This window comes from Litorimonas haliclonae (assembly GCF_965138505.1).
GTDB lineage: Bacteria > Pseudomonadota > Alphaproteobacteria > Caulobacterales > Maricaulaceae > Litorimonas > Litorimonas haliclonae.
Genome location: NZ_CBCSCO010000005.1, coordinates 57,205 through 172,547 on the forward strand (window position 1 = coordinate 57,205; position 115,343 = coordinate 172,547).

Annotated in this window: 108 protein-coding genes and 1 tRNA gene (1 of these 109 running past the window's edge); 39 read left to right on the forward strand and 70 right to left on the reverse strand. The window is 51.9% G+C overall.

The window, feature by feature from the left end:
- Window positions 1–92: 92 nt before the first annotated feature.
- Window positions 93–1,988, forward strand: a complete 1,896-nt coding sequence (locus ACNA05_RS11325) for an acyltransferase family protein (protein ID WP_415811605.1) — start codon at window positions 93–95, stop codon at window positions 1,986–1,988.
- Between the two features lie 492 nt (window positions 1,989–2,480).
- Here the strand turns inward: ACNA05_RS11325 and ACNA05_RS11330 are convergent.
- Window positions 2,481–2,555: transfer RNA gene (locus ACNA05_RS11330), tRNA-Gly, on the reverse strand.
- Between the two features lie 150 nt (window positions 2,556–2,705).
- Here ACNA05_RS11330 and ACNA05_RS11335 point away from each other — a divergent pair.
- The 8 genes from ACNA05_RS11335 (at window position 2,706) to hslU (ending at window position 10,100) form a co-directional block, all read left to right on the forward strand.
- Window positions 2,706–3,215, forward strand: coding sequence for a prolyl-tRNA synthetase associated domain-containing protein (locus tag ACNA05_RS11335; protein ID WP_415811606.1), 510 nt, complete (start codon window positions 2,706–2,708; stop codon window positions 3,213–3,215).
- Between the two features lie 86 nt (window positions 3,216–3,301).
- A complete protein-coding gene (gene trxA / locus ACNA05_RS11340) occupies window positions 3,302–4,240 on the forward strand; it encodes a thioredoxin (RefSeq protein ID WP_415811607.1) in 939 nt (312 codons plus the stop codon).
- A gap of 6 nt (window positions 4,241–4,246) precedes the next feature.
- Window positions 4,247–4,921: an LON peptidase substrate-binding domain-containing protein gene (locus ACNA05_RS11345; RefSeq protein WP_415811608.1), complete on the forward strand. Its 675-nt coding sequence runs from the start codon at window positions 4,247–4,249 to the stop codon at window positions 4,919–4,921.
- A gap of 40 nt (window positions 4,922–4,961) precedes the next feature.
- Complete coding sequence (locus ACNA05_RS11350) at window positions 4,962–5,123, forward strand: Trm112 family protein (RefSeq protein ID WP_415811779.1); 162 nt, start codon at window positions 4,962–4,964, stop codon at window positions 5,121–5,123.
- Between the two features lie 88 nt (window positions 5,124–5,211).
- On the forward strand, window positions 5,212–7,107 hold the full coding sequence (locus tag ACNA05_RS11355) for a L,D-transpeptidase family protein (protein WP_415811609.1): 1,896 nt from the start codon (window positions 5,212–5,214) through the stop codon (window positions 7,105–7,107).
- A 7-nt stretch (window positions 7,108–7,114) separates the two neighbouring features.
- On the forward strand, window positions 7,115–8,035 hold the full coding sequence (locus tag ACNA05_RS11360) for a D-Ala-D-Ala carboxypeptidase family metallohydrolase (protein ID WP_415811610.1): 921 nt from the start codon (window positions 7,115–7,117) through the stop codon (window positions 8,033–8,035).
- Between the two features lie 76 nt (window positions 8,036–8,111).
- Entirely contained in the window at window positions 8,112–8,690 is a 579-nt protein-coding gene (gene hslV / locus ACNA05_RS11365; RefSeq protein WP_415811611.1) for an ATP-dependent protease subunit HslV, read from the forward strand.
- 105 nt (window positions 8,691–8,795) lie between these two features.
- Window positions 8,796–10,100, forward strand: coding sequence for an ATP-dependent protease ATPase subunit HslU (gene hslU / locus ACNA05_RS11370; protein ID WP_415811612.1), 1,305 nt, complete (start codon window positions 8,796–8,798; stop codon window positions 10,098–10,100).
- A gap of 37 nt (window positions 10,101–10,137) precedes the next feature.
- Here the strand turns inward: hslU and ACNA05_RS11375 are convergent, their stop codons facing one another.
- From ACNA05_RS11375 to ACNA05_RS11390, 4 genes are all read right to left on the reverse strand, one after another.
- The gene (locus ACNA05_RS11375) at window positions 10,138–10,716 is read right to left on the reverse strand and encodes a hypothetical protein (RefSeq protein WP_415811613.1); all 579 of its coding nucleotides are present in this window, start codon (window positions 10,714–10,716) and stop codon (window positions 10,138–10,140) included.
- A 124-nt stretch (window positions 10,717–10,840) separates the two neighbouring features.
- On the reverse strand, window positions 10,841–11,350 hold the full coding sequence (locus ACNA05_RS11380) for a Smr/MutS family protein (protein ID WP_415811614.1): 510 nt from the start codon (window positions 11,348–11,350) through the stop codon (window positions 10,841–10,843).
- Between the two features lie 14 nt (window positions 11,351–11,364).
- The gene (gene mltA / locus ACNA05_RS11385) at window positions 11,365–12,636 is read right to left on the reverse strand and encodes a murein transglycosylase A (RefSeq protein WP_415811615.1); all 1,272 of its coding nucleotides are present in this window, start codon (window positions 12,634–12,636) and stop codon (window positions 11,365–11,367) included.
- 5 nt (window positions 12,637–12,641) lie between these two features.
- On the reverse strand, window positions 12,642–13,328 hold the full coding sequence (locus ACNA05_RS11390) for a Tim44/TimA family putative adaptor protein (protein ID WP_415811616.1): 687 nt from the start codon (window positions 13,326–13,328) through the stop codon (window positions 12,642–12,644).
- A 172-nt stretch (window positions 13,329–13,500) separates the two neighbouring features.
- On the opposite strand from ACNA05_RS11390, the gene secB reads away from it, so the two are divergent.
- Complete coding sequence (secB, locus tag ACNA05_RS11395) at window positions 13,501–14,064, forward strand: protein-export chaperone SecB (protein ID WP_415811617.1); 564 nt, start codon at window positions 13,501–13,503, stop codon at window positions 14,062–14,064.
- Window positions 14,065–14,139: 75 nt separating this feature from the next.
- Here secB and ACNA05_RS11400 read toward each other — a convergent pair whose 3' ends face one another.
- On the reverse strand, window positions 14,140–15,270 hold the full coding sequence (locus ACNA05_RS11400; RefSeq protein ID WP_415811618.1) for a PQQ-dependent sugar dehydrogenase: 1,131 nt from the start codon (window positions 15,268–15,270) through the stop codon (window positions 14,140–14,142).
- A gap of 184 nt (window positions 15,271–15,454) precedes the next feature.
- Between ACNA05_RS11400 and ACNA05_RS11405 the strand changes: the two genes are divergently transcribed.
- On the forward strand, window positions 15,455–15,784 hold the full coding sequence (locus ACNA05_RS11405; RefSeq protein ID WP_415811619.1) for a hypothetical protein: 330 nt from the start codon (window positions 15,455–15,457) through the stop codon (window positions 15,782–15,784).
- Here ACNA05_RS11405 and rho read toward each other — a convergent pair.
- From rho to hemE, 3 genes are all read right to left on the reverse strand, one after another.
- Complete coding sequence (gene rho / locus ACNA05_RS11410) at window positions 15,781–17,079, reverse strand: transcription termination factor Rho (RefSeq protein WP_415811620.1); 1,299 nt, start codon at window positions 17,077–17,079, stop codon at window positions 15,781–15,783. The two genes, ACNA05_RS11405 and rho, sit on opposite strands and share 4 nt — an antisense overlap.
- 145 nt (window positions 17,080–17,224) lie before the next feature.
- Window positions 17,225–17,662 (reverse strand): protoporphyrinogen oxidase HemJ, encoded by a 438-nt coding sequence (gene hemJ, locus ACNA05_RS11415; protein ID WP_415811621.1) that lies wholly within the window; start codon window positions 17,660–17,662, stop codon window positions 17,225–17,227.
- Window positions 17,655–18,689, reverse strand: a complete 1,035-nt coding sequence (gene hemE, locus ACNA05_RS11420) for a uroporphyrinogen decarboxylase (protein ID WP_415811622.1) — start codon at window positions 18,687–18,689, stop codon at window positions 17,655–17,657. The genes hemJ and hemE overlap by 8 nt, the downstream gene beginning before the upstream one ends.
- Before the next feature lie 473 nt (window positions 18,690–19,162).
- On the opposite strand from hemE, the gene ACNA05_RS11425 reads away from it, so the two are divergent.
- Genes ACNA05_RS11425 through dnaQ form a run of 5 tightly spaced genes read left to right on the forward strand, consistent with a single transcriptional unit; the run spans window position 19,163 to window position 22,782 of the window.
- Window positions 19,163–20,002, forward strand: coding sequence for a pyruvate, water dikinase regulatory protein (locus ACNA05_RS11425; protein WP_415811623.1), 840 nt, complete (start codon window positions 19,163–19,165; stop codon window positions 20,000–20,002).
- Complete coding sequence (locus tag ACNA05_RS11430; protein WP_415811624.1) at window positions 19,989–20,600, forward strand: Maf family protein; 612 nt, start codon at window positions 19,989–19,991, stop codon at window positions 20,598–20,600. Before ACNA05_RS11425 ends, ACNA05_RS11430 begins: the two co-directional genes overlap by 14 nt.
- Window positions 20,597–21,466: a shikimate dehydrogenase gene (gene aroE, locus ACNA05_RS11435; protein ID WP_415811625.1), complete on the forward strand. Its 870-nt coding sequence runs from the start codon at window positions 20,597–20,599 to the stop codon at window positions 21,464–21,466. Before ACNA05_RS11430 ends, aroE begins: the two co-directional genes overlap by 4 nt.
- Complete coding sequence (coaE, locus tag ACNA05_RS11440) at window positions 21,463–22,059, forward strand: dephospho-CoA kinase (RefSeq protein WP_415811626.1); 597 nt, start codon at window positions 21,463–21,465, stop codon at window positions 22,057–22,059. The genes aroE and coaE overlap by 4 nt, the downstream gene beginning before the upstream one ends.
- Window positions 22,060–22,782: a DNA polymerase III subunit epsilon gene (gene dnaQ / locus ACNA05_RS11445; RefSeq protein WP_415811627.1), complete on the forward strand. Its 723-nt coding sequence runs from the start codon at window positions 22,060–22,062 to the stop codon at window positions 22,780–22,782.
- Window positions 22,783–22,801: 19 nt separating this feature from the next.
- On the opposite strand, the gene ACNA05_RS11450 is transcribed toward dnaQ, so the two are convergent.
- On the reverse strand, window positions 22,802–23,719 hold the full coding sequence (locus ACNA05_RS11450) for a glycerophosphodiester phosphodiesterase family protein (protein ID WP_415811628.1): 918 nt from the start codon (window positions 23,717–23,719) through the stop codon (window positions 22,802–22,804).
- A gap of 63 nt (window positions 23,720–23,782) precedes the next feature.
- Between ACNA05_RS11450 and mnmE the strand changes: the two genes are divergently transcribed.
- From mnmE to ACNA05_RS11475, 5 genes are all read left to right on the forward strand, one after another.
- A complete protein-coding gene (gene mnmE, locus ACNA05_RS11455) occupies window positions 23,783–25,135 on the forward strand; it encodes a tRNA uridine-5-carboxymethylaminomethyl(34) synthesis GTPase MnmE (RefSeq protein ID WP_415811629.1) in 1,353 nt (450 codons plus the stop codon).
- A 105-nt stretch (window positions 25,136–25,240) separates the two neighbouring features.
- Entirely contained in the window at window positions 25,241–27,112 is a 1,872-nt protein-coding gene (gene mnmG / locus ACNA05_RS11460; RefSeq protein ID WP_415811630.1) for a tRNA uridine-5-carboxymethylaminomethyl(34) synthesis enzyme MnmG, read from the forward strand.
- Complete coding sequence (rsmG, locus tag ACNA05_RS11465; protein WP_415811631.1) at window positions 27,102–27,722, forward strand: 16S rRNA (guanine(527)-N(7))-methyltransferase RsmG; 621 nt, start codon at window positions 27,102–27,104, stop codon at window positions 27,720–27,722. Before mnmG ends, rsmG begins: the two co-directional genes overlap by 11 nt.
- Window positions 27,723–27,743: 21 nt before the next feature.
- Window positions 27,744–28,532, forward strand: a complete 789-nt coding sequence (locus tag ACNA05_RS11470) for a ParA family protein (RefSeq protein ID WP_415811632.1) — start codon at window positions 27,744–27,746, stop codon at window positions 28,530–28,532.
- A 34-nt stretch (window positions 28,533–28,566) separates the two neighbouring features.
- Window positions 28,567–29,529: a ParB/RepB/Spo0J family partition protein gene (locus ACNA05_RS11475; protein ID WP_415811633.1), complete on the forward strand. Its 963-nt coding sequence runs from the start codon at window positions 28,567–28,569 to the stop codon at window positions 29,527–29,529.
- A 28-nt stretch (window positions 29,530–29,557) separates the two neighbouring features.
- Here the strand turns inward: ACNA05_RS11475 and ACNA05_RS11480 are convergent, their stop codons facing one another.
- From ACNA05_RS11480 to ACNA05_RS11500, 5 genes are all read right to left on the reverse strand, one after another.
- Complete coding sequence (locus tag ACNA05_RS11480) at window positions 29,558–30,445, reverse strand: mechanosensitive ion channel family protein (RefSeq protein WP_415811634.1); 888 nt, start codon at window positions 30,443–30,445, stop codon at window positions 29,558–29,560.
- 5 nt (window positions 30,446–30,450) lie between these two features.
- A complete protein-coding gene (gene holA / locus ACNA05_RS11485; RefSeq protein WP_415811635.1) occupies window positions 30,451–31,503 on the reverse strand; it encodes a DNA polymerase III subunit delta in 1,053 nt (350 codons plus the stop codon).
- Between the two features lie 13 nt (window positions 31,504–31,516).
- A complete protein-coding gene (gene lptE / locus ACNA05_RS11490) occupies window positions 31,517–32,053 on the reverse strand; it encodes an LPS assembly lipoprotein LptE (RefSeq protein WP_415811636.1) in 537 nt (178 codons plus the stop codon).
- Window positions 32,054–32,062: 9 nt separating this feature from the next.
- Window positions 32,063–34,750, reverse strand: coding sequence for a leucine--tRNA ligase (gene leuS / locus ACNA05_RS11495; protein WP_415811637.1), 2,688 nt, complete (start codon window positions 34,748–34,750; stop codon window positions 32,063–32,065).
- A gap of 165 nt (window positions 34,751–34,915) precedes the next feature.
- Entirely contained in the window at window positions 34,916–35,383 is a 468-nt protein-coding gene (locus ACNA05_RS11500; RefSeq protein WP_415811638.1) for a DUF3576 domain-containing protein, read from the reverse strand.
- 231 nt (window positions 35,384–35,614) lie between these two features.
- Here ACNA05_RS11500 and ACNA05_RS11505 point away from each other — a divergent pair, with 231 nt between their 5' ends.
- Window positions 35,615–37,480: a porin gene (locus ACNA05_RS11505; protein ID WP_415811639.1), complete on the forward strand. Its 1,866-nt coding sequence runs from the start codon at window positions 35,615–35,617 to the stop codon at window positions 37,478–37,480.
- Window positions 37,481–37,489: 9 nt separating this feature from the next.
- Here ACNA05_RS11505 and ACNA05_RS11510 read toward each other — a convergent pair whose 3' ends face one another.
- Together ACNA05_RS11510 and ACNA05_RS11515 are read right to left on the reverse strand one after the other, a co-directional pair.
- Entirely contained in the window at window positions 37,490–37,813 is a 324-nt protein-coding gene (locus tag ACNA05_RS11510) for a GNAT family N-acetyltransferase (RefSeq protein WP_415811640.1), read from the reverse strand.
- Complete coding sequence (locus tag ACNA05_RS11515; RefSeq protein ID WP_415811641.1) at window positions 37,803–38,441, reverse strand: thiamine phosphate synthase; 639 nt, start codon at window positions 38,439–38,441, stop codon at window positions 37,803–37,805. Before ACNA05_RS11515 ends, ACNA05_RS11510 begins: the two co-directional genes overlap by 11 nt.
- On the opposite strand from ACNA05_RS11515, the gene ACNA05_RS11520 reads away from it, so the two are divergent.
- The gene (locus tag ACNA05_RS11520; RefSeq protein WP_415811642.1) at window positions 38,440–39,144 is read left to right on the forward strand and encodes a YggS family pyridoxal phosphate-dependent enzyme; all 705 of its coding nucleotides are present in this window, start codon (window positions 38,440–38,442) and stop codon (window positions 39,142–39,144) included. The two genes, ACNA05_RS11515 and ACNA05_RS11520, sit on opposite strands and share 2 nt — an antisense overlap.
- Here the strand turns inward: ACNA05_RS11520 and ACNA05_RS11525 are convergent.
- A complete protein-coding gene (locus ACNA05_RS11525; RefSeq protein ID WP_415811643.1) occupies window positions 39,135–39,665 on the reverse strand; it encodes a L,D-transpeptidase family protein in 531 nt (176 codons plus the stop codon). The genes ACNA05_RS11520 and ACNA05_RS11525 overlap by 10 nt on opposite strands.
- A 111-nt stretch (window positions 39,666–39,776) precedes the next feature.
- On the opposite strand from ACNA05_RS11525, the gene ACNA05_RS11530 reads away from it, so the two are divergent.
- Together ACNA05_RS11530 and ACNA05_RS11535 are read left to right on the forward strand one after the other, a co-directional pair.
- Complete coding sequence (locus ACNA05_RS11530) at window positions 39,777–40,484, forward strand: response regulator transcription factor (RefSeq protein ID WP_415811645.1); 708 nt, start codon at window positions 39,777–39,779, stop codon at window positions 40,482–40,484.
- Window positions 40,485–41,129 (forward strand): lysoplasmalogenase, encoded by a 645-nt coding sequence (locus ACNA05_RS11535; protein ID WP_415811646.1) that lies wholly within the window; start codon window positions 40,485–40,487, stop codon window positions 41,127–41,129.
- Here ACNA05_RS11535 and xth read toward each other — a convergent pair.
- Window positions 41,126–41,965 carry an exodeoxyribonuclease III gene (xth, locus tag ACNA05_RS11540; RefSeq protein WP_415811647.1) on the reverse strand — a complete coding sequence of 280 codons (840 nt, stop codon included), beginning with the start codon at window positions 41,963–41,965 and terminating at the stop codon, window positions 41,126–41,128. The two genes, ACNA05_RS11535 and xth, sit on opposite strands and share 4 nt — an antisense overlap.
- Before the next feature lie 95 nt (window positions 41,966–42,060).
- Here xth and ACNA05_RS11545 point away from each other — a divergent pair, with 95 nt between their 5' ends.
- Window positions 42,061–43,287: an FAD-dependent monooxygenase gene (locus tag ACNA05_RS11545; RefSeq protein WP_415811648.1), complete on the forward strand. Its 1,227-nt coding sequence runs from the start codon at window positions 42,061–42,063 to the stop codon at window positions 43,285–43,287.
- 116 nt (window positions 43,288–43,403) lie between these two features.
- Here the strand turns inward: ACNA05_RS11545 and recF are convergent, their stop codons facing one another.
- Window positions 43,404–44,507, reverse strand: a complete 1,104-nt coding sequence (recF, locus tag ACNA05_RS11550; protein ID WP_415811649.1) for a DNA replication/repair protein RecF — start codon at window positions 44,505–44,507, stop codon at window positions 43,404–43,406.
- 32 nt (window positions 44,508–44,539) lie between these two features.
- Complete coding sequence (gene dnaN / locus ACNA05_RS11555; protein WP_415811650.1) at window positions 44,540–45,643, reverse strand: DNA polymerase III subunit beta; 1,104 nt, start codon at window positions 45,641–45,643, stop codon at window positions 44,540–44,542.
- A 350-nt stretch (window positions 45,644–45,993) separates the two neighbouring features.
- Between dnaN and ACNA05_RS11560 the strand changes: the two genes are divergently transcribed.
- Entirely contained in the window at window positions 45,994–46,995 is a 1,002-nt protein-coding gene (locus tag ACNA05_RS11560; protein ID WP_415811651.1) for a 2OG-Fe(II) oxygenase, read from the forward strand.
- 68 nt (window positions 46,996–47,063) lie between these two features.
- Here ACNA05_RS11560 and dnaA read toward each other — a convergent pair whose 3' ends face one another.
- From dnaA to ACNA05_RS11600, 8 genes are all read right to left on the reverse strand, one after another.
- The gene (dnaA, locus tag ACNA05_RS11565; RefSeq protein WP_415811652.1) at window positions 47,064–48,608 is read right to left on the reverse strand and encodes a chromosomal replication initiator protein DnaA; all 1,545 of its coding nucleotides are present in this window, start codon (window positions 48,606–48,608) and stop codon (window positions 47,064–47,066) included.
- A 464-nt stretch (window positions 48,609–49,072) separates the two neighbouring features.
- Window positions 49,073–49,336 carry a 30S ribosomal protein S20 gene (gene rpsT, locus ACNA05_RS11570; RefSeq protein ID WP_415811653.1) on the reverse strand — a complete coding sequence of 88 codons (264 nt, stop codon included), beginning with the start codon at window positions 49,334–49,336 and terminating at the stop codon, window positions 49,073–49,075.
- Window positions 49,337–49,471: 135 nt separating this feature from the next.
- Complete coding sequence (locus ACNA05_RS11575; protein WP_415811654.1) at window positions 49,472–50,248, reverse strand: enoyl-CoA hydratase; 777 nt, start codon at window positions 50,246–50,248, stop codon at window positions 49,472–49,474.
- 114 nt (window positions 50,249–50,362) lie between these two features.
- The gene (mutM, locus tag ACNA05_RS11580; RefSeq protein ID WP_415811655.1) at window positions 50,363–51,199 is read right to left on the reverse strand and encodes a bifunctional DNA-formamidopyrimidine glycosylase/DNA-(apurinic or apyrimidinic site) lyase; all 837 of its coding nucleotides are present in this window, start codon (window positions 51,197–51,199) and stop codon (window positions 50,363–50,365) included.
- Between the two features lie 45 nt (window positions 51,200–51,244).
- The gene (gene grpE, locus ACNA05_RS11585; RefSeq protein ID WP_415811656.1) at window positions 51,245–51,976 is read right to left on the reverse strand and encodes a nucleotide exchange factor GrpE; all 732 of its coding nucleotides are present in this window, start codon (window positions 51,974–51,976) and stop codon (window positions 51,245–51,247) included.
- 12 nt (window positions 51,977–51,988) lie between these two features.
- On the reverse strand, window positions 51,989–53,080 hold the full coding sequence (gene hrcA / locus ACNA05_RS11590; RefSeq protein ID WP_415811657.1) for a heat-inducible transcriptional repressor HrcA: 1,092 nt from the start codon (window positions 53,078–53,080) through the stop codon (window positions 51,989–51,991).
- Between the two features lie 83 nt (window positions 53,081–53,163).
- A complete protein-coding gene (locus ACNA05_RS11595) occupies window positions 53,164–53,781 on the reverse strand; it encodes a hypothetical protein (protein ID WP_415811658.1) in 618 nt (205 codons plus the stop codon).
- A complete protein-coding gene (locus ACNA05_RS11600; RefSeq protein WP_415811659.1) occupies window positions 53,774–54,376 on the reverse strand; it encodes an MgtC/SapB family protein in 603 nt (200 codons plus the stop codon). The genes ACNA05_RS11595 and ACNA05_RS11600 overlap by 8 nt, the downstream gene beginning before the upstream one ends.
- Before the next feature lie 12 nt (window positions 54,377–54,388).
- Here ACNA05_RS11600 and ACNA05_RS11605 point away from each other — a divergent pair, with 12 nt between their 5' ends.
- From ACNA05_RS11605 to ACNA05_RS11625, 5 genes are all read left to right on the forward strand, one after another.
- Window positions 54,389–57,277 (forward strand): M16 family metallopeptidase, encoded by a 2,889-nt coding sequence (locus ACNA05_RS11605; protein ID WP_415811660.1) that lies wholly within the window; start codon window positions 54,389–54,391, stop codon window positions 57,275–57,277.
- Between the two features lie 105 nt (window positions 57,278–57,382).
- Window positions 57,383–57,970, forward strand: a complete 588-nt coding sequence (locus tag ACNA05_RS11610; protein WP_415811661.1) for a hypothetical protein — start codon at window positions 57,383–57,385, stop codon at window positions 57,968–57,970.
- A gap of 93 nt (window positions 57,971–58,063) precedes the next feature.
- Window positions 58,064–58,780 carry a ribonuclease PH gene (gene rph, locus ACNA05_RS11615; protein WP_415811662.1) on the forward strand — a complete coding sequence of 239 codons (717 nt, stop codon included), beginning with the start codon at window positions 58,064–58,066 and terminating at the stop codon, window positions 58,778–58,780.
- A 139-nt stretch (window positions 58,781–58,919) separates the two neighbouring features.
- Entirely contained in the window at window positions 58,920–59,168 is a 249-nt protein-coding gene (locus ACNA05_RS11620) for a hypothetical protein (RefSeq protein ID WP_415811663.1), read from the forward strand.
- A gap of 66 nt (window positions 59,169–59,234) precedes the next feature.
- A complete protein-coding gene (locus tag ACNA05_RS11625) occupies window positions 59,235–61,451 on the forward strand; it encodes a TonB-dependent receptor (protein ID WP_415811664.1) in 2,217 nt (738 codons plus the stop codon).
- Window positions 61,452–61,454: 3 nt separating this feature from the next.
- On the opposite strand, the gene ACNA05_RS11630 is transcribed toward ACNA05_RS11625, so the two are convergent.
- From ACNA05_RS11630 to rsmI, 5 genes are all read right to left on the reverse strand, one after another.
- Entirely contained in the window at window positions 61,455–62,300 is an 846-nt protein-coding gene (locus ACNA05_RS11630) for a BON domain-containing protein (protein ID WP_415811665.1), read from the reverse strand.
- Between the two features lie 100 nt (window positions 62,301–62,400).
- Window positions 62,401–62,850, reverse strand: coding sequence for an ANTAR domain-containing protein (locus ACNA05_RS11635; protein ID WP_415811666.1), 450 nt, complete (start codon window positions 62,848–62,850; stop codon window positions 62,401–62,403).
- Between the two features lie 317 nt (window positions 62,851–63,167).
- Window positions 63,168–64,223 carry a hypothetical protein gene (locus tag ACNA05_RS11640; RefSeq protein WP_415811667.1) on the reverse strand — a complete coding sequence of 352 codons (1,056 nt, stop codon included), beginning with the start codon at window positions 64,221–64,223 and terminating at the stop codon, window positions 63,168–63,170.
- A gap of 139 nt (window positions 64,224–64,362) precedes the next feature.
- Complete coding sequence (locus ACNA05_RS11645; RefSeq protein ID WP_415811668.1) at window positions 64,363–64,740, reverse strand: YraN family protein; 378 nt, start codon at window positions 64,738–64,740, stop codon at window positions 64,363–64,365.
- Between the two features lie 7 nt (window positions 64,741–64,747).
- A complete protein-coding gene (gene rsmI, locus ACNA05_RS11650) occupies window positions 64,748–65,644 on the reverse strand; it encodes a 16S rRNA (cytidine(1402)-2'-O)-methyltransferase (protein ID WP_415811669.1) in 897 nt (298 codons plus the stop codon).
- A gap of 38 nt (window positions 65,645–65,682) precedes the next feature.
- Between rsmI and ACNA05_RS11655 the strand changes: the two genes are divergently transcribed.
- Window positions 65,683–67,011 (forward strand): penicillin-binding protein activator, encoded by a 1,329-nt coding sequence (locus ACNA05_RS11655; RefSeq protein ID WP_415811670.1) that lies wholly within the window; start codon window positions 65,683–65,685, stop codon window positions 67,009–67,011.
- Here the strand turns inward: ACNA05_RS11655 and ACNA05_RS11660 are convergent, their stop codons facing one another.
- The 21 genes from ACNA05_RS11660 to miaB form a co-directional block, all read right to left on the reverse strand.
- Window positions 67,012–68,595 (reverse strand): ABC-F family ATP-binding cassette domain-containing protein, encoded by a 1,584-nt coding sequence (locus ACNA05_RS11660; protein ID WP_415811671.1) that lies wholly within the window; start codon window positions 68,593–68,595, stop codon window positions 67,012–67,014.
- A 1,060-nt stretch (window positions 68,596–69,655) separates the two neighbouring features.
- Entirely contained in the window at window positions 69,656–71,857 is a 2,202-nt protein-coding gene (gene pnp, locus ACNA05_RS11665) for a polyribonucleotide nucleotidyltransferase (RefSeq protein ID WP_415811672.1), read from the reverse strand.
- Window positions 71,858–72,022: 165 nt separating this feature from the next.
- A complete protein-coding gene (rpsO, locus tag ACNA05_RS11670) occupies window positions 72,023–72,292 on the reverse strand; it encodes a 30S ribosomal protein S15 (RefSeq protein ID WP_415811673.1) in 270 nt (89 codons plus the stop codon).
- A gap of 49 nt (window positions 72,293–72,341) precedes the next feature.
- A complete protein-coding gene (gene truB / locus ACNA05_RS11675; protein WP_415811674.1) occupies window positions 72,342–73,247 on the reverse strand; it encodes a tRNA pseudouridine(55) synthase TruB in 906 nt (301 codons plus the stop codon).
- Between the two features lie 9 nt (window positions 73,248–73,256).
- Entirely contained in the window at window positions 73,257–73,634 is a 378-nt protein-coding gene (rbfA, locus tag ACNA05_RS11680) for a 30S ribosome-binding factor RbfA (RefSeq protein WP_415811675.1), read from the reverse strand.
- Between the two features lie 149 nt (window positions 73,635–73,783).
- Window positions 73,784–76,528, reverse strand: coding sequence for a translation initiation factor IF-2 (gene infB / locus ACNA05_RS11685; RefSeq protein WP_415811676.1), 2,745 nt, complete (start codon window positions 76,526–76,528; stop codon window positions 73,784–73,786).
- A 138-nt stretch (window positions 76,529–76,666) separates the two neighbouring features.
- Window positions 76,667–77,359 (reverse strand): RNA-binding protein, encoded by a 693-nt coding sequence (locus ACNA05_RS11690; RefSeq protein WP_415811677.1) that lies wholly within the window; start codon window positions 77,357–77,359, stop codon window positions 76,667–76,669.
- 24 nt (window positions 77,360–77,383) lie between these two features.
- Entirely contained in the window at window positions 77,384–79,033 is a 1,650-nt protein-coding gene (nusA, locus tag ACNA05_RS11695) for a transcription termination factor NusA (RefSeq protein ID WP_415811678.1), read from the reverse strand.
- A complete protein-coding gene (gene rimP / locus ACNA05_RS11700; protein WP_415811679.1) occupies window positions 79,033–79,608 on the reverse strand; it encodes a ribosome maturation factor RimP in 576 nt (191 codons plus the stop codon). The genes nusA and rimP overlap by 1 nt, the downstream gene beginning before the upstream one ends.
- Before the next feature lie 182 nt (window positions 79,609–79,790).
- Complete coding sequence (locus ACNA05_RS11705; RefSeq protein ID WP_415811680.1) at window positions 79,791–80,411, reverse strand: NYN domain-containing protein; 621 nt, start codon at window positions 80,409–80,411, stop codon at window positions 79,791–79,793.
- Between the two features lie 233 nt (window positions 80,412–80,644).
- On the reverse strand, window positions 80,645–81,913 hold the full coding sequence (locus tag ACNA05_RS11710) for a hypothetical protein (RefSeq protein WP_415811681.1): 1,269 nt from the start codon (window positions 81,911–81,913) through the stop codon (window positions 80,645–80,647).
- A gap of 4 nt (window positions 81,914–81,917) precedes the next feature.
- Window positions 81,918–83,306 carry a vanadium-dependent haloperoxidase gene (locus tag ACNA05_RS11715; RefSeq protein ID WP_415811682.1) on the reverse strand — a complete coding sequence of 463 codons (1,389 nt, stop codon included), beginning with the start codon at window positions 83,304–83,306 and terminating at the stop codon, window positions 81,918–81,920.
- 97 nt (window positions 83,307–83,403) lie between these two features.
- The gene (locus ACNA05_RS11720) at window positions 83,404–84,768 is read right to left on the reverse strand and encodes a mechanosensitive ion channel domain-containing protein (RefSeq protein WP_415811683.1); all 1,365 of its coding nucleotides are present in this window, start codon (window positions 84,766–84,768) and stop codon (window positions 83,404–83,406) included.
- A gap of 80 nt (window positions 84,769–84,848) precedes the next feature.
- A complete protein-coding gene (gene trmB, locus ACNA05_RS11725; protein ID WP_415811684.1) occupies window positions 84,849–85,526 on the reverse strand; it encodes a tRNA (guanosine(46)-N7)-methyltransferase TrmB in 678 nt (225 codons plus the stop codon).
- A 76-nt stretch (window positions 85,527–85,602) separates the two neighbouring features.
- Window positions 85,603–86,034, reverse strand: coding sequence for a helix-turn-helix domain-containing protein (locus ACNA05_RS11730; protein ID WP_415811685.1), 432 nt, complete (start codon window positions 86,032–86,034; stop codon window positions 85,603–85,605).
- Window positions 86,035–86,095: 61 nt separating this feature from the next.
- Complete coding sequence (gene lnt / locus ACNA05_RS11735) at window positions 86,096–87,751, reverse strand: apolipoprotein N-acyltransferase (protein WP_415811686.1); 1,656 nt, start codon at window positions 87,749–87,751, stop codon at window positions 86,096–86,098.
- A 26-nt stretch (window positions 87,752–87,777) separates the two neighbouring features.
- Window positions 87,778–88,692, reverse strand: coding sequence for a hemolysin family protein (locus ACNA05_RS11740; protein WP_415811687.1), 915 nt, complete (start codon window positions 88,690–88,692; stop codon window positions 87,778–87,780).
- Window positions 88,693–88,698: 6 nt separating this feature from the next.
- A complete protein-coding gene (gene ybeY / locus ACNA05_RS11745; RefSeq protein ID WP_415811688.1) occupies window positions 88,699–89,160 on the reverse strand; it encodes an rRNA maturation RNase YbeY in 462 nt (153 codons plus the stop codon).
- 35 nt (window positions 89,161–89,195) lie between these two features.
- A complete protein-coding gene (locus tag ACNA05_RS11750) occupies window positions 89,196–90,167 on the reverse strand; it encodes a PhoH family protein (protein ID WP_415811689.1) in 972 nt (323 codons plus the stop codon).
- A 93-nt stretch (window positions 90,168–90,260) separates the two neighbouring features.
- Window positions 90,261–91,718 carry a mechanosensitive ion channel family protein gene (locus ACNA05_RS11755; protein ID WP_415811690.1) on the reverse strand — a complete coding sequence of 486 codons (1,458 nt, stop codon included), beginning with the start codon at window positions 91,716–91,718 and terminating at the stop codon, window positions 90,261–90,263.
- Between the two features lie 60 nt (window positions 91,719–91,778).
- On the reverse strand, window positions 91,779–93,191 hold the full coding sequence (gene miaB / locus ACNA05_RS11760; protein ID WP_415811691.1) for a tRNA (N6-isopentenyl adenosine(37)-C2)-methylthiotransferase MiaB: 1,413 nt from the start codon (window positions 93,189–93,191) through the stop codon (window positions 91,779–91,781).
- A gap of 99 nt (window positions 93,192–93,290) precedes the next feature.
- On the opposite strand from miaB, the gene ACNA05_RS11765 reads away from it, so the two are divergent.
- The 3 genes from ACNA05_RS11765 (at window position 93,291) to ACNA05_RS11775 (ending at window position 94,750) form a co-directional block, all read left to right on the forward strand.
- Window positions 93,291–93,539: a CopG family ribbon-helix-helix protein gene (locus ACNA05_RS11765; protein ID WP_415811692.1), complete on the forward strand. Its 249-nt coding sequence runs from the start codon at window positions 93,291–93,293 to the stop codon at window positions 93,537–93,539.
- Window positions 93,536–93,826: a type II toxin-antitoxin system RelE/ParE family toxin gene (locus tag ACNA05_RS11770; protein WP_415811693.1), complete on the forward strand. Its 291-nt coding sequence runs from the start codon at window positions 93,536–93,538 to the stop codon at window positions 93,824–93,826. Before ACNA05_RS11765 ends, ACNA05_RS11770 begins: the two co-directional genes overlap by 4 nt.
- A gap of 69 nt (window positions 93,827–93,895) precedes the next feature.
- On the forward strand, window positions 93,896–94,750 hold the full coding sequence (locus ACNA05_RS11775; protein ID WP_415811694.1) for a UDP-2,3-diacylglucosamine diphosphatase: 855 nt from the start codon (window positions 93,896–93,898) through the stop codon (window positions 94,748–94,750).
- Between the two features lie 83 nt (window positions 94,751–94,833).
- Here the strand turns inward: ACNA05_RS11775 and ACNA05_RS11780 are convergent, their stop codons facing one another.
- From ACNA05_RS11780 to ACNA05_RS11800, 5 genes are all read right to left on the reverse strand, one after another.
- Window positions 94,834–95,058 (reverse strand): hypothetical protein, encoded by a 225-nt coding sequence (locus ACNA05_RS11780; RefSeq protein ID WP_415811695.1) that lies wholly within the window; start codon window positions 95,056–95,058, stop codon window positions 94,834–94,836.
- 123 nt (window positions 95,059–95,181) lie between these two features.
- A complete protein-coding gene (locus tag ACNA05_RS11785; RefSeq protein ID WP_415811696.1) occupies window positions 95,182–95,589 on the reverse strand; it encodes a Fur family transcriptional regulator in 408 nt (135 codons plus the stop codon).
- Between the two features lie 40 nt (window positions 95,590–95,629).
- Window positions 95,630–96,019 carry a GNAT family N-acetyltransferase gene (locus ACNA05_RS11790; protein WP_415811697.1) on the reverse strand — a complete coding sequence of 130 codons (390 nt, stop codon included), beginning with the start codon at window positions 96,017–96,019 and terminating at the stop codon, window positions 95,630–95,632.
- A gap of 32 nt (window positions 96,020–96,051) precedes the next feature.
- Window positions 96,052–96,666: a tRNA (adenosine(37)-N6)-threonylcarbamoyltransferase complex dimerization subunit type 1 TsaB gene (tsaB, locus tag ACNA05_RS11795; protein WP_415811698.1), complete on the reverse strand. Its 615-nt coding sequence runs from the start codon at window positions 96,664–96,666 to the stop codon at window positions 96,052–96,054.
- Entirely contained in the window at window positions 96,667–97,242 is a 576-nt protein-coding gene (locus tag ACNA05_RS11800; protein ID WP_415811699.1) for a NifU family protein, read from the reverse strand. It lies immediately after the preceding gene.
- Window positions 97,243–97,319: 77 nt separating this feature from the next.
- On the opposite strand from ACNA05_RS11800, the gene ACNA05_RS11805 reads away from it, so the two are divergent.
- Window positions 97,320–98,321 carry a M48 family metalloprotease gene (locus ACNA05_RS11805; RefSeq protein ID WP_415811700.1) on the forward strand — a complete coding sequence of 334 codons (1,002 nt, stop codon included), beginning with the start codon at window positions 97,320–97,322 and terminating at the stop codon, window positions 98,319–98,321.
- Window positions 98,318–99,292, forward strand: coding sequence for a M48 family metalloprotease (locus ACNA05_RS11810; protein WP_415811701.1), 975 nt, complete (start codon window positions 98,318–98,320; stop codon window positions 99,290–99,292). Before ACNA05_RS11805 ends, ACNA05_RS11810 begins: the two co-directional genes overlap by 4 nt.
- Before the next feature lie 15 nt (window positions 99,293–99,307).
- On the opposite strand, the gene ACNA05_RS11815 is transcribed toward ACNA05_RS11810, so the two are convergent.
- The 10 genes from ACNA05_RS11815 to ACNA05_RS11860 form a co-directional block, all read right to left on the reverse strand.
- Entirely contained in the window at window positions 99,308–99,847 is a 540-nt protein-coding gene (locus ACNA05_RS11815) for a copper chaperone PCu(A)C (protein ID WP_415811702.1), read from the reverse strand.
- Between the two features lie 3 nt (window positions 99,848–99,850).
- On the reverse strand, window positions 99,851–100,876 hold the full coding sequence (gene trpS, locus ACNA05_RS11820) for a tryptophan--tRNA ligase (protein WP_415811703.1): 1,026 nt from the start codon (window positions 100,874–100,876) through the stop codon (window positions 99,851–99,853).
- 9 nt (window positions 100,877–100,885) lie between these two features.
- On the reverse strand, window positions 100,886–102,466 hold the full coding sequence (gene murJ, locus ACNA05_RS11825; RefSeq protein ID WP_415811704.1) for a murein biosynthesis integral membrane protein MurJ: 1,581 nt from the start codon (window positions 102,464–102,466) through the stop codon (window positions 100,886–100,888).
- 17 nt (window positions 102,467–102,483) lie between these two features.
- On the reverse strand, window positions 102,484–105,300 hold the full coding sequence (locus tag ACNA05_RS11830; protein WP_415811705.1) for a [protein-PII] uridylyltransferase: 2,817 nt from the start codon (window positions 105,298–105,300) through the stop codon (window positions 102,484–102,486).
- Window positions 105,300–108,011: a DNA mismatch repair protein MutS gene (gene mutS / locus ACNA05_RS11835; RefSeq protein ID WP_415811706.1), complete on the reverse strand. Its 2,712-nt coding sequence runs from the start codon at window positions 108,009–108,011 to the stop codon at window positions 105,300–105,302. The genes ACNA05_RS11830 and mutS overlap by 1 nt, the downstream gene beginning before the upstream one ends.
- A 55-nt stretch (window positions 108,012–108,066) precedes the next feature.
- Window positions 108,067–109,389, reverse strand: a complete 1,323-nt coding sequence (locus tag ACNA05_RS11840) for an AmpG family muropeptide MFS transporter (RefSeq protein WP_415811707.1) — start codon at window positions 109,387–109,389, stop codon at window positions 108,067–108,069.
- A 66-nt stretch (window positions 109,390–109,455) separates the two neighbouring features.
- Window positions 109,456–110,820: a response regulator gene (locus tag ACNA05_RS11845; protein WP_415811708.1), complete on the reverse strand. Its 1,365-nt coding sequence runs from the start codon at window positions 110,818–110,820 to the stop codon at window positions 109,456–109,458.
- A gap of 120 nt (window positions 110,821–110,940) precedes the next feature.
- Window positions 110,941–112,512: a YifB family Mg chelatase-like AAA ATPase gene (locus ACNA05_RS11850; protein ID WP_415811709.1), complete on the reverse strand. Its 1,572-nt coding sequence runs from the start codon at window positions 112,510–112,512 to the stop codon at window positions 110,941–110,943.
- Between the two features lie 89 nt (window positions 112,513–112,601).
- Complete coding sequence (locus tag ACNA05_RS11855; RefSeq protein WP_415811710.1) at window positions 112,602–113,198, reverse strand: hypothetical protein; 597 nt, start codon at window positions 113,196–113,198, stop codon at window positions 112,602–112,604.
- Window positions 113,199–113,270: 72 nt separating this feature from the next.
- Window positions 113,271–114,401 carry a hypothetical protein gene (locus tag ACNA05_RS11860; protein WP_415811711.1) on the reverse strand — a complete coding sequence of 377 codons (1,131 nt, stop codon included), beginning with the start codon at window positions 114,399–114,401 and terminating at the stop codon, window positions 113,271–113,273.
- A gap of 192 nt (window positions 114,402–114,593) precedes the next feature.
- Between ACNA05_RS11860 and ACNA05_RS11865 the strand changes: the two genes are divergently transcribed.
- On the forward strand, window positions 114,594–115,343 hold the beginning of the coding sequence (locus ACNA05_RS11865; RefSeq protein ID WP_415811712.1) for an FtsK/SpoIIIE family DNA translocase. Its footprint extends 1,695 nt past the window's final position; 750 of the gene's 2,445 nt are visible here — the first part of the coding sequence; it begins with the start codon at window positions 114,594–114,596; the stop codon falls past the right edge of the window.

Below are 115,343 nucleotides of genomic sequence, written 5' to 3' on the forward strand. Positions count from 1 at the left end.
AAAGTTCCTAAGAAGGCACTAGGCGGTTGAAATAGAACCAATTGAAGCGTCTTTTTTGGATTAAGTCCCTTAAATGCTCATAAGGGCTATATATGTCTATTAAATACCGTCCAGAAATAGATGGGTTAAGAGCTATCGCCGTCGCGGCTGTTGTAATTTACCACGCCGAATTTACAATTTTTGACATCGACTTATTTCCGGGGGGCTTCTTAGGCGTCGATGTGTTTTTCGTTATCTCAGGCTTCCTCATAACATCAATAATTGCCCGAGAAGTCGAAGAAACGAATAAATTCAATTATCTGAGATTTTACGAACGTCGTGTACGAAGGATCTTGCCGGCGCTGCTATTGATAATGTTAATCAGCATTCCTTTTGCTTGGTTCACGATGCACCCGAAAGCCTTGTATGAATTTTCAGGCTCTATACTTTCTTCATTATTTTTTAGTTCAAATATCTGGTTCTGGCTTGAAAACAGTTACACGGCTCAAGCAAGCCAATTGAAGCCATTTTTACATACGTGGAGCCTATCGGTAGAGGAGCAATTTTATCTGCTTTTTCCTTTGCTTATGCTTTTGGGTTGGCGATATACGAAAAAATATATTTTTCATTTATTTGCATTGGTATTTATAGTTTCCCTTATCTATTCGGAGCTTCTCTCCCAATCTTATACAAATGCAAATTTTTTTCTACTACCCTCTAGGGCTTGGGAATTATGTGCCGGGTCATTGCTGGCTTATATAAAGTTAAATGATGAGAATCTGAGTTATCGCCTCATCAAATTTTTACCGGGCATTGGGTTGTTAATGCTTGTTGTATCTTTTCTTGTCTTTACCGAGAATACGCCGCATCCATCGAAATACACTCTTCTGCCCGTCATAGGAACTTGCCTGATAATTTTATTTGCCAGGAGAAATGAATTGGTCACCCGACTTCTCAGCACCCCGATCTTTATCATTTTAGGCCTGTTATCTTACTCCTTTTATTTATGGCATTTTCCCGTTTTCTCTTTTGCGAAAATAATATTAGGAAACCTCTCTACCGCGGAAAAGTTGGTGCTAATTCTTATTTCCCTAATCTTATCTTACTTGACCTATTATCTAATCGAACAGCCCTTCAGGCGCAAATTTATTACCCCAAATCGAATTTTTTATCCCATAGTGCTGTCCCTTTTAAGTTTAATTTTTATCATAAACTTTGGTATCTTTTTTCTCGAACTCAAGCCGGCGAAATTCAGGAAGTTAGAAAGCACTATAGATTTCACCTATGATTACAGAGCCGTATATCGTGAGGGCACTTGCTTCCTTTCGCCCGCTGATATGAATGCAGGCACACATTTTGAGAACTGCGCGATTGAGGGTTATAACTCCAATAACGTGGAAATAATGTTATGGGGAGATAGTCATGCAGCACATCTTTATCCCGGAATCCAGAAAAGGTATGGGGGGAGCTATAATATCATTCAAAGAACAGCCTCGTTATGCGCGCCGGTCTTGGGACGGGACGTAGCAACCCGGCCTAATTGTTTAAGAGTCAACGAGTCTGTCGCAAAGTCCATAAGAAACTCACCGCCGAAAAATATTATTTTGGCCGCTTCTTGGTGGACCGGAAGCCCTAAAGAACTAGAAGGGACAATTCGTTCGCTATATAATTGGGGGGTTGAGAGTGTGGTTGTTATAGGGCCAGCTCCATATTGGGAAAAAGGGCTGCCCGAATTGTTGAGTGAATATACTAATAGCGATGATTTTGACACGTATTATTTGTCTGCTGGACTAAGTAAGAATAGACTTGATTTAGATATAGAGTTTAAAGCTTACTCGAGTGACAAGAGGTGGGAATATGTATCGGCCACCGACGTTCTTTGTCGGAAAGATGAGTGCATAACTCGACTTGGTCCTAAAGCTTCTCAAATAACCCAATGGGACAGAGGGCACTTGACTGAAGCCGGGTCAGTCTATCTTGTCAAAAGGTGGGGTTTGACCTTTGACTAATAATATAAGCCCTCCATTTACCTTTATGATGCGGCTAAGCCCGAGCATCATCAATGTTGGTATAGGGTTTAATCTTATAGTTGACGATATTTCGTTTTATTATAACGAACAAACTCAAGACTTAATTAAAACGAAAGGTATGTGGCTTCGGAAGTGGTGGCAGTTGTTCTTGAAAAAGAAGACGTCGCTTTGATAATAGCCGAGGCCAATATGAGAATATAATGGGCGTTTTATTAAGCACTGCAATCGTGGCTCTCGTCCCATTTCTTTTTTGAAAATAAGGTGAGGCCTGTAGCAATCAACATTTTACCCGTACTTATTCTTGCATCGGGACATTTAGCTTTTTCAAGAAACTTAAAATAGGCGTTAGAAAACACAGAACGGATACAAAGCAAGATAAAGCAAATATTTGGATCTAGACCTAAATTTCCAAAATAAGGGGCAAGAAGTTCCATCGTCACAAGATGGTTAAGGCATTGATTTTAGGAAAAATGGAGCGGGCGAAGAGATTCGAACCCTCGACCCTCACCTTGGCAAGGTGATGCTCTACCACTGAGCTACGCCCGCTCATATTTTGCGTATCAGAAGCCTCAAAGCCTCTGTGCGGCAGAAGGTGCGCTATATACCGCCTTTCATATCCTTTTCAAGCGGTTTGATGCAGTTTTTTCACTCGATATGACATGAGCCCCGCGTTATCGATGTTTTATGACCTCACCAATGCCCCATCCCAACGAATCTGCTTTGTTTGGCTTGCTGACTGCGCAGGGTATTTCGCATGAAACGCACGAGCACCCGCCCATTTTTACGGTCGAAGAAGGAAAAGACTTCAAAGAAGGTCTGCCGGGCGGACACACGAAAAATCTTTTCTTGAAGGACAAGGCCGGACAGCTCGTTTTGATCTGCGCCTTGGCCGACACTTCAGTGCGCCTGAACAAATTGCATAAAGTCTTGGACACGAAGCGTCTGTCTTTCGGGCCTGAAGACGCCTTATGGGAATGCCTTGGTGTGCGGCCGGGGTCTGTGACGCTGTTTTCAGTCTTGAATGACAAAAAGGGAAAGGTACGTCTCGTCCTCGACAAGGCCTTGTTTGGCCCGAAGCAGGTCTGGTTTCACCCGATGCGAAATACGGCCAGCACTACTATTTCCAGTGGGGATATTTTGCAGTTTTGCGAAGCAGCGGGCCATCACCCGACAATTATTGATTTTGCTGAACTCTCTCAAAGTTAGACCGGGTCTTTATACTGCTTTCGACAAGAAAATTTGAATCCGGCTTATGCCTTGAAGGTAGCTGATACCCCGCCCATATGAAATGCATGACTGATATAATTATGAACCCTTCTGACCCCACCCCAACGCAAGGCCCAAATGCGGCTGATCTGATAAAGGATTCCAGTGACATGGCTTTCATGGCTGACGTTGTGGAAGTGTCCAAAGAAACGCCGGTCGTTGTAGATTTCTGGGCGCCGTGGTGCGGACCGTGCAAACAGCTTATGCCCATGCTCGAGCGCGCCGTGAAAGGCGCAGGCGGCAAAGTCAAAATGGTCAAAATCAATATTGACGAAAATCCAGGCGTAGCCGGACAGCTCGGCGTGCGGAGCATTCCGGCCGTCTATGCCTTTAGAGATGGCAAACCCGTTGACGGTTTTATGGGCGGACAGCCTGAATCCGAACTTCAAAAGTTTATTGACCGCCTTTCCGGCGACACGGACCCGGCAGAGGAAGCTGGCACGCTTGTTGATCGCGCGAAAGATAGCCTCGCGGCAGGAGACGCCGGTGGCGCCGCGCAGGATTTTGCTCACGCCCTGAGTCTGGATGAAAACAACGCACAGGCTCGGGCTGGGTTGGCGCGAATTTATCTCGATACCGGAAATGAACAAGAGGCCGTGTCGCTCATCCAGCAGGCACCAGACTCTGTGACGGATCACCCCGAAATTGCAGCGGTACGATCAAAAATCGCTCTTGAGGATCAAGCGCCTGAGCCGGATGAGGAAGACCCCGCGCTTGAGCTTTCACAAAAAGTCAAAGACAATCCGGATGACCTGGACGCGCGTCTGGAGCTTGCCAAAGCGCTTGCCTCTACGGGTCGAAACAGCGAGGCGGTAGAGCATTTGTTATATTCCGTCCGGAAAAATCGGGCCTATAATAATGAAGCCGCGCGCCTTTTCCTTTTAACCGTTTTTGAAGCAGAAGGTCCGCAATCCGACGTCTCTATACAGGGTCGGCGCGAGCTTTCTTCTATCTTATTCGCTTAGGGCCATATGAGCACGCATTATAAAGCCTTGGCTCGGAGAACCTCTCCGGAAGTTATTCCCCTGTTCCCCTTGAACGGTGCTGTGCTTTTACCTGCCTGCGACCTGCCGCTTAATATTTTCGAGCCGCGCTATTTGAATATGATTGATGACGCGCTTAAAACTGACCGCCTGATTGGCATGGTTCAGAGCCGGAAAGCCGGACTTGTTTCCGTCGGAGGGTTAGGCCGAATAATCCAGTTCTCCGAAACCGAAGACGGGCGCTACCTAATTGTCCTCAAAGGTCTGAAACGGTTTAAAATTACGGAAGAGGTTGAAACCACTTGCCCCTACCGACAAGCTAAAGTCGACTATGACCTGTTTGAAAATGACGCTGATATTCATGCCGCCAAACAGACGTCTGAGGCTCTGTCCGAAAGTGGCCGAACAGATCGATCAGCCCTAACCGTCGCAATGAAAACGCTGGCAAAAAAAATCGGCGTCGCGGTGGATTGGGAGGCGTTGTCAGAAATTCCCCTGCCGGTTCTGGTAAACCAAGCGGCCATGATTTCGCCTTTTCAACCCGAAGACAAGCAGTCCTTAATTGAGGCCGTTAGTACAGATGAGAGACGACGACTTTTGATCGGGCTAATGCATCTTTATGCCGGAAACGACAGCCCCTCCAGCCCGAGACAAACCCAATAAAATAATCACTTAAGAGCCTCATATGAATGATAGCGTCATGATGGATCCCAAAATGTTAAGTGTTCTGGTTTGTCCGAAAACCGGCGGGCCTTTGAGCTATGATTCTGATAAAAAAGAACTCATCAGTAAGTCAGCAAAGCTCGCTTTTCCCGTGCGCGAAGGCGTGCCCATCCTGCTCTTGGATGAAGCCCGGGCCCTGTAAAGGTTAACGCCGAGCCGCTATTTTTCAGCCGTAAAAAGGAACGATTCGCATCTTCCCCCCGTTATTTATTTGAATGACAGGGAATGGAATGATGACGAACCTACCGAATAAAAATTACAAAGCGACACTTTTATCGGCTGTCTTTGCCGGTGCGTTAGGTGTGTCCCTTGCACCGTCCGCTTTCGCGGCAAATTTCGCCGCCAGCGGCCCAGTCGCTAAGAGCTTAGCCGGAGTTTCAAATGCCGGACATCCGCCCCTCGCCGCCTCAGATGGCCCGCTTGGGGTTATTGCTTCTTTTATGGGTAAAAACAAAGGAAATGACTTTTCAAAAGAGCTCGAAGCTCAAGTTGAGAATGAGACTTTTGCCAGCAGTCTCAATAGCAAAGTTGCCCCCGGAGCCATTTTTGCAGCGAGACAGGCTTATGCCCAATCTGTCTTTAAGCCCTTGTGGGATGAAGAGGCTGCGGAGAACCTTCATAGTATTCCAAGTCTTTTCGAAAGCCACGGGCTTGAAGCCAACTTCACAAAGGGTAATCTTGATAAGCTAATCGACCAACGGTTCAATTCTGATAATCCCGAAGAACAAGCTAGCGCCGAACTGGCACTGACAGGTTTATGGCTTGAATTAACTTCGCAAATCTCCGGTGGATTATCGGATGAAGGCGAAGCCAAAACATCGCTCGTCGATAGTCCGGTTCGATCCGAACTTGTGACCTCTTTACGCCGCGCCGCAGAGGGTGACCCCCTAAAAGAGATGGAGAGTTTTACCTCATCCGCTCCGCAATATGAAAACCTGCGGAAGGCGCTTAAGAATTATAAGAAAGAAGTCGCTCTGGTGGACTGGTTGTCCATCCCAAGAGAAGGTGAATTGATTGAGCCCGGAATGGAAGATGACCGGGTTCCGGCCCTGAGAGAGCGCCTGAGAGCAGAAGGCTATTTATCTTATCCGAGTTTCTTCTCCGTCGTTCTTGACGATCTGCAGGAACCGACTAACGAAACCTTATATGATGAAAAGTTGCAAGAAGCCGTAAAAAGCTTCCAAGCCGCGCACACGATGAAAGTCGACGGCGTTATTGGCCCAGCAACTCTGGATGCTATGAATGAAAGCCCCGAGTCTAAAATCGTTAAAATTAAAGCTGCAATGGACTATTGGCGCAATCTGGACGCATTCAATCAACAATCGTCAGATCGCTATATTTGGGTCAACATTCCTTCCTTCCAGGCCGAAGGCTGGAATGACGGCAAAATGGAAATCTCCATGAAAACGGTTGTCGGAAAAGCCCGGACGCCCACACCGGATTTTTCAGATCAAGTTGAATACATCGTTGCAAATCCGAAGTGGTATCTGCCGATTGGTCTATTCAAACGCCAAAAGCTTCGTAAACTCCAAGCCAACCCTGGGTATGCAGCGTCTCATAATTATAAGATTTATGACCGGTCTTCAGGACAAGAGCTGAGTGCCTATAATGTTGACTGGAACGCCCCTGGAGTGTCTAGCCAGATTCAGATGGTACAAACCCCTGGTCCCCACAATGCTTTGGGCGAATTAAAAATTATTTTCCCAAACCAGAACTCTATTTATCTACACTCAACGCCTGACAAACACCTTTTCGAACGCGAAGTCCGCGCGTTTAGCTCGGGTTGCATCCGTTTGGATGACCCCATCGCTATGGCAAATTGGATCACCGACCACGATAAAGCTGTGGACACAAAGGAGTTTAATGAGACGCTGGAATCACGTCAGCGCGAACATTTCTATGTCGACGAACAGATTCCGGTTCATATTACATATGTCGGAGTGACCGCGAACGACGAAGGCGTCCCGACATTCCATCGCGACATTTACAGAAAGCTTGCTGAACCTTCATTTGTTGAAGAGCAATATCCCAGATATCAAGGGAATCCCATTGTTGAATTAGACAATGACGAAGATAATGTGAAGCAAACCGCTGCGGCACCAAGGAGTGTTAGCGCCCTGCCATAGGACAAATATGTCTCTTAAAAATTTGTTGTGTGCAGCGCCCATTTTCGGGGCGTTGTTTTTTACCCCCTTTGCACAAGCCCCTTTCGCCAAAGCGCAAGCGGAAATGTCGGCTATTTCAGTTCCGACTCTCGATAAGGAAGCGATCCCCTATGCCGTCTGGCATACCACCCGGTTGCCTGGAGAGAAGCTTAACTTAGAACTACCAACTGGCTTTACGGCCGAGCTTGATGGCGCCCCCGTAACCCCCGACACACGCGTTTTGAATAAAGCCGGGTCTCAAATGCTCACGGTTAAAAAGCCGGACGGCTCCCGCCTAAGTCGGGTCAGTGTGTTTACACTCGAACCCCTGAGCGAAGTGGATGAAAAAGGGTGGCTAAACGGATATCGAATTGGCGAGTACCCCAAAAACCCGCCCCGGGGCTTTATCCGTCTAGATAGCGAAGCCGATAAAGACATAAATGTGGCTCCCCATTTTAAGCTGGGACAGTTTCTCTGCAAGCAACAACCTGATGCTTGGCCAAAATATGTTCTGGTCACACAGTCAAATCTTAAACGGCTCGAAACCCTACGGGAAAGTCTTGTCAAAGACGACATTACCGACGCCCAGACCTTTTTTGTTATGAGCGGATTTAGAACGCCCTTTTATAATTCAGCCATCGGGTCTGCTAAATTATCCCGCCACATGTATGGCGACGCTGCTGACATATATATTGATGTGAAGCCTCGCGACGGAAATATGGACGACATAAACCAAGACGGGGCGATTAACAAAACAGACGCCAATTATTTGTATGATTATGCGGCGAAACTTTTTGCCAAAAGCGACAAGGTTCAACCCGGTGGAATAGGCTCTTATAAAGCCAACGCCGTGCATGGGCCATTCGTGCATGTTGACGGACGAGGACATGTCGCTCGGTGGGGGCGTTAAACGCTAGCCTCCCCCTCCGGCTTGACGTTCTGCCTCTTGCTTCCCATTTGTGATGCGAGTGAGAAAAGGACGCCTTATGACACACCCCCCTTCCAATTATGATTATGCCGACGCCTCTCAATGGCGCGGCACGACAATTTTAACGGTTCGCAAAAACGGCAGGGTCGTGATTGTTGGCGACGGTCAAGTCAGCGCTGGAAACACAGTGATGAAAGCGACCGCCCGAAAAGTGCGGACTTTGGCCGGGGGGAAAATTCTGACTGGCTTTGCCGGAGCCACGGCCGACGCATTCGCATTGTTGGAAAGACTTGAAACCAAGGTCGAACAATATCCCACACAGCTCGCTCGCGCTTGTGTCGAGCTTGCCAAAGATTGGCGGACAGACAAATACCTTAGACAGCTGCAAGCTATGTTGATCGTCGCCGATAAATCCGAAACATTTGTCCTGACAGGCAATGGCGATGTTGTGCAGCCTGACGGCGGGATCACAGCGATTGGGTCGGGCGGTAATTTCGCGCTCTCGGCCGCTTTAGCCATGAATGAATATGAAGACGATGCAGAAACGCTGGCCCGCAAAGCGATGGGTATTGCCGATAAGATCTGCATTTACACGAATAATCACCTAACCCTCGAAAGCCTCGAATCTGAGGTATAAAATAGGAAGGCGAGGCGGGCGTTAATCTCGGTTTTCAGAGACAGCCATATGATTTGAGTTTCATATGCGTCTTGAATTCACAGGCCCGACCCCCACTTTTAACGCATGACAGACAGCTTTACCCCCCGCGAAATTGTTTCCGAATTGGACCGCCACATTGTGGCCCAAAAAGACGCCAAACGCGCCGTGGCCATTGCGCTGCGCAATCGGTGGCGCCGCAAGCAAGTTTCCAACGATCTACGCTCGGAAATTACACCCAAAAACATCCTTATGATTGGCCCCACAGGCGTCGGGAAAACAGAAATTTCCAGACGGCTGGCCAAGCTCGCTCAAGCCCCTTTTATCAAAATTGAAGCCACTAAGTTTACTGAAGTCGGGTATGTTGGCCGCGATGTCGAACAGATTATTCGCGACTTAGTCGAATCCGCAATTACCCTTTTGCGCGATCAGAAACGCTCTCAAGTGAAAGCTCAGGCCGAGAAAGCGGCGGAAAGCCGCATCATTGACGCCCTTGTCGGCGAAAATGCCGGAGAGGCCACGCGGGAAAAATTTCGTCAGAAGCTCACTTCCGGCGAATTAGACGATAAAGAAGTTGAAATCGAACTCACAGACACGGGCTCACCCTTCCAAGGCTTTGACATTCCGGGACAACCTGGCGCGTCCATGGGCATGATGGATTTGGGAGCCTTATTTAACAAAGGCGGACGAACAAAAACTGTTAAGCTCCGTATAGGCGACGCTCACGGGCCTCTCCTGTCTGAAGAAGCCGACAAGCTTCTTGATGACGATTCCATCAAGCGCGAAGCTGTGGAATTAACCGAACAGGACGGCATCGTTTTCCTTGATGAAATTGACAAAATTACAGCCCGCTCTGATGCGCGCGGCGGCGATGTTTCCCGCGAAGGGGTTCAGCGCGACCTCTTACCTCTCATTGAAGGTACGACCGTATCGACGAAATACGGCCCGGTTAAAACAGATCATATACTTTTTATCGCCAGCGGCGCATTTCATGTTGCCAAGCCTTCGGATCTCTTGCCCGAGCTACAAGGGCGACTGCCGATACGGGTAGAGCTACGGGCTTTGACGGAAGAGGATTTCGTTCGAATTTTGACAGAGCCGGAAGCCAGTCTGATTAAGCAATATAAAGCTCTGATGAAAACAGAAGATGTCGGTTTGGACTTTACCGATGACGGCATCAAAGAACTTGCCAAGATTTCGGCCGAGGTAAATGCGAGTGTAGAAAATATCGGCGCGAGACGTCTTCACACGGTCATGGAACGCCTATTGGATGAGGTCAGCTTTACGGCCACCGATAAAAGCGGCGAAACCATCAAAATTGATGCAGAGTATGTTCGTGATCATGTCGGGAAATTAGCCGCCGACCAGGACCTATCGAAATTCATTCTGTAAGCCGATTGGCAACCGAATAAGGACTTATTCTTTCGATTTAGAATGAGTTAAATTCAGATGCGTTGTCTTCTCTGTCGGACTGCGCCGTTGTGAACAGCTGCGTTTCTAAACCAGCTAGCCTCGGCGCCGCCATTTCCATTGTCTGCGCTTGTGGTGAATTCCGAACATCTTCAAGGTGAATATAGGTCTTGGAAAGGGCCATATCTCCTTGCGCGCGTTGCAAGGCCGTCGTGCCTTCGAAGCGGTCTTTCAGAGCCTTTTCAGCCTCGAATTCAACACTTGAATCCACTGACCCTTTGTCTTCCATTATTGAAACCGCTCTAATGAGCTGCTCTGCAGAATTTTCCGACCACAAGGGAGACATAACATTTATCGCATAGGCCGCTCGGAAGGCTTGCGCCACGCCATCGCCATATGTTTCGTTTAGCATAGCGTCGTGCTCACCTTTCATGATAGAGCTTTCGATCTCAGCCTCAATAGACGCTTCGCTGACAGGTTGATAAGTGATTTTTTGGGTTCGGACATTTTCGCTGTCTTGGGCCGTCGCCGTGCAGGGCAATAGCGCCGCAGAGGCTGCAAATGTCGCGCTTAGTGTCAAAATAGCCTTAAAAGTCATTTTAATCTCCAGAGGACAGGGGTAAAATGTCCGCTTTCCTGAAGATACTACGCTCATTCAGCCTTAGGGTTTCCAGATCAACTCCGGAGTTAATGTTTTGGACATGTAAAGCCCGCGCTGGGCTCTATTGGCCTTGTTTTAGAAAAACATACCATGCTCCGGATCCGCCGTGTTTCAAATGAGCCTGAGCGTAAGTTGCAATATGTGGGCGTAGGGATGGATCTTTAATCCAGTTAGGAAAATTCTGGCGTAATACGCCGTTTAGGCGCGCCCCCTTTCCGGTCACAACAAGGAGACATCTTTTATTATGCTTTGCAGCCCTGATGATGGCCCGCGCCAGAGCGGGGCGCGCTTCGTTCTGTGTCATATCATGCAGGTCAATTGTGGCGTCTACCTCAACACGTCCGCGCCGAGTTTTCTTGTCATTATTAAGCTCCAACCGGCCCGGCGAGCGTTGAATGTCTTTTGAGACGCTCGGCGCCACCCGAAGCATATTGGCAAAATCTTCACGGCTCGGCAGCGGTTTTGCACTGCCCTTGCCTTTGGGATAACGGCGCGGCGCAACTGTGCGGGCCACGCGGCCCCAGACATCACGCTCTTCGTCTTTAAGCGGTCTGTCCGGTTTCTTTTTCATTCCTCACACACCCATCAGCTAACGGGTTGGGACTTCGCAATGGATTTTGGCACAAGCACTCTCCAGCGCACATCATGTTTCATAACGCCAGCGCGCTCTCCGGCTTCATCTCCGGCTCCAAAAAAGAGATCCCCCCTTAGGGCGCCTCGAATGGCTTTGCCTGTATCTTGCGCCGAGACTAAAAGCCCAGTGTCTTTTCCTCTGTAGTCACCGCCCTCTTGCGGCAGTTTCGTCTCAAGCCACACCAAGGTTCCGTAAGGATGATAACGGGGGTCGACGGCGATAGAGCCCATTTCGGTGAGCGGCACTTCCATTGCCCCGCGCGGGCCTTCCTCGACGCCTAACTCGTCAACTGCCACAGACTGTTCAGCGAAGAAAATATAGCGCGGGTTTTCATTCATCAGAGCGCGGGTTTTGGCTGGGCCGTTTCTCTCCATCCACGACTCGATTGATTGTTTTGAGGCCTGTGAAAGCTTCATCTCGCCTCGCTCTACCAGAACGCGCCCGATGGACGTATAGGGTTTTCCATTATTGGCGGCATAAGCGGCCCGCAGGCTTCTGCCATCCTCATATTTCAATCGGCCTGAGCCCTGAATTTGCATAAAGAACACATCAATCGGCCGGCCATAGGCGATGACCCGTGACGACTTCGCATTGATTTGAGATCGAGGTTTTCTCAACACAGCCGGATTTGTCGGTTTCGCCAATATAGGTTCGCGGAACGTTTGGTCAGGTGTCAGCCGGACTTCAATTTCAGGCTCATAATAGCCGGTCAAAGTCCCGGAGTCATCTGTCAGAGTCTTGAGAGATAGAAGCGCAAATTCATTTTCAAAAAAAGCTCTCGCGCCTTCCTTTGTCTGGCTAGCAAATTTAGCTTTCGCACACGCCGGAAGCCAGTCTCTATAGGTTCCATAATCCGGAAGGTTTTTATTCAAGGCCGCATCAGGGTCTGCCTTGACCCAACTTTTGCAAGACCGGCGAAAAGAGGTGAGGGCGGGTCGGGTGTCTGCGTCTGCCCAATCACGAAGCTTATCATACCAAAGCGGCGCATTGACGATAACCTCTTCCGGAGGGTCGGGCTGAGGGAAGCGGGGCGCGGGAATTTCAGGCGCGCTTGGCGGAACCGGCAACGGGGCAGCTTCGAAGGAGTCTTCTGTTTCTTCGCCTTCCATATAGGGAGTTTCCGACCAAGGATTATTATCGTCCCCAGCCGTAGTCACACAGCCAGAAAGGCCTGTTGCAGTCACCAGAACAAAAAAGAGAGCCCCAAGAGAAAGTTTGTGCATTTTTCTTATTCGTCGTTAGAGGATTTCGGGTCGGAATCTTTAGTATCTGGGGACGGATCTGCTTCCAAATCATCACCTTCTGACGGGGCCACGTCGGCCAAACGCCATGTTGGGTCTGACTGTTTAAGGTTTCTCTCAAATATCCAGATTTCCGCGATAGAGGAGAGAACATCAGGATCGCCTTGAACGACATTGCCTTCTTCGTCCAAAAGCGCAGAGGTCAAATCTGATTCATACAAAACAGAAATGCTGGCTATCGCTCCGTCCAGCTCGGCAGACTCGATAGATGTTTTCTTTAGGCGGCCCAAATCTGTGACCTGAGTATACCCTGACTTTTCACGCTCTTTAATGGCCTCATTATAAACGGCTAGCGTGTCTTTTGTCAGAAGATTACCGAGTGTGTCGTGATCGCCCGCCGCAAAAGCTTCCAAAATCATCGAATAGGCCTGTTTCGCGCCATCAATAAAATGACTGGGAGAGAATTCGGGGTCGCGGGATGAAATAGCGCCAAGGCCCTTTTTTTCTAATTCTTTCGATATGGGCTCGACTGCAGATTTTGATTTTTCATCCTCCATCATTGACCGAGGGTTAATCGCGTCTTCCGGGCCTTTGCCAACAGTTTTGCCTAAAACACTATAAAACATGACACAAACGACTGTCGCGATGGCGGCGTAAAGAATAACTTCGTACATAAGAGCGTCTTTTGTGGCTAAATTTATATGGCCCTGTTGAAACGGGGCGCTTCACTTACCAGATAGGGTCTCTGAACAGTCGTCGCAATAAAGAATTGCGGCTCTTGGCGCGCCATGATAGCAGGCGGGCCGTTTCGTCAACCCGCCAAAGGGAGCCCGACAGGGAATTTATATGGCCAAAAAACCCAAGAAAACCAAGGAAGAAGATAGCCTGTCTATTGACGGCGAAGCCTCTCCTGCACCAACGCCGGAGGCCGGCCAGGCCGCCGAAGCTCAGGCAAATGGCGAGACCGCTTCTGGCCCGATGCTGAGTGTGCTCGCGCAATATACTAAAGATCAAAGTTTTGAAAATCCACACGCCCCGGAAAGCCTTCGCTCCGGATTGGAAGCCCCCGGTATTAATATAAATATCGAAATTGGGCGCCAGATGATGAATGATGATAGCGTCGAAGTCACTTTGATGCTTCGCGCTGAAGCGCGCCGCGGCGAAGACGTCGCTTTTATCGCCGAGCTTGAATATGCCGGTCTTTTTGCTTTCCAAGGCGTCAATGTTGAACAAATTCAACCAATGATTTTAATCGAATGTCCGCGCCTTCTCTTCCCGTTTGCACGCCAGATTATGGCCGAGATGACACAAAATGGCGGCTTCCCGCCCATCATGCTTGAGCCGCCGGATTTTGCCGCCATGTTCCGTGAGGAAATGATGCGCCGCGCCGCAGATGAACCGAAGAACTAGAGTAAATACAAAAGAGTTTTAAACCCGCCCTTTGAGGCGGGTTTTTTGTTGAGTGATTAGTGTTTGTTTCGAATACTACTTTGCGCTCAATCTTAGAAGTTGTCCGTTTTCAGCGTCATCAGTCAAAATTAGGATGGAGCCATCCTTGGCAAGCCGTACGTCGCGAATTCGTGCATCCAAATCACTTAATAAATCCGTTTCACCCACGGACTTACCCTTTTCCAGGTCCACCCTTCGGAGATCGCGTGACGCTAAGCCTCCGATCAGAGCGTCCCCGTCCCAATCCGGAAACATATCGCCGCGATAAATGACTAACCCGCTAGGCGCGATAGACGGGACCCAAGAGTGAACAGGACTAATAAATTCGTCTTTTTCCTCAAAAGGCGTAATTCGCGCGCCGTTATAGTCGACACCTTTCGTCACGAGTGGCCAGCCGTAATTTTCGCCGCCTGTAATTACGTTGAGTTCGTCTCCTCCGCGAGGGCCGTGTTCATGCTCCCAAAGCGTATTGGTTTCGGCGTCATAGGCGAGTCCCTGAACATTTCTGTGCCCCATGGAATATATTTGGGGCTTGTAACCGTCCTGTCCTAAAAAGGGATTGTCCTGCGGCACGCCGCCGTCCCGTGTCAGCCTGACAATTTTACCCAAATGAGTATCCGGTTTTTGAGCGTCCTCGCGAAAGCCAAAGCCATCGCCCAATGTCAGGATAAGCGTATCATCGGGTAAAAACGCTATTCTTGAGCCAAAATGTTGAGAGCCGGACTTAGGCGGACTGGCACGAAAAATTGTCGTGGCGTCTTTAAGCTCATTCCCGTCTAAAACAGCCCGATAGAGCGCCGTTCCGTTCGCCTCCATCGTTCCATAAGCGTACGAAATATATAATTCTCTCGTCTCAGCATAATCCGGTGCCAGTCGTACGTCCAGAAGACCCCCCTGACCTTCGGCCAGGATATCGTCAGGCAATCCCTGCACAACAGCCCTTACCCCCTTAATCAGCCGGATGAGCCGGCCCGGTTTTTCCGTAATCAGGTAATCGTTCTCGGAGATCACTTCGACTCCCCAAGGCGAGGCAAACCCATCGGCAATAGTCTCAACGTTAAAATCGGTGGAGGGCTTTTCCGCCAATTCCGGTGCGGGCTGAGGCTCCATACAAGCAGATAAACCTAGAGTGACCAGTAAAGAGAATAGCGGGGCTTTATGTTTCATGCTTGACGACCTGACTTTTGTTTAGCACGACTGTAACCATGCTTAGAGCAATTACAAAATGGATTCTCGCCTGGTTAGTTGCCGCCGTCCTAACAGCGTTTCTGGGGTCTGTTTTTCCAGCCTCAGAGTTATAGCCTTATTAGAAAACATCGGTGGATCGGTCAGTTTTGGAAAAACCTTATCGATGGTCCTATACGATCTCTTTTACTTCGCCAAAATTCTATATTTAGGTTTTGTAGGCTTAGGGTTGCTGATTGCTTTTGGCGTGGGCTCGATTCTGCTGTTAATCTTAGAGCTTCGAAGCCGGGCATCTTACCGTTTTATAGTTTTTAGTGTGGCCGGAGCTGTTTCTATGGGCGTCATGCTCTGGGCGATGAAAAATGTCTTTTTCGGAATGCAGCTCGTTGCGGGCGCTCGCGACGGAACAGGAATTTTCTTACAAATTCTCGCGGGAATATTAGGCGGCCTGGTTTTTGCGTTACTCACGCGCCCCAAACCGCCCAAATTGAATTAAGTATTCATACTTTCAAAGAAGTCTGAATTGGTCTTGCTGTCTTTGAGTTTTGACAGGAGGAACTCAATCGCGTCCATTGTGCCCATCGGGTTCAAGATACGGCGCAAGACATAAGTTTTCTGTAATTCTGCCGGGCCGATAAGAAGCTCTTCCTTACGCGTGCCGGATTTCGTTACATCAATCGCCGGGAAGATGCGCTTATCTGCAACTTTGCGGTCAAGCACGATTTCCGAGTTACCTGTCCCTTTAAATTCTTCAAAGATTACCTCGTCCATACGAGAGCCGGTATCAATCAATGCGGTGGCGATAATCGTCAGAGAGCCACCTTCTTCGATATTCCGCGCGGCGCCGAAGAAACGTTTTGGGCGTTGCAAGGCGTTGGCATCCACACCGCCTGTGAGGACTTTACCGGAACTTGGCACAACCGTGTTATAGGCGCGGCCAAGGCGGGTAATGGAGTCGAGAAGGATGACAACGTCTTTGCCGTGTTCGGTCAGGCGTTTGGCTTTTTGAATGACCATTTCAGCGACCTGGACGTGGCGCGTAGCCGGTTCGTCAAATGTGGAGGAGACCACTTCGCCCTTTACAGAGCGCTGCATGTCCGTCACCTCTTCAGGGCGTTCGTCAATGAGCAAGACAAGGACATAGCATTCCGGGTGATTGCGTTCGATAGAATGCGCAATGTTCTGTAAGAGAACTGTTTTACCCGTCCGGGGAGGCGCGACGATTAGGGCGCGCTGACCTTTACCAATAGGGGAAACAATATCGATCACGCGGCCTGAATTATCTTTTAGAGTTGGATCTTCTATTTCCAACTGGAAACGCTGGTCAGGATAGAGCGGCGTCAAATTATCAAAGTGGACTTTATTACGCGCTTGCTCAGGAGAGCCAAAATTCATGGACGTCACGCGGGTTAGAGCGAAATACCGTTCATTATCCTGAGGGCTACGAATTTCGCCGGAAACTGTGTCCCCAGTACGAAGACCCATTTTACGGATTTGGTTTGGGCTGACATAAATATCATCCGGCCCGGCGAGGTAATTCGCCTCAGGCGAGCGAAGAAATCCAAATCCGTCCTGAAGGACTTCCAGCACGCCGCTACCGTTGATTTTAATATCGTCTTCGGCCAGATCCTTCAAAACAGCGAAGAAAATATCTTGCTTACGCATAGATGCGGCGTTTTCAATACCGACTTCTTCGGCGAATTTGATCAGCTCGGCGGGTTTAAATTTCTTGAGGTCATCAAGACTGATGGAGGTCATACCCTCCAGCTCTATTTTATGGGGTTCTGTCATATTTATTTCTTTAGCAGTGGGGAGTTGTCTCTTCAGGCCGTCTCAGCGGGATATGTTCGAAAAGAATACGCACGAATGGCGATGAGTTAAAAATAGACTCTGATTTAATAATGTCAATTCAAATTATTTTCAGATTTTTAACGCCTCAAAACGGCTTCACGATCACTAATATGACAATCAAAATTGTAACGATGGCCGGGATTTCATTGATTCGGCGAAAGAACTTTTCCGAACGCGGACGTCCGCCATTTAAAAAACCTTTTCGGGTTTTCGCAAGAAAACCATGATAGCCGATCAAACCCAAAGCCAATAAAATCTTCACATATAGCCAGCCGGTACCCGCGTAAGCGGGTCCGTTTATGGCAACTATGGCAATTCCCAGAATAAAAGCGATAATCATCGCCGGGTTCATGATTATGCGTAGCAGCTTGGCTTCCGCCTCTTCCATCTTGGTCTCCAGTTCGCCGCCGACCTTGGCCGTTGAATGATAAACAAATAGACGAGGCAGGTAGAGCATGCCGGCCATCCAGAAAATGACGGCGCAGAGATGAAACGCTTTTAGCCAAAGATACAGACTATACATAATTCGCTTCCTTACCGCGGATATGATTGACCACTGCCTGCACGTTATCAATTTTTACATCAGGGGTCACGCCGTGGCCTAAATTGAAAATATGAGGGCCGTTTTTCCCGTCCTCCAAAACGCGGTCAACAGCTTTACGTAAGACATCTCCGCCAATTCTTAGAGCGAGTGGATCCAAATTGCCTTGAACCGGCATATTCTCCGGAATGGCGCAACGGAAATCATCAAGAGGCATTTGGGTGCCGGTTGCGATGGCTGATATTCCGGTTTCATGGGCGTAGCGGATTGCATTAAGCCCGGCTCCGCGTGGAAACCCTATAATCGGAACGTCAATTCCAGCGTCCCGAATGCGTGAGATAATATCGCGCGTCGGATTTAGAACTAAACGTTCGAACATGTGAGGCGACAGGCCTTCAGCCCAACTTTCAAATATTTTAAGGACGTCCGCTCCTGCCTTGGCTTGTCCGATTAGGTAGTCAGCGCTGGAGACAACCAAAGCTTCAAGTAAATCCGCCATGGCTTGGGGGTTTTCATAAGCAAACCGTTTGGCGATTTCTTTGTTCGGACTTCCTTTGCCTTCGATCATATAGGTGGCGACTGTCCACGGGCCGCCGGAAAAGCCGATGAGGGCTTTGTCCTTAGGAAGCTCTGATTTGACGCGAGAGACGGTTTCAAAAACCGAAGACACTCGGTCAGCCGCGCCGTCAATCGTCAGCGCTTTTATTCCGTCAACGTCTATTGGATTGAGAACAGGACCGGTTCCCTTAATGAATTTTACCTCTCTACCTAACCCGATTGGGATAAGCAGAATGTCAGCAAATAAAATGGCAGCGTCCATATCATAGCGCTGGACAGGCTGGAGCGTGACTTTGGCGGCTTTCTCAGGGCTAAAGCAAAAATCGATAAAGTTCTTCGCGCTCGATCTCACTTCCAAATATTCGGGGAGATGTCGTCCGGCTTGGCGCATGAACCAAATAGGCGGAGTTTCAGTTTTTTGACCGCTAAGCACATCGAGAAGGGATGCCATTATGAAAGCCTTTTAGTTATGCCCGATAGTTATCCGGACCCTCTAATCTCCTCTTAATTTTTTTAAAAAAGAAGTGATAGTTGTAGAAAGCGGGATATGTGGACAGTCTTAACGTTTTAGTAACCAATCTTAATCGTCACAGGATAAAGTGGTATAAGTCACAGTCCTAATATCAGTCTATGGATGAGTTGAAAAACGGGGATAACATTATTTTTAGCTTATACCATGCGACAGATAGTAATAAAATTTGGCGGACAATTTACAGGATATAATCTGAAGGAAATCTTATCCCCCGAACTCAGATTGTTAATACGCGCCAAAATTCTCTATGGGTAAAATGGCGTTAACGTCCAAACTCACCCACTGGATTCACAGGTTGAGCGCTTTGATTATTTTGGATGTGGATAGCTGTCGATATTTACGCTCTTCTAACCTTGGTTGTGGTTTTTTCTTGGCGCGTCTATGAGTGTCCTATGTCGGAGAAAAACCCCAATATATCGATTTATTTTCATGTGCATCTTGTGTCGGACTCGACCGGCGAAACCTTGGTGGGGTTGATGAAGGCCTCAACTGCCCAGTTTCGTAATGCGACGGCGTTAGAGCATATTCACGCCTTGGTTCGCAGTGAAGCCCAAATGGAACAAGCGCTTGATCTCATCGGAAGCAAGCCGGGGGTTGTTCTTTATACAGTGGTTAATCCAGACCGCCGCAAAAGGCTTGAGAGTTTTTGCGCAGAACACCGAATACCTGCAATCTCTGTGCTGGATCCTACATTGGCGTTGTTGGGGCGGTATCTAGGTGCTTCAATTATTTCGGAAGTCGGGGCGCAGCGAAATTTGGATGCAGAATATTACAACCGGATTGAGGCCCTCGATTACGCCATGGCCCATGATGACGGGCAAAATGTTCAAGGTCTGAGTGAAGCAGATATTGTATTGCTGGGGGTCAGTCGAACGTCTAAAACGCCGACCTGTATATATTTGGCAAATCGCGGGTATAAGGCCGGCAATATTCCGCTTGTTCCCGGCGCGCCTTTACCCATAATTTTAGATCAGTTTAAAAATCCATTTATTATCGGATTGGTGGCGTCCCCCGATAGGATCGTGCAAATCAGGCAACAACGCCTAATGGGCCTCAAACAAACCCAGCAAACCGACTATATTGACCAAGACCGCGTGCGAGACGAAATGCGTCAGGCTAAACGGATGTTTCTGAAAAAAGGCTATAAGGTGATTGATGTCACCCGCAAATCGATTGAAGAAACGGCGGCGCAAATCATTAACCTATATAAGGCGCATCATGACACGCTTTAAACCCTCCCAGCGACTTATTTTAGCCAGCGGTTCCGCTATTCGGGCGCAGATACTGTCTGACGCTGGACTGACTTATGACGTTATTAGTAAACCTGTCGATGAGGCGGCGATCAAAGAGTCGATGCTTGCTGAAGGGTCTCGTTTGCGCGATATTGCCGACGCCTTGGCAGAAGCGAAAGCTCTGAGGGTTAGTCGAACAGAGCCGGGGTTTGTTATTGGCGCAGATCAGATTATGGTGATGGACGAGACCTTATTTGACAAACCACCGACAATAAAGGCTGCGAGAAAGCGTCTGAAGGAGATGCGCGGTAAGACTCATAAACTCATGGGCGCGGTTGTTGTTTGCGAAAATGGACAAGCGGTTTGGCGGCATCTTTCTGTGACGAAATTAACAGTACGTGAGTTCAGCGATGCCTTTCTGGAACAATATATAGAGATGGAAGGCGAAAGCCTAACCCGCTCTGTCGGGGCGTATCGTTTTGAGGGGCCGGGCGCGCATCTATTTTCCAATGTGGAGGGTGATTTCTTTTCTATATTGGGGCTGCCCTTGCTTCCTTTGCTTGATTATCTACGAACGCGAGGAGTTATTCCGTCATGACCTCTCGTAAATCCGACGTTCCTATTCCGAAACTCGCAGGCGTGTGCGGCTGGCCCATTCACCACTCTCTATCGCCCGTGCTGCATAATTACTGGCTAAAGGCCGCCGGAATATCCGGGGCCTATATCCCTTTCGCGGTCCGTCCGGACAACGCCGTGGCGGCGTTTCAGTCGTTGAAATATACCTCGATTTCGGGCGTGAATGTCACGCTTCCGCTAAAACGACAGGCTTTTTTAGCCGCGGACGATCACACACCGGATGCGCTAAAGCTGGGGGTTTCAAATTGTCTGTTTAAACGCGATGGAAAGCTGATAGGGCATAATACGGATCTGGAGGGGTTTGCGACCCCTCTTTTGTCCAAGATTGCTGCCTCTGAACTTTCGCAAAGCTCTGTTTTATTGATTGGGGCGGGCGGCGCCTCACGCGCTGTTATAGGAGCTTTATTGTCGTTGAATGTCCCGGAGATAAAAATCGCTAATAGGACCGATAGTAAGGCGGAAAGCCTTGCCGAATCTGTGAATCTGCCAAGCCTTTACGCCGTTCCTTGGGAAAGCAGGAACGCGGCTGTTGCGTCCAGCCAGGTTATCATAAATGCCAGCTCGGCTGGGATGAGCGGATATTCGGATTTAGACTTGGACTTGGAAACAGCGCGTCCCGGGACGTTAGTCTATGACCTGATCTATACCCCGCGCCGAACAGGTCTTTTGAAAGAGGCTGAACGCCGAGGCTGCGAAACGCTTGGCGGTTTGTCTATGTTGATTGAACAGGCGAGACCAAGCTTTCGTCATTTCTTTGGAGAGGCTCCGCCGAAAGATTTAGACCCGACAGAAACACTTTACGCCGCTTTAAAATCAGGCGTCAGATGATAATTCTTGGTCTGACAGGTTCTATTGGAATGGGGAAGACGACCACGGCCGGGCTTTTTGCTGATGAAGGCTGCCCTGTATTTAACGCTGATAAAGCCGTGCATCAGTTATATTCCAAAGGCGGGAAAGCTGTGCCTTTGATTAAGGCGGTTTTCCCCGATGCAGTAAAAGACGATGCTGTCGACCGTGCCGTTTTAGGTGATCATATGCGGGCGGACCCGCTCAATTTGAAAGTTCTGGAGAGCTTTATTCACCCCTGGGTGGAAGAGTTGCGGCAGTTGTTTTTCGCGGAATCACGTCGGAAAGAGGCTGATATAGTTGTTCTTGATATTCCTCTGCTTTTTGAAACGGGTGGAGACAAAAAGGTGGACATTACAGTGACCGTTTCGGCGCCTTACAAAGTTCAGAAAGCCCGCGTCATGGCGCGACCGGGAATGACGGAAGAGCTATTTGAAATGCTTTTGGGGCGGCAAATGTCGGACAAAGAAAAACGCAGTCGTTCTGATTATGTCCTGTCCACAGGGGAGTCTATTTCCGAAACCCGCAAACAGGTGCAAGAGTTGGTGCAGAAACTAAGGGCAAAAGAGGCGTAAATGGCACCTATTCGGGAAATTGTCTTTGATACGGAGACCACTGGGTTTCACGCACAGGGGGATGACCGCATTACGGAACTGGGCTGCGTTGAACTCATCGACTGGCTTCCGACCGGAGAGCAATTTCATGCCTATTTGGATCCACAAAGGGAAGTACCTGACAAAGTTGTTCAGATTACCGGATTGACGACGGAATTTCTAAAAGGAAAACCGCTTTTCAAAGACAGGGCGCAAGATTTTTTGGATTTCATCGGGGATTCTACCTTGATCGCGCATAATGCTCGGTTTGATGAAGGGTTCATCAATGCAGAGCTGGAAAGGGCCGGGTTCGATCCCCTGCCCTCTTCGCGCTTCAAAGATACCCTTGCCATGGCGAATGAGAAATTTCCCGGGTCTCCGGCGTCATTGGATGCGCTTTGCAAGCGGTTTGATATCTCGCTTTCCGCCCGGGACAAACATGGCGCGATTGTCGACTCGGAGTTGCTCGCGGCAGTTTATCTTGAGCTTAAAGGCGGGCGCGCCCGCTCTCTTGGATTGGACACCGCGCCGAAAGAAATTCATGACCCTTACCGGAATGCTCCGACGAAGATGGCCCGTCAAAGACCCACACCAATAAACCAAGAGGTGAGCGCCGAGGAAGAGGCGGCCCACCGCGCTTTTATCGGCGAAATGGGCCCTGACATGATTTGGGCAAAATATTGGGAACGCTCTGAATCAGCTTAGGAAGCTGAAACAGATCCTTTTACGACCCTTCTGATTTGTTTCCAGATAAACAGGCCTCATAGGCCTGTGAAGTTTTTTGGTTTAGTCCCCAAATAGGCGGAAAATCAGTTGGAAAATCAGTGACGAGTAACTTTCCTTGACGTAGGGGCCCCGGCACGGCCGTTTCGCTTTTACGTCCAACCATACCGATATAGGCGAGTGTATTTGTCGGGGTTGAGATAGAGTCGATGCCGCGTCCCATCCACAGAAGAGTGTTTTCAGGCTTAAGGCCTCGACCCTTGTCCTCTCCTGGGGCGGATAGAAGCATATTTGGCGCGAGAGCTTGTAATTCCTCTGCTTGTTCGGAGGTGTAAGCGATTAAGACGACTTGATCACCCATTCCCTTTTCAGTAATCATTTCAATGACTTGGAACTCCGACGCGCTCGATTTGAAATCTATCTCCAGATAAATCTTGTTCTTTGCCATCTCCAAGGCGTCGTCAAAGCGAAGGGGTCGTTCGCTGGCTAATGTTCCCTGTCGAGACTTTAGCAGAATTTTATCTAGGTCCTCGCTCGTGCTGGCGGAGACGGGCCCCTTTCCGGTGCTGGTTTCGTCCCAAACGCCGTCATGGAATAAAAAGAGGGTTCCATCCTTGGTCGATGCAACATCAATCTCAGCTACGAGATAGTTTTCATCAATGAGGCGTTGCAGACCAGAAGCGCTATTTTCAGGAAGATCCCATTCTTCTGATACGCCCCTATGGGCGGCAATCAGGGCCGCTTCATCTGGGAGGCAAGCAATTGCGGTTTGGATCGAAGCCATCTGATTGCCAGCTGTCATATTGACTTTGCTGACCTCGGTGTTTGGTTGAGACGCCTTTTGGCTACAGGCTGTGAGGGCCAAGACTGTGCCAAAGGCTAAGGACAGACATAATGGGGACGTAAGAACAGGTTTCATAAACGGTATCCGGCAGAGTTTACGGCTTTGCGCCGCATCACCTTTGTCTTTATAGGCTCGAATATGGATAATCCAGTGACCAAAGATAATTTAGGCGAGACAATATTCTCTCTCAGCTCGGCATCCGGGAGAGCCGGCGTAGCGGTTTTTCGCCTGAGCGGGCCTGCGAGTGCGGAGAGTGTGAAGCATTTGACGGGTCGGTCAGTTCCTAGACCTCGATATGCGGCCTTGCGGAAACTAAACTCACAGCAAGGCGATCCTATTGATGAGGCGCTTACGCTCTGGTTTCCTGGGCCAGCCAGTTTTACCGGCGAAGATTGCGTGGAATTTCATACACATGGGAGCCCGGCAGTTATCAATGGGCTTAGCGCAGCTTTGCTTTCACTGGGCTTGCGTCAGGCCGAGCCAGGTGAGTTTACCCGCCGCGCCGTTCAAAACGGGAAAATGGATTTAACCGAGGCGGAAGGCCTTGCAGATTTGATTGACGCCCAGAGCGAGGGGCAACGTGTTCAAGCCTTGCGGCAGATGGGAGGCGGCCTGCGCGATTTATACGAAGATTGGCGCGAACGTTTGCTTGATGCCCTTGCCCAAATTGAAGGCGAAATTGACTTTCCCGATGAGGGCGACATTCCGGATAGCTTGTCACATGGAGCTTACGCGCCTCTCGGAGCTCTAGCATCTGAAATGTCTACAGCCCTAGAGGATATGGGTCGGGGCGCAGCTATTCGATCGGGATTGGATATTGCAATTATTGGCGCGCCGAATGCCGGGAAATCAACTCTTATAAATGCTCTTGCCCGCCGTGAAATTGCGATTACCTCGCCTGAAGCCGGGACGACTCGTGACGTGGTCGAAGTGCAAATGGTGATTGCGGGCCTTCCCGTTACTTTATCAGACACAGCGGGTTTAAGAGAATCTGACAACGCCATTGAAGCGGAAGGTGTTCGCCGCGCCCGTCAGCGTGCGGAGGAAGCAGAAATTACAATATATGTTGTCCGTCCTGGAACGACAGAATTCGAGCCTTTCCTTGTTGAAAGCATGACCAAGACAGATATTATATTTCTAAATATTTCAGAGGGTTATGAACATTTTGACCTAGTGAATGCGCCTACGTCCCTTCGCGGGAATCTTATGGAGCCAAATGGCGAAAGCGGGGTTCATACCCGTTTGGAAGAGATTGTTCGGAAGCACTATTCTGTCGGTCAAGATTCAGGCCTTACCCGGGTAAGGCATGGAGATTGCGTGAGGCGAGCGCAAGAAGCTATTTTACGAGCTCAAGGCCAGTTAGGAATTGCGCCGGAGCTTACCGGGGATGACTTGCGCGCGGCTTTGCGAGCGTTGTCAGAGCTTGCCGGGGAATCGGATATTGAAGCTGTTTTTGATCGGATATTTTCGCGCTTCTGCGTTGGCAAGTAGGCAAGCTGTTCCCCTCCTCTCGACAGATTACCGAGAAAGCCTTATTGGGTCGGTTTAGAACTCTAGAAACCTAATTGTTTCACGTGAAACATTGAGCGATGCGATATGACCCAAAACTGGGACGTCATTATTATCGGGGGCGGGCACGCAGGCTGCGAGGCGGCGAGTGCCTCCGCACGTTTGGGCGCGAAGACCCTGCTTTTGACCCATAAGCTTGAAACGATAGGTGAAATGTCCTGCAATCCGGCTATTGGCGGCCTCGGCAAGGGTCACCTTGTTCGCGAGATTGATGCGTTTGGCGGCGTTATGGGTTTGGTCGCAGATCAATCCGGCATTCAGTTTCGGTTGTTAAATCGATCAAAGGGCCCGGCCGTTCAAGGGCCTCGTACGCAATCTGATCGTTATTTATACCGCAACGCGATGCAGGCAGCATTGTCAGAAATTAATAATCTCACGCTCTTGGCCGGCGCGGCGGAAGACCTTGTGGTCGAGAACGGGCGGGTGGCCGGAGTTGTTTTGGAAAATGGACGAACCTTAGGCGCCCAACGCGTGGTTCTGACGACAGGTACGTTCTTGAAGGGTATGATTCATATTGGCGAGCAGAGGATCCCGGCCGGACGAGTCGGCGAAGCGCCCGCTGTCGGGTTAAGCCAACGTCTTTACAGCCTCGGTTTGGACATGGGCCGTCTCAAAACGGGGACACCTGCCCGTTTGCGAAAGAGTTCTATAGATTGGGACTCACTTGAGATGCAGGAGGCAGATGCCGAGCCGATCGCTTTTTCTTTTTTGAACTCCAAAATTGTTGTGCCTCAAATCGCGTGTGGCATTACACATACGAACGCGGAAACACATAAAGTCATTCAAGACAATATTACTTTATCCGCCGTCAATAACGGGTCGATTTCCGGCCGTGGGCCGCGATATTGCCCGTCAATTGAGGACAAAGTTGTACGTTTTGCAGATCGGGATCGCCATCAGGTGTTCTTGGAGCCAGAAGGGCTCCCGGGCAATCCAGACGGTGACGTGGTTTATCCTAACGGGATTTCTTCCTCTTTACCTGAAGAAGTGCAGGATAAATTCCTGCGGACTATCCGCGGCTTAGAAAATGTTATTGTCGAGCGCTACGGCTATGCCATTGAATATGACTATGTGGACCCAAGAGAATTGCGAAGAACCTTGGAAGTTAAGAAGCTGAATGGCCTATATTTGGCTGGGCAGATTAATGGAACCACAGGATATGAAGAAGCGGGGGCACAGGGATTGATCGCGGGTTCAAATGCAGCTTTGGCCACCCAGAATCGGGAGCCGCTTATCTTGGATCGGAGCCAAGCCTATATCGGCGTGATGATTGATGACCTTGTAACCAAGGGCGTCACAGAGCCTTATCGTATGTTTACCTCGCGCGCAGAGTATCGATTGGCTTTACGAGCGGATAATGCAGACACGCGCTTAACGCCGATCGCGATAGAGCTGGGTATGGTGACGGAAACTAGAACAGAGATGTTTCACGTGAAACATGACTCTTACGCCGCCGCGAAAGCTTTAGCGGAAAGATTAGAAGCCTCCCCTAACACTCTTAAAGCTAAGGGTTTATCTATCAATCAGGACGGAGTTAACCGCAATGTGATTGATCTTCTTGCCTATCCCGACATTCAAATCGTAGATCTAGAACCAATTTGGCCGGAACTTGGTGACCTGACCGGCGAGCAGAGGCAGTATTTAAAGACTCATGCAATCTATGCAGGCTACCTAGAGCGGCAAGCAAAAGATATTGCCGCGTTTCGCCGGGACGCCGGTTTGCGGATGCCGAATGACTTGGACTATTCTAAAATTGGGGGGCTTTCCAACGAAGTCCGGCAGAAGTTAACGTCGCAACGGCCTGAAACTCTTGGTGAAGCATCAAACCTAGAAGGCGTTACGCCGGGAGCTCTCATGGCGGTGTTAGCATACATAAAAAAGAAAAACCGTGCAGCCTGAAGAGGAATTCCAAGCTAAAACCAATGTTTCACATGAAACATTGAAGAAATATAAGGCTTGGCATCGGCTTTTAGTAAAGTGGAACGCCAAGATAAATCTGGTCGCAAAATCCACTCTCCCTGAGTTCTGGACGCGTCACGCGCTGGATAGCTGGCAAATTACGCCCCTTTTACGCGAAACAGACCAAAATTGTCTTGATTTTGGATCCGGGGGCGGCTTTCCCGGCCTATCGGTAGCTATTGCGCTAGCTGAGAGAGCGGAAGCAAGAGTAACGTTAACAGAGTCGGCAGGCAAAAAAGCAAGCTTTTTGAAAACGGTAAGTCGGGAGGTCGATTTGCCAACTCACATTCATTCAGGCCGCATCGAGGATTTAGACGATTTTTCAGCCGACGTTATCACCGCAAGAGCTTTCGCCCCGCTCGATCGGCTGCTCGGTTACTCACAGCCTTTCCTCTCGCCGGAGACCCAGCTTTTATTGTTAAAAGGGGCGGCTGTGGATGAAGAGTTGGAATTAGCTCGCGCGCAATGGACATTTGACTATGAGACGGTAAAAAGCCTGTCAGATGAGGACGGTTGCATTTTAAAGGTAAAAAATGTGAATCGCCGCTAAGCGACGGAAAAGGTTAGTGAAATGCGCATAATTGCGATTGTGAACCAAAAAGGCGGCGTTGGAAAAACAACAACATCTATAAACCTTGCCGCAGCCCTCGCATTGAAAGGTCAATCTGTTCTTCTTATTGATATTGACCCCCAGGGAAATGCTTCCACCGGTTTGGGCATCGACCGCCACAACCGGGAAAAATCAATTTACCACGTATTGACGGACGGTCTATCTCTGCGGGAGTCAATTGCAGAGACCTCCGTTGACGGCTTGTCAATTGTTCCGTCACATGTCGATCTGTCGGCTGCCGAGATGGAAATTGGTAATAAGGACGGCAGGACAGTTCTTTTACGGGATGCCGTGGCCGAAATGGTTCGCGAAGGCGGCCCAAAATATGATTACGTTCTGGTTGATTGCCCCCCTTCCCTAAATCTTTTGACGATAAACGCTCTCTGCGCCGCCCGGTCTGTAATTGTCCCACTTCAATGTGAGTTTTTTGCTCTCGAAGGCTTAAGCCAGCTTTTGAAAACGGTCGAAATGGCAAAAGCGAATTTGAATCCAAATCTGGTCATAGATGGCGTCATGCTGACAATGTACGATCAGAGAAATCGGCTCTCCTCTCAGGTGGCAGACGACGTCCGGAAACACCTCGGCCGCGCAGTCTTCAAAACCCTTATTCCGCGAAATGTTCGTATCGCTGAAGCCCCCTCCTTTGGAGAGCCGGTTCTGACCTATGATCCCACATGTGCGGGCTCGGTGGCTTATAAGAAATTGGCCGCTGAAATCCTTTCTCGCCACAGTCGATCCAAAATCCAATAGTTATCAAAGTGTATTTAAAACAAAGGCTTAAGCCATGAGCGGTGATAAATCAGATAAAAAAACCCCGGCTAAAAGAAAAGCGTCAGATAGGGGGTTGGGACGCGGTCTATCTGCCTTGATGAGCGATATCACCCCTCAACAAGAAGAAAAACAGCCCCCAAAAACTAGCTCTAATTCTCCGGCAGCGGACATGCCCGAGACACCCGACCTTAATAGCCGCCGCGTACAATTTCTTTCTATTGATAAATTGGAGCGAAACCCAGATCAGCCAAGGCGGTACTTCGATAAGGAAAAACTCTCCGAGCTGACTGAATCCATCAGGACAAAAGGCGTCTTACAACCCATTTTGGTGCGCCCTCTTTCCAAGCAAAACGACAGTAGGTTCCAAATTGTGGCGGGGGAACGTCGCTGGCAGGCAGCGACAGCCGCCGGACTAACCGCGATGCCCGTCCTAATCCGGGATTTGAATGATGAAGAGGTTCTTCAAATCGGGGTTATCGAGAATGTACAACGGGCTGACCTCAACCCGATCGAAGAGGCGCAAGCTTATGAAGCTCTGATTTCGCAATTTTACCGTAAGCAGGACGAAGTGGCCCAAGCTGTCGGAAAGTCACGCTCTCACGTGACAAACATGCTTCGACTCTTAAAGCTGCCGAACCTCGCTCAGGAAATGTTGGCAAAAGGCGAGATAACAACAGGCCATGCCCGCGCCATTATTTCTGCTCCGGATCCGGCCGCATTGGCCGGTGAAATTGCCGATAAAAACCTTAGTGTTCGCGAGGCAGAAGATTGGGTTCGACGAATTAAGAAATCCGAAGGCAAACCGCCAAAATCCAGGCATTATAAAGACGCCGACACCCAAGCGCTTGAACGAAAAATGACAGACGCCCTGGGCCTTCAGGTGGATTTAAACCATAAAGGTCCAGGCGGAAGCTTAAAGATAAGTTATAAAAGCGGTGATCAACTCGAAGAAATCATCCGAAGACTCGGCGGATAAATCCCGCCGAATCAATAAGTTAACCCCTTCATTTGCTAGACTTCTTTACGGAGGTTTTTTTTTGAGTTTTCATATCCACTTTCAACGAGGAATCCGTCATTGTGACGACTCGTTGAGGGAAAGGAATTTCAATATCTGCGTTATCAAGCGTCTCTTTCATATGAATACGTAAATCTGACGCACGTTTGAACCAGTTGTCGCCGGGCATCCAGCAGCGGAAATTCATATCAATCGCGCTATCACCAAAGCCCATTACATAAGCTTCAGGCGGCGTCGGTTCCTCTGTTACGCCTTCAAAGTTACTCATTGCCTCTAACATCAAATCCCGGCACTTGGCTAAGTCAGTGTCGTAACCTACGCCGATATTGATAATCGCCTTACGGTTTTGATGTCTCCCGTAATTTACAAGTTTATCCGTCCAGACCTGTGAATTCGGCACATACATGAAAAGTCCATCAAATGACTTCACGGTTGTCGCAAAAAGACCAAGTTCCGTGACTGTCCCGGCAAATCCATCCGTTTCAACGAAGTCACCTACGGCGAGTGGTCGCAAGATCAACATCATGACTCCAGCAGCGATATTGGATAGCGTGTCCTTAAGGGCAAGACCAATAGCCAAGCCCGCAGCGCCAAATACTGCCAGCAGTGATGCCGGCGGAACCCCGAGTTTAATTAGAAAGGCATAAAGTGTCATTGCCATGACAACGTAGAAGACGACTGAGGCTATAACCGGGCGCAATGTCGGATCTATTTCGTGTTTCCCTAATTTGATCTTATTAACGCGAGCGCGCATCCATTTCGCGATTAACCACCCAATAACAAGAATAGCGAGCGCGGCGGCAACCGTCATTACCCCTGCGATGAGCAACGGAAACTGCTCCGTCGTCTTGGTCCACAATTGACTAAATTCTTCCATAAGTCCTAAGTCCTTTTTCCGGCATAAGAGGCAAGGGCGAGTATCAATCGGCCCATGATTGCCTCAGTGGGGGCGGCAGCTGTTTTAATCTCTCGCTCCGCCTTTTGGCTTTGTATCAAGGCGCGCCGTAACATAGTCAGCGGCCAAAGTGAAAGGTGTCGCCTGAATAAATCTTCCTGCATGGAAAACACCGGGGGGCGAAGGGATCGGAGCGCTTGTCCCATATTTTCTCCGCTTTCCAGGGTCATTGAAGCCTCGATCAGCCGGAGCAAGTGGCGCTGCAGTCCTATGAGAACAGAAACCGGATTGATTTTGCCGCTCATCGCGCGGCGGTAGCTGGCATCCGCGGCTTCAACATCGCCGCTCATTGTTTGCATCACAATAGAGTCAATGGACGCGCTTTGCCCGCCCGCCGCAACAGCGCGAATATCGGCCAGTGACACAACGGCGTCGGGATTTTTTCCATACCCCTTATAAAGCGCCATCTTTTCTATTTCATTTGCAGCCAGAGCGTGATCACCCTCGAGCAGGGGGACCCAATGCTCAAGAGCGTCCGGGTTGATATTGATATTGTGATCAGAAAGTGTCGACTTCACCTGATCAGCTAAATCTTTGGCACTCGCGGCATAACAGCCGATAGAAGCAAAATGACCCGCGGCTTCACAGGCTTTACGAATGGCGGAGCGAGGGGTCATATCCCCGGCTTCAATAATGAGTTTTGCCTCCGCTTTTTCAGGTTCTGTATCGAATTGTTTAATCAGTTTGGAAATTGCCGCGCCGTTTCGTTCATGGTCCAAGCGAAGCCGAACCAGACGATCATCCCCAAGCAAGGATAGCGCGCTCATTTCATCGGCGAGCCGCGCCGGGTCGCTTGAGAGGTCGTCGGCGGTGAGAATGGTCGTTCCAAAAGCATCGTCGGCATTGGGCATGAACTTTTGAGTTAGCGCAGCACTCCGCGATTTGACCAAACCGCGGTCGGGTCCGAAAAATAACACTCCGACAATGTCAGAGGGAGGCTTTTCAAGAAATCGCGCGGCGCGCGTGCCAGTCAGTTTCATATCGCCGTCTTCATCATTTAGATGCAGGCGTCTCTTTAGCGTTTGCAAAATATCCAGCGAGCTTAACAATCAGACGGTCGGCAGCCTCCGCAGCCGTAGACTGAATAGCGTTATCATTTGACGCAATTACGCCGTACGGATCACTGGAGGCCGCGAAAGTGGATACGGCCACAACTCGGCCGGTGTCCAAGATATTTCCTGTTTTGTTATCTGTCAGAGTATAGGTCGCCGAAATGGTGCCGTCATAACGAGACGCGACATCATTGGCGGAAATACCTAAACGTCCGCGCCGCCAAGATGGGGAGACGGTGAGGGTGTATTTTCCGTCATTTGTGCCCATACGGTCACGTAGGCGTTGCAACACGAAAAAACCAGCCTCCTTGTCATTAACGTCTTTGCCCGGCTTCATATCAATATTGATCATCTCTAAAGGTTGAGCCCCGTTTACGGACAAAGTTTGGGGGGCGTGCATAGGCGTGAAACCGCAAGCGGTCAGCCCCAAAGCGCTAAGGCTAAGACAAACAGCAGTCAAAACAGCAAAATTACGCATAACAGGCTCCTAATTCGCGACTATATTCACAATCCGGCCCGGGACAATAATGACTTTTCGGATAGTCAGTCCCTCTATTGACCGAACAACGCTTTCATCGGCTCTGGCGAGCGCCTCAATGTCGTCTTTTGCCATATCGGCGGGAACATTAATTTCAGATCTCCGCTTGCCATTAACTTGAACGGGCAGGGTGATCGTGTCTTCGACCAGCATGTCCTCATCCACTTTGGGCCAGGGCGCGTGATAGACGAGCTCGTCTCCGCCGAGCGCTTGCCAGCATTCCTCGGCCAGATGCGGCATAAAAGGCGCGATTGAGCGGATGAGGATGCCCAGCGCTTCCATTTTTGCATCGTCATTAGTCTTGTATTTAGACAGAGCGTTGGTCAGCTCATATATTTGCGCAACCGAGGTGTTAAAGCGGAAAGCTTCAATTCCGCTGGTGATTTTCTCCATTGCCTTATGGGCAAATCGGCGAAGCTCAAGGGCCTCGCCCGACGCGTTCGCGGCGACGACCATTGGGTCGCCTTTTTCAACACCTGCGACAAGCGACCAGACCTTTTTGGAAAAACGCCAGGCGCCGACAACGCCGGATTCTGTCCATTCCACATCGCGCTCGGGCGGAGAGTCGGAGAGCACAAACCAACGCGCCACATCCGCGCCATAGGTTTTTATAATATCATCCGGGTCAACGACGTTTTTCTTGGACTTCGACATCTTGATGACATCGCCTTTATGAACGGGCTTTCCGGTTTCAAGATTAATTAATTTTCCGTCTTTTTCATCGACATCGGCTGGGACAACGAAATTTCCGTTCTCGTCTGTATAAACCGCATGGGTTACCATGCCCTGCGTAAACAGGCCTGCAAATGGTTCGCCGCTTGGCAGGTTGAGCAGGCCGCAATCGCGGAGGCCGCGCGTAAAGAAACGCGCATAGAGAAGGTGAAGCACGGCATGCTCCACGCCGCCGACATACTGATCGACGGGGAGCCATTCGCTCGCCGCTTTTTTATCAAACGGTCTATCGTCCGTATTGCCGCCGGCAAAGCGCGCAAAATACCAGGAACTATCGGCAAATGTATCGAGCGTATCCGTTTCGCGCCGCGCCGCTTTTCCGCATTTCGGACAATCGACATGTTTGAATGTCGGGTGGCGGTCCAGCGGATTGCCCGGAATAGTCAGGTCGATATCATCATAGGGCAGGGCAACAGGCAGGTCTTTTTCCGGCACGGGCAGGACGCCGCAATCTTCGCAATGAATAACCGGAATCGGGCAGCCCCAATAACGCTGGCGGCTCACGCCCCAATCCCGCAGACGGTAATTCGTCACGCCTTTACCCAGGCCCATATCCTCAATTTTGGAAATCGCGGCAGAGATACCTTCGTCTTTGGCAAGACCGTTTAGAAAGTCGGAATTAAATAATATGCCTTCGCCCGTATAGGCTTCGTTTTCGACGTCATAACTCTCCGCGCTCTCGCCCTCAGGGAGAACCACCGGAGTCACGTCGAGATCATATTTACGCGCAAAATCAAGATCGCGCTGGTCATGGGCCGGACAGCCGAAAATCGCGCCTGTGCCGTAACCCATGAGAACGAAATTCGCGATCCAGACAGGGAGAGGTTCCCCTGTGAAAGGGTGCTTAACTTTTAGTTTTGTATCAAAACCAAGTTTAGGTGCTGTTGCAATCGCTTCTTCCGTTGTGCCAATTTGAGCACATTTTTTGTGGAAAGCTTCAATTTCGGAATTCGTTTTGGCCAGGCCTTTTGTGATTGGATGATCAGGAGACAAAGCGATGAAACTTGCACCATATAAAGTATCAGGTCTGGTTGTGAAAATTTCAATACCTTGTTCGGCTTCATTAAAACAGTTTTCAGACAGCCCATGAAGAACTTCTGTGTTGTTTTTCAAAATTTCTGGTGATGATTTATCTGCAACTAAATGCTCACTATTCCTTCGTTCTATAGCTGTCGTAAAACCACAAAACTCAAACCGCATTTCCAGTCCTTCGGACTTGCCAATCCAATTGGCTTGCATGGTGCGGACTTTTTCTGGCCAACGGTCAAGCGTGTCGAGCCCTTCGAGAAGTTCTTCGGCGTAATTTGTGATTTTGAAAAACCACTGATCCATGTCGCGCTGCTCGACAACCGCGCCGGAGCGCCAGCCCTTGCCGTCAATCACCTGTTCATTGGCCAGAACGGTATTATCGACCGGATCCCAATTCACTTTGGCGGTCTTGCGGTAGACCAGACCCTTATCCCAGAATTTCAGGAAAATCGCCTGTTGCTGTTTGTAATAGGCCTCGTCGCAGGTCGCGAATTCACGCGACCAATCCAGCGCAAAGCCAAGCCGTTGCATTGGCGCGCGCATGGCGTCGATATTGCCGTAAGTCCAATCTTTCGGATGGCCGCCATTTTCTTTCGCGGCATTTTCCGCCGGCATACCGAATGCGTCCCAGCCCATAGGGTGGAGCACTTCAAACCCTTGAGCCTTTTTATAGCGCGCGACAACATCGCCCATGGCGTAGTTGCGGACATGGCCCATGTGGATGCGGCCGGACGGGTAGGGGAACATTTCCAGCGCGTAGAATTTCGGCTTATCGCTCTCGTCTTCGGCGCGGTAAACATCACGCTCGGCCCAAACGTTTTGCCAGCGTGGCTCGACTTCGGCAGCATTATATCGGGAGGTGTCTTTTTCGGACATGAATATTCTCGAACTCGTTCAGATTATATTTGTTAAACTGTCTCTATAGCATCAGACGCAAGGCGCAACGTCCCTAATGCCATGTCGGCCAAGGAAAACCTCGCCTCCAAACAATAATCCCGGCACGAGGGCCGGGACAATTCAAATTTCAATTGCTCGCCGCGCTTATTGGCTATCGACTGTCGCGATATAAAGCTGACGCGCGCGGGTCAGGATAGAGTTTTCAATCTGGCGCGCTGTGTCGGCGTCCACGGTTGCGTCGGTCCAACCGGCCGGGCCGCGTGTTTGCTTGAAAATTGAGGCTTTCAAGGCATCTGCGCGAAGGGCAGTATCCAGAATATAGACATTGGCTTTGAACCGCTCATTCGGCGCCTTTTCAGACGCATACCAATCGGTGACGATAACGCCGCCAAAAGGGTCAACTTCGGCCAATGGCATGAAGTTCAGCGTTTCGAGAGAGGCGCGCCACAGATAAGAGTTCACACCCATGTTCGGAGCTTGCATCTGAGACTCTGTGCGGGCCTCACTTTTGCTCTTGCCGATACCCAGAATGCCACAGCCGGACAGGGCAGGGGCCGCGATGAGGGAAAAGGCAGCACTCAAAAGCAGAGGGCGAGAAAATTTAAACGACATTAAGGGCTCCGAATATAAGAAAGCTTTTGCGGCTTATAGCGTAAAATTTAGACAGGGCCAGACTCTGTTTGCAGGAAAGCGTCGCCCACCCGAGCAAAATAACCCCGTAAACCCGCAGATTTTAAACTTTGTTAACCATTTTTTAGGGGGGAATCAGTCACACAAAAGGTTAATGCGGGTCTTAAGTGATTCATACGACCCGGGCGAAGAAAAGCAGGAAGGCTAGAGATATTGACCAAGTCTAAGGCATATGGCGATCAATCCCGGTTTTCTGCCCCTCGATACGCCTATTTTTTAGGCCCTGTCATAGTGGCGGCCTTAGGCGGAATGACGATTGCCAGTGCCCAGTCTCCTTTTGCAAATAGCCAGGGATCCCAAGCTTGGGAAACGCCTTCCGCCCCTCAGAGCGCCCCGCCTCTGCGAGAGGCCAAGCCCCGACCGGCGCCGGCGGCTGGAAATGGTGCGCCTAGTCAAAATTCTCAAGTGATCCCAACTCCCTCCAGTACTTACCCGCCGCAAAGCGCGCCAAATTCACAGAACACCCAAACTTACTCAAACGCTCCGGCGAACCCGCCCGTCCGATCGCAATCAACTCAGTCCTATCCTCCGAGCAGCGCCGCTAGCCCCTATCAATATAGCGGTTCCGCCTCGACTTCGCCGTTCGCGCCTAGCAAGCCGTCTGAATACGGGGCAGGTCAATATTCACAGGGTCGCCAGACGGCGCCCACTAATTATGTTCCGGTAGAACAATTGCCAAGCCGGGGCTATCCTGCGCAACAAGGCACGCCCTATGGTCAGTCTTATACCCAAGCCGCGCCTCAAAATTATCCTCCCCAAAACTACCCTGCTCAGTCCGCGCCTCCACAGAGCTACCCGCCGCAAGCCGGTCCTATGGCCCCGCGAAGTTGGAAGGATAAAATGGGCCTGGGCAATCTGACGACAATTCTAAGGGGATTCATTAAAGGCGGTGTGGCCGCTGTGACCCGCGATGATGACGTGACGTCTGAATCTGATTGGAAAGAAGAATTTGTCGGCGATGCCAAGGCAGAGCTTGAGGTAAGCGCGATTACCGATACGGGCTATGAATATGGGGTTAACCTAGAGGGGCGGGCGCAATATGATAAATTCCGCCGCGGATTTGGCGGCCGAATTACAGATTGTCCGCCCACTGTGGCTGGATGTTCCTCCGCTCTGATAGACGGCATTCCGACCGCGCTTCGCGGACATACCTCCCGGTTTTATACTAATGGGCCGGACGAAGCGGAAGAAGGTCAAATTGCCTTGGAGAGCGCGCATTTATTCCTGCGCAGCACTTATGGCGATATAACTATCGGCCGGGATGACGGGGCAGCTTATTTGTTTAGTCTCGGCGCGCCGAGCCTGCTCGCCGTTGGCGCGTCAAACTCTCCGGTGGATTACACGGGTCTTGATAGCGTCAAAACGATCAATGACGCGTCGGGCTTTTCAGAAAAAGTTACCTATACTAGTCCGCGTCTTTTGGGTGATCGTATTGGAGTCGGCGTACAATTTGGCGGCTCATATGCTCTGAACGCGCGCGCTTGCGGCGTGGATTACTGCGTCAAACGTGATGACGGAACTGGCACGCTAGCCCCTGACCTTGAAGACATTCTCGAAGTCGGCCTCGCTTTGGACAGAACGTTTGACAATGGGCTGAAGGTTGAAGGTACGGCCACCTATGCCAGAGGATCAGAGAAAAGCGGGTTCGCCGGTTTGGACGATCTTGAGAGCTTTAACCTGGGCGCTGAAACATCTTGGATGGACATCACACTGGGCGGCTCTTTTCTGAAATCAAACAATGGCCTTGTCGACGGAGACTATAAAGCTTGGGATATTGGCGCGACTTGGAAACCGTCTGCTCTTGGCGTGACATTAGGGTATGGCCACGCGAAAGACGAAAACGTCAATCTGACCTCGGATCAATTCGTGGCCGGACTGACATATGACTTTGAGAAATTCACACTCGGCGCAGGCGCACAATATATTGAACGCGAAACGCAAGCCGTGTCGGGATCGGTTGTAACGCCGCAAAAAGACAAAGCGACAGCTCTCTTCATCGAAGGTGGCTTCGAGTTTTAGAGCTTCGGCTTATTTCGTGAAAAGCTCTGGCTCTGCTGCGGCCATTTTCGCCCATTCGGGTTTGCGCTTGAACCACGCCGCGACAAAGGGGCAGCCGGGCACGACCTTATATCCCAAATCCCGAGCGTCTTCGGACATGGCTTTGACGAGGGCTGTGCCCACGCCTTTGCCGCCCATGGATTTCGGAACGCCGGTATGATGAGCGTTAAAAAGATTATCTGAAATATTAGATAAGACCAATTCAGCTTCATCCGAATGGTCCGGCAGGGTGGCTTTGAAAGTTATTGTGTCTCCGCCTTCTTCTTTGGTGATGTCTATATCTTTATCGGCCATAATCGTCTTCCCTCAGAGCCCCAATAGCTGCAATTCCAGCAACGTTTGTGCCAAATAAGGCAGGGGCAGTTTTAGTGTTTATACCGCCCAAAGCAAACACAGGGGCCTTCATTTCCTTTGTTCGCTCCTTCAACGTCTCAACCCCTATCGGCGTTCCCGCGCTGGGACTTTTACTGGGGAAAATGGCGGAGACCAATAGACCGTCAATATCTGGCAAAGGAGCTTTGTAACGTCTTTTTTTAAGGGCCGCTAAAGTCAAAAGGGCGTCGGGAAACTTTCGCTTTGCTTCGGAAATAAGGGCAAGGTCGGTATCTCGTTTGAAATGTTGCCCATCGGAAAATTCATATCGAGATTGCGATCGGATTAGAAGCTGTTGTGAATTTGCAGTCGTCACTTTCCGCAACTCTTTGGCCAAGCTTTCATCAAATGTGTCATAGCGATAAATTACGGCACAATGTTTGGGGAGCGCTCTAGCCCAGCCAATAACATCAGGCGTCCTGACTGGATCGCTCATGGCGATAAGCGGAGAAAGGCGGCAGGACTTGTCGCATACCTCGCGGAGTTTAAGCGCATGACGTCCCAAGGGATGGCTTCCCAAACCCGGCCAGGTTTCGTATGGAGATGTCATGCCAGATACGACCACACCCGATACTATCACATCAGACATTAAGTCCAAGCGAGAAGAGATTTTAAACCGAATGGCTGAGGCCGCCAGACGAGCTGAACGATCGGCTGATGAAACCGCTCTCGTCGCGATTAGCAAAGTTCAGCCAGACGCACGGATCGCGGCTATGCTTGAAACAGGGCAAAAGGTCTTTGGTGAAAACCGGGTGCAAGAAGCCCAGACGCGGTGGGGTAAGACATTTGCGTCGCAGAGAGACGGTCTCGAACTGCGTTTGGTGGGGCCGCTGCAAAGCAACAAAACTCAAGACGCGGTTGACCTGTTTGACGTGATTGAAACCGTTGATCGAGAAAAGCTTCTCAAGACTCTGGCCAAAGCAAGAGAGGCCTCTGAAACATTCCCGCGGCTTTTTGTGCAGGTAAACACTGGTGAAGAATCACAGAAGTCCGGAGTCGCGCCAAAAGACGTCCTTGGTTTCATCAAGAAAATGAGGGAAGAATATAAGCTGACGCCTGAGGGGCTCATGTGTATTCCCCCTTTGAAAGAAGCGCCGTCGCCACATTTCTGGCTTCTGAATAAATTGGCGGCCAAGGTTGGTGTCGACAAACTTTCTATGGGCATGAGCGCCGATTTTGAAACGGCCATTGAAATGGGCGCGACTTCTGTGCGGGTCGGGTCGGCTCTATTCGGAGAGCGGGACTATTCGTAAATCCTGATGGGCATGTCTTGCTGAAGGCGGGGCAATAGTCGCACCATATCTTCCGGCGCAAAGGCGACACAGCCCAAAGTGCTGCGGTCATCGGGTTGCGTGACATGTACAAAAACGGCGCTGCCTAAGCCAGATATTGGCGGGCTATCATTATGGCTCATAATTAGAACAAGGTCATAGGCGCCGTCTTCTCGCCAGAGAGCTTCATGGCTTGCGGAATGGGGCAGGCGGATGAACCGATTATAGGAAGGGTCGTTTTCCGCATCACACCACCCATCCGTTTTTTCCGTTTTCCGCCAAGTAAGTGGCTTGCGGGCGGAAGCCGGAGGCACGGGGAGCCTATCGGCCCGGTAAAACCCCCAGCGTAAATGATAAAGGCCCAGAGGGGTTTTCGCGTCCCCTTCAGCGCCGTTCTTCTTGTCGATAAAGCCGGCCTGGCCTAGGCGGCAGGGGAGCAAAATGTTTCCAATAGTGGCGGTTTTCGAGGCACAATTAATTCGTAATTCAGATAATTTACTCATGACGTCCTCTCATTTTTGTGATGCCTCTTGTGTGAACTGCGATTAGCTTTAAGGCTGTTAAGGCAATAAAACACGCCAAAACTTAAGAATTTCCGCTAAAGGACGATGACTATGGCTGTGAAAAAGAGACTACTTCTTGTTGATGATGACGAAACTCTACGCGAAGAATTGGTAGAGCAATTCGCTGTCTATGACGAGTTCGAGACTGTTGATGTCGGAACGGCCACTGACGGCATTAAAACTGCCAAAGACCAAACCTTTGATTTGATTATTCTAGATGTCGACCTTCCCGATATGCTTGGCACTGAAGCCTGCGAGCTGATGCGCAAGGCCGGAGTTGCGGCGCCAATCGTCATGTTGACCGGGAATGACGGCGAAATGAACGAAATACTTGGCCTAAACTCGGGGGCGAATGACTATGTCACCAAACCGTTTCGCTTCTCTGTCCTGCTCGCCCGTTTGCGGGCCCACCTTCGCAGCTTCGAGCAAAGCGAAGAGGCTATTTTTCAGATCGGACCTTATGCGTTTAAGCCCGCTTTCAAACGCCTTACTCCGCCGCAAGAAGAGGGCGCGCGGCCCGTGCGCGATATTCGCCTGACCGAAAAAGAAACCAATATACTGAAATATCTTTACCGCGCCGGTGGAAAGCCTGTCGCCCGCGAAGAGCTGCTAGAAGAGGTCTGGGGTTACAACTCCGGCGTTACAACGCATACGTTAGAAACCCATGTTTATCGCTTACGTCAGAAGATCGAACCTGAAAAAGGCGTGGCGACATTGCTCATGACTGAACCCGGCGGCTATCGTTTAGCGCTTGGCTAGATGGTCCTGCTTCTTGGGGCATATGCGGCGTTTATTATCGCCCTCCTTTTTGCCGAGTTACGCGAAAAGAGATCGGCTCAAATTTTATTGAAACCACTGGCGGCTCTAGGATTCCTTTTTCTAGCTTTGAATTTTGGTGCTTTGGACTCAAGCTATGGCCGCCTTATTTTGGGCGGACTTATAGCCTGTGCGTTTGGTGATGTTTTTCTGCTCTCTCGAAATCGAACGTCACTTTTTAGACTCGGTATGCTGGCTTTTGCGGTCGGTCATGTTTTTTACATTTTTGCGGCGAATGAAATCCTTCGCCCCGACACGTCTTATCTTTTTATCAGTTTGACAACTTTTTTGGGTTTGGGGACTGGCGTGGTTACGTTTTGGAAGCTGAAACCCAAACTCCCGCGAGACATGGTTTGGCCCGTCGGGCTTTATACCCTCATAATTTCGGCTATGCTCATTCGGTCAATGCAAACCGATATGACGGGGCTCCATCTCTTAATCCTGCCAGCGGCTCTATTATTTGCGATTTCTGATATATTTGTTGCGCGCGACCGTTTCGTGACGCCAAGCCCAAAAAATGCCTGGGTGATAACGCCGCTTTATTTTGGAGCCCAAGCGCTCTTCGCGCTCAGTGTCTTGCAGGCCTAATCTGTTAAATCCATGACCTGCGTAATCGGCACATGATCCGAGGGCTTTTCCCAAGTCCGGCAAGGCGTATGTATTTCATAGCCTTCACGGCCAGTAGCCTCAACACAGGGTTTCAGCGCTGGGCTGACCCAGATGTGATCCAAACGGCGGCCGCGATTTGATTTCATCACGTCCCGCGCCCGGTAGGACCACCAGCTATAAAGCTTTTCGTCGTCATCACGGAATAACCGCGCCGTATCCGTGAAGTCGTGAGTCGCTTGAAGCGTGGCCAAAGTTTCAACCTCCCTTGGCGTATGACTAACGACCTTTAAGAGTTGCTTATGGCTCCAGACATCATTTTCGTGCGGCGCAATATTAAAGTCTCCTACCAGGACTTGCTGATTGTCGCCCTTTGCAAATCGTTCTGAAAAATAAACGCGCATTACGTCTAGAAAGTCGAGCTTGTGCTGAAACTTGTCATTTATTTCAGGGTCGGCGACGTCGCCTCCGGCGGGAATATAAAAGTTGTGAAACTCAAAATCCTGATCGCAATTCTCGCCTTTAGCAATAACGCGCGTGCTGACGTGGCGTGCATGTTCGAGAGGACAAAAACTGGTCGGCAGTCGTTCCATGGGCAGTCGGGAAACCGTTGCCGTGCCGTGATAGCCCTTTTGACCAGAAACTTCGATATAAGGATACCCCGCTTCACGAAAGGCTTCGAAAGGAAACTGCTCTTCCTGACACTTAATTTCCTGTAGGCCGAGAATATCAGGTTTCTGCTCTTCCAAGAAACGAATGACCTGATCAATCCGAAGGCGGACAGAGTTAATATTCCAGCTGGCAAGTTTGATTTTCATGGGGCAGGGATAGTCGGTTCAAAGCGGGATTGTAACCCTAAATGCCGCATTTTTAGCCCCTGTATCCTTATGATTTTCATGTTAAGTCCCCTGTTGTGAAAAATAAATATGATATTCTAATTGTCGGCGGCGGTCTTGTTGGGCAAGTCACAGCCTTGGCCTGCGCAAAACTAGACGGTCTGACGATTGCTTTGGCAGATGGCCGGGATGTTTTATCTGACAAAAATGGAGGCACCGATGGCCGCGCTTCCGCGCTCTCTGCGTCTTCACTGCGGTTTTTAAATCGTCTAGAATTGATACTATCCGACCACTTGCAGCCAATGCGGGATATGCTGATAACAGATGGCGGAATAGGCGAAGACCCGGTGTGGAGATTACATTTCGGACCGGATGCCTCTGATTCCGATGTCGCTAAAATGATTGAAAACCGTCACCTTTATGTGGCCTTGCGAGATGCCCTCAAGGCGGCGGATCAAATCGACATTATTGGCCCCGGACACGTTTCTGATATCACCCACACAACGTCCGGGGTTTTTGCCCGGATAGGAACTAAAGATATTACGGCGCAATTGCTGATTGCGGCGGACGGATCAAAATCGGGCATTCGTAACCGCGCTGGAATTACAACGGATGGAAGAGAATACGGCCAAAGAGCCCTTGTCACGTCCATCGCTCACAGCTTGCCGCATGACGGACTGGCGTTGCAAAGGTTTCTTCCGGGCGGGCCGCTGGCGGTCCTGCCGCTTACGGGTCAGCGCAGCCAGCTCGTCTGGAGCGATAAAAGCGCCGCTATCGAGGCAGCTTTGGCGATTTCTGAAGCTGACTTCATGGCGGAACTTACCTTGCGGATAGGAGACCATCTCGGCGATCTCTCCCTAGACGCGCCGCGCCAGAGTTATCCTTTGCATCTGCAACTCGCGCAGGATTATATTGCCACGCGTTTAGTTCTGGTCGGCGATGCGGCGCATGTTATTCACCCGCTCGCGGGACAGGGCCTGAATCTCGGACTTCGCGACGCGGCAACATTGCACGATGTATTGAAAAAGGCACTCTTGACGGGCCGCGATATTGGCGGCGCTGTCTTAAGGGAATACGCTGCTTGGCGTCGTTCCGATGTGACGGCGCTTGCGACAGCAACAGATGGCTTGTCCTATATATTCGGCGCTCCGAAAACGGTCCTGGGGCGCCCGTTCTCTAAGGCTTTGGGCCATGTTCGGCGGTTAGGACTAAGCGCGGTAAACGATTCCGCCGCCGTTAAAGGCTTGATTATGCGCGAGGCGGCAGGGGACATCGGAGAGTTCCCAGAGTTCTTGAAAAAATAATTACAGTTCCAAAAGCATCCTTTTTTTAAGTGGTGCGTAAATTTTATAACACTGGACAATGCGCCCCGTTCCAGTGTCTCGCCCTGTCACGCTTTGCGTGTCAGGGCTTTTCATTTTCAGCTTCGTTTGACCTCTCCCTGACAGACCTCAAACATTTGCGCGCGGCCCTCAAAGGCTTCAAACAAATGTCGATCCGTGCCTGTCATGAAAAGCTGAGTCTTCAGGGCAAGTAATTCCTCAATTAACGCTGCTCGGCGTCCCTCATCAAGATGCGCGGCAACCTCATCCAGAAGAAGGATGGGGTTTCGCCCTTGCCGTGACCGAGCCTGCGCGAGCATCAACCCAATCAAGAGCGCCTTTTGTTCTCCGGTCGAACAATCTTCAGCGGGCATGGACTTCGCAACATGAGTCACTTTTAAGTCCGACCGATGCGGTCCAATCAAAGTGCGCCCCGCCCTCTGAGCAATGCCACGACCGTTTGAGAGGTCTATGCGAAGGTTGCCTTCCACTTCCTCTAGCGAATGCCCCGCTAAAAATGCTGCTTCATAATCTCCGTCCAAAGCAAGCCCGGCCTTGGGAAAGACGGAATCCCGGGCTGCTATCTCGCTTTGCAACGCCGCTAAGGTCTCAGCCCTCGCTTGCGCAATCAAGGACCCGTAATGGGCCAGGTCGGTCTCAAGGGCGTCAAACCATCGAGGATCGTTGATTTGATCCGACAAAAGTCGATTGCGTTCTGACCGGGCTTTTTCATATCGAGAACTCGTGAGGCCGTGGCTCGGAACATGTGCCATGACAAAGCGGTCCAAAAACTTCCTTCGGTCACCGGCAGGGCCTGTAAAGAGGCGGTCTTGCGCCGGTGTCAGCCACATTAAGCTGAGTATTTCCGCAAGTTGCGTGCCTGTGGCATTGCTACCATCAACCCGGACAAGGCGGCGTCCCGGATATTCAGGCACTTGCCCAATGTTTATTCGTGTGTCGTTTTCCAAGGTGACATTTACCCCCCAGGCGGGGGCTTGCTCGCCGTCATTCCGGCGGGCAATATCGGTCACTTTGGCGCGGCGCATCCCCCGTCCGGGGGAAAGGAAAGACAGGGCTTCGAGAAGGTTGGTCTTTCCTGACCCGTTCGGCCCATAAAGTACAACTGGCTCCGGCCCGAAATTTATATCCAAGGCGGCGTAATTGCGAAAGTCCGAGAGGCGTAGAGACGCGATATAGCTCACACGTCACCTATAAAATAAAGAGCCTTCAAGCCTTAAACGCGTAGCGGCATCAGCACGAAAAGCGCGTCCGGATCTTCGCTGTCTTTAACGAGGGCCGGGCTGGCCGGGCTGTCTAAGAAAAACGTGGCGTCACGCCCCTCGATTTGAGTGGTCACATCGAGAAGATATTTGGCGTTAAAGCCAATCTCCAGGGCTTCCTCGGTATAATCCACTCGAAGCTCCTCGCGGGCATGGCCGGACTCAGGGTTGTTCACGGTTAGAGCCAAATTGTCGTCGGCTAGGCCCATTTTAATGGAGCGCGACTTTTCGGCAGAGATCGTCGAAACGCGGTCTACGGCGTCGGCAAAGACTTTATTGTCTATGGTCAATTCTTTCGGATTGTTTTTCGGAATGACCCGTTCGTAATCCGGGAAGGTTCCGTCGATCAATTTAGACGTAAGAACAGCGCTCCCCGTTGTGAAACGAATTTTAGCTTCCGAGACGCTGACGGCGATATCTGCGTCAGACCCGTCGATCAAGCGGCGGATTTCTGCGACCGTTTTGCGGGGAATAATGACGCCGGGCAGGCCGTCCGCGCCGGATGGAAGCTCGGCTTCGGCCAGAGCGAGCCTATGTCCGTCCGTCGCGACGCAGCGCAATTTCCCGGCATTGGCGTGCATATAAATGCCGTTGAGGTAATAGCGGGTTTCTTCGGTTGAAATCGCAAACTTAGTTTTATCGATCAGGCGCAGTAGCGCTTTGGCAGGCAAGACGAATTCATGCGTAAAACCCTCGGCCGTCATTTTCGGGAAATCTCCGGACGGCAAAAGCGGCAGCGTAAAATGCGCGCGCCCGGCGTCGACGTCCAAGCGATCGTCGCTATTGATCTGCAAGACGACTTGAGCGCCATCCGAAAGCTTGCGGACAATATCATACAGCGTATGCGCGGGCGCTGTGATCTGGCCCGGTTGACCGACTTCCGCCTCTGTTGATTCCGACATTTCGATATCAAGGTCGGTTGCGACCATATTCACTTTGTCGCCTTCGGCGCTCATCAAGACATTTGACAGAATTGGAATCGTGTTGCGACGCTCCACAACATTCTGGACATGGCCGAGGGCCTTCATCAGGGCGCTGCGTTCAATGGACAGTTTCATCTGCGGTGTTCCATTCTTATTGGCATTCTTATTGGCATATGGGGCAGGCTTACGAGCCCTCCCAAAAACTTGGAAACCAACCATAATCATGCGTGGGTCAGAGGCAAGAGGGAAAGGCTAGTTGAGAGAGGAGAATTTGAGGGGCAATCCTTAATCCAATACGAAAACCCTAGGGGCGGCACGGGCGGGCGTCTGCGTTTTTAGGCTTTGAGGAAAAAAGTAAGCCTCCAGATACCCGTTGATAGTCTTGCGCCCTTGTTTATAAACTTCACCTCAACAAAGGCCGTTCGGCCGAATATCGACAACCACACAATTGGCGTAGCGTCGTTGTTGCGCATTAAGGAAATAGCTTGAGTGCGAATGAAGAATTAGAGCGTTTAAAGGCGGCGGCATCGTCTGGTGATCACGAGGCTATGACCGCGCTGGGCAAACGGCTCATCGCAACGCCGACATCCGCCAAATCGGTTGACGAAGGCCAACTGCTCTTGAAACAGGCGATGGACGCCGGAAACGGAGAAGCCGCCGAGTTTGTTGCCGTCATTTTCGCATCAGGTATGATCGGCGAACAAAATTGGCGCCAAGCGCTCGATTACCTAAGCCTGTCAGCCTCGCTTGGATGGTCGCCAGCCTTGCGGCAACTCTCAATTCTCGCTGACGCGCCTTTTGAAAACGGCACTTGGGGGTCGGACCCGTCCGATGCAAAGGCTTTGCGGGACCGCATCGACGTCGAGGGTTTGTTGCGTATCCCTGAGAAGCAAAACCTTTGTGAAGCGCCCCGTATTCGCAAGTTTGACGATTTTTTGCCTGAGCGCTTTTGTGACTGGATGATTGACTTGGCCCGTCCAAAGCTCGCCCGGGCCCGCACATATGATGACACGGCAGTTGAAGGGAAAGAGAGTGATGCGAGGACGAATTCGTCAGTAAGCTTTAACCTTCTGGATCTCGACCTTATCCTGCTTTTAATTCAAACGCGAATTTCAAAGATCGCTATGGTTCCAATGTTCACGATGGAGAACTCCATGGTGATGCATTACAATGTCGGAGAGCAATTTCGGCCCCATTATGATTATCTTGATCCAAGCAAAGCTGCCCATGCCGCTGATATGCGTAAATTTGGTCAACGCCTGGCAACTTGCCTTATCTATTTGAACGAGGATTTCGAGGGTGCCGAGACGTCATTCCCTGAAATCAATCAAAAATTCCGATGCGATAGAGGCGGGGCTCTGTTATTTGCAAATGTTGATCTGGAAGGTCAACCAGACCCGCAAACACTTCATGCTGGCCTGCCGCCAACCCGAGGCGAAAAATGGTTGTTTTCCCAATGGATTCGCAGCGGCCCACTTCCTCAATAGTAGTAGGACGGAACTGACCCTGAGCCAGTTCCGATTTACTTTATTTCTACTGCTGGGCGGAGTCCAATTTACGCCTTTAAGACGCCTTCAACCGTTTCAATTTGAGCATTAAATTCCGCATCGGATGCGCGAAGCTCATCGATGCGTTTTACCGCGTGCATGACAGTAGTGTGATCGCGTCCGCCAAAGCGTCTGCCAATGTCCGGCAGCGAGCGCTTTGTCAGCTTTTTAGATAAATACATAGCGACTTGGCGAGGCCGCGCAATGACGCGCGCGCGACGTTTAGACGTCATGTCCGTAAGGGTCACATTGAATTCTTCGCAGACGGCGCGCTGAATACGGTCAACGGTCAGACGCTGGCCCGCCATATAGCGGGAGTCTGACAAGGTTTCCTGCACCGTTTCGAGCGTGATCGGCGTGCCAAGAAATTCGCTTTGTGCAACAATCTGGTTGAACGCGCCTTCGAGGTCGCGCGGCGTCGCATTCATGCGCGCGGCCAGGTGATCGCGGGCGTTTTGCGGAATGGCGAGGCCTGGATTGCCGGACGCGCGGCGGCGCTGAATGAGCCGATCCAATATGCGCAGGCGTAATTCATAATCGGCGGCGCCGATACGGCACACCAAACCGGAGGAAAGATAGGACTTCAAACGATCAGAGGCCTTCTCGATTTTATCGGGGTGCCGGTCAGCGGCGATCAGGATCTGACGTCCCTGCGCAACGAGGCTGACCAAAGTGTGCAGCAACTCTTCTTGAGAGCCGGGCTTATCGGCAATAAAATGGGCGTCATCTATTATCAGAAGGTCGACATCGCGCAGGCTTGCTTTGAAGCCTTCAATCGCGTCCCGGCCTCCACCTCGAACAGAGGAGACAAAGGCGGACACAAAATTTTCGGAAGAGATTAGCTTTACTCGGTAATTTGGCTCAGATTCTGTGATCGCGTCTTGAATGGCGTGGAGCAAATGCGTTTTGCCCATGCCGTTCGCGCCGTGAATAACAATAGGGTTATATTGTGCGGCGCGGCAGGACGCGATTTGACGTGCAACTGCAAAAGCAAGTTCATTAGAGGCGCCAACAACGAAATTATCAAAGGTGAAGCGCTCGCGCGGATTCGCGGCGGCGGCTTGCGGATTATCGAAATTGACGACGTCTCCGCCCGGTTTTGCTTGTGCTCTGGCATTGCGTGATGCTGAGTTAATTGGAGCGAGAGGGGGAACGGCCCCGGCGGATTTTCGCCCGGCTTGGCCTTTATCCTGTTCTCTCACCTGAGGCGCGCGCTCGGTTGCGGCGGAAAAAATGATATCACGCGGCGGGGCGACCATATCGTATTTTTTCCAAAGGCGGCGTACAGTATCCGCATAATTGGATTCAATTTTAGAGGCAATAAAACGCGAAGGCGCCGCAAGCGTGACAATGCGTTCATTGGCTTGGCTCACGCGGAGTTGTCCCGTCCAAGAGCGATGAACATTCGGCCCTAACGCATAGCCAAGATCTGTTTTGACTTTTGCCCACGTATTATTTGCGCTCTTCAAGGGCGGCTCCCCTGTATAAAGATCAGGCGTCGTGCCCTGACTGGAAACAGCCGACAATTTAGGACTGACTTTTGCATCTTGCATTGAAATTTACTCCGCACGAACCCAGAGGGCAAATTAGCTAAACCCTTGATTATTTTCACAATTTTATGGATCCAATCGGAAAGGTGACAACCTTTTCCGTCCAGAACTCCCTCGATGGCCAGCTCCCCCCCTAGGTCACTGGCCTCTCTAATAAACCGACTCTTTTCACTCCCGTCAACGGCGAAAAGTCATGATTCTCTATGCCTTTTCTGTTGACTCAAAAAAACGTAAGAATCTCAAAACAGTGGCGTTGCAAAAAATTCATATTTCTGAAAAATTTTTTCAGCCGCAGAGTTAAGCGCCCTTATTTTATAGTTGAACGCCTCCAAGTCGTTCGTAGCGATAAAAGGAAGAAACCTGACCGAGGACCACGGGTAGGCAAAAAAAAACCGGGCGGCGGCCCGGTTCTTATAATGTTTGTGTTCCCAAGCTTTAGGCCCGAGGAACAACTTTACAAAGCCGTTTTAGCCGATGGCTTTAACGCGCTTGTTTAGACGAGAAATTTTGCGCGCTGCCGTGTTCTTGTGAAAGACACCACGATTGACGGCCCGCATCATGGCAGGCTCGGCTTTTTTAAGCGCGTCGCTAGCGGCAGATTTATCACCGGCAGTGATCGCGTCTTCAACGCGGCGCAAAAATGTCCGGACTTGGCTACGACGGGTGCGGTTCACCTCAGTCTTACGAGCCATTTTACGGACGTTCTTCTTGGCAGATGACGTATTTGCCATGTTATTCCTCTATATTCATATCGCAAGGGGACGGACCCTGTGATCCATCCGAATTTCAAGCGCCGCCTATACGCGCCGGATATCGCCCCGTCAACTCTACAATCGCAGAGAATTGGGGGCTATCGCGCTAGGCACCTATTTGTTTTTGAAATGCGGCTTCCGCTTTTCAATAAAGGCGGCCATGCCCTCTTTCTGATCCTGTGTAGTAAACAGGCTCTGGAAGAGGCGGCGTTCAAAGCGGATGCCCTGTTCCAGCGTCATGTTGAATCCGGCATTAACGGTTTCTTTGGTGATCATCGCGACGGGCTGGCTTTGGCTTGCAATTTTTGCTGCCGCTTCTTTGGCGGTGCTCATCAGGTCGTCTAGCTTGACGATGCGGCTAACCAGTCCGGCGCGCTCGGCTTCCTCGGCCGGCATCATGCGCCCTGTCAGGCACATATCCATCGCTTTGGCTTTGCCAACCGCGCGCATCAGGCGTTGCGTCCCGCCAATTCCAGGCATAACGCCGAGATTAATCTCGGGTTGACCGAATTTGGCATTATCCGCGGCGATGATGAAATCACACATCATGGCAATTTCGCAGCCCCCGCCGAGCGCGTATCCGGCCACAGCCGCGATGATCGGCTTGCGGAAGCGCTCAATCGCGCAGTGATTTTCCTCGAAGGTGTCGTTCTTATAGATCGACAGGTAATTATTGTCGGACATCTCTTTGATGTCCGCTCCGGCGGCGAACGCTTTTTCTGAACCTGTCAAAACAACGCAGCCTACGCTGTCATCTGCTTCCAGGGTCGCCAGTGCATTCGCAACTTCGCCCATCATTTCGGTATTGAGCGCATTCAGCGCCTTGGGTCTATCCAGCTGGATAGTAGCAACTCCGCCGTCACGTGTCAGGTCAATCAATTTATAAGCCATAAAGCCTCTCTCGCTTTGGGGGCGTCCTCAATTAAGGCTTGCCCGGAAATTTGAGAGGCTTGTAACGCGGGAGGGCCAAGGGTGGCAAGTCGTGTTCCCTCTGACAATTTAGAGCTAGTTTTGACAGATTTTGCAGAAGAAACTGCTGCGCCCGCTTTGAACTATACGCTGTATAGGGGCGGCGCAGCTAGGGCAGGGCTGGCCTTCGCGCCCATAAACATCAAAACGATGCTGGAAATAGCCAAGCTTGCCATCCGTGTTGGAAAAGTCACGTAAGGAACTACCCCCGGCCTCAATCGCTTCTGTGAGAACGTCTTTTATGTTGCGGGCGAGCGCGTCTGTCTCTGCGACTTTAAGGCGTCCGGCGGCGCAGCGCGGGGAAACTCCCGTGCGAAATAGCGCTTCACAAACATAGATATTGCCGAGTCCCGCGACCACGCGTTGATCCAGCAAGGCGGCTTTGATTTTAGATTTTTTGCCGCGAAGCGCCTCTCGCAGGACAGGGCCATTGAATTGATTAGAAAGAGGCTCTGGACCGATATGGTCGAGCCGATAAGACGCATTCTTTGACGCCAGTTCCATAAAGCCGAAACGGCGAGGGTCATTAAAGGTAATAACCGCGCCATTTTCCATACCGAAAATGACATGATGGTGCTTGGGGTCAGCTTTGTGTTCATGTACGAAATGCGCAGTCGAAGCGTGTTCGATGATAAACCGCCCGCTCATCCCCAAATGCATGAAAAGCCGCTCTCCGCTGGACAGTTCGGCTTGAAGAAACTTTGCGCGGCGCGTCAGGCGGAGCAAGCGTTGGCCTTGTACGCGGCCAATAAAGTCCGGGTCGAAGGGAAAGCGGAGGTCCGGACGATTTAATGTCACCGTCTGAAAAACAGCCCCCTCCATAACAGGGGCGAGACCGCGGCGTACTGTTTCAACCTCTGGGAGTTCAGGCACTTGTCTGACTCCCCTGAGGAAAACCGATTTTGATCATGGGCAGGGCTACGTCGCTGGTCCTGTACTGACTGCTACCATGGCGGCTCGCAAGGTCCGGTCGCCGAGTTTGAAGCCGGTCTGCATAACCGTCGCGACATGCCCTTTCTCCTCTGGCGAGGGGATATTGGCAACAGCTTGATGGACGTTTGGGTCGAATTTAGATCCTACGCCGCCGACGGGCTTCACGCCATGACGGGAGAGCACCATAATTAGGTCTTTCTCCGTCAGTTCGATACCGTCCACGAGATTTTTGGCGTTCTCGCCCAAATCAGCTTTATCCGTACCTTCTAGAGTCTGCAAAGCGCGGGAAAGGTTGTCGTGAACGGACAACATATCTTGCGCGAATTTTTCAATCCCGTAGGTTTTGGCGGCGGCGACTTCGCGTTCTGCGCGGCGTTTGGTGTTCTCAGCGTCCGCCAGGGCTCGGAGAGACTGATCCTTGATATTGGCGATTTCGGCTTCCAGTTCCTGGATACGCGCGATTGCGGCAGCCCCGGCATCGGGGGCATCCGCGTCGAATTCAGAATTAACTTCTTCGGCGCTTTGTGCCTTGAAATCTGCTTTTGCGGCGGCCTCACCATGAGCGCCCATACTGGTTTCGCCCAGATTTATCTCATGATCGCCCATGCTCTTTTTGGCTTTCTCTATTTCGGCCTGCAGAGCGTCCAATTCAGAGTCGCTGGGAAAATCATCCATCCCTTTTACATTTGGCATGGTCGGTTTTTTCGGGTCGGACATATCTGTCTCTCTTTATCTTGCATTCGGGCCGAGCCTGCGCCCAACCAATTGTGCGGTATAATCCACCATGGGAATAACTCGCGCGTAATTCAGGCGGGTCGGGCCAATCACGCCCACCGCCCCTAAAATATTTTGAGCCGCATCACGGTATGGCGCGATGACCAGACTCGAGCCCGACAAAGAGAAAAGGGGGTTCTCCGTGCCGATAAAAATCTTTACCCCGTCCGCTTCTTCGGTTCGGTCCAGAAGCGCTATCAGCTCCTCCTTGCGTTCCAAATCCTCGAATAAGAGACGGATGCGCTCCAAATCGGTTTGCGCTTCCAAATTGTCAAGGAGTTGTGCCCGTCCGCGCACAATTAAAGCGCGTTTATTGTCAGTTGCCTCTTCGCTTCCCGACCATTCGGCCAGCCCTTGCTTGATAAGGCCTTCGGCGGCAGCGTCAATTTGGGCCTGACCGTTTTCCATTTCTTCCAAGATATCGGCGCGGGCCTCCTCTAGGCGGCGGCCTTTCAGGCGAGTGGACAGAAAATTACCGGCCCGTTCCAGTGAGGCCGGCAAAAGACCTTCGGGTCTTGGCATCAGGCGGTTTTCAATTCGCCCATCCGTATAAACAAGTACGACGAGCGCCTGCCCGTCATCCAGAGCGACAAATTCAACATGGCGCAAGGGCGGGGATTGCGGCGCCGAAGACGGGCTCAGAACCAACCCGGCCCCGCCGGCAAGTCCGGCCAACATGCCGCTCGCCTGTTCCAAGAATTGGTCAGATGACTGTTCGGCGCCCGCCAGCCGGGCTTCTAATCGTTGCCGTTCGGCGCCGCCCAAATCGCCAATCTCTAAAAGGCCGTCGACAAATAGGCGAAGTCCGGCTTGGGTTGGAACGCGGCCCGCGCTCACATGGGGAGAGGCGAGCAATCCAAATCGGGACAATTCTGCCATCGTGTTTCTAATTGTCGCCGGAGATAGGGACCGCCCGCCCGATAAGGCCAACGTCCTTGAACCGACAGGCAGGCCGGTCTCTAGATAGTTCTCCACAATATCGCGAAAAATATGCCGCGCGCGGCTGTCGAGATCAGACAGCGAAAATGTCGGAAAAGGAGCGCTCATATTTGGATATATGTGGTCAGTTTTGCCCCGTCATGCAAGAGGGCGGATGCACAGAATGAGAGGAAAGAGGGCTATTGGCGAACCTAGCCAGATAGCTTTTTAATCCAATCTGCATAAGAGATGTTTTCTTCGCGGCGGAGATCAAGCTCTGAGGCCAAATTCAAGGCGCTCTGGTGGTCTGAACACTCAATGGCTAGCGTTTGATAGTTTTTACCATTGATCGAGACCGCGGTTAATTCGATTTCTGCAGCGATTTTTCCCCGAATGTCTATCCCGTAAAGAGTTCGACTTTTTTTAATGGGCAATAGCTCAAGCCTTTCCCTGAAGTAGCCCAAGGCATTTTCAGCCTCGCGAAATGTCTCAGTTGAAAGAGTTAACTGCGGGACGCAGGGCTGAAAATGTTTCAGGTCAAGGTCCGAAATCGGGAAACCAGAACTGACAGATCGCTTCCAGATTTCGATGCCGTCTACCTTGTCCAGTCGCTCTTTCAATTCCAGCCGAGACTGCCCTCTAAATTTGGGTAAGCAGTCTCGTAACGGCGGCAAGTAAACATCTGTTCGCGTTTCATGGCGGCCCTGACCGAAAGACGCCTCAAGCTCGTCTTGAGTTAGAGTAACGGAACTATCCCAAACTCTGTACTCGTAAGTTTTGGGTGCCTGTTTGAACTCCGCCGCCTCCGTATTTTCTACGAAATCACTCATCGCCAGACGGACTTAAAATATCGGATTTATCTTTCTTTGGTAGATGGCGTTCCAAATACCGAATCGGAATCAGGACAATTAGGGAAAGCCCCGTGCCGAGAAGTGCCAAGCGGTAAAACCCCGACCCGCAGGCGAGGCCTACAGCGCCGGACAGCCACATGCTTGCGCCGGTTGTCAGGCCTTTGACCGAGCCTTTGGCTTGGATGATTGTCCCGGCGGCGAGAAAGGCGACGCCGGCCGTGACAGCTTCAATGACACGGAGCGGATCCATCTGAGTGTGGTCGCTGTCTGACCCGATCACGGCAATTAGTTCCAGCGCAATAACCATAAAAATAGCGGCAGCCAGAGAGGTGAGCATATGAGTTCGAAGCCCGGCGGCGCGTGATTTCAGCTCTCGGTCAAATCCGACAGCGAACCCTAAAATACAAGCTAGCCCTAATCGAGCCACCATTTCCCAAATGGAGAGCGAGTCGAAATATTCAGGTGAAACTATTTCAGCCATAAAAAGGATACGGGATTTCAGGCAACTGGTTCCGACGAGGGCGGAGTTTAAAGGAAGGTGACAGCGCGCGTTGTCCTCGTTAAGAAATGTCAAAGGAGACCTGTTATGTCATTTAAATCCAATCTTTATGTCGGCGCAGCCGCGCTTATTCTTGGCGCCTTTGGAGCGACGGCACATGCGTCCCCGCAGACCGAGCCGAGCGTTGCGTCAGCGGCGCAAAGCTCCGAATTCAAGCTAGACTATGAAAAGTTTACGCTAGAAAATGGATTGGAGGTTATCCTCCATGTCGACAAGTCTGATCCGATCGTAGCCGTGACTACCGTTATCCATGCGGGCAGTAATCGCGAAAAACCGGGCCGGACGGGCTTCGCGCATTTCTTTGAACATATGGCCTTTAATGATTCCGAGAATGTCCCGCGCGGCTGGAACCGTAAAGCGATTCCAGAATGGGGCGGGCAGAGAAATGGCGGAACCTGGAGCGACGGGACGATTTATTATGAAGTTGTTCCGAAAGATGCGTTTGATAAAATTCTCTGGATCGATTCCGACCGCCTTGGCTATATGATAAATACCGTAACACAGGCCGCGCTGGATCGAGAGAAGCAGGTCGTAAAAAACGAAAAGCGCCAACGCGTTGACAATGCGCCTTATGGGTATACCCAGGAAGTTATTCGCAAAGCCCTTTATCCCGAAGGTCATCCTTATAATTGGACGGTCATTGGATCTTTGCCCGATTTGCAAGCCGCGACATTAGAAGATTTAAAAACTTTCTATGGAGAGGTTTACGGCCCGAATAATGCGACGCTATCCATTGTCGGCGATATCGACATTGAAGAAACGAAACGCAAAGTGCGCCAATGGTTCGGAGAAATTCCAAGGGGCGCGGATATAGAACCCCTTCCGGCTATGCCCGTGTCGTTGGACGCCGATAAAAAACTATATTTCGAAGATAGTTTTGCCAAATTGCCAGAGCTTCGCCTGACTTTCCCAACCGTTGAAAGCTATAGTGAGGACGAAATCGCTTTACGTGTTCTGGGAGATATTCTCGCAGGCAGTAAAAATTCTACTCCGTTCAAACAAGTCGTTGAAACAGATAAACTCGCGCCTTCTGTAAGCGCCTATAATAACAGTATGGAGCTGGCGGGGGAGTTCGTGTTCCGGATCCGCGCAAATGCAGATACAGACCTCAACGCGGTGTATGCTTCTCTTGAGGCCGCGATGGAGACCTTTGAAGAAACCGGCGTCGACCCGAAAGATTTGCAACGCATAAAAGCGGAGCAGGAAACCCGCCTCTATTCCAGCGTGGCTACTATATTAGGCAAGGGTCAAGAGCTGGCCCAGTCAAATGAGTTTGCGGGCGACCCGGCTTATACAACGGTTCAGGCCGAATTGCTGAAATCTGTCACAGCCGAAGACGTTATGGCGGTTTATAAAAAATATCTCAAAGACAAGCCTGCCGTGATGACAAGTTTCGTGCCTAAAGGGCAAGCGGAGTTGGCACTGGAAGGCTCAGAGCTGGCAGAAGTTTGGATTGAAGAAGTAAAGGCAGACGTTGCCAGCGAAGAGGTCAGTCAGGGCGAAGAGGCGGATTACGAAAAAACACCGACCAAGTTTGACCGCTCAGAACCTGAATTTGGCGAACTTCCTTTGGTTCAAATGCCTGATATCTGGGATGCGGAACTCTCTAACAATGTCACCCTCCTTGGGATAGAAAATGGTGAAACGCCTTTAGTGGCGTTCAATATTGTTTTCGCCGCAGGGTCAAATGATCTCGAAACGGCTGATAAAAAGGGCGCGGTTGAGTTGCTGTCCCGTTTAATGGACGAAGGGACATCAACAAAAACAGCCGCGGAGCTGGAGCAGGCCTTGGGACTTTTAGGTTCCTTTGTGGGCGTCTCCGCCGGGCGCGAAACTGTCACCATCAGCGGGACCTCCTTGGCGCGCAATCTGGCGCCGACTTTGGAATTAGTGGAAGAAATTTTGCTGTCCCCCCGCTTCCAGACGGAGGAGTTCGAGCGGGTAAAGTCTGCGGCCCTGACATCTATTAAAGGCAGGGAGGCCGACCCCAATTCAATTGCCTCACTGGCCTTTTCAAACCTGATTTACGGCGACAATAATCCGTCCGGCCTTCCCGGAGACGGAACAGAGAAAACTGTTTCCGCTTTGACCTTGGCCGATATGAAGGCGGCTCATGAGAAATTGTTTAATCTGCCGGCAACTTTCCATATCGTCGGAGATGTGACGCCGGAACAGGCGGCGTCAGATTTCGCGTCGCTCGCGGAAGATCTGAACCAAGGCGGGTTCGAAGCGCCGACGCACTCTATTCCCGAACAGAAAAATGCAGGAAAAGTGTTCTTCATTGATGTGCCTGACAGTAAACAAAGCGTGCTCTATATCGGGAGGTTGGGCGTCTCGGCGACGCATCCGGATTTCAATAAAATAGACTTCGCAAATGAAAAACTCGGCGGCGGGATTAGCGGGGACTTGTCTCAGACTCTGCGAATTGAGAAAGGATACACTTACGGTGCTTATTCCGGAATTTCCCAAGCGGAAATGCCTCAAACTTGGCGGATTGGAACAAGTGTTCGCGCCAATGCAACTGAGCCGTCTCTGACGGTTATCCGCGGTATGTTACAGGATTATGGCCCTGAGTTTGATGAAGCGGCCGCCGAGCTGACAAAGAACAAAGTTATTAAAGACAGCACCCGTGCATTTGAATCCTTAAATGCCAAACTCGGCACGCTAAATGAAATCAGCCGGTTTGGAAGAAGCTATAGTTTTGTCGAAGAGGAACAGGCTGAACTGGTCAATATGTCTGTTTCTGACTTTAAGGACAGCGCCGCCAGATATTTTGACGAGGACGAGATGATCTATGTCGTCGTTGGCGACCGGAAAACCCAATTTGAACCAGTTCAAAACTTTGCGAAAGAGGCTGGAAAAGGCGAGGTCACAGAACTTGATATTTACGGAGAACCTGTTTCCGCGGAAGAGTAGCTCAGCTGAAAAGCAGATTCTCTATAAGAGGTTCTTCGGAGCCTTTCACGGTTCTATAAGGTTTGGCTGATAAAATCAGGCGAACCTTAGAATAAACAGGCAAACATGTCGTTTAAAACCGTCAAGATAAACGAGGTCATCAAGCGGGGCGAAGATGAAATTACCCGCTTCCGAAAAGGGTATGTCGAGCCTAAGCGGCGCAGTATGAGTGATAGGCGGCTGCTCGCCACGGCGGCAGCTATTTTTCTTGGAGCGTGTCTTTGCTACGTATCGCTCTTCTATTTGCCAGCCCTCATTTCAAATCGTTCTGTCTTGGCTATATCGACGCAAGACAGGACGCTGCCAAAAATTGATTACAGTAAGAAACGTACTGTTTTTTCGCCCTTTCTCGATTTGTTCCATGTTCAGCGTGGCTATTTCCGGGCGGGCCAGATGTTACAGGTTGATTACAGGCTTCCAGAAGGACACTCTGCCGTTCTCAGTATTCAGTCCTGTAAGGGCATCTATTTTCTGGAAGCTTTAACTTGCGAACCGGCTTTGATTTCCAGCACGGAAATTACCGGTCCAAAACGCGGGATCAATCGTTTCACTGCTCCGGAAAACGGATTTTATATATATAGCAGCCAAGTCGTGAGAGGAGGCGGAGAAGAGACGCCCTATTCAGTCGTCTGGCGCCGCGTTCCGGCTCCATAAAATATCCCTCTGAATTCAATTTTGTGATAATTGGCCCTAGCCTTTCCGCGTTAGCCTGTCTAACGCGGGGGCCTATTCAAGAAAGGTCCCGTTATGCGCCCAAACAATCGAAACCGCGAAGACTTGCGTCCTGTTACTTTAGAGGCCGGAGTATCCCGCTACGCCGAAGGCTCTTGTCTGTCTAAATTCGGCGGAACTCATGTTTTGTGCACCGCCAGTGTTGACGAGAATGTTCCGCGCTGGATGAAAGGCTCCGGCAAAGGCTGGGTCACAGCGGAATATGGTATGCTCCCGCGGGCGACCCATTCACGCAACAATCGGGAGGCCGCGCGCGGCAAACAAGGCGGGCGAACGGTAGAAATCCAACGTTTGATCGGGCGTTCTTTACGCGCCGCGATAGATCTAACGAAACTCGGCGAGCGCCAAATCATCCTCGATTGCGATGTAATGCAGGCTGATGGCGGCACCCGCACGGCCTCTATTACCGGGGCCTGGGTGGCTCTGTCTCAGGCTTGCGATAAACTCGTGGAGCAAGGGCTGATTACTGAAACTCCCATCACGGATAAAATGGCCGCTGTGTCGTGCGGAATTGTCGATGGTGAATGCCGTCTTGATTTGGAATATATCGAGGATAGCAACGCGCAGGCGGACGCTAATTTCGTCCTGACCGAAACCGGCGGTATTATTGAAGTCCAAGCCAGCGCCGAAGACGTCCCTTTTACAGCTGCTGAAATGGCCGAGCTGACCCGTTTGGCCGCCAAAGGCATCGAAGAGCTTTGTAAAATGCAGGCTGAGGCTTTGAAGTCTTAACCGCCGAGTTTCTGCGACTGAGAGTATGCAGTCAGACCTGCATTCTCTCTTGCTCCCCTAATCCCACTATGTGTAATAAGGTAACTTGACAAGATCGCGCACATATCGTTTTTTTCTCCTGCTATTGGCGGGATGGTTTTTGGCTGTGCAGAGTCTTTCTGCCGCTCATGCCACAACCTATGGAGACAGCCCGCATCAACATGAAGGCGTTCTCTGCGCGGTAAGTGTCGCTTCGAGTGAATGCGTCGCGCCTTTACCTGCTATAATTCTGACTGATTATGTCGGGTTTCCGGTCAAAACTGATTTTGTTCAGATGGTCGGATCGGCGCCTTACGGCGCTCCGCAAGGCCGCGCTCCGCCGCCTCGAGCCCCGCCTTTCAACCAATAAACTGCCTAATTTTCATCCGTGTTTTTGCGCGGATTTTATCTTGTTTATTGTTTGAAAGGTGTACCCATGTTGCGGTCTTCTTTACTTAGTTTTTCGGCGCTTTCTGCCACACTTATAATTGCCGCGCCGGCTATGGCGCAAAATCTTGATTCTGAACTTGACGAAATCATCGTCACAGGGTCCCCTCTTAATCGTTCCGTGGACGAAGCTATTACCGGCGTCTCCGTCCTTAGCGGAGATGAGCTTTCGGATCGCCTCGCGGCGACCATTGGTGAAACGCTCAAATCCGAACCTGGCGTGTCTTCAACCTTTTTTGGCGCTGGCGCTTCCCGCCCTATTCTACGCGGACAAGGCGGTGACCGGATACGGGTTCTGACAAATGGTATTGGTTCTATTGACGCGTCATCGGCTTCGCCGGACCACGCGGTAGCCGCTGAACCAGCCCAAGCCGAACGTATCGAAGTTTTACGAGGCGCGGCGCTTTTGCGTTACGGGTCCTCTGGGGCCGGCGGCGTTGTGAATGTAATTGACGGCCGCATTCCTGACAGCTTGCCTGAGGACGGTCTCGACGGAGCATTCCGTATCGGCGCGTCAAGCGTAGATGCCGGGCGGGAAGTTGCCGGATCTCTAGATAAGGCAATAGGAAACTTCGTTGTTCACTTGGACGGGACATTCAAAGAAACGGACGATTACGATATTCCGGGCTTCGCCGAAAGCGGATTGTTCCGATCTCTTGAGGAGGAAGAACATCATGATGACGACCACGACCACGACCACGACCACGACCACGACGACGAGGATCATGATGACGAAGACCATGATGACGATCATGACGAACATGACCATGAGGAAGAAGAGGCGGAGGCCTTCGGCACGCTCGATAATTCCTTTACGAAATCCCAGTCTTTAACAGGTGGATTGTCCTATATAGGCGACCGGGGATATTTTGGTGTTGCCCTTCACCGTTTTGAATCTGATTACGGAATTCCCGGTGGCCATTCTCACGGACATGCGGAAGAGCATGAAGAAGAAGGTCACGATGACGAAGACCATGACGATGATGACCATGATCATGACGAGCACGATCATGATGAGCATGATCACGAGGAAGGCGAAGAGATGGTCAGCATCTCGCTTGAGCAAACCCGTTTCGATGTGAATGGCGCGCTTGATCTTGACGGCTTTTTTGAACGCCTTCAACTTTTTGGGGGCTACGCCGACTATACTCACACGGAATTTGAAGGGCCCGGCATAGTCGGAACAGTCTTTTCCAACGAAGGCTACGAAGCCAGGCTTGAAGCCATTCAGCGCGAACGGGATGGATGGAGAGGCGCTTACGGCGTTCAGTACCGTGACCGCGAGTTCTCTGCTGTTGGCGAAGAGGCCTTCGTGCCGCCGACAACGACCCAGCAAATTGGCGTGTATACCTTCCAGGAAAAGCAGTTTGGCGATCTCCACCTTGAGGGGGCAGCCCGCTACGAGCGTACGGACCAGGAAAATTCCGTTACGGGTCAGGATGTGTCCTTTGACGGTATCAGCCTGTCAGCGGGCGGCGATTACCATCTGACAGACGCATTGCGGTTTGGCGGAACGGTTTTCCGTACGGAACGCGCCCCGACGACCGAAGAGCTGTTTTCCAACGGACCACATTTGGCGACGGAACAGTTTGAGCGTGGAGATTCCACTTTGGATATTGAAACGGCGACAGGTGTGGAATTTGCCGTGCGTCATCGTGAGGAAGGACATTTTATTACGCTCAATATGTTCTACACGGATTACGAAGATTATGTTTACGAACGGGCCACAGGCGAAGAAGAAGACGGTTTGGAAGTCTTCCAATTTGTCGGTGAAGATGCGACCTTTAAAGGGTTCGAGGTCCAAGGCGGCTTCGACGTAGCCCGTATCGGAAATTTTGATATTAAGGTTGACGGCTTGGCGGAATATGTTCGTGCTGAAACTGACAGCGGTAATCTTCCCCGGATCCCGCCTTTATCCGTTTTGACCGGCATTGAGGCGGCGTCAGATCGGTTCTCTTTGAGAGCTGAACTGGATTATGCTTCAGAGCAAAACAAAGTCGATGCGTTTGAATTGCCGACTGATGATTATGCTTTGGTCAATCTATTCGCAAGTTGGAAGGCCCCCGTTGGGACCCAACCGGTTCGCCTGAGCCTGTCTTTGCACAATGCTTTTGACGATGACGCACGACAGCACGCCTCATTCTTAAAAGACACTGTGCCTTTGCCAGGACGTAATGTTCGCTTCTCTGTCGCGACGCAGTTCTAGCAATTAGTCTCTATGCTTTTGAATGATGTTCGAAACAGGGATTTGTTTCCCTGTATTCGGATCAATATAATAAGGCTCCTCATTTACTGAGGAGTCTCCCGCCTGATTTCGGTGCAACCGGATGGGCTCATCATAAGGCGCTTTACGAATAGGGGCTGTATCTTGCTCCGGCGCTACAGATCCGGGGGCGGAGGGCTCAGTCGTCAAATACTCCGGGAGTTCGCGCTGCATAGGAGCATTTACCGGCGGGTAGCCTTGAGGCATGTAGGGAGAGGCCGTTTCGGGGGCTGACGGCGCAGCGCCCTCGGCGAGTCGGGCGTAAGAGATGACCTCTCTCGCTCCCCGGGTTTGGGCGGCGACCTGCGCTGCATGTTCTAATTCCCCTGGGGTGCGGGCAACTCCCAAGAGGTAAACAACACCCTCATGAGTCTCGACATTGAAGTTCTGAGACTTGATAGACCCATTTGCGAGCAGGCGTGTCCGAACCGCTTTTTCTAAGACGCCGTCTTTCGCGCCCCGAACAAAACCTCGCTTGTCACCAACTAAAATCTCATTTCCTACCTGTTCGACATGTGGCGCCGACCATGCAATCCGGGCCGCTTCGATGCGATCTTCTTTACTTGGCACGCTCCCTGACAGTAGCGCGACGCCTTCGGCCACCTCAATATCCACACTTTTGAGATTGTAGTCATAGGCCCGCGTCAGTCTGGCCTTTATTGCGCGCCCCGCGTTCACATCATTAAGAGCGCCGGCGAAACTCCGTTCGTCATTCTTGCTGAGCCCAGCACTCGTGACAGAACACGCAGAAAGAAGAGAAGCACAAAGCAGAGGTAAGATGAAATGTTTCATAGCCGCAAAACTAGCGGTTTATGGTGAATGAAGTCTTACTAAATTTATTAAGACATCGTCATGTTAGATCCCGTTGGGGGCCCGAGACGATGATAGCCTATTAGAAGGGGGCGTTCTGAATTTTGTTAATTTTGCTATTTGACTGCGCGTCGCGCCGAAGCTTCTTTGCCCGCATATAGCAGAGTTCGTGGCTGATATCCTCCACGGTGTTCTTGTGAGGCGCTGTCACGAGCCCGCGCATGGCGCCGTGTCCTAACTCCCGTTTAAGCATGTGCGGGGGGGTATGACAGATGACCAAATGTTCGATCCCGATTTGGATTAATGTGTCCGACATAATTTCAGTCTGGTCCAGACAGATTTTTTCATCGATGACAGCCAGGCTCGGATCTTCGTCCAACAGAGCCATATAAGCCGCAGTTAAACTATCAACAGGCCCGATAACGTTGTAGCCATCGCTCACTAGTGTTTCGCGAATACCAGATGTTGCCTCCTCGCGTCGAAGTACCAGAAGAACAGTTATTTTTGCCGTTGATGATAAGGAACTGCTCATTTGGTGTCTTCAAAATATTACTGGTGAGTCTGCCCCTAGAGGCTCAGCCAATAATGACGGTGAAAGGAAGCGATGACCGGGCGTTACCTGTTAATACAGAAACTGTCCGGAGCGCCGTCCTAGCGCATCGCATGAAGTAAAGCCCAGATTTTTCAGGCAAATTCAAGAGCGAGCCACCGATTACCGATGCTTCGCAACAACCCTAAGATAGGGACGTCACTTTACGAAAGTGTTAACAGGAAAGTGAAAAAACACAACTATTACAGTGGGTTGAAACTTCAAGAAAGAAATTGAAACTTCAATAAAAACTTCTTCTTTTAAGCAAGTTTGCCAGGTCTGATGGAGGCAAAACCTTCTGTTCTATTTCCAATGAAATAGAGCACGCCAAGTTGTTTGACTATTTCCGCTTGAGATCTTTCTCCGCTAATTCTTTCATTTGCCATAGTCTGCGCATTAATCATTAGGGCGCTATACTCCTGAACGGCCTGCATCCCTTTTTCGGATATGATGAGGGGTTTTTTCCGGTCGTCGGCTGCATAGCCTGATAGGGGTTTAGTGTACCCCGCTTCTGATAGAATCGAGACGGCTCGACTGGTAGTTGCAGGATCATAACGCATAAGCTTTGCGACGTCCATAGCAGTTGCGTCGTGCGTCATATGCTCAAGTGTCATAAGGGTCAGTAATTCCCGAGGCTTCCGGAGCTGCTTATCTGACATCTTCGACATCGCGTGTGTCTTAAGAAACGACATGTAGTCATTGGAAATTCGGCGGCAATAAACCTGAAGAACAAATTCCGGAAACCTCTGAAAGTCATCAAAAGAGTCTTGGAGGGCTGCCCGGGAATAAGCCGTCCGGTTTTGTCTACGGACTTTACCGCTCGGCGACAAAGCGGAGAGTTGCTCAGCGTGTTCTTGAATGTCGAGACAGGTTTCAAAAATATCTCGAATTTCTTGCTTTCCAAGTCGCGGCAATAAATTCTCCAGAACCGTTGCTTGTTTTGATAGATAAGTTTGAAACAGTTCCTGTAAAAATTCCGCCCCCTCCGGCGTGACTTGAATGAGGTTTGACCGCGCGTCAAAAGCCTGTTCAAGAATTATGATAAATCGAACCTTTCGGAGCTTTTCATTCGCTCTAAGCACGGTTGCAGGGTCAAGCCGGGTATTTCCGGAAATTTCGGCTGGGGTGAGACCGCCAGGATAGCGTAATATCTGAGATAAGACGAAGATGTCTCTCCAGTTTAGTCCGGGATTATCGGTAAGCGCCGTGAACACATGTCGTTTCACAAAAACGGTCATGTCATGCGCGACTTTATTCGCCAGTATCTGGGCGGCTCCGATGGGATAGGTGACCAAGCGGTCGGGTATATGAGGCAAGTCTAAAATAAATCACATCCTTTAAACCGCCCCCTCGGTTTTGCTGCACAGATTAAAGCTCCAAACTATTGAAACTTCAATTGTTATAAAAGTGTTTCACCGTGAGTTTTTAGCAAGGCATTGTTATCAAACGCCTTTATTATTCGGGCAAGAAAGCTCCTTTCAAATAGGTAACGCGACTCAATGGTGAAACTGGTCCGATAATCGACGCGAAATCGAATCGCATTTCGAAATTCTCTGGGAGTTGGGCAAAATTTCTCTCGACCCAAATCTCTGCGGAATCGATGATCCGTTGCTCACCGCGCCACGTCATGGATTCGTCGATCGCCCTTTGGGTTGCCCTCTGTTTTACCTCCACAAAAGCCAGAGTACTTCCCTTCTGGACGATCAGATCAACTTCGCCGTGAGGCGTTTTGAAGCGTTCCTCCAAAACCTTATAGCCGCGAAGCCGGAGATAGGTTGCAACGCGTCTCTCGGCTTTGCGGCCTTCCTTCTCATTCTGGCGCCGATTATTCATTACGGCTTTATTTCAGACTCAGGGCCAAGGCGTAAACCTCTCGTTTTGGCCACTTGCTCAACTCAGCCACGGCGGAACTGGCGCGTTTCACCCCGACCTCAGCGATCTGCTCGTCTAAAGCAGCGCGTACCTGCTCTTCAGACCAAAGCGCGTCGGAGTCTGGCGGAGCGATCAACAAAACCAATTCACCCTTTGGCGGCGTCTGGGTGATGCTCGCTAAAAGCTCCTCTGCTGTGCCGTGGCGCGCTTCCTCATATCGCTTGGTCAACTCCCGGGTCAGGACGCAGGCGCGATTACCCAGAATTTTCGCCGCATCGGCCAGAACTTTCGCAATTCGGGGGCCGGTTTCGAAGAAGACGAGAGTCGCCTGAACAGAAAAGAGTTTAGACAAAGCAGCTTGTCTGGCCGCGGACTTCGGAGGCAAGAATCCTGCAAAATAAAAGGCGTCAGAGGGAAGGCCGGACTTCACCAGGCCCGCCAACAAGGCCGATGCTCCGGGAATAGGCCAGATATCGATTTCTGCTTGTACGGCCGCGCGCACCAGGCGGAAACCCGGATCAGACACGAGCGGCGTTCCGGCGTCGCTCACCAAGGCTATCTTTCCACCCGCTTTCAAACGCTCAATCAGCTCCGGAACACGCATTGCCGCATTATGGTCATGATAGGCAGATAAAGGAGTGGAAATAGAGTAGGCGTCGCAGAGCTTTCGAGTCTGCCGCGTATCTTCGGCGAGAACATGTTCGGCGGCGTGCAACACATCTAGCGCGCGGAGAGTAATATCTCTTAAGTTCCCGATAGGGGTCGAAACGATATAAAGACCGGGAGCTAGAGACGGTGCTGCGCCCATTTGGGGGCTTTCGCTTGATAGCTGTTGCGGCGCAGGGCTATTCTTGGGTATGGACAAAGGAGCCCTCCAGGGCATTGGACTAAGGTTTGAGTGTTATGATGAAATTTACGCCGTTTGGCCATGACGGAATTCAGAGCGGAGATTTACGTAGAAAGAGTCTTCTGCTCATCTCGGTATTTGCTCTTTTGACGACGGCCTGCTCAACAACAGCGCCTTACCCCTCACCATATCCGCAAGGACCCGTTGAACAAGGCCCCGCTGAGCCAGATCCTGTGCCGGATTTTGATCCTGATACTCCGGAGACAAGCGTCCCTGAAGAAGAGGAAGAGGAATTTGACGAGGCTGATCGCCGCGAGGGTTTGACGCTCCCGCATATGAAAGGGCGCGAGACTAAACGATTGGCTCTTCTACTGCCGTTTTCTGCCTCATCGTCCCGCCTGCGCCAAGAGGCCGAGTCGATGATGAAGGCCGCCGAACTTGCCGTGTTTGAGCGGGACAGCGCCGATGTACTTTTGATCGCTCTCGATACGGGCGGAACGTCTCAGGGCGCGCAATCAGCCGCGCAAGCAGCATTAAACTCTGGAGCGGATGTCATTCTTGGTCCTATTCTTTCGGGGTCGGTTGAAGCCGCCAATAATGTAGCACGCCGAAGCGGCACGCCGGTTATTGCTTTTTCTACGGATCAAGAAGTCGCCGGAAATGGCGCGTATCTTTTATCCTTCCCGCCTGAAGCTGAAGTCGAGCGTATTGTCGAATTTGCATCTGATACGGGCGTCGACCGTTTTGCCTTTCTCGGCCCAACCAGCGAATATGGTCGCCGCGTCAACGATGCTTACCGCAAGGCGGTTCAAGCCAATGGCGGTCAGGTGACGGCGTCTGCCAGCTATAGCGGCGACGATATTTCCGTTATGCAAGAGCCGGCCCGAGGCATGGCCTCGCAATATCGCTCAACGGGCTATCAAGCGATAATCCTCCCTGAGGGGGGGACGGCCCTGCGAAGCCTTGCGCCCTTGCTGCCTTATTATAATGTGGATCCGACAGCGGTTCAGTTCTTGGGGACGGGGCTTTGGAAAAATGGGTCTACCGTCCGCGAACCAGCGCTGAATGGCGGCGTGTTCGCTGGGCCGGACCCGGAGGCTCAAGCCGGGTTTGAGAACAGCTATGACCAAGCTTATGGCGAGAGCAATTCACGTCTGGCGAGCCTCGCCTATGACGCCGTCGCCATTGGCGCCTATGTCGCCGACGGCAACCGGAAAGACCGGATGGACCGCCTCGAAGATCCGAACGGGTTCTACGGCGCGGACGGTCTGATCCGGTTCGAAGCCGACGGAAAGCCGCAACGCGGACTTGCCGTCTATCAAATCCGTAACGGCAAGTTTGTGGTCATCGACCCGGCGCCAAGAACCGTTCTCGGCCCGAGCTAGTTACGCCCTATCGGCGGCCATCACTAATTTCTTATAGTCACGGAGGTCGCCGTCATAGCGCTTGGCTTTGCCTTTATTGACAAGCCATAGCCGGTCGGCGGTCGCTTCGGCCAGATAGACATCATGGGTAATGAGCAGCACGGCCCCCGGAAAATCATTGAGCGCGTAGATCAGAGCTTCCCGGCTGTCGATATCCAAATGAGAGGTCGGCTCGTCGAGGATAAGCACATGCGGCTTGTCGATAGACATCAGGCCCAATAGCAAGCGCACCTTTTCTCCGCCGGAGAGCTTCTCGACATTGGTCTCGACCTTTTCATGCGAAAAGCCCATCTGCGCCGCCGCGCCGCGGGCTTTGTGTTCGGGCGTGCCTTTGGGCAGTTTCTGGGTGACGTGGTTAAGCACGGTCTCGCCCGCCGTCAGCTCGTCGAGCTGATCCTGCGAGAAATAGCCGATTTGCAGAGAGCTTGAGGCTTTGCGTTTGCCTTCCATGAGCGGCAAGCGCTGCGCGATGGATTTCACCAAAGTCGTTTTGCCTTGTCCGTTCGCGCCGACGATGGCGACGCGGTCATCCGGGTCGAGGCGGAGGTTCACGCCGGACAAAATCTTTGCCCCTTCGCCATATCCCAGATCTGCGTTTTCCAGCTCAAGCATGGGCGGGGCGAGTTTGCCTTTAGGTTCGGGGAAATTAAACGGCACAGCGCGTTCGGCAATCGGAATTGCGATATCCTGCATTTTCTCGAGCATTTTAACCCGCGATTGCGCTTGGCGGGCTTTGGAGGCTTTGGCCTTGAAACGATCGACAAAGGCCTGCAAATGCGCGCGCTCGGCGTCCTGCTTGGCCTTTTGCGCCTGAAGCTGCGCGCGTTTTGCCGCCGCCAACGTCATCCAGTCATCATAGCCGCCGGGGGTGAGCATAAGCTGTTGATGCTCGAGCGCCAAAGTATGAGTGACAGAGCGGTTAAGCATTTCGCGGTCATGGCTGACCATAATTACTGTGTGCGGATAACGCTGAATATAACCTTCCAGCCACGCCGCGCCTTCGAGGTCGAGATAGTTGGTCGGCTCGTCGAGGAGCAGCACATCCGGCTCACTGACGAGGACGCCGGCAATCGCGGCGCGCATACGCCAGCCGCCGGAAAATTCTTTTGTCGCGCGGTGAAAATCTTCCTGAGAAAACCCCAGACCTGTCAAAACAATCGCGGCGCGGGTATCGGCGTTCCACGCATCCATATGGGTGAGGCGCTCAAAAATATCGCCCAGCTTGTCCGGGTCAGTTTCGGTTTCGCTGGCCTTCATCAACGCGTCGCGTTCCCGATCGGCGGCGAGAACGACGTCCATAATGGTATCGTCCGTGGCAGCTACTTCCTGCGCCACCCAGCCGAGGCGGGCATTTTTGTTCAACTTAATGGCGGCGTCGGCGGTGGGGTTTTCAATTTCTTCCCGAATAAGACGGAGCAGGGTTGATTTACCCGTGCCGTTGCGCCCGATCAGGCCAACTTTCCACCCAGCTGCAATAAACGCCGTCGCTTTAATAAAAAGCGGGCGGCCCTGAACGGCATAATCAAGATCATTAATCGCTAACATGCGCGCTCCCTAAGGGCTGGCTTTATAAACGCAAGGGGAAAGCGCTGAACGCGGCACCTGCAATGCAGAAGATAGTGAGGATACCGCCATAATTTTCGAAATGAACATTGCCCACGCCTTTCGTTCTGCTCGCCATCTCATCATCCGAACGCGGCACCGCGCAGCGGGGTTAGTGAGGATGCAACCGCTCTCTCCGGATTTTCCATCGCTCAAGCGCTCTCTCCTGCTCGCAATCCAGTGCGGAGCCTGTTTCACGGTTTCCAAATAAGTAGGACAGCCCGCGCGGACGGCATCCGTGTCGGATACCGAAAGTATAGAAATGTTTCACACGGATATCATCCGCGCGGCAGCGGTTGGAACCGGAGCGGCCTCTTACAAGTCTCCCACAGTCACGCCGGTACGAAGCCGTTTACAGCTTCTGGACGCGGTAGGCAGGCTAACCCACTCTCGGTGACCCGGCACAGGCTTGCTGTCACACAAGCTGCTCAGTCCCGCTGTCTCTTGCTCCGGTAGGTGACGTCTACCTGTCCATGAGCAAAAGAACGAGTTTGAAATTAACATGGAAACGCAAAGTGCGGATCGGTCTCTGGACAATTTTTTAAGGGGTTGAGACGATTGAAGTTTTTGGAAGGATAAGCGCGGATAGAGTTTTCATTTCCCTTCTCCCGTGGGGAGAAGGGGTAATAGCGCTTCATTTGAACGGACGGGTGTAAACCGCTCCCCCCTCCGTCACCTTCGGCGACACCCTTTCACGTCGAATGATTATTAATCATTCTTTGGTTCAAACCCGTAAACAGGGGAGGAAAGATAAATTGGAGGGTGTGTTTTACTCCCGCCAATAGTCAGCTCGATTTTCACCGTCATGCCGCCCGCTCCGCAGGCAGCATTTTCTAAAACCGATGTCCAGAGCCGCAGAGGCAGAGATCTTTTCGGCCTAGTTTCTCAGTGAGTTCAACTTTGCCGCCTTTAATAAAGCGGCGTCCGCGCCGGGGTTGTAATTAACAAAAAAGCCCGACCAATTGGCCGGGCTTTCTTATTCGTCAAAGATTAATCCGAAGGATTAATCTTCCTTTTTCTTCCGGGGACGGCGGGAGCGTTTTGGTTTGTCTTCCTTGCCGCCTTTGTCGTCGTCGGAATTGTCGTTTTCATCGCGCGCGATTTCCTCGCCGGAGTCCTGATCGACATATTTCATGGACAGACGCACTTTACCGCGGTCATCAAAGCCCATGAGTTTGACATAGACTTCCTGGCCTTCTTTCAGGAAATCGGACGGGTGGTTCACGCGCTCAGGTTTGATCTGGGAGACGTGGACGAGGCCGTCTTTGGGGCCGAAGAAGTTTACGAAGGCGCCGAAATCGACGACTTTCACGACTTTACCTTTGTAGATCTTGCCGGCTTCCGGTTCTGCGGTCAGGCCTGTGATCCACTCTTTGGCGGCGTCGATAGACTTCTGATCGTTGGAGGCGATTTTGATTGTCCCGTCATCTTCAACAGAGACGCGAGCGCCTGTTGTGTCAACGATTTCGCGGATGACTTTACCGCCGGAGCCGATAACGTCGCGGATTTTATCAACCGGGATTTTCATCGTTTCGATACGCGGCGCAAACTCACCGACATCTTCGCGGGATTCTGTCAGAGCTTTGTTCATTTCGCCCAGAATATGGAGACGGCCCGCATGAGCCTGTTCCAGAGCTGTCGTCATGATCTCTTCTGAAATGCCCGCAATTTTGATATCCATCTGAAGCGAAGTGATACCTTCGGAGGTTCCGGCCACTTTAAAGTCCATATCGCCGAGGTGATCTTCGTCGCCGAGGATATCGGAAAGAACGGCAATGCCGGCGTCATCTTTGATGAGGCCCATAGCAATCCCGGAAACAGGGCGCTTGATCGGCACACCTGCATCCATCAGCGCCAGAGAGCAACCACAAACCGTCGCCATAGAGGATGAGCCATTGGATTCCATGATCTCTGAAACTAGACGCATGGTGTAAGGGAAGTCTTCAGGTGTTGGCAGAACGGCCTGAAGCGCGCGCCAGGCGAGCTTACCATGACCGTGTTCACGGCGGGAGGTGCCGCCCATACGTCCGGCTTCACCGACAGAATAAGGCGGGAAGTTATAGTGAAGCAGGAATTTGTTTTTGATCGTACCTGTAAGCTGATCGACAAATTGCTCATCATCTGACGTGCCGAGTGTGGCCACGCAAAGCGCTTGTGTCTCGCCGCGTGTAAACAGGGCAGAGCCGTGTGTCCGGGGCAGAGGTCCGGCTTCGGCAACAATCGGGCGAACTTCGTCAAGTTTACGGCCATCAATACGCTTTTTGGTTTTGATAACGGTGCCGCGGACTGTGGCGGATTCAATGGATTTAAACGCATCAGAGAACACGTTTTGAGCCATGCCGTCTGGATTTTCGTCCGACTGCCCCAGCTCGGCCCAAGCGGCTTCGCGCGCATCGCGCAACGCGTCCTGACGCTCCATTTTATCTGTTAATTTGTAAGCAGCCTTAATGCCTTTTTCGGCAACCTTTTTGACAGCGGCTTTCTCGGAAGAGATATCCGCCGGGACGTAATCCCAAGCCGGCTTAGCAGCTTTGTTGGCAAGGTCTTCGATGGCGTTGATCACGTCTTCGCAAGATTCGTGCGCGAACATAACGGCACCGAGCATTTGCTCCTCGGTCAGTTCCTTCGCTTCGGATTCAACCATCATGACAGCGTCTTTTGTGCCGGCCACAACAAGGTCGAGCTCTGACTCGGTCATTTCGTCGAGGGTTGGGTTGAGGACATAGTCGCCGTCAATGAGGCCGACGCGGGAAGCGGCGATCGGGCCTTGGAACGGGATGCCTGAGATAGACAAAGCCGCAGAGGCGGCGATCATGCCGATGATGTCCGGCTCGTTTTCCAGATCATGTTGCAGAACCGTGATGACGACCTGAACTTCGTTTTTAAACCCTTTAGGGAAAAGAGGACGGATCGGACGGTCTGTCAGACGCGCAATCAGTGTTTCGCGTTCAGTCGGGCGACCTTCGCGTTTGAAATATCCGCCCGGCACTTTACCAGCGGCATAGAATTTTTCCATATAGTTGACGGTCAGCGGGAAAAAGCTTTGACCGGGCTTTTCGGATTTCGCGGCACAAACTGTCGCAAGGACAACCGTTTCTCCGTAAGTGGCGAGGACCGCGCCATCGGCTTGGCGGGCCATGCCGCCGGTTTCAAGTTTGAGTGAGCGTCCGGCCCAATCAAATTCTACAGTGTGTTTATCAAACATATCGTATCGTTTCTTTCTTCTACGTACATATCAGGGCCGTCTTTGACCCTGTTTTACAGCGCCTTATTGCGCTTTCGGATTGACGCCTTTTGCGTCGGTTTTTGCATCACCATGATGCGGAAAAGGCTGCCGTGGGGCAGCCTTTAAAGTCTTAGAGGGGCGGGCCTAGCGGCGCAGACCCAGTTTTTCGATGAGCGTCTTATAACGCGCTGCATCTTTTTTCTCGAGATAAGACAAAAGACGACGACGCAATGCCACCATAGCCAAAAGGCCGCGACGGGAGTGGTTGTCTTTTTTATTTGTCTTGAAATGCTCTGTGAGGTTCATAATGCGTTCTGTAAGGATCGCGACTTGAACTTCGGGGGAGCCTGTATCGCCGGGTTTGACGGCGTATTCAGAAATAAGCGCGGCTTTGCGCTCTGGGGTAATCGACATCGTGTTCTCCGTTTTAATTTACAATTTTCCGGACCCAAAGGCGCCGGGATTATAAGTTGAAGACTCGTTTCGGGTGTAATTTCCCGTCGCGCGTCTCGCATAGAGCCACTTCGCGCCCCGCTTCCATAACCAAAACCCAATCGGATGACGGGGAAATGTCAGAAGAAGAGTAGTCGATGGCTCGACCGTGACGTAAATCGGTTGCGTCCTTTTCCTCAACGGCCAGCCCCGGGATGTCGTCCAGAGCGGTCGAGAGGGGACGTAACGCCTCACTCACGGCGCCCCTATCGCAGGTTTGCTCCAATTCGGCAAGCGTTATTGACTGTTGGAGGTCAAACGGGCCGACGCGGGTGCGGCGCAGGACGGTGACATGTCCGCAGGTTTCCAGTGCCGCGGCGAGGTCGCGCGCGAGGGAGCGAATATAAGTGCCTTTTCCGCAATCAACGGCAAAGCTCGCCTTGTCCTCTGTCGCGCTTAGCAGCCGGAAATCCTCCACGCGCACGGGTCGGGATTTAATTTCGACCTCCTCGCCTGCCCGCGCCAGATCATAGGCGCGCTTGCCGTCAATTTTGATCGCAGAAAATTTCGGCGGGATTTGTTCGATATTGCCAATAAAGTCGGGGAGCGCCGCCAATATTTCAGGCTCCGTAGGGCGCTTTTCGGAGGTTTGCGTCACCTCACCTTCGGCGTCTTGTGTGGTGGTATTGGCCCCCCAAGTGAGCTCAAATTCATAAGATTTGGCCGCGTCCATCATAAAGGGCACGGTCTTGGTCGCTTCGCCCAAAGCGATCGGAAGAATTCCCGAGGCTAGCGGATCAAGTGTTCCGGCATGACCCGCCTTTTGCGCCTGAAACAACCAGCGCACTTTCCCAACAGCGGAGGTGCTACCCAGGCCATAAGGCTTGTCGAGCACCACCCACCCATGAACAGGATTACCTTTGCGTTTTCGGGCCATGACGAACGATCAGTCTAAATCCTGCTTTACTTTAGGCTGATCGAGCAGTTTTTGAATTTCTTCGGCGTTGTCAAAGCTCTCATCCGGGACGAATTTGAGGCGCGGGGTGGATTTCATTTCCATCTCGTGCCCCAATCGTCCGCGTAGGAATGATCCCGCGCGGGTCAGGGCTTCAGCCGTTTTCTCCGCGTCTCCACCGCCGAGGGGCGCGCAAAAAACGAGCGCGTGTTTCAGGTCAGGCGAGGCCCGCACTTCTGAAATCGTCACGCTGACGCCTTTCAGGTCGGGGTCGCGCATCGTTTCCTTATTCAGGATATCCGCGAGCGCGCGGCGAATTAATTCTCCGGCTTTAAGCTGACGTTGGGAGGGGGCTTTATTTTTGCTCATATCTATTCATGTAGTCAGTTTTGTGGGTTTTACTAGTCTTGATGGTGTTCTCTCGCCGTCGTCCCCAGTCGTGAAATAAGGGGTGAGGCTGGAAAACACAAAAAAGCCCTCCACACGGGAGGGCTTTCGAATTTAAAATCTTGAAACGACTATTCCAGCTCGCGTTCGATCATTTCGACGGTGAAACACTCGATCTGGTCGCCTTTGCGAAGGTCGTGATAGCCTTCAAAGCCCATACCGCATTCCATACCGGCTTGAACTTTCGGAACTTCGTCCTTGAAACGTTTCAAGGTGGAGAGCTCGCCTTCATGGATAACAACGTCATCGCGAAGGAGGCGCACACCAGAGCCGCGTTCGACACGACCTTCTGTGACTTTACACCCGGCGACCTTGCCAAGCTTGGAGATATTGAAGACCTCGAGGATTTCGGCGTAACCGATAAAGGTTTCACGGCGTTCCGCTTTCAACATGCCGGAAAGCGCGCCTTTGATCTCTTCGAGAAGGTCGTAAATAATAGAATAATAACGAATTTCCACGCCTTCACGCTCCGCCAAATCTTTGGCCTGGCGATTGGCCCGGACATTAAAGGCAATAATCGGCGCCCCTGATGTCATGGCCAACTGAACGTCGGATTCTGAGATGCCGCCGGCTGAGGCATAAACAACCCGCGCCGTGACTTCATCATTTCCCATCTGTTCGAGTGAGGTCTTAATCGCTTCGGCAGACCCTTGAACGTCGGCTTTAACGAGTAACGGCATTTCGGAAACTTCATTGTTATTCAGTTTCGCCATCATTTGTTCCATGGAGGCCATGGCAGATGGACCGGCGGCAGATTTATCTTTAGCCAGCTGTTTCCGGTAATTTGTCAGCTCCCGGGCACGAGGCTCGGATTCAACGACCGCAAAAGGTTCACCCGGCTGCGGCGCGCCGTCCAGACCCATAACTTCGACAGGTGTCGAAGGTCCGGCCTGTTTCAGCTTTTTATTCCGCTCATCGGTGAGGGCTTTGACTTTACCCCAATATTCCCCGGCCACGACGATCTGGCCGCGTTTCAGCGTGCCACGTTTGACGAGGAAGGTGGAGACAGGGCCTCGGCCTTTTTCGATTTTGGATTCGATGACCAAACCGTCGGCATTGCGCTTCGGGTTGGCTTTCAATTCCATCAATTCAGCCTGAATAGTGATCGCCTCGGCCAGGTCATCTAAACCGGTTTTCTTCAGGGCAGAGACCTGAACCGCTTGCGTTTCGCCTGACATGCTTTCGGTGATCACATTATGCTGCAACAGATCTGTCTCAACCTTTTGCGGATTGGCCTCATAGGCGTCCATTTTGTTGATCGCGACAATAATCGGTGTTTCAGCGGCTTGAGCGTATTTAATAGACTCGATTGTCTGAGGCATGATGCCATCATCGGCCGCCACAACCAGCACAACAATATCCACGGCTTCCGCGCCGCGAGTCCGCATTTCAGAGAAGGCCGCATGACCGGGTGTATCCAGAACAGTGATGGTTTCACCGGATTTCAGCTTCAATTGATAGGCACCAATATGCTGGGTAATCCCGCCTGCTTCGCCTGCGGCGACATCGGTGGCGCGCAAAGCGTCGAGCAGAGATGTTTTGCCATGGTCAACGTGACCCATAACGGCAATCACCGGAGCGCGTGGCTTGCGGTCTTTTTCATCCGAAGGTGTGTCATCAATGATAAAGTTTTCTTCGACATCGGAATCGGCCACCCGTTTCACAGTATGACCGAAATCCTCAACGATGAGCTGCGCTGTGTCCGCATCGACCATATCGTTGATTTTCATCATCTGACCTTCTTGCATCAGATATTTTACAACATCGGCGCCGCGTTCGGCCATACGGTTGGCGAGGTCGGCAATCGAAATAACTTCGGGAATAGTCACTTCACGTTGGACTTTTTCGCGTTGTCCACCTCCGCCTTTCTGGCGTTGCTTTTCGCGCTCACGTGCCCGCTTCATAGAGGCGAGAGAGCGCTGACGTTCATCATCACCGGAAAGAGCAGAAACGATTGTCAATTTACCGCGGCGGCGCTTTTGCTCACCTTTTGAACGGGTTGGTGGCGGGGCATTGCCGCGCTTCTTCTTCACACGACCACCGGCTTTTTCGAGCTCGGTCATGTTTTCTTCGTTCTTTTCGCGATTTAGAGGAGACCCGACAGGCTTACGGGCATTACGTGCCTCCGCCTCTTTTTTCCGGCGCTCTTCCTCTTCTTCTTCCATACGGCGAAGTTCGGCTTGCTCAGCCTCTTGCTTCTTGCGTTCGAGCGCGTCTTGTTCCTCGCGCATACGTTTTTGCCGCTCTTCTTCTTCAGCCTTACGGCGTGCCTGGCGTTCGGCTTGTTCGGCTTGCGCTTTTTGCAGAGCGGCCTGACGGCGCTTATATTCGGCAACGGAAACGCCCATGGCGCGTGCGGCTGCGTTCACATCTACGGGTTTAGGCGGAGGCGGAGCAATGGCAGGCTTAAGCTTTGGCGCCGGTTTTTTCGTTTCCGACGCAGGAGCCTCAGAAGCTTTCGGCTTTTCTGATTTCTTTGCAATCGGCGTCTCGTCCCGCTCGACTTTATTCGATTTCGGGCGCGGAATCGGCTTGGGCCGCTCAATATTTGGAACAGCTGGTTTTGCTTCTGCCGATTTTTTCGGAGCGCTAGTCTCTGTTTCTTTATTCACAGATGGGGCCGGGGGCTTAATTTTCGGCCCGGCATTGGACGCACCCGGTTTTTTTGCGCCGGGTTTAACCAAAATCTTTTTCTTCTTCTCGACCACAACAGCAGAGGTCCGTCCACGAGTCGGACCGCGTCCGCCTTTATTTAGCGTCAAAGGACGCCTTGCGGGCTTTTTGTCTGCCGGTTTATTATCAGAGGTATCGTTCATCAGTATCTTTCTGTTGAAGGGGACGGTCATAACTCCGCTGCCTTCGGATGGGTCCGGTTTTATCCGGCCTTTTTTAGAGCGCGTAACCTAACGCCCGCACTCACAAATTCAACACTCAAAAGCGGCTTTCAGGCCCCTTTATTCTTCTTTTGGCTTCACTTCATGGGCATAGTCATCCCAATCGGTAGGCACCAAGGCGACGAAGCCCGAAAGCCTGTGCGCTTCTTCTCTTAGGCGGCGGCTCAATTTGCCTCGCCCTATCCCTGCATGAACCAGTTTGTCCCGGCCCATTATATCGCCCAGCTCTAGGGCTGTAAAACAGCCTATGACCGGCGGGTCATTCAGTTCCATTTCGCGGGCGACTGCGCGCGAAAGCGTGCGGATTTTTCCGCGGCCGTCCGACGCGCCGTCAAGCGCTTCAACCCTAAACCCCAAAGCTCCATCCCGGGCCTGGGCAATCACTTGATCAAACCCCAGAGCTATCCGGCCTGATTTTTTGGCCATGGACAGCAATCCGAGAACGGACCGCTTTAAACCATCTTTGACGAGCCCAACCAGATTGTCCGGCACGGTGACTTTGGATTTAAAGCCGCGAGGGAATGCCCCTGACTTAATCGCCTTTTCGAGATTTTCAAGATCAGCACTGACCCAAACCCCTCTTCCGGGCAATTTTCCGGTGATATCCGGCACCACATTATTTTCCGGATCACGTACAAAGCGGATCATATCCGCCGGGTCGCGCACCAGATTTTGCGCAATACATTTTCGCTCACGCGATTTGTGACCCCGGCGATCGGGGCCAAATTCTTCTATTTCTTCTTCGGGCGTCATCAATCTGGCCCTCAGCTTAGCGCGTTACGCGCTCTCGAAAAGGTTTTCGGCGGTAATCACCGGATTGCCTTCTTCGTCCAGCTCGACGTCTTCCTCTTCCTCCAGAGCAGAGGCTTCGATCCAGCCAGCCTGAACACGGGCTTGCATGATGAGGTTTGTCGCCTCTTCATTCGTCAGACCCATATGCTCAATCATGCCGTCTTCATGAATGCGCTCACCGTCCTTATATTCGGTGTAACCATTCAGATCGTCCGGCACGAGGCCTGCCACGTCTTCGACCGTCTTGATGTCGTTCTGGCCAAAGATAACCGCCATAGGTAGAGTAACGCCCTCGATTTCGAGAACTTCGTCTTCAACGCCGGCCTCAACACGGGCGGCGTCTTGCTCGGCGGCAATCTTGTCGAGATATTCGCGGGCGCGCGTCTGTAGCTCTTCAGCCGTTTCTTCATCGAACCCGTCGATAGAGGTCAGATCGTCAAGTGCGACATAGCCGACCTCTTCCATCGTCTCGAAGCCTTCGGAAACGAGAAGCTGCGCAACCATTTCATCAACATCCAGACCTGTGATGAACAGCTCTGAACGCTCTTGGAATTCTTTCTGGCGACGCTCGGATTCTTGCGCTTCGGTCAGGATATCCAAAGCCCAGCCTGAAAGCTGAGAGGCAAGGCGGACATTCTGGCCGCGGCGGCCAATGGCCAAGGAAAGCTGCTCTTCGGGCACAACAACTTCGATACGGCCGTCGGCTTCGTCGATGACCACTTTCGTGACTTCGGCGGGCTGCAGAGCGTTGACGATGAATGTCCCCATATCTTCTGTGTAAGGAATGATGTCGATACGTTCGCCTTGCAGTTCGTTGACAACCGCCTGAACGCGGGAGCCGCGCATACCGACGCAGGCCCCGACGGGATCAATGGAACTGTCAGAGGAGTAAACAGCGATTTTTGCGCGGGAGCCGGGATCGCGGGCGACAGAAACGATTTGGATAACGCCTTCGTAAACTTCGGGAACTTCCTGGGCAAAGAGTTGCGCCATGAATTGCGGGTGAGCGCGGGACAGGAAGATTTGTGATCCGCGAGGCTCTTCGCGTACGTCCATGATATAGGCGCGGATGCGGTCGCCGCCTTTGACGTTTTCACGCGGCAGGGTCTGATCGCGGCGGATAACGCCTTCGGCTCGGCCAAGGTCAACAATGATGTGGCCATATTCGACGCGTTTGACGATACCGTTGATGATTTCGCCGACGCGGTCTTTGAATTCTGTGTATTGACGGGCGCGTTCGGCGTCGCGGATTTTACCCATGATGATCTGCTTGGACATTTGCGCCTGAACCCGGCCAAACTCCAGCGGCGGCAATTCTGTTGTAATCAGGTCGCCGACTTGCGCGTCTGGGTTATCGAGATGCGCCGTGGAAAGCGGCGTCTGCACGCTCTCATTTTCGATTTCGGCGTCATCTTCGACAATCGTAATGACGCGGCGAAGCGTTTGCTCACCTGTATTGGGGTCCAGCTTGGCGCGGATATCCAGCTCTGCGCCGTAACGCAGGCGCGCAGCCTTTTGGATCGCTTCTTCAATGGCTTCCAGGACGATGGATTGATCAATGGATTTCTCGTCTGCGACCGCTTTGGCGATCTGCAAGAGTTCGAGTTTATTAGCGGCAATTCCGTTCGTGGACATTACGCGTCTCCGTCTGAAGGGTTGGTATTGTTTTTTTCAGCGGCCGCTTTGGCGGCTTCTTGGGTTTTTTCTTTGGCTTTTTGACCGGCTTCAATAAGCTCGTCGGTAATCATCAGCTTGGCTTCGGCAATCCACTCAAAAGGCAGGGAGGCCGTGAAGTCTTCTTCGCCGTCCAGATTGATATCGACATGGCCGTCTTCGACGCCCGCCAATATGCCGCGAAACCGTTTGCGGCCTTCGACGAGGCGGTCAAGCTCCAGCTTGGCTTTATAGCCTTCATAGGTGGTGAAATCTTCGAGGTTCGTCAAAGGTCGGTCCAGCCCGGGAGAGCTGACTTCGAGCACATAGGCATCAGAAATCGGGTCTTCGACTTCCATAATGGCCGATAGCTCGCGCGACAGGGCTTCGCAGTTTTCAACCGCCATTTGGCCATCAGAAATCCGTTCGGCCATAATTTGAACCGTCTTGCGTTTGCCCGCCATCACGCGGATGCGTACAATGCGAAGGCCAAGCTCTTCGGCAATCGGTTCGGCCAGAGCGAGAACGCGTTCGTCAGTATTTGTCTTTGTTTTCATAGACTTTGGGTCTTCATACCATCTCATATAGGGCCAAAGCGTCAGGATGTGAGCCGTTTCAAGGCATAAAAAAAACGGCCCCTTGGGGGCCGCCTGTTCCGCATCCTGTGCGGTTGGCGTCTTTTTGTTGATCGATATGTAGGCGAGTTACGCGCGTTTGGCAAGAGGGGATGTGTACCATATCAAGAAGGGGGGTTATATCTGTTTGGTCTTTCAATTATCCGTCCTGATTCGAGAGTTATTGTTGCCGGAAGGAGGAATCTTTCATGATGCTTTCTTTGAATTTTATGCTTTCCATCACAGATATTAAGCATTTCTGTACTGTGACCAGCGGCATATGGCGCAACAACTTTGAGCTCTTTATCTGGATAGAGCTCTTTGAAGACTTTGGCCGCTGGCACAAGATCTGAGTCTCGTGACACTATCAAGGCTCTGTCAAATTTGTTTAGAGCGGCGTCTTTAAGAAGATGAACGGCCAATTTAACGTCGGTCTCTTTTTCTTCATGTGAAGTCCATGATGATCCACAAGTGCGACAACTACGAGTTTTTTCCGAAAATCTAGCTAAGTGTGTTTGTACGCCTGTGCTTTCAAGCGCTGCTATATAGAGACGATGCCTAGCCATCTGTACTGGCTTCCAGTGAGCTAAAGCACTAAAATAATGAGTTTCAACTAATGTTTCCCGGCCTGGCAATAAAAAATTCTGTAACAAGCCTTTTAAGTCACACCATTTATGATGGTTTTGGCGTGTGTTTTTGATAGCATGATAAACATTATATCCATCAACATAGGCGGCTACACGCATAGTAAAATTCCAAAAAAAAACCCCACAAGCCAGAAAACTGTCTCATGGGGGCCTCACGGTAAACCGTAAGGGATCGTGAGAAGCATATGAGTCATAAACTCTTAATAGTCAACTAACGGCATTCAGATTTAATGTAAATGTAACAATTAGTGATTGCTCCTAGTTTACAGAAACTGTTCGTTTATTAGAGACATTTGGTGAGAATAGCGACCTATTGATTATAAATTTGTATCCTAAAACCCATAACTCAACGCGATCACGCCGCGTGTGTCTTTGGTGTTGATATAATTCACTCCGTCGATTGAGATTTGCCGATCCTGATAATCCAGCGCCGCTGTGGCGGCTAACCCTCTGGCGATGTCGTAGCGCACGCCGATGAGTGCGGATTTTTCTTCTTTGCCGTCTATTTCGCCGTAATGGCCTTCGGCGGAGAAGCTCCAGACGCCTTTTTTGGTGTTTATTCCGGCGGAGGTGAACCAGCGGTCGGCTTGATCGCCGTTGTTTTCCAGTTCCTCATAACCCGCGCCGATATCGTATCGCGTGCTGCCATAGACATATTCACCGACGGCGCTGACTGCGCGGGTGTCGATTTCGGTCAACCCGTCTGCCGCTGTAAACTGCCCCGTATTGTGACGGGCGGAGAGGCGGTAGTCTTTATTGCCCATAGGCCGCTGAACGCTGACGCCAATATCGTAGTTGTCGTCTTCATCGTATAACCCGCTCACCACCATGGGGCCGTAACGGCCTTGATAGCCTCCGCTCCAATTGGCGAGCGTGCCAAGTGTATTGCTGCCTTCAAGTTCGAGCGTTGAAGCGCCGCGCCGGCGCCGCGTGTTCTCAAAAACGAGGTTAGAGACATTACCGCCAAAGACGGTGCCCCAGCTCCCGCCCGCAAAGACAGCGACCTGGTCGTCATAATCGACGCCGTTATTTTCAATGCCGCTCCCGGCGTAAAGCGCGCCCAAAGTGAGGCGGTTAGGCAGCTGCGTCTCGGCGCTGATTTGGAAATTGCCTTCGACCGAGGCGTCGAGATCATTGTCATTTTTAAAGCTATAGCTCAGCGGGGTATCGACCCGGCCGCGCAGCAGGAATGTGGTGTCGCCGATTTCCTTGGCCAGCGGCGCCTCGAAGAAGTTGAGCGTTTCATAATTCAAATTAATTAACGAGCGGCGAGGAGCGCCGGCGCGGGCCTGATAAGCTCTATTATACCCATACCCTCTATTTGCGTAATTCCTCGGCGCATATTCTTGTTGCGGCCCGCCCCTAAGCCCTAATTGAGCGGCGGTCTGAGGGTTTGCATATTGAGGCGCATTTCCGTTTTGAACGGGATAATATCCAGGCTGATGAGGGGGCTGATAGCCGTAAGCGCCATAGCCTTGGGGCGCGGCGTAAGGCTGATTGTGCGCCTGCATTTTTTGCGTCGCGAAATCATAAGGGTTAGAACAACCCGTTGCGACGAAGGCGGCGAGAGCAGGAAAAATCAGTTTGAATACCGTTTTCATCTCTCTATCCGATCCTCGGAAACATTGTGGTAAACGCATGGCGGGCCAAATCTCCGCCGGAGCGCATCCCGTTTTTATGGTCCAGCTCCCAATGCACGCCGCCATATAAACGGCTGATGCCGTTTTCTTCTGCCGCGTGACGAATGTTTCTCCAATGACGGACGACGCCTTTTAATTGAGGCCAAATAACTTCGTCGGGAACTTTACCGGACAAAGCCACATCTTCTCGGCCCAAAATCAATGTCAGCATTTCTGCGGCCGCGGCGCCGAAGGTCGAATGACCCGACGTGTAGGCGGGAAAATTTGGCGTGGGGATATAACTTTGCCAATTCGGCGTAACTCGCACGTCCGGATCCGGATTTTGGAATTGCGGCGCACGCACGCGAATGGAACTTTCCGGGCGGATAATATCGTGGGCGTATTTATTATCCCACGCACAAATCGATGCGTCGCATTGGGTCATACCTAACAGGGCAAAGGCTTTGGCCAGCTCGATGAAAGACATCGGTTTATGCTGTAGCGCCTGCGCCGCAAGATAGAGGAAGTGACCGGGCGGCGTAATCCCCCAGGGGCCGTCCTCCCAGAACATGGCGATTTCAGACTGTTCCGGCGTACGGATTCGGCTCTGACTTCCACCTATATCGCGGATATATTTAAATTCAGCCGCAAATTCAGGGCTGGCGGGATGGTAAAAATTCGAGACGCGGAATTGCGAACCACTACGCATTGTCCACGGGGTAATGGCGCCGTGCCCGGGGAAAGCCGCGCGTGCGAAACTGTCAAATGCCGGGCCGGGCGTGGCCGAATAAAAAGGTCCGGTGGGCTTCCAAGCCAGCGCGTCATTGCGTTGTTTGTATCTATTCAAATAGTAATTAACTTCGCTCGGCTCTGACCCGTCATTCGTCCGCATTCTGACAACTTTCAAGCCGACTTTACGCCCCCACTCCATGCCGTTTGATTTTGCCTGACTGCCCGGAATGGAATTGAAATATTGTGCGCGCTCGACGACAAATGGCTGTTGAAACACTTCAGAGGCCGCTGTCGTAAACGCGGCCACATAAGCCACTTGCGGATCGGCGTCATAAGGCCCCCAACCGATATTATAGGGCTCGCCGTAAGTGCGGGTAATGGAGTTCGCCGCCAGAAAACCAGCGGCGAGAGGCATGCCGAAATTGTAGGCGGCGCGAGGCGGCGCGATACGCTGATCGCGCACTTGCTGCATGATGACGTCGAGCCAATGGAAAATGACGTTGTAATTTCTCGGCGCGAGAACTTGCGTCAGATAGGATTGGCGCGTGCCGAGCGGCGCGGTGCACCCGCTGGACAGGCCCGCCACTGGCGCGGCGGCCAGACAGGCTGCGCTCTTTAATAGATGTCGTCGCGTTACCGCCATGCAAATCAGTCCCCGTAGAATCAAGGCGATTTATGGCTAACAAAGTCTAAAGAGGGGTTAATGCAAATTAAAAATGCAAGCGCGGTAGCGGGCCTACCTATTCTTTGGGTTTGTTTTCGTCGAGCAAATCATCATCGCCTGTCTGTTGGCGTTCCTCTGCAACCTTTTCCTCTAAATGCGTATCTTTGGACACATCCACAAGTGAAGCCTCAGTGTTAATCGACGGGGCTTTTGGCGCTTTCTCAGAGAGGGAGGCTGTTTTAGAGCCGTCTTTGTTCGGAGAAGACAATAATTTATCCCCGGCGGCTTTCAGATCCCCGTCAAAGCGTAATCTATAGATAGGCTCGGGCATGGTAAAGCCTGCCTCGTCGAGGACATTTATCACGGATCGGATAGCGTAACTTCGCGCTTTACCAAAATCCGTAGCGGTTTGATCTATCCAGCCGAAGAAGAAGATAACAATATTAGAGTCGCCCACGGTTTTGATTACCGCTCCCGGTTGAGGGTCGCTCAAAACAAAGACATGGGTCTTCATCGCCTTCAACCCTGTTTGCATGGCGGCTACTGGATCGTCTGCGCCGTCTACACCGATTTCAAAATCAAACCGCCGTTCTGGATTAGTTGTGTAATTCAGGATTGTGCCTTTGAAGACGGTGGAGTTTGGAATGCGAAGGTGATTGCCTTCTAAGGTCATCAGGATTGTCGCGCGTGACGTAAGGCGCACAACAATACCTTCAAGGTCGTTAATAACGACATGGTCTTGGGCGCGAAAAGGTTGCCTCAAGCTGAGCATAATAGAGGAGATGTAATTTTCCAGACTGTCGCGTACGGCAAAACCAATCGCAATGCCGACGACGCCCGCGCCGCCGAGAATGGTCGCAATAAGGCTGGACGCCCCGATCAGATTGAGCGCGATAATTGCGCCGACGGCCCAAAAAGCAAGGCGGACAATCTGCGCCACGATTTCTGCCAGAAAGGGATTGGGGGAGACGCGTTGCCAAAGTGGCTTCCTCCGCGCCAGCCATCCGCCGAACAAGCCAAAGGCAATAAAGACAACTAAAGACAGAACTATAAGCGGCAAAGCGCGGTAGATATTACGTAAATCATCCTGAAACCCTTGCAGGACCGGGGCAACATTTCCGCGAACGTCAAGTGTCCGGTTTATATCGTCTTCAACCGTAACGACTCCGTCGGTTCGTGTGGCAATATCCATCGCGTCGCGCGCCGCCGTTTCATTCGCAACGTCGCCGGAGAGGGTAACCACGCCCGCGCTAACATCAACTTGCACGTCTTCCGTGCCGGTGACTTTTTCAAAAATTGAGGAGAGACGCTGTTCTATCTTTTGATCTGACTGTGTTGTGTCTTCCGCGTCAATCGTGGCCTGAGGCTCTGCGGCATCCTGAGCGTAAACGGGAATTTGAGCCGTAAAAAATAAAATGAGGGCGAAAATAAAAGCGCGCATGGGCATCCGTGAACTAATTGTAGAAACGAATACAATGTCTGAACCGCGAAACGGTTTCAGGCAAGACGGATTTTGTTAATTTATCCGCGCTTGACGAACCGGAAATAATGACATTCGCGGCCTTCGCGCTTTGCCTTGGCTTCATATCGCGTGTTGCACCAGTCATGCGGGGGGACGCGCCAGTCATCAATTGATTTCGCGGGCCAGTCAAAGCCGCCCATTTTGTAGACCCGTGTCAGAGTCCAGTCCACATAATGAATAATGTCGCTGGCAAACCGAAACTCGGCGCCCGGTTTTAAGACGCGGTGGATTTCCGCCAGAAACTCTTCATTTATCAATCGGCGTTTGTGGTGGCGGGTCTTGGTCCACGGGTCGGGAAATAAGACAAAGGCGCGGTCGAGGGAATTATCTTTTAAACCCTTCAAAACTGTGCGGACATCTCCTTGATAGAGACGAATATTCGACAAGTTATTTTTATCTATATGGTAGACGGCTTTGGCCACGCCGTTGAGAAAGGGCTCCGCCCCTAGAATATCAACATCCGGATTTAGGCCGCCCTGATGGGCGAGATGTTCGCCTGCGCCGAAGCCGACTTCAAGCCAAAGAGGGCGCTCTCTTTTCATCTGCCCATCTTTTTCGCTGTCCCATCGGACTTTCGGATAGATCCGCTCCATCACCTCTTGTTGGGTGCGTGTCAGCGCCCGGCCTTTGGTTCGCCCAAAGGTTCGGAACTGTTCGGTTTCGCGGTTATAAGTCATGGGCGCGCCCATAGCGAAACCCCTGCAGGAAAACCAGAGGGTTGTTCAGACAAGGGAGAAGAGACGGCTTTGGCTATTATTCTTCTTCGTCGCCTTCGCTGGCCTTGGCCATGGCGCGGGCTAGCTCCAAGAGCTGACGGCGAACGGCTTTTGATCTAATCTGACTGACCGCTTTGGCCAGAGAGACACCATCCGTGCTGTTGATGAAATCATAGACGATTGGCATTTGATCATCTTCGGCAAATTGTCCGGCTTTGTAGCTGTCAGATAATCCGTCAAAAAAGAAATTAATCGGCACATCCAGTACCTGTGAAATTTTCCAGAGACGGCTGGCCCCCACCCGATTTGATCCGCGTTCATATTTCTGAACTTGTTGAAACGTGACACCTAATTTGTCGCCCAGTTTTTCCTGGCTCATTTTCAGAATTTGGCGGCGCAAACGCAGGCGCGTGCCAACATGCACATCCACCGGATTGGCGGCGCGCGGCGCGTGTTTCGGATCTTTCACAATAAATGCTTCCCTTAAATGTTCGGTGCCTGTGGTGCCCCCACCGGATTTGGGTCGAACGTTAAACTATGGCGAGCCTGCTCCTAGATCGCCCGAATAGGAAACATAATAGCGATATTGACAAAATTATCAAGAAAATGGCAAAAACTGCCACCCTCGAACTTAGTTGAAACTTCAATGGTTTAGGGAGGGGGCTGTCAATGTGCGAAGAAAAACTTTTTTCGGTTTGGGCAATAATTCGTCCATATGGGTCAATGACCCCTGTGACTCCATTTGAGGCGGCGCGGACCAAAGGCAGGCCTTCTTCGATAGCGCGGTAGCGCGCAATATTGGCATGTTGCTCCGGTCCCCAACTCTGCCCAAACCACGCATCATTCGATTGATTGAGGATAAATTCAGGTTTTGGCTGGCCGTTTGGATGCGGCGTCAGGCCTGGAAAAATGATTTCATAGCAAATTTGCGGGCTGCCCCAGGGGAGGCCCGGATATTGCGTCAGTGTCTTCTTTTTGGCCGAGGAGATAGACAGAAGCGAGGTTGAAATAACCGGTACATTCATGCTCTCCATCCATTTCCCAAAGGGAATAAACTCGCCAAATGGGACAAGACGTTTCTTGTCATTAAAATTAGCGATTGTTGGAACGCCTTGAGAATTAAATGTCATGGCGACCGAACTATTATAATAATCATCTACCTTGCTTTTGGTTCTTGGATTCCAACGCTGCTCCAGTCGCAAGGAATTAAAAATCCAGACGGGGAGATCGCCGTCAAGCCGCGCTGCGAGATTCTCGCCCGCATAATTCAGAAAAGCTTGGTTCTCCATCGCCAGTCCGTTAATCGCGCCTTCGGGCCAAATGATGTGGGTGACATCTTGAAGGCGGGCGGTATCGGGCCCCGTTTTTTCCTGAACTAAGCTTTCCGCGATGAACGCTTCCACGATTTGATTGCTCTTTTGACCCTCAAACTTGTCGGCTTGGTTAAACGGGACCGAAACAAGCCGGAGGGTTACATCATCTTGCATCGTTATGGCCGCATTGGACAATCTGAGAGAGCCAAAGCCGTAAAGCCCGGCGAGAACAAGGGCGAAGGCAAAAGCGGGTACAAACTTTTTTGACGAGAAAACCGCGCTGGCCAAAGCGGCGCTCAGACCAAAAACCAAAACGGTCTGACCATATATAGTCCAGAGGGCCGCGCCTTGTGAGAACGCTCCGCCCGCCGGGAAAATATAACCAGGCATATTCCAGGGGAAGCCGCCAAATAAATGGCCGCGCACATATTCGGCGAGGGCGAAAAAACTAATGAAAGCAAGATGCGCCCATCCGGGCGTGAACCGACCTTTGGCAACAGCCCATCCGGCAACTCCCCAAAGGAGCGATAAAAGCGCCGCAAGTCCCAAAACCATTGGAACCATAAGCGGAATAAAGGCCGCGCCGCGCGCGATAAACGCTTCACCGATCCAAAAAACGCCTAGACCGAAATACCCCAGCCCAAACCAAAAGGCCGTTCCGAAGCCGGCTCGTCCAGGCTTATCTGCCGTGGACGCCCATTGAAGGCGCACAAATAACAGAGCAAAGCCCATCAGGGCGAGCGGCCAAAATTGCAATGGGGCCTGCCCCAGAACGCAAAGTCCCCCAAGGGCAAAACTGGCAAATCGACCTGACCATCCGGAGGTTCTCAGAAGAGAGGGCGGGTTCGGATGGGGGGCGGCTTTGTCACTCATTTAGGAATCGCTTTAAGAAAATTAAATCAAGTCACAGGCAGAATAGGCGCGTCCGAATCCTCGAATGAATCCGACTCGTCGTCGCGAGTGTCGGTAATGCGAAGGCTTTTAACCCGGCGCGGATCGGCGTCTGTAATTTCAAACTCCAAACCATCGGCATGTTTGATAATTTCGCCGCGTTCCGGCACGCGCCCGGCCATGGTGAATACAAGTCCGCCTAATGTGTCGACATCTTCTTCTTCGTCCGGGGTGGCAAATTCCCGGCCTAATGTTTCTTCGAAGCTATCAATAGAAATGCGGGCGTCGGCTTCCCAGACAATTTGTCCGTTCTGTCCGGCAACCCGCTGAACCTTAGGCTCCAGCTCGTCATGCTCATCGTCAATATCGCCGACAATCGGTTCAATAAGATCCTCAATCGTCACCAGACCATCTGTGCCGCCATATTCATCGACAACAATCGCCATGTGGGACCGGCGCGCCTGCATCCGCCGTAAAAGATCCTGAGCGAGCATAGAGGGCGGCACAAATAAAACCGGACGGCGGATATATTGGATAACCTTTTTATTCGGGTAGGTTTTGCCCGAGCGCCCTTTGGCGTTGAGCATTAAATAGGGCAGCACGTCTTTGATGTGAACCATGCCGACAGGATCATCGAGCGTTTCTTTGTAAACCGGAAGTCGGGAATGGCCTGCGTCTTTCAGGGCTTGAGATAATTCAGTGAGGGTTGCGCCGTTTTCCACGGCCACAATATTGGCGCGGGGCACCATAACATCGTCCACTCGGAGCAGGTGAAACCGCTCCGCCGCACTCATCATCAATTCCTGGTGTTGGGCTGATCGTCCCGAGGGACTGTCTCCGTCTTCGGATTCCGGCGTATCCTCGGGGGCTGACCGACTAAAAAGGCGGGTCAAAAGTCCGGGTTCAGAGGGTGCGTCACTCATAATTGTCTAAAATTCGTCAGTTTCATAAGGATTGTCAATCGCCAATGCGCTCAAAGCGCGGATTTCAAAGGCTTCCATGATTTTGGCGTCGTCGTCTTTTTCGTGGTCATAGCCTTGAAGATGTAAAAAACCGTGAATGACCAAATGCGTTAAATGATCCTCAAAGGAAATCGATTTTTCTTTCGCCTCTCTTTGCACGGTTTCAAGGGCCAAAACAATATCGCCAAGCAGTGGGGTTGGTTCCGCGACTGGGAAGGAGAGCACGTTGGTGGGTTTGTCTTTATTCCGATAATCCCGGTTTAAGGCCTGCACCTGCTCATTATTGGACAGAGCCACAGACAATTCGCCTGCGCGCGGCACAGTCAGAACGTTCCAAACCGACGTGATCGCCTTTTGCACCAATAGGTCGCAGTCCGGCCAATCTTGTGTTTGATGAGAAATGTCAATTTCGAAGGGTAGAGGCGTCATGAGCTTGATAATTTCGGACTAAGCCGACGGGGTTTCTAATCCTTGCGCTTAGTCTCGGCGGGCTTGGCGTCTTTTTCATAAGCATTGACGATTTTACCCACTAGAGGATGGCGCACCACATCGCTGGCCAGAAATTCAATCTGACTGATACCTTTGATGTCACCCAGAATGGTCAATGCATGAGCCAGACCGGAGGTTTGATTATAGGGCAAGTCAGACTGGCTTGGGTCGCCGGTGACCGCATATTTCGCCCGTTCGCCCAATCGCGTCAGCACCATTTTCATTTGCGGGATAGTGGCGTTTTGGGCTTCGTCAATTACAACAAAGGCATCAGCGAGGGTCCGCCCGCGCATAAAAGCGAGCGGCGCGACTTCTATATCTCCGGCGGCTTTGCGGCGATCAACTTCGTCTCGGCCCAACACCATGTGAAGCGCGTCCCAAATAGGCTGCATGTAAGGATCAACTTTTTCGTTCAGATCGCCCGGGAGGAAGCCGAGGCGTTCGCCTGCCTCGACAGCGGGACGGCAGGCAATAAATCGGGCCACTTCGCCGCGCGCGAGCAATGACGCCCCATAAGCGGTGGCAAGAAAGGTTTTCCCGGTCCCGGCCGGGCCGACGCCAAAGATAATCGTGTCATCACGCATGGCGTTGATAAATTTTTCCTGACGCGGCGTTTTCGGCACAATCGGCGAGCGGCGCGGAAACGGGATAATGGCTTCAACGCTGGCGGCTTTGACCTTGCCCTTGCCCATAGCGCGGATAAGCGCGCGAATGTCGGATGGTCCGCATGGCCAGCCACGCTCCAGACGCTGATAGATTTCCTTGATAAGCTCTCCGGCCCGCGCCCGGCTCGGCGCGTCGCCATTGATATGGACGTCCGTGCCCGGAGCCTCGAGATAGACGCCAAAGGCTTCCTCAATCAGCGCCAGATTGGCGTGGTTCGGGCCGCAAAGCCGGCGTACAAGGTCAGCATCGCTAAATTCAAGGATTTCTGTTTGTTTCGACATAACCCCTAGATAGGGGGGATGACCGCAAAAGGCGAGAGCGATTCTGTATTCGTTTTATGAATCAGCCAGTGCGAGTCCAATCACACGAAAGCTCTAGTCTTTCGGCTTCTTCTCGACTTTTTTCTTCTCGTCCTTGTTCGGGCCGTCCGCCATACGCACGGTGAGTTCAGCAGGTTGGCGGATATTGATATCGCGCTGCGGGAACGGAATTTCGAGATCGTATTTCGCCAGAGCCGTATGAAGCTCCCAATTGTAGTCGGCTTCGACGCGTGACGGGCGTTTTACAGCACTGTCTTTCAGCCAGACAACCAGAGCGAAATTCAGACTGGAATCGCCAAATTCGGTGAGCCAGACCTGAGGTTTGTGCTCCTCCCGGTCAAGGTCGGTCCACTCGACAGCTTCGGCGGCTTCCAGAGCGGCCTTTTTGACCACGTCTTTATCGATGCCATAGGCAACGCCAAACGGAATGCGAAGGCGCCGACGCGGATCGCGAAGTGTCCAGTTGATAACCTGGGCTTTGATAAATTCTTCGTTCGGGACGAGAATATCGACATTGTCATTTGTGGTGACGAGGGAGGACCGGATATTTATTTCCCGTACTTGCCCGCGCACGCCGGATTGAAGCTCCACAAAATCGCCGACTTTAATCGTTTTCTCGAACAGGATAATAATGCCCGAAATAAAGTTCGCGAAAATCGATTGAAGACCCAGACCGATACCAACACCCACGGCAGAGGCAATCACGGCAAAGGCGGTCAGTGGTATGCCAACAGAGCCGAGAGCCAGTATGACAGCCAATATCATTAGGCTGATCTTGGCCACCTGACCGAGAAGGCCGGACATGGAGGGGTTCAGCCTTTCAGAAGAACGCAGCTGGCTTTGCGCTGCGTCGCCCGCAATCCGGCCCACCCAAAGCGCGCCGATCGCCAGAATGGCGCTGGTGATGACTTGTAAGATTGAAATTCGCGTACCCCCGACGGAGAGGGCCGCGCTATCCAGAGCGTTTGTGACGGGATCCAGAAGTTTCAGGATATAGAGCGCGGCAAGCCCCCAAGCCGTCAGAGCAATCAGGGTACGAAGTGGCCCCTCCGCCATATTCTTTGTCAAAAGGCGCACAATTATCGCCGCATTGGTCAGGCTGGCGACGATGCGCAGAATATCATCCGGCAAACCGGCGGCGCCGAAAATTAGAACGGCGACCCACAGGAAAACAACAATGCAAACCGGCCACATCACGCCGGCCAGAGCATTATAGATGCGGTAGAGAATATCAGTGCTGTCGCGTTTGTCCCGGCGGGCTTCTAGACTCTTTTGTGGTTTGCGCGAGGCGACCCAGCCAAGACCGATCGCGGCAATTACCGCGAGAATCTGCCAAATCGTCGACAGAGATAAAAGTTGATCCCAAGTGTCCATCGCCCAATCCCGCATATCGGCAAAGATTTCCTGCGGAGTTTGATTGGCCAGTTCCTCGCCGTTTTCGTCTGCGACTTGCGGCGGAGGGGGCGCGTCCTGCGTCTCGGTTTGCGGAGTGTCTTGGAATGTATCTTGCATGGAATTAGTTTTAAGGAACTAATTCCGGCGTGCAAGCGGCATTTACTCAAGCTTTTGTTATCATGCCAGTTCTCCAACAAGGGAGTTCCGTCCCGCATCCGTAATTTTTACATTTACAATTTGACCGACCAGATCTTTGGGTCCGTCAAAATGCGTGCCTTGCAAATACGGACTGCGGCCAAAGAGTTGATCATCCTTCCGGCCGACGCCCTCAACCAGAACAGACAAGGTCTGTCCTATAAGGGATTTATTGAAATCCTGCTGCTGTTGATAAAGCAGCGCTTGCAAGCGGACGAGACGGTCCTGTTTCTCGTCTTCGGGAACCTGACGCGGCAGACCGGCGCCCGGCGTGCCGGGGCGAACGGAATATTTAAATGAAAACGAACTGCCATAGCCGATTTCTTCAACGCATTTCATTGTTTGCTGAAAATCGGTCTCGGTCTCGCCGGGGAAGCCGACAATAAAATCACCGGACAATGCAATGTCAGGACGGGCCGCGCGGATTTTCGCAATTAATTCTTTATACTCGGCATAGGTATGGCCGCGATTCATGGCGTGGAGAACCTTGTTCGACCCCGCCTGAATTGGCAGATGCAGATAAGGCATTAATTTTGGTTCATTGCCCAAAGTCTCAATCAGATCATCATCCATGTCGCGCGGATGAGACGTGGTGAAACGAATACGGTCAATTCCGCCTATCAAAGCGACATGACGAATTAATTGGCCCAGCGTCCATTCCTTGCCGTCTTCGCCTAGGCCGTTATAGGCATTCACATTTTGTCCGATGAGGGTGATTTCGCGAACGCCATGGGCGGCGAGCTGCCTCGCTTCGGCCACGACATGGGCGACAGACCGGCTGACTTCGGCGCCTCGCGTATAGGGCACCACGCAGAAGGTGCAAAATTTATCGCAGCCTTCCTGAATGGTCAGAAAGCTGGAGAAGCCTTTGGGCTGGCGCAGCTCGGGCAATTCGTCGAATTTTTCCAGCGTATCAAACTCGGTTTCCAGAAGCTGACCTGTGCCGCGATGCACCTTGGCAATCATTTCCGGGAGCTTGTGATAAGTTTGCGGGCCGAGCACCATATCGACCACGGGGGCGCGGGACATAATTTCTGCGCCTTCGGCCTGGGCGACGCAGCCCGCCACGGCAACCTTCATATCGGGTTTGTTGGTTTCTTTATATTTCCGGATGCGGCCAAGCTCGGAATAGACTTTCTCGGCGGCCTTTTCGCGAATGTGGCATGTGTTGAGAATGACAAGGTCGGCGTGATCCGGCGCGTCGGTTGGGGCGTAACCAATCGGCGACAGCACATCGGCCATGCGCTCGCTGTCATAAACATTCATCTGACAGCCATAGGTCTTGATGAATACTTTTTTGGAATTTTTGCCGGATGCGATGTCAGACTTGGCCGCGATGATGGCGGCTTCGTTAACATCACGGGGCGCGTTTTTTTCACGGGGTGACGTCGTCATGATTGTTCTCACTGATGTTTGTGGGCGGCCTATAGGGCGAGACACGCTCCGAAGCAATAATTGCTTTGCAGTTCTGGAGGGTTGTAGTAATATGTATACATGAGCACACAATCGACTACAGTTTCCGTCCGTCTTCCTAAAACAGTCGAGGACGACCTCATAAAACTAGCGGGTCATACGCAGCGGTCCAAATCCTTCCTGGCAGGCAAAGCAATCTCTGCTTATGTTGCGAGTGAGCTGGAAATAATTGAAGGTCTTGAGCGCGCCGAAGCAGATATTCAAGCAGGCCGAGTCGTGTCCCATGAGGAGGCTATGAAAAGGTTATATAAAACGGCGCGCGGCGGATGAGGCAAGTAATCTGGGCTGAAACAGCCCTAAACGACATTGACCGAAATCTTTCATTTATTTCAGCAGAAAGTAAAAGTGCAGCAATTCTGGTTGCCGAGAGAATTGATGAAACGGTTCGAATGCTTGCAAAGCGCCCAATCGGGCGTCCGGGACGAATGGAGGGGTTGTATGAAAAATCAGTTTCAAAAACATCTTTCATTATTGCGTATAAATTGTCTGAAACAGATATCACCATTCGACGGATAATCCATTCTGCCCAGAATTGGACAGAGGAAGAATGGCCCTAATTTTAATGTGACAATCAACGTTAATTTATCGTCACACTTACGTCACAGACTCCCCTTAGGGCGCGGAGTATGGGGACGCCTCGCAAAGCTTCGAAAAAGACTTTTCCGAAACCGGATTATCGGGCGATGTTTATTTCCGATGTCCATCTCGGCTCCAAGGGCTGTCAGGCCGACGCGCTCTGTGATTTTCTCAAACATCATAATGCCGAGACGCTCTATCTGGTCGGGGATATTATCGATGGCTGGCGGCTCAAGAAGAAATGGTTCTGGCCGCAGGCGCACACCAATGTCATCCGCCGCATTCTGACGGCGAGCAAGCGCGGGAGCGATGTCCGGTATATCGCCGGAAACCATGACGAATTTCTGCGCGGCTTTCTGAAATTCAAAGTCAATTTCGGTGAGGTCAAGATTTCCAATCGCGAAGTCCATATCGGCGAGGACGGCAAACGATATCTGGTTGTTCACGGCGATATGTTTGACGGGCTGATGCGCGCCGACCGCAAATGGATCATGCATCTGGGCGATAACGCCTATAACCTTTTGCTCTGGGTGAACACGAAGCTGAACTTCATCCGGCGCAAGCTCGGCCTACCTTACTGGTCATTGTCCAAAAGTCTGAAAAAGCGAACCAAACGGGCGATGAACTTTATTCACAGCTTCGAAGAACAGGTCGCCGATTACTGTCAGCGTAAAGGCTTTGACGGCGCGATTTGCGGCCATATCCATGTCGCGGAAATGCGCGAGATTGACGGCATTACCTATATGAATGACGGCGACTGGGTCGAAAGCTGCACTGCGCTGGTCGAGCATCATGACGGGCGCTGGGAAATCCTGCACACACAGCCTCACGGCCAGCGGGAATTGGATGAGGCTTATTTCGAGAAGGAATTAAGGGACGCTGAGGCGCTCTTGGCGGCGGAGTGAAGTCAGGACGTCTCTATCCGGCCCCACCATTTGCCGGAATATAGCCGCCAAAATATTAGGCCTGAGAATGTTCCTGAAAGAACTTAAATAAAGAAGGCCAAATTAATTGGGTTTCCCATAAGTAAGCATGCGACAGCCGTCACCGCAAAACCTAATCCTATTGGCAGGATCGGATGTTCGAAACGCGTGCGCCTGGCGAGAAAATAAACGGGACTTAAAAACAGTAGGCAGGTATAAATAATTATCCCGCCATAAACTATAATTATTTTGCCCCAGCTTAACAGGTTTTCTATATCTTTTCCGCCCATTATGGGGGTCTTAGAAATATAAAAATTCCATATATAAACAGGCAGAAGGCAGCAAAGGATATAAAATAGAGGCGTCAGTAAAAAGGCCCTTAGAGGCCGCCTGGCCGGAGCCTCGGGCAAACCCTATTTCTTCTTTTTCCCGTAAAGTTCCAACCGATGATCGACGAGTTCATAGCCGAGCTTTTCTGCAATCCTGTGCTGTAGCTTTTCAATCTCTTCATCCATGAACTCAATCACTTCGCCGGAGGAGACATCAATCAGATGATCATGATGGTCGGCGTCAGCGGTTTCGTAGCGTGCGCGGCCATCGCGGAAATCATGGGTTTCGATAATATTGGCATCGGCAAAGAGGCGTACGGTCCGGTAAACGGTCGCGAGCGAAATATTCGGATCCTTATCCGAGGCGCGGGCGTAAAGCTCTTCGGCGTCAGGATGGTCATCTGCATCAGACAGAACCTGCGCGATGATACGGCGCTGATCCGTCATCCGGAGCCCGCGTTCTGCACATTTTTTTTCAATCCAATTTGGCATGATTTGGGTTTACTACCCATATCCTCCGCCGTCCAGAGGCTTATAGGGATTTTGAAAAGGTAATCGACGCGACCCGCCCGGCAGGCGTGCGGTAATATCGAGGCCTCCGTCCTACCGCCTGATAACCGCAGGCTTTATAGAGAGATTTTGCGCTGTCATTTAACTCTGACACGTCCAAGAAAAGTGTCTGCACCTCTTGTTCACGCAAGATGGTTTCTGCCTGGGACAGGAGCTGCTTCGCCAACCCTTTCCGGCGGTGCTCGGGGTGAGTCGCTATGGTTAGGATATCGGCTTGGTCGCCCCCAATTTGCACCAGAATAAAGGCAGAGAGCGGGTCGCCGAGGCCAAGACACAAGTCTTTGTCTATATGAAGGCGCATTTCTGCTGGCGGCCATCCGGCGGAGAAAGACTTTCGGTGTATTGTGGACATGGCGGGCGCATCGGAAGGCCCAAGATAACGTATCATTGCGCGGCGGAGGGCGGGGTGACGCCGCCGGGCAGTTTTGCATCCGGCCCCCGCGAATAAAGCGGCAAAGCGGGCGCGCTCTGAGGCGTTTCATGTTGAGCGAGCCACGCTAAAATAACGGTAGAAATCGGTTGATCCCGCATAACCCTGTCCGGAGTCAGCGCGTCTATCAGGGTCTCGGCTTCGTCGACTTTTTGAGTAACGGGCGGAATTTCAAGTCTTCCATTTTTCCACGCGGCCCAACAGAGTTCGCCGCGCCGCACATCCGCGACGCTGACGATTAATTTTCTTTTTTCGGGATCGGCTTGTCGCGCCCAAATTTCTAAAGACGACAACCCAATAACCGGGAGCTTTCGCGGCAAGGCAAAGCCTTTGGCAAAAGACAGCGCCACGCGTTGTCCGGTGAAACTACCGGGACCTGTGCAAACCCCGACACGCGAAACGTCAGAAATATTGCGTCCGGCGTGATAAATCATGTCTTTGACAAGAGGCGCGAGGCGTTCGGCGTGGCCGCGTCCGATCGGTTCAGAGGCGTGCGCGATAATGCGCCCTTCATCCACCAGGGCCGCAGAGCAGGCCTTGCCTGTCGTATCCAGCCCCAGAGTCAGCAATTAGATTGCCTGTTCAACGCGGGTCACTTCGGGGACATAATGTTTCAGCAGGTTTTCGATCCCGCTTTTGAGCGTCATGGTCGAGCTGGGACAGCCGGCACAAGCGCCGCGCATCTCCAGATAGACAGACCCGTCATCATCGTCGAAATGGCGAAACACAATATCGCCGCCATCCTGCGCTACGGCAGGGCGAACGCGAAGCTCGATCAATTCCTTGATTTGCTCGACGATTTCCAGCGTTTCGCCTTCATAGACGCGGTCTTCGGCTTCGGACTCCTGAATTTGTTCCAGAAGCGGTTTGCCGCCAGCGACATAAAAATCCATAATTGCGCCGAGAACGGCGGGTTTCAGGTGCTTCCACTGCGCGTCGTCAACCCGGGTGACAGAGACATAATCTGTGCCGAAAAACACTCGCTCAACATCCGGTATCATGAACAGCATTTCAGCCAGAGGCGCGCGCGATATATCTTCGCCGCGGGCGAATTCGAGCATCTTGCCCTCGCTGCCGACAACATCCCGTCCGGGCAGGAATTTCAGGGTCGCTGGATTGGGCGTATCTTCGGTCTGTATAAACATAGCCTCTATGTGGCCCTTTGTCCGTGTCTGTTCAAGACGCATTGACGCCGCACGCGCAAATTTGCATGAGTTAATACATGTTAAATCCCGCCCGATTATTGGCCGTCCCGGCGCTTTCGGCCCTTTTACTGGCCCCGCTCTCGGGATGCGCTGGATTGGATACACGGCTACCAAGTATAGCTGCCGCTGATTTAAAGGCTGAAAAACAGGCCCAAGAAAAATTAGCCCTCACGGAATGGGACGAAATGGCAGGCCGTCTGATACGGGTCGGACGACCCATCTTGCTCGCAAATCAGGGCCTCTGTCCTAAAACCGGGCCGAATATTGGCGTGTTCACCCATGAGGAGGAAAATTATGAGAAACGCCTTCGCGGCGGTGCGCGGCGGGAATTAGGCGTCGGTGAGGACACCGAAATATTCCACATTGCGCCGGACAGTCCTGCGGCGAAAATTGGTTTGAAGCGGGGCGACATCATTCGCAACGCTGATGGTGATGACCTCGATATGCGTGATATTCAAAAAGCGCTCGAAGACAAAAAGAGGCTGACCTTAGACCGCGGTGAAGACAAGCTTCCGCTCCGCGTCACTCCGGACATGGCTTGCGCCTATCGCTTGCGCTTGAAACAGAGCTCAGACGTCAATGCCTATGCCGACGGCCGTAATATTACGGTTACGACCGGCATGATGACATTCGTTGAAAATGACGAGGAATTAGCTTTGATTGTCGGGCATGAACTGGCTCATAATACGATGGGACATATCCGAAAGATTATTGGTAATTTTATCCTTTCGGGCTTTGCCACCCGCTATACCCGTCCGTTTGAATCCGAAGCTGATTATGTGGGTCTCTATTATTCCCGCCGGGCCGGATATGGTGTTGACGGTGTCGAAGATTTCTGGAGGCGCTTGGCCAAAACGGAACCGCGACATGTCGGACGCGCTAAAACCCACCCAACTTTCCCGGATCGGTACCTCCGCTTGGCGGCGGCGCGAGCTGAAATAAAGGCCAAGGAAGAGGCAGGCGAGCCGCTCGTTCCCAATTTCAAAACGTCTGACTCCAAATCCGGAAACGCATCGTGATCCGACCGGTTCTCACCGCAATTTTGGCGATTGGGCTTTTAGCCTGCTCCGCCCCGAGCGCTGAGGGCGGGCCCGATGCGGACGAAGAAGATGTAAAGTCTCTCGTGCCGGATCTCCCGACAGAGCGTTCAGTGGCAGGGAACTTTGAAACCGTACTCGCCGAATATCGCCAAATGAATGATCGGCTAGACCGGGTGAGTGCGCCGCTACGTTCGGCCAATGCGTCTCTCTGCGCGGAGACGTTCCGAGACCCGGGGTTTCGAACGCACACCCTTGAGGACTATCCAGAGCAGATGCGCGGCGCGGCGCAGGCTTTAATGGGGGTGGAGCCAAATGCTATTTATGTAAGGAGCGTGCGCCGCGATTCTCCTGCTGAAAAAGCGGACATTCAAACCGGCGACCGCATTTTGCGATTGGGCGGCCAAGGCATTCCTGGCGGGCGGACAATGACCCAGTTCTACGACGCATTGTCACGCGGGGCCTTTGACGGCGCCGAGAGCAAAATAACGTTGCGGACTCCGGCGGGTCATGACTATGAAACCAGTTTACAGCCCCAAACGGCCTGTGACTATCAGACCACCGTATTTTATTCGCAAGACATAAACGGGTATACCGATGGGCGCGAGGTTTACGTCACGTCGGAATTGATGCGAAATGTACCGGATGACGTAAACCTGGCCCTCATCGTCGCGCATGAAATGGCCCATGCGATAGCAGGGCATTTAAATGAGGCGCCCACCAGAGATTTGGAATTGGAAGCAGATCGTATGGCGCTCGTCCTGATGGACCGGGCAGGATATGACATCGAAACCGCAATTGCTTATTGGGCAGATGCTGCCCATCCGCACCGCAGCCTTCAGGACGATTCAGACAGCCATCCCACAATTATAGAGCGCTATGAGAATTTCAGACAAGAACAGGCCCGCATCAGAGAACTGAAACGGGCCGATCAGGTTTTAGAATTTAATTAGTTGTAAATTCCGGGTCTAATGGCCGGACCCGTGGTCCATACCGTCTTTCATGTCCATTTCTTCGCTAGGCTCGCCAAGTGGAACTGTAAGCATCATTGGTTCGGCCGATTCATATTTCAGCGTAACAGAGACGTCTTCGACGCCTTCCGGGATATTCGCCCCGAACATCATCAAATGGTAACTGCCGGGCTCAAAGCTGACAGTTTCTCCGGCAGGCAGATCAACACCGTCAATCCGGCGCATCTTCATCACGCCGTCTTCCATGGTGTGCGTGTGGATTTCTACATTTTCGCTGATATTGCTTTCTGCGGAAATAAGTCTGTCAGCCTCACCTGAATTTGAAAGATCAAAATAAGCGGCGGCGACGTCCCGTCCTGGAAGCGGCGGCCGGATAAAGGCATCGCTAACCTCAATTCCAGTTTCCGTATTATGTGAGGCGGCGCTGTGATCAGCATTTGTATGGTCTGTTTCAGCGTGGTCGGACGCATTTTCGCACGCCGCCAAGGTGAAGGTTGAAACAGCGATAACAGACGCCGATAGAATTAAATGCTTCATTTTTTAAGCTCCAGTAAATCCGATGATACGCCGCACATCGGCGACAATCGGATCGGCAATTTCAGAGGCCCTATCGGCCGCATTTGATAAAATTCGATCCAGCTCATCCGGCGCGGCCAGATAGCGGTTCATTAACTCCGTGATTGGGGCAAGGGTTTCTACGGCCAAATCGGCCAGAGCCGGTTTAAACGTGCCAAACCCCTGTCCGGCATACTCTTTGACAATGTCAGCGTCTTTGCGCTCCGACAATGCGGCATAAATGCCAACCAGGTTTTTAACCTCGGGCCGGTCTTCCATTTCCTCCATGGTTTCCGGCATCAGGCCGCCGTCAGTTTTGGCCTTTCGGATTTTTTTTGAAATCATATCGGCACTATCCGTCAGGTTAATACGGGAATTATCCGACGGGTCAGATTTGGACATCTTTGATGTGCCGTCGCGCAGGCTCATCACTCGGGCACCAGCGCCTTTGATGAGGGGTTTCGGGAGCGGAAAGAAATTTACGTCGAAATCATGGTTGAATTTTGCCGCAATATCCCGCGAAAGTTCCAGATGTTGTTTTTGGTCTTCGCCTACAGGTACATGCGTCCCCTTAAAGGCCAAAATATCAGCGGCCTGCAGAACGGGATAAGTATATAAGCCAACAGACGCCTTCTCGGCATTTTTCCCAGCTTTATCTTTGAATTGTGTCATCCGGTTGACCCAGCCCGTCCGCGCGACACAATTAAAATACCACGCCAGTTCGGTATGGGCCCGAACCGCAGACTGATTGTAAACAATCGCTTTTTTCGGATCGACGCCAGAGGCGAGGAAAGCCGCCGCGATTTCTCGGGTCTGTTTGGATAGCTGCTTAGGATCTTGCCAGACGGTGATCGCATGAAGGTCAACAATTGTATAAATACATTCCATCTCGTCCTGAAGGTCGACGAACTTTTTGAGTGCGCCGAGATAATTCCCAAGATGCAAAGCGCCGGAAGGCTGAACGCCGGAAAAGACCCTGTCGGGCCCCTGATAAGAGGTTTGGTCTGTCACAATTTATCCTTATGCACTCTTGCGGGAAAACGCGTCGCGAATATCACTGACCCCGAAAGCCCGCAATACCATAGCGGCAATAATATAAAACATCCCGCCCGCGCCGCAAATAATGGCGAGCAGAACAAGATCCATGAATAATCCAAAATTCTCAAAATCCGGGAGGAAGGGCAAAGATAGCCAGAGTCCTATACCCATCAACGCGCTCGCCAATGCGATGCGCGGCAGACGGGAGAGCAAGCGTTCATCCGGGTCCAGATGAGTGTTTTTAAAAAGCGAGCGGGACAGGCAGAAAACATTTACCCAAGCCGCAATAGACGTCGCAAGCGCCAGGCCCTCAAATCCGATGCGGTGGAATAAAATAAGGCCTAAAACGATATTCACGATGGCTGAAATTGCGGCGTAGACCATAGGCGCTTTGGTGTTTTCCCGGGCAAAAAAGGCGGGCGTCAGAACTTTTATCAACACGAAAGCCGGAAGGCCTAACGCGAAATAACGTAGAGCTTTCGCGACCTGAAAGGTTGTCTCCGGCACAAATTCCCCGCGTTGATATAATCCGGCAATTAAAACTTCTGGTATGACAAAAAGTGCGACTGCCGCAGGCAGGGTTAGGAAAGCCGCGATTTCTATCCCCCGGTTGAAGGAGTTTCTCGCGCCGATTTCATCGCCTGCGCGAAGACGGCGCGACAGGGCCGGAAGGAGGGCGACACCCATGGCAATCCCGATCATGCCGAGGGGCAGTTGATAAAGTCGATCCGCGTAAGTTAGCCAGCTTGCGGCACTGTCTCGAAAGGTCGCAATGGTGTGAGAGACTAATAGATTAATTTGGGTAATACCGGCCGAAAGGAGACCTGGCACCCCTAAAACCACAAGGCGTTTAACGCCCGGTGTCAAGCGCGGGCGGCGCAGGCCGATTTTAACGCCGGCTTTTCGGCATGCCCAGAGAACGGCGCTCATCTGGGCGATTCCCGAGAGGGTCACGGCGACGGCGAGGCCCATTCCTAAACCCGGTTTCCCGACCCCTAAAAATGGGAGACCCATCAAAGCGCTAATCATAAATATATTCAGAATAATCGGAACGGCAGCAGCGACTCCAAAAAGGTTCCGCGTATTCAATATTCCGGAGAACAGCGCCGCCATCGACATAAACAGAAGATAAGGCATCGTAATCCAAGCATAGGTTACTGCCAGGTAGTACGGCTCAATTCCGTCAGCGCGGGGTGATTTATCCAGCCCGCCGCCGATTATATTGAGCGACCACGGCATGGTTAGCTCAAACAGAATGACGAGAGCGGCGACGGTTACAAAAAGCGCGGCCAGCGTCTCGGATGCGAATTCGTCCGCGGCGGCCTCGCTCTCTTGCTCAATGCGTTTGGCGTAAAGAGGAACAAAAGCCGCATTAAACGCGCCTTCAGCAAACATGCGGCGAAATACGTTGGGCAATTTGAAGGCGGTAAAAAATGCATCACTGACGGCGCCCGCCCCGAGAAACCCGGCAATGAGAATATCCCGTGCCAGGCCCAAGAGGCGGCTGACCAAAGTCAGCGAGGCAATAATAGCCGTGGATTTTAAAAGGCGCTGTTCTTTCATCGCGTCTTCGTCTCTAGCTAAGCCGCTTGGGAAATCTGCGGCGATAAAAGGTCGGTGATTTGTTCTTTCAGTGTTTTTCTTACGGCTTTTGGCAGGGCACAGTTTCTAGCGCGCCCATCAATGGTGCCGGGGAGGCAGAGATAAAATGCATCAATCGCGCGGGTCCCGACCACTTCAATGTGAGCCGAGAGCACTTCCAGCTCGTTATCTCGGAAAATCGACGCAATATCAGAGAGCAGGCCGGGGCGGTCGCGGCCTTCGATTTCTAAAATCGTCACATCACCGGAATCATTTCTAACAAATTTGACGCGTGGTTTGACGGGAATGGCCCCTGCCCGGCGGGAGGTAATGGGTTTTGGTATGACCATGTCTTTCACATCTCCCAGAGCGGCCCTCTGCGCGCGTTTTCTGAGTGTTTCCAGTGCGTGCTGGCTCTGACGACCAAAAGCGAGCTTTTCCGTATTTTGTAGATAGAAAACATTGAAAACCTGACCTTTTTCACCTGTATGTAGCCTTGCCCCGGCAATGGTGGCGCCGCAGCTTGAAATGGCTTTGGTCAAATCGGCGAAGAGGCCCGAACGGTTTCGTGTCAGAACCCATAATTCTGTAATATCGCGGTTGCGCGTAAGCCGCGTTTGCACCGCTGTGTCGACTTTGTCTTGGGAGATTTGATTGAAAAAGCGCGCATGACGAATCATATCGGCCATGTCAAAATTTAGCCAATAGTTTTGGGTGAGTTCATCCAGCCTGTCGAAAATTCGGGCGTTCTTTTCGGGAGTCAGTTTTTCGCTAAGCTGCTCTCGCGCGGCATTAGCCTTGGCCGCGGGGGCCAAATGCTCCCGCCCTTCGAGATAGTCGACCGTCGCCGAATAGAGCCCGCGCAGCAAAACGCCTTTCCAGTCATTCCAGATGCCCGGCCCGACAGACCGGATATCAACAACAGTAAGCGCAAATAAAAGGTTGAGCCGCTCTTTAGAGCCGACCAGCCGGGCGAACTCTGCAATGGTGTCGGGGTCGGAAATATCACGCCTCTGGGCGGTTTCGCTCATATCTAAATGACGCCGGATGAGCCAGGCCACCGTATCCGTGACATTTTTATTCATTCCGAGACGACGGCAAGCACGCCGTCCTAACTGTGCGCCCTCAATACATTGGTCGCCTTGGCCCTTGCCCGTATCGTGCAAAAGGCAGGTTAGATACATTATGAGGCGCTGCTCCTTCGTGAATTTGGCGGCGACGGCAGAAACAATGGGCAAATCTTCCTTAAGGCGTTCGTCCTCCAGGTTGTCAAAATTATCTACCAATCTCAGTGTGTGTTCGTCGACTGTATAAGAGTGATGCATGTTGAATTGTGTCCGGGCGACGATGCCGCCAAACTCCAACAGATACCGCCCGAGCACACCTGCCTCATTCATGATTTTTAGGGTCGCGTAAGGGGCTTTCGCGCCCAGTAAAATCTTTTTAAAGATACGTGCATTTTCCGGATCGCGGCGAAACTCCGTATCGATAATATTCCGGCGAAAATCTATCGCGGAAAAGGCATCGGGATGAATATCCAAATTTCGACGCCCCGCTGTTTCAAATAATTGCAGAATGATTGACGGATCATGACGGATTTGCAGAGGGTCTGCAAAGTTCAGCCGCCCATAATCAATCCGCAAATTATCATTTTTTAAATTTCGCCTGGAGCGCGGCAGGAGCGCTTCCAATCCTGAGGGCAGGCGCAAGGCTTTTTCTTCTTCCAATTTAGCGCAGGCAATTCGGGTGAGCGCGCCAACCTCTTTGGCGTTGGTGAAATATTCCCGCATGAATTTTTCTACGGCAATTTCAATCGGGCCCGAAGCATAGCCCATCTTGCGGGCGAGCTCGGTTTGTTTGTCAAAACTCAGGGTTTCTGTCGGGCGGCCGGAAATGAAATGTAGCCAAATACGGGCGCGCCAGAGAAAGTCTGCGGCGTGCTGAAACCGCGTCGCTGCCTGTTCATCAAACAGACCTAATTCGACATAGCTGTCGGCGAGTTGAGGGTCCGTGATGCGGTTTTCTTTATCCAGAAAGCGGGCGATCCAGTAAAGGACATGCAAATCCCGCAGCCCCCCTTTGCCTTCTTTGACATTGGGCTCAATGACGTATCGGGAGTTACCTTCTCGTTCGTGCCGGGCATCGCGCTCATTTAATTTTTCCGCAATATAGTTACGGCCTTTTCCGCGCGTCACGTCTTTACGGAATCTGGTATAAAGCGTGTCAGCCAGATCTTTGTCCCCGCGCAAAAACCGCAAATCCAAAAGCGCCGTCAAAATGGTTTGATCTTCTTTAGCAAGAGCAATGCACTGATCGACCGTTCGGCTTGCATGGCCGACTTTCAAACCCAAATCCCACAGCATATAGAGCATGAACTCGGTGACTTGTTCTGTATAGGCGGAGCCTTTTGTTTCTGCCGTGAGAAACAAAAGATCCACGTCACTTTCCGGCGCCATTTCAGCGCGGCCATATCCTCCGACAGCGCAAAGGGCGAGCCTTTCAGACGGGGTCGGGTTGGCCGCTGGAACTTCGTGCGTGAGCGTATATTCAAACAACCCCAAAATAACGGTGTCATGTATCGCGGCGATTAAGGACGCCGTTTCCAGCCCTCCAAGGCGTCCTTTAGAAAACAGCTCCTCTGCCCGGGCCATGCCGGTGGAAAGTGTCTGACGCAGTACTTCCAAGACTCGCGCCCGTTTTTCTTTTCCGCCTTCCTTAGCAATTTGGTCGAGGGCGGCGCGCAAATCGTCTCGGTTCAGCCCGCTATCAATGGCGATCGGTCTGTCGGGCAGAGAGAGTTTTGGAGCGCGGGCCATTAGGAAAGTTTCGCTTTCAAATCGTAAAGAAGGTCAAGCGCCTGGCGCGGCGACAGATCGTTCACATCCAGAGCGCTTAAGGCTTTTTCTATGTCGGATGGGGGCGGCGGCGCGCTCGGCGCAGGAGTGGCGGAGAAAAGGGGCAGGCCGCCCAAGAGCTCTGTATCTTTTGTCCCGGTATCTTTTTCAGACTCCAACCGGTGCAAAACTTCCTGAGCGCGCTGCGTCGCGGCGGCCGGAAGCCCGGCCAGACGCGCGACCTGCACACCATAAGATTTATCAGCCGCGCCGGGGCGAACGTCATGTAAAAAGACGAGCTCGCCTTCCCAGTCCTTCGCCCGCAAAGACGCATTCCCTGCGGCCTCAAGGTTTTCGGCCAGGTCCGTCAGCTCGTGATAATGCGTGGCGAATAAGGCGCGGGATTTATTGACGCTATGCAAGTGCTCCGTCGTCGCCCAAGCAATAGAGAGACCGTCAAATGTTGACGTCCCGCGTCCGATTTCATCCAAAATGACAAAGCTTCTTTGAGTAGCCTGGTTTAGAATAGCTGCAGTTTCGATCATTTCTGTCATAAAGGTTGATCGGCCTTTGGAGAGATCATCCGAGGCACCGACCCGTGAGAATAGAGCGTCTGCCACGCCGATGTGGGCCTGCGCCGCCGGGACAAACCCGCCGGCTTGCGCGAGAACAAACATAAGCGCGTTTTGCCGGAGATAGGTAGATTTACCCGCCATATTTGGCCCGGTTATCAGGGTTAGGCGATTGGCCGGATTAACTTGGCTCTGCTGGCCGTCTGCGTCCAACAGGCAGTCATTTGGGGTAAAATCCGCCGCGCCGGATTTCTGTAAGGCTTCGCGGACAACCGGGTGACGCCCGGAGGTGACATGAAAACAGAGGCTGTCATCCACGACCGGGCAGTTCGCGCCCGTCTCGACGGCCCACTCGGCCCAGCCGCTTTGTACATCAAGAACGGCAAGCGCATGGGCGCTGCGGCGGATGACATCTGCTAGGACGCGTGTTTTTGCGGCGAAAGCTTCAAACTCTTGAACCTCCAAAGCGCAAACTTTATCGGCCGCGCCCGAGATTTTTGCGTCTAGATCCGCCAGCTCCGTTGTGGTGAAGCGAATTCCGGACACTAAAGTCTGGCGATGAATGAACGGGCTGTCAGGGCCTATATTTAACATGGTGTCGGCATGTTTCGGAGAAACTTCGATGAAATAGCCGAGCACATTATTATGCTTGATTTTCAAGGTCGGGACGCCGGACTGTTTGGCATAATCCGCTTGCAAGCCGGCCACGATTTTCCGGCTGTCATCCCGAAGCGATTTTAGCTCATCAATGGCGGGCTGCCAGCCTTTGGCAATAAAGCCGCCGTCGCGGGCCTGCATGGGCACATCCGGGGAGAGGGCCTTGGCCAAATCGCGGCGAAGATTAGCGAGCTGATCTTTATCGCTTAGGCTTAAATCCTGTAAAACGCTTTCAAGATTTTCTGGCAGGACCAAATTCGACTGTTTGGCAAATTCCGCGCAAATGTTTTCTCCAAGACCTAGCGTGTCCTGAATAACCACTAAGTCCCGAGGCCCTCCTCGACCCAAACTTAATCGAGAGGCCGCTCTCGCCATATCGCCGCATTGCGCGAGAAGGTTTCGAAGCCGTTCTCTCAGAGTCGGTTGGTCGATAAAAAAAGTGACTGCCATTTGGCGGTTTTTTATCTCGGCGACATCAATCAAGGGCCGTGACAGCCTATCGGCGAGTTCCCGCGCGCCGGCGCCGGTTTTTGTCCGGTCGATGACAGAGAGGAGCGAGCCTTTGCGCGTGCCTTTTTGGGTACGATCAATTTCAAGACTGGCGCGTGTGGCCGGATCAATGGCCATAAAGCCGGCGGTAGAGCGGCGGGTTGGCGGCGAGAGCTGAACAGGGTTTCCGGCTTGCGTCAGCTCTAAATAATCCAGAAGTGCCCCAGCGGCAGAAATTTCAGCTTTTGAGAAGCTTCCAAATCCGTCGAGGCTTTCGACATGGAATTGCGCCTTAAGCTGTCTTTCTCCGGCGCGAGTATCAAATTTTGTTCCCGCTTGCGGCGTCAGGGAAACGCCGTCCAAGGGCAGGCCTGCCATGAAATCAGCATCTTGATAGAGGGATTCGGATAATAGCAGTTCTCTTGGGCGGAGCGCGGCTAATTCTGTTGGGACGCGCTCTTCGTTCATATCGGCGGTGCAGAAGAGTCCGTCGGAAATATCGGCCCAAGCGAGGGCAAAATCCCCGACATGTGTTTTCGAAAGCGCCGTGATTATGTTTCGTCCGCGCGTCTCAAGCAGATTGTCTTCGGACAAGGTGCCCGGCGTGACGAGTCGGACAACCTCGCGACGCACAACAGCTTTACTTCCGCGCTTCTTGGCCTCTTTCGGGTCCTCGGTTTGTTCGCAAACGGCGACGCGAAAGCCTTTTTTAATGAGCCGTTGCAGATAGGTTTCGGAGGAATGCACGGGCACGCCGCACATGGGAATATCATTGCCCGCATGTTTGCCGCGTTTGGTCAGCGCTATGTCGAGCGCGGCGGCGGCGCGCACCGCGTCATCAAAGAAAAGTTCGTAAAAATCGCCCATGCGGTAAAACAGCAAAGCCTCTGGCCCGACATCCGCCTTGATAGACAGAAACTGTGCCATCATGGGCGTGACTTTTGTCGCTTTATCTGTTGCTGTATTGGCGCTCATGACGGGCGGAAATTCGCGTATATCGGCGCGCGGCGCAAGCCCGATTACCTGTTATTTACGTCTCTATTTCTGAGTTCCGTATGCCTTTAGCCGCATTCGGCCCAAAGAAGAGCAAAATTAGCGCAAATACGATGGCTGGAATCCCCAATGCCGCAGAGAAGATAAAGAATAACTCAAACCCCATTTTCTCAGCCATTACTCCGGTAAACCCCGACAACGTTTTGCCAACCAAATTGAACATGGAAGAAAGAAATGCATATTGCGTTGCCGCGAATTTCAGATCGCAAAGAGATGAGAGATAGGCAATGAATATGGTCGCGGCAAACCCGGCAGCCAGGTTATCAGCCCCGACCGTGATAAACAGGTAAGCGGTCTTCGGGTCAGCGACTGTCGACAGCCAAGCAAAGGCCCCGTTCGTTATAACCATCAATATTGATCCGATTAACAGACACCGCATAAGGCCAAACTTGATGGAGATTGCTCCGGCTACAAACCCGCCAAAGATAACCGGCCAAGGACCAAAGAAGCTGGAGACCAACCCAACCTGAATTTCCGTATATCCGACAGATTGATACATGGGTTTGGCCATGGGGCCCATGGTTTTGTCACTGATGAGATAGGTGGCGACCAATAGAAAAACGAGCGGTGTCCACTTGCCGAGTCGTGTTAAAAAGCTGAAAAACGGTTTGACGATATATTCCACGCTAGCCTCTGCTATGGAGTCCATTTTACGGCGCATGTCACGGTGGGGTTCTTTGATAAAAAAGACAATGCAGCCATTGATAGCCATGACGCAGGCCATGAAAAAGTAAGCAAAATTCCAGCTCGTCAAGCCTGCTACGATATAGGACAGACCTGCGCCGATAATGGCGAGCCGATATCCTAGCACATAAGTAGCCGCCATATTGGTCTGACTATCCCCCGGCGCAGCCTCGATCCGCCATGCATCAATTGAAATATCCAGAGTTGCCCCGGACGTTGCCAAAACGACAGCGCCGAAAGCCAGAAATTTGACGGAGGTCCCAGGATCCGAGGAGGCAATAATCAACATGCCTGTGACCGTGCCGATAATAGCTGCGAGCATCCAAGAGCGCCGGTGGCCCATTGTTTTTGTCAAAAGCGGAATTTTCAAGTTGTCGACAAGGGGCGCCCACAGCACCTTCGCCGTGTAAGCAAGACCGATCCAAGCGAAGAACCCAATAACCCCGAGATCAACGCCTTCTTTTTTCATCCAAAAGGCAAGTTCCGAATAAATAAGCATGTAAGGCAGGCCCGACGCAAATCCGAGCGACATCATGCCGAGCATTTTCGGTTGCAGATAAGACAGGAAAACGTCGCGCCAGCTGCGCTTTGATTCGGTTATGCCTGCTGTGTCCATAGCGTGTCTTTGCCTATTTCCGGCAGAGGCGTCCAGTCTGTATTGGAAAGGAGAAAGGGACTGGAATTAAGCCGCGTCTTTTTCGGCCTTTTCCCCGGTCCAGTTTTTGACCATTTGAGTCAGTTCTTCGGCGCTGACGGGTTTCGTCATAAAGTCATTCATGCCGGAATCAAAACATGCATTCCGGTCATCATCAAACGCATTTGCTGTCAGGGCGATGATGGGCAGGCCTTTTGGTACATTTGGCAGGCTCCGGATTTTCCGGGTGGCCTCCAGACCGTCCATATTAGGCATCCGCATATCCATAAAAATGAGGTCGTAGCTTTGAGACTTCATTGCCTCGACAGCTAACGTCCCGTCTTCGACCGTCTCGACAACATGGCCTTCGGCCTCCAGCAAAGTGCGGGTAAGCAGAGCATTGATTGCATTGTCCTCGGCGAGCAGAATACGCTTCACGCCTCCAGAGAGCTCGCCAGTCTCAGCCGAGGGAGCTGATTGCGCCTCGGTTTCTGCAGTGGCAGGAGCGGTTTGTTGAGCGGGCGCATCTTCAACGCCGAGCGCTTTGGCAATGACTGCGTCACGCCAATTATTACCCAGAACGGCGCTATCGTCTTCTAATGGTAAGGCGCGACGTTCAAAGTCACGCTTTTCTTCTTCTGCAGGGGACTGTTGCGCCTGCACTTGTTGTGTCTGGTCTGGTGTATGTTCTGCAGAGACCGGGTCGGGACTTGCTTCTTGCTCTGGCGCATTCGAAGAAACAGACTGCGCATCATCTATCTGAGCTTGCTCAGGCGCGGTATCATTAATTTCGGAGGCAGTTTCGACATCCGCCTGAGGGGCGTTCGGTTCCTGAGACTGCGGTTCGAAGGAGGCTTCTGTTTCTAGCGTAGCTTCTGACGCCACGGGGTCGTAAGCCGTTTGCATATCATGCGACGCGGCAGACATGTCTTGTTGCGGCTCTTGTTGAGGCAGGGACTCATCTTCCGCCTGAATTTGATCCTGCGCTATGCCCAAACTGGAAGGCTGGGGCTGTTCAGATGAGCTTTGCGCCACAGGAGTTTCCACAGGCGGCGGCGCGTCTGACAGAATCGGCTGCGCGGCGCTGGCGTAAGACGTGACATTCCGCGCCAAAGCAAAAGCGGAGCCGTCCGGATGGCTTTGTTCTACCCAGTCATAAACTTGTTCCGTCTGGCCAGCTTCCTGAGCGGGCATGCGCGTTTCGAATCGATAAGGTACAGGATAGGCGCCCGGTTCGGTCGGTTGCGGCGCAGGCCAGCCTTGTAAAACATTGCCGGTCCAAGCTTCTACCGTTCCGCCGTAAAGTTGAAGAAACGCCGCATTAATGAATAGAATACGGCCTTGCGCGTCGCGCTTCATTACAGGGTCTGGCCAAAGCCAAAACTGCGCAGCAATTGATTCGTGAGATGACATATGCACCCTTCTTGCCCCAGAAATAGGAGTGATTTCCGGGAGAATGTGCCTGTTTAGTCTAAAAAATAGGTTACTAAATGAGGAAAAATAGTAAAATTTCTACGTAAAATAGCAAAACTATTAAGAATAATAAGGATTTTTGGAATTTCGAGACTTTTGCCCCAAATCAGCCGAGTGGGAGGCCGACCGAATCAATCCTTTACGGGCCCGGCGATGAGACAGACTCTCAGCAATATGCAGACGGTGAATTTGGTCTGACCCGGCCAAGTCGGCAAGAGTTCGAGCCACGCGCAAGACGCGGTGATAGCCCCGCGCGGTCAAACCAAGCGTTTCTGCTGCCTGAGTCAGTAATTTCCGCCCTTCGGCGTCCGGTTGCGCCACATGATCCAGCCTGTCTTGCGGTAATTCAGTATTTGTCAGACCGCCATTGCGGTCAATTTGAATGCGCCGGGCGCGGGCGACGCGTTCGGCCACCTCTTTTGTTCCCTCAGGAGACGGCGGTAGCGCGAGATCCGCCGGGGTGACGGCGGGTACATCTATTTGAATATCCATCCGGTCCATAAAGGGGCCGGATATGCGGGCCTGATAATCGGCCGCGCAGCGAAGCCCGCGCCGACAAGCGACGCCGTCCGCGCCTCCGGTTCCGCAACGGCACGGATTCATGGCGGCGATTAGCTGAAAGCGCGCAGGGTATCGGACATGGGCATTGACTCGGGCGACCGAGATTTCTCCGGTCTCCAAGGGCTGTCGAAGGCTGTCCAGGACTGTCGGGGTAAATTCGGGAAGCTCGTCTAAAAACAAGACGCCCCGATGGGCGAGCGAAGCTTCGCCAGGCTTGGCTTTATTTCCGCCCCCGACCATAGCCGCCATAGAGGCGCTGTGATGGGGCGCGCGGTAAGGCCGCGCGCGGGAAAGCTGCCCCCGGTCTAAGAGTCCCGCCACGGAATGCACCATGGAAACATCCAAAAGTTCATTGGCGGTCAGCGGGGGTAAAAGCCCGGGCAAGCGCGCGGCGAGCATGGATTTACCTGAGCCGGGCGGCCCGACCATGAGGAGGTTGTGCCCGCCCGCCGCCGCGACTTCGAGCGCGCGTTTCGCGGTTTCCTGTCCGCGGACGTCGCGCAGATCGACGCCTGATTCCGGCTCAAGCATCTCACCCGGTTCTGGCCGCGAGAGAACTTGGGTGCCTTTGAAATGGTTCATGATCTGCACAAGAGTTTGCGGCGCAAGAAGGGGAAGGTCCCCCGCCCAAGCGGCCTCTGCTCCATTAGGCTCAGGGCAAATCAGTCCGAAATCATGGGAGTTTGCCATGACCGCCGCCGGAAGCGCGCCGGGCACAGGCGCAATTGTGCCGTCTAGGGCAAGCTCTCCAATGGCCACAAAGTCTTCTATCGTATCGGCGGGAATAGCGCCGATCGCGGCCATGAGGCCCAGCGCGATAGGGAGGTCGTAATGCGCGCCCTCTTTGGGGAGGTCGGCCGGAGCGAGATTAATAATGACGCGCTTTCCCGGCAAAAACAGACCGAGAGAGGCAAAGGCGGCGCGCACGCGTTCACGCGATTCCGCAACCGCCTTGTCTGCAAGCCCAACAATATTGAAGATGGGGCGGGAGGCAGACGAAACCTGAACTTGCACATCGACGCGGCGCGCCTCTGCGCCTTCGAAAGCCACTGTTTGAATTCTTGCCACCATGACGCGCCCTTTCCTTGCTTTGAAGTAAGCAGAACAAAAAGAACAAATCCAGAACTTATTTGGTCAGTCCAGAGGCGGGAGGAGAGACGCTAGGCGAGCCCGACGCATCGCAAAGCGCGGAACTTCTCGGCGCCATGCGGGAAAATAAGGGGCTGCTCAGCGTGACGGAGCGGATCGCGCATCCGGTAACCTTGGGAGGACCGATCCAGAATGACCGCCCAGTGAGACCGACCATTTGGTAAGTAGAACTGAACTAGGGGATAATATCCATCTATAATACATTGATTGATTAAACCGGCATCGACCGTTTTATAATATCTCGCTTTAGCCTGACCGTCAGTCACTTTACGAATGCCGTCCCAGATAAGCCAGCCGCGGGGGGTGAAACTATCTGCGCGGGTCAAACGTTTATTTAGGTCGGAGGGGTCGGTCTTAAAACCAAGATTGACCAAAGCCATACTTGTTGCGGTAACGAGACAGCCGTCCGCGCCTAAGGTCCCATCAGAATGACCAAGTTGTTCATGGGCCCACCGCCGATCTTTTTGGTAAAACGCGACCCGGTCAGGCAAAGCGGTTTGGTTGTTAATTTGAGGGCGCACCGATTGTCCGGGGGACACAGTTTTTGGCGTCGTCCCACAGGCCGTCAGCATCAGGGCCAAAAGACCAATATAAATCCATCTCAACATCCGCCTGTTTTAGGCGGCAAGATTTAAAAGAGTGTTAGGAGAAAGCACGCAACACAGAATAAATGTGCAGGCTTAGTCCACACACAAACCGGGTTGAATTTTTCCGGCCACGACTTCTGAATAGCATCCGAAAGGATTGTCCGTTTTCTGGCATTGCCCGCTGACCGCGCCTGTATCTCCGGCATTGACGTCTGCGACGCATTTCCCCTGACAATTGGAACTGTCAATACAGATATTTCCGCCGTCGGAATAAGTCATCGTGCACCGCTCCGCGCCGATTATTCCGGCGCGCTCGACGAAGCCGCCTTGAGAAACGCACATTGCGCGGTCTTCGGCGCTGAGGGTTCGGTCATTATTTGGCGTTGTAGTTGGCGGTAACGGTTCAGACGGAGTCTGAGTCGGATCCTGAGGTTGGGCCGAGAGACTGGTGAGCGTATAAAGGTTGTGCAGACGACCGCCATTATGACTTATGCGGGACATAGATTTGCGCACATCTAGTTCAATGAGAATTTGGCGGCCCGTATCAAACAGATAAACGGATTTGCTGTCATGTCCGATTTGCTTAAACTTAAACCTCTGGCCGGACTGGCTACGTTCAATCCAGCTTTTCGCGTCCTGTTTTTCAAAAGCTCCGCCCTGATAGGTGGCCCGAGTTAGCGTGTCAGGATTTGGTGACTTGCTCGGGCTTTTGGGGGCAGGGACTTTCTTGCCAGGCGGGCTGTAGTTTGGAGGCGGTATGCGCTCAACGGGACTTCCGTTCATTTCTTGGGCCGCTGTCATGATAGCGTCTATTTTGGTGACGCGGTAGAGCTGCGCCATAGGATGGCCGGGCCACTCACCCGAAATCGTCTTACCGTTCAGGTCAATCAGAAGTTCAACCCGCCCGGTCGAATTCACCACACGCAATGTGTTCTTACTATAAGATTTCGTCTCGAAGGAATATCGCTTGGCCCCTCGAAAATCATACTCTGTCCAGACGTCAAAATTATCCAGATCTTGTACCAACTTTCCGCCGACAAAGTGGATAGTGTGAATCGGTACGCGGGGCGCTTCAACTTCGACTGCCGCTTGCGCCGGCGCAGAGGTAAGAGCGGCGCTAAAGACGAGAAAGAGACCGGCAAAGAGAGCCGCTAAGGCTCGTCTTCCCGCCTGCCCGCAGAAGGCCGTCGGTTTAAATATCTGTTTGGCGGGTAAGCTATACATAAGGCAAACCTTCACTTTCGAGGAGGGATTGAATGTGTCGGTCTCTCCGGTTTCTGTCAAGACAGGCTGTAATGACGGTTAGGGCCACTTCGTCTGTTCTTAGGCAGGAGATACACCAGAAATTACCGTCGTTTTAACCGACCCTTTACCCTCAGCCTTCACAATCTCTTAAGATTAAAGGACGCTTCGATTATGACACCACCCCCTTCCGCCGCCGCCCAAAACGAGATGGCATATGATCCCGAGATGGTTCATGCCATGATGGCGGAGCTGGAAGCGGCGCAAATTGGCCCGTTTCAGCGCGCGGCCAAAGCGCTGATCCTGATCGCTCTTTCCGGGTTCATCGTGCTTTCCGTTCTCAGCTATAATCCTTTTGATAGCACTATGGATACGGCGGGTATTGGCAGTACAACAAACTGGCTCGGCGCGCCGGGCGCAAGTTTCGCCAATTGGGCCATGCAGTTTTTGGGGCTGGGTTCTGTCATTGCCGGTCTATTGACGCTGTTCACAGGCATAAGGGCCCTCATCCGGCCCCGACCCTATCTCAATCGTCTGGACAGACTGCGCCGTTTCAGCCTTTGGGCGGGTACCATTATCTTTGGTACGGCCACCGTGGCCGCTTTCCCCATTCCGCAGGATTGGCCGATGGCGACTGGGCTTGGCGGATGGATTGGCGATATTATCTTTCTCAACCTTCGCGGAATGCTCGAGCCGTTCAATATTCCGTTCACCCCTGCAATTATCGCTTCGTTGACTTTTGTTTTAGCCGTCTTCTGTTTGGGACGGTTCATGCGGATTGTTGCTAAAGACCTGGTCGACGTCATGGACGCAGCAGGGCTCGTCTGGGCTTACGTCCGAATCTGGCTGGATAACACTGCCGCTTTCCTTGCGCGGGTTTTTCGAAAACTGTTTAAAACAGCCTATGTTGATGATTTGGCTCAG

Excerpts from the sequence above, each read along its gene's own strand:
- ACNA05_RS11400 (WP_415811618.1), bottom strand. The coding sequence starts at position 15,270 with ATGAAACATAAAGCCCCGCTATTCTCTTTACTGGTCACTCTAGGTTTA.
- ACNA05_RS11390 (WP_415811616.1), bottom strand. The coding sequence starts at position 13,328 with ATGTACGAAGTTATTCTTTACGCCGCCATCGCGACAGTCGTTTGTGTC.
- ACNA05_RS11605 (WP_415811660.1), top strand. The coding sequence starts at position 54,389 with ATGTCATTTAAATCCAATCTTTATGTCGGCGCAGCCGCGCTTATTCTT.
- ACNA05_RS11335 (WP_415811606.1), top strand. The coding sequence starts at position 2,706 with ATGCCCCATCCCAACGAATCTGCTTTGTTTGGCTTGCTGACTGCGCAG.
- ACNA05_RS11765 (WP_415811692.1), top strand. The coding sequence starts at position 93,291 with ATGAGCACACAATCGACTACAGTTTCCGTCCGTCTTCCTAAAACAGTC.
- ACNA05_RS11360 (WP_415811610.1), top strand. The coding sequence starts at position 7,115 with ATGTCTCTTAAAAATTTGTTGTGTGCAGCGCCCATTTTCGGGGCGTTG.
- ACNA05_RS11705 (WP_415811680.1), bottom strand. The coding sequence starts at position 80,411 with ATGCGTGTAGCCGCCTATGTTGATGGATATAATGTTTATCATGCTATC.
- mnmG (WP_415811630.1), top strand. The coding sequence starts at position 25,241 with ATGACCCAAAACTGGGACGTCATTATTATCGGGGGCGGGCACGCAGGC.
- truB (WP_415811674.1), bottom strand. The coding sequence starts at position 73,247 with ATGGCCCGAAAACGCAAAGGTAATCCTGTTCATGGGTGGGTGGTGCTC.
- hemE (WP_415811622.1), bottom strand. The coding sequence starts at position 18,689 with ATGGCATCCCTTCTCGATGTGCTTAGCGGTCAAAAAACTGAAACTCCG.
- ybeY (WP_415811688.1), bottom strand. The coding sequence starts at position 89,160 with ATGACGCCTCTACCCTTCGAAATTGACATTTCTCATCAAACACAAGAT.
- ACNA05_RS11775 (WP_415811694.1), top strand. The coding sequence starts at position 93,896 with ATGGGGACGCCTCGCAAAGCTTCGAAAAAGACTTTTCCGAAACCGGAT.
- ACNA05_RS11750 (WP_415811689.1), bottom strand. The coding sequence starts at position 90,167 with ATGTCGAAACAAACAGAAATCCTTGAATTTAGCGATGCTGACCTTGTA.
- ACNA05_RS11830 (WP_415811705.1), bottom strand. The coding sequence starts at position 105,300 with ATGGCCCGCGCTCCAAAACTCTCTCTGCCCGACAGACCGATCGCCATT.
- ACNA05_RS11715 (WP_415811682.1), bottom strand. The coding sequence starts at position 83,306 with ATGGCGGTAACGCGACGACATCTATTAAAGAGCGCAGCCTGTCTGGCC.
- rimP (WP_415811679.1), bottom strand. The coding sequence starts at position 79,608 with ATGAAAACAAAGACAAATACTGACGAACGCGTTCTCGCTCTGGCCGAA.
- nusA (WP_415811678.1), bottom strand. The coding sequence starts at position 79,033 with ATGTCCACGAACGGAATTGCCGCTAATAAACTCGAACTCTTGCAGATC.
- ACNA05_RS11595 (WP_415811658.1), bottom strand. The coding sequence starts at position 53,781 with ATGAGTGATTTCGTAGAAAATACGGAGGCGGCGGAGTTCAAACAGGCA.
- xth (WP_415811647.1), bottom strand. The coding sequence starts at position 41,965 with ATGAAAATCAAACTTGCCAGCTGGAATATTAACTCTGTCCGCCTTCGG.
- ACNA05_RS11710 (WP_415811681.1), bottom strand. The coding sequence starts at position 81,913 with ATGAAAACGGTATTCAAACTGATTTTTCCTGCTCTCGCCGCCTTCGTC.
- hslU (WP_415811612.1), top strand. The coding sequence starts at position 8,796 with ATGACAGACAGCTTTACCCCCCGCGAAATTGTTTCCGAATTGGACCGC.
- leuS (WP_415811637.1), bottom strand. The coding sequence starts at position 34,750 with ATGTCCGAAAAAGACACCTCCCGATATAATGCTGCCGAAGTCGAGCCA.
- ACNA05_RS11740 (WP_415811687.1), bottom strand. The coding sequence starts at position 88,692 with ATGAGTGACGCACCCTCTGAACCCGGACTTTTGACCCGCCTTTTTAGT.
- ACNA05_RS11850 (WP_415811709.1), bottom strand. The coding sequence starts at position 112,512 with ATGGTGGCAAGAATTCAAACAGTGGCTTTCGAAGGCGCAGAGGCGCGC.
- ACNA05_RS11480 (WP_415811634.1), bottom strand. The coding sequence starts at position 30,445 with ATGGAAGAATTTAGTCAATTGTGGACCAAGACGACGGAGCAGTTTCCG.
- ACNA05_RS11770 (WP_415811693.1), top strand. The coding sequence starts at position 93,536 with ATGAGGCAAGTAATCTGGGCTGAAACAGCCCTAAACGACATTGACCGA.
- ACNA05_RS11535 (WP_415811646.1), top strand. The coding sequence starts at position 40,485 with ATGGTCCTGCTTCTTGGGGCATATGCGGCGTTTATTATCGCCCTCCTT.
- ACNA05_RS11720 (WP_415811683.1), bottom strand. The coding sequence starts at position 84,768 with ATGCGCGCTTTTATTTTCGCCCTCATTTTATTTTTTACGGCTCAAATT.
- dnaN (WP_415811650.1), bottom strand. The coding sequence starts at position 45,643 with ATGAAACTGTCCATTGAACGCAGCGCCCTGATGAAGGCCCTCGGCCAT.
- trxA (WP_415811607.1), top strand. The coding sequence starts at position 3,302 with ATGACTGATATAATTATGAACCCTTCTGACCCCACCCCAACGCAAGGC.
- holA (WP_415811635.1), bottom strand. The coding sequence starts at position 31,503 with ATGAAACTGACTGGCACGCGCGCCGCGCGATTTCTTGAAAAGCCTCCC.
- ACNA05_RS11475 (WP_415811633.1), top strand. The coding sequence starts at position 28,567 with ATGAGCGGTGATAAATCAGATAAAAAAACCCCGGCTAAAAGAAAAGCG.
- hemJ (WP_415811621.1), bottom strand. The coding sequence starts at position 17,662 with ATGTATAGTCTGTATCTTTGGCTAAAAGCGTTTCATCTCTGCGCCGTC.
- ACNA05_RS11450 (WP_415811628.1), bottom strand. The coding sequence starts at position 23,719 with ATGAAACCTGTTCTTACGTCCCCATTATGTCTGTCCTTAGCCTTTGGC.
- rph (WP_415811662.1), top strand. The coding sequence starts at position 58,064 with ATGCGCCCAAACAATCGAAACCGCGAAGACTTGCGTCCTGTTACTTTA.
- ACNA05_RS11800 (WP_415811699.1), bottom strand. The coding sequence starts at position 97,242 with ATGTTTATACAGACCGAAGATACGCCCAATCCAGCGACCCTGAAATTC.
- ACNA05_RS11525 (WP_415811643.1), bottom strand. The coding sequence starts at position 39,665 with ATGAGTAAATTATCTGAATTACGAATTAATTGTGCCTCGAAAACCGCC.
- ACNA05_RS11755 (WP_415811690.1), bottom strand. The coding sequence starts at position 91,718 with ATGCAAGATACATTCCAAGACACTCCGCAAACCGAGACGCAGGACGCG.
- ACNA05_RS11625 (WP_415811664.1), top strand. The coding sequence starts at position 59,235 with ATGTTGCGGTCTTCTTTACTTAGTTTTTCGGCGCTTTCTGCCACACTT.
- lnt (WP_415811686.1), bottom strand. The coding sequence starts at position 87,751 with ATGAGTGACAAAGCCGCCCCCCATCCGAACCCGCCCTCTCTTCTGAGA.
- murJ (WP_415811704.1), bottom strand. The coding sequence starts at position 102,466 with ATGAAAGAACAGCGCCTTTTAAAATCCACGGCTATTATTGCCTCGCTG.
- hrcA (WP_415811657.1), bottom strand. The coding sequence starts at position 53,080 with ATGAGCGCTCCTTTTCCGACATTTTCGCTGTCTGATCTCGACAGCCGC.
- grpE (WP_415811656.1), bottom strand. The coding sequence starts at position 51,976 with ATGTCCGACCCGAAAAAACCGACCATGCCAAATGTAAAAGGGATGGAT.
- pnp (WP_415811672.1), bottom strand. The coding sequence starts at position 71,857 with ATGTTTGATAAACACACTGTAGAATTTGATTGGGCCGGACGCTCACTC.
- ACNA05_RS11350 (WP_415811779.1), top strand. The coding sequence starts at position 4,962 with ATGGATCCCAAAATGTTAAGTGTTCTGGTTTGTCCGAAAACCGGCGGG.
- miaB (WP_415811691.1), bottom strand. The coding sequence starts at position 93,191 with ATGACGACGTCACCCCGTGAAAAAAACGCGCCCCGTGATGTTAACGAA.
- ACNA05_RS11845 (WP_415811708.1), bottom strand. The coding sequence starts at position 110,820 with ATGTCATCTCACGAATCAATTGCTGCGCAGTTTTGGCTTTGGCCAGAC.
- secB (WP_415811617.1), top strand. The coding sequence starts at position 13,501 with ATGGCCAAAAAACCCAAGAAAACCAAGGAAGAAGATAGCCTGTCTATT.
- ACNA05_RS11375 (WP_415811613.1), bottom strand. The coding sequence starts at position 10,716 with ATGACTTTTAAGGCTATTTTGACACTAAGCGCGACATTTGCAGCCTCT.
- aroE (WP_415811625.1), top strand. The coding sequence starts at position 20,597 with ATGACCTCTCGTAAATCCGACGTTCCTATTCCGAAACTCGCAGGCGTG.
- ACNA05_RS11785 (WP_415811696.1), bottom strand. The coding sequence starts at position 95,589 with ATGCCAAATTGGATTGAAAAAAAATGTGCAGAACGCGGGCTCCGGATG.
- rho (WP_415811620.1), bottom strand. The coding sequence starts at position 17,079 with ATGACAGAACCCCATAAAATAGAGCTGGAGGGTATGACCTCCATCAGT.
- ACNA05_RS11355 (WP_415811609.1), top strand. The coding sequence starts at position 5,212 with ATGATGACGAACCTACCGAATAAAAATTACAAAGCGACACTTTTATCG.
- lptE (WP_415811636.1), bottom strand. The coding sequence starts at position 32,053 with ATGCGTAATTTTGCTGTTTTGACTGCTGTTTGTCTTAGCCTTAGCGCT.
- ACNA05_RS11815 (WP_415811702.1), bottom strand. The coding sequence starts at position 99,847 with ATGAAGCATTTAATTCTATCGGCGTCTGTTATCGCTGTTTCAACCTTC.
- ACNA05_RS11780 (WP_415811695.1), bottom strand. The coding sequence starts at position 95,058 with ATGGGCGGAAAAGATATAGAAAACCTGTTAAGCTGGGGCAAAATAATT.
- ACNA05_RS11610 (WP_415811661.1), top strand. The coding sequence starts at position 57,383 with ATGTCGTTTAAAACCGTCAAGATAAACGAGGTCATCAAGCGGGGCGAA.
- hslV (WP_415811611.1), top strand. The coding sequence starts at position 8,112 with ATGACACACCCCCCTTCCAATTATGATTATGCCGACGCCTCTCAATGG.
- mutS (WP_415811706.1), bottom strand. The coding sequence starts at position 108,011 with ATGAGCGCCAATACAGCAACAGATAAAGCGACAAAAGTCACGCCCATG.
- ACNA05_RS11860 (WP_415811711.1), bottom strand. The coding sequence starts at position 114,401 with ATGTATAGCTTACCCGCCAAACAGATATTTAAACCGACGGCCTTCTGC.
- ACNA05_RS11855 (WP_415811710.1), bottom strand. The coding sequence starts at position 113,198 with ATGTTGAGATGGATTTATATTGGTCTTTTGGCCCTGATGCTGACGGCC.
- rpsO (WP_415811673.1), bottom strand. The coding sequence starts at position 72,292 with ATGTCGATTACCCCAGAGCGCAAAGCCGCGCTTATTTCTGAATACGCC.
- ACNA05_RS11515 (WP_415811641.1), bottom strand. The coding sequence starts at position 38,441 with ATGACATCTCCATACGAAACCTGGCCGGGTTTGGGAAGCCATCCCTTG.
- ACNA05_RS11690 (WP_415811677.1), bottom strand. The coding sequence starts at position 77,359 with ATGACGCCCGAAGAAGAAATAGAAGAATTTGGCCCCGATCGCCGGGGT.
- mnmE (WP_415811629.1), top strand. The coding sequence starts at position 23,783 with ATGGATAATCCAGTGACCAAAGATAATTTAGGCGAGACAATATTCTCT.
- ACNA05_RS11500 (WP_415811638.1), bottom strand. The coding sequence starts at position 35,383 with ATGTCGTTTAAATTTTCTCGCCCTCTGCTTTTGAGTGCTGCCTTTTCC.
- ACNA05_RS11345 (WP_415811608.1), top strand. The coding sequence starts at position 4,247 with ATGAGCACGCATTATAAAGCCTTGGCTCGGAGAACCTCTCCGGAAGTT.
- ACNA05_RS11655 (WP_415811670.1), top strand. The coding sequence starts at position 65,683 with ATGATGAAATTTACGCCGTTTGGCCATGACGGAATTCAGAGCGGAGAT.
- ACNA05_RS11325 (WP_415811605.1), top strand. The coding sequence starts at position 93 with ATGTCTATTAAATACCGTCCAGAAATAGATGGGTTAAGAGCTATCGCC.
- ACNA05_RS11380 (WP_415811614.1), bottom strand. The coding sequence starts at position 11,350 with ATGAAAAAGAAACCGGACAGACCGCTTAAAGACGAAGAGCGTGATGTC.
- ACNA05_RS11405 (WP_415811619.1), top strand. The coding sequence starts at position 15,455 with ATGGTCCTATACGATCTCTTTTACTTCGCCAAAATTCTATATTTAGGT.
- ACNA05_RS11520 (WP_415811642.1), top strand. The coding sequence starts at position 38,440 with ATGCCAGATACGACCACACCCGATACTATCACATCAGACATTAAGTCC.
- rbfA (WP_415811675.1), bottom strand. The coding sequence starts at position 73,634 with ATGAGCAAAAATAAAGCCCCCTCCCAACGTCAGCTTAAAGCCGGAGAA.
- ACNA05_RS11840 (WP_415811707.1), bottom strand. The coding sequence starts at position 109,389 with ATGGACACAGCAGGCATAACCGAATCAAAGCGCAGCTGGCGCGACGTT.
- ACNA05_RS11645 (WP_415811668.1), bottom strand. The coding sequence starts at position 64,740 with ATGAATAATCGGCGCCAGAATGAGAAGGAAGGCCGCAAAGCCGAGAGA.
- rpsT (WP_415811653.1), bottom strand. The coding sequence starts at position 49,336 with ATGGCAAATACGTCATCTGCCAAGAAGAACGTCCGTAAAATGGCTCGT.
- dnaQ (WP_415811627.1), top strand. The coding sequence starts at position 22,060 with ATGGCACCTATTCGGGAAATTGTCTTTGATACGGAGACCACTGGGTTT.
- ACNA05_RS11430 (WP_415811624.1), top strand. The coding sequence starts at position 19,989 with ATGACACGCTTTAAACCCTCCCAGCGACTTATTTTAGCCAGCGGTTCC.
- ACNA05_RS11660 (WP_415811671.1), bottom strand. The coding sequence starts at position 68,595 with ATGTTAGCGATTAATGATCTTGATTATGCCGTTCAGGGCCGCCCGCTT.
- ACNA05_RS11575 (WP_415811654.1), bottom strand. The coding sequence starts at position 50,248 with ATGGCTTATAAATTGATTGACCTGACACGTGACGGCGGAGTTGCTACT.
- coaE (WP_415811626.1), top strand. The coding sequence starts at position 21,463 with ATGATAATTCTTGGTCTGACAGGTTCTATTGGAATGGGGAAGACGACC.
- trmB (WP_415811684.1), bottom strand. The coding sequence starts at position 85,526 with ATGACTTATAACCGCGAAACCGAACAGTTCCGAACCTTTGGGCGAACC.
- ACNA05_RS11530 (WP_415811645.1), top strand. The coding sequence starts at position 39,777 with ATGGCTGTGAAAAAGAGACTACTTCTTGTTGATGATGACGAAACTCTA.
- ACNA05_RS11630 (WP_415811665.1), bottom strand. The coding sequence starts at position 62,300 with ATGAAACATTTCATCTTACCTCTGCTTTGTGCTTCTCTTCTTTCTGCG.
- infB (WP_415811676.1), bottom strand. The coding sequence starts at position 76,528 with ATGAACGATACCTCTGATAATAAACCGGCAGACAAAAAGCCCGCAAGG.
- ACNA05_RS11790 (WP_415811697.1), bottom strand. The coding sequence starts at position 96,019 with ATGTCCACAATACACCGAAAGTCTTTCTCCGCCGGATGGCCGCCAGCA.
- mltA (WP_415811615.1), bottom strand. The coding sequence starts at position 12,636 with ATGCACAAACTTTCTCTTGGGGCTCTCTTTTTTGTTCTGGTGACTGCA.
- ACNA05_RS11635 (WP_415811666.1), bottom strand. The coding sequence starts at position 62,850 with ATGAGCAGTTCCTTATCATCAACGGCAAAAATAACTGTTCTTCTGGTA.
- dnaA (WP_415811652.1), bottom strand. The coding sequence starts at position 48,608 with ATGCAAGATGCAAAAGTCAGTCCTAAATTGTCGGCTGTTTCCAGTCAG.
- ACNA05_RS11425 (WP_415811623.1), top strand. The coding sequence starts at position 19,163 with ATGTCGGAGAAAAACCCCAATATATCGATTTATTTTCATGTGCATCTT.
- ACNA05_RS11510 (WP_415811640.1), bottom strand. The coding sequence starts at position 37,813 with ATGGCCGATAAAGATATAGACATCACCAAAGAAGAAGGCGGAGACACA.
- ACNA05_RS11805 (WP_415811700.1), top strand. The coding sequence starts at position 97,320 with ATGTTAAATCCCGCCCGATTATTGGCCGTCCCGGCGCTTTCGGCCCTT.
- ACNA05_RS11470 (WP_415811632.1), top strand. The coding sequence starts at position 27,744 with ATGCGCATAATTGCGATTGTGAACCAAAAAGGCGGCGTTGGAAAAACA.